Below are 115,343 nucleotides of genomic sequence, written 5' to 3'. Positions count from 1 at the left end.
CGACATCACGAATCTCGATGGCCGCGTGACGACCAACGAGACGAACATCGCGAACCTCGATGGCCGTGTGACCAGCAACGAAACGAGCATCACGAACCTCAACGGCCGTGTGACCGGCAACGAAACGAGCATCACGAACCTCGACGGTCGCGTGACGACCAACGAGACGAGCATCACGAACCTCGACGGCCGCGTCACGACCAACGAGACGAACATCACGAACCTCGACGGCCGTGTGACGAGCAACGAAACGAGCATCACGAATCTCGACGGCCGCGTCACGACCAGCGAAACGAACATCACGAATCTGCAACAGCAGATCGGCAGCGGCACCATCGGCCTCGTGCAACAAGCCGCACCGGGCGCGGATCTCACGGTAGGTGCAGCCATCGACGGCGCGCGCGTGAACTTCGCCGACCAGAGCGGCAATGCGCGCACGCTGGCAAACGTCGCGAACGGTGTCGCCGATTCCGATGCGGTCAACGTGTCGCAACTCAAGGCCGCTCAAGGCCAGATCGGCGACCTCGACCAGCTCGCGGTGAAGTACGGCGACGCATCGCAGGCCTCGATCACGCTCGGCGGCGCGAACGGCACGCAGATCCACAACGTCGCGAACGGCACGGCCGATCACGACGCGGCGAACGTCGGCCAGCTCAACGCCACGGCGACGCAACTCGGCGACCAGATCACGACGGTCAACAACAACCTGTCGACGCTCGATACCCGCGTGACGAACATCGACAACAGCGTGACGCAACTGGGCGACCGCATTTCGTCGGGTCAGGTCGGTCTCGTGCAGCAGGCAGCGGCAGGCGCGGACCTCACGGTCGGCGCCGGCACTGACGGCGCACGCGTGAACTTCGCCGACCAGGGCGGCAATGCGCGCACGCTGGCGAACGTCGCGAACGGTGTCGCCGATTCCGATGCGGTCAACGTGTCGCAACTCAAGGCCGCTCAAGGCCAGATCGGCGACCTCGACCAGCTCGCGGTGAAGTACGGCGACGCATCGCAGGCCTCGATCACGCTCGGCGGCGCGAACGGCACGCAGATCCACAACGTCGCGGACGGCACCGCCGACAACGACGCGGTGAACCTGTCGCAACTGAAGAACGTGCAGGCGCAGCTCGGCGACGTCGGCACGCAGCTGCAAGGCGCGGTGATGTACGACCGCCTCGCGGACGGCTCGCCGAACCTCGGCTCGGTCACGCTGGGCGGCATCGGCCACGCGGCGGTCACGCTGACCAACGTCGCGAACGGCACGGTCAACGCGACGAGCACGGACGCGGTGAACGGCAGCCAGCTGTACGCACTGCAGACGCAGGTGGACGACATCAGCGGCCGCCTCGGCCCCGTCACGGCGAAGCCGGGCAACGGCTACTTCGACGGCACCGATGCGTCGCAGGACGCCGCCGCGACGACGCCCGTCTACGCAGGTTCGGGCGCCGGCAACACGGCAGGCGGCTCGGGCGCGGCGGTCGCGGACGGCGTGAACAGCGGCACCGCGCTCGGCTCGAACGCCGGCGTGAGCGCGGACAACGCGGTCGCACTCGGAGCGGGCTCGGTGGCCGATCGCGCGAACAGCGTGTCGGTCGGCGCGGCCGGCAGCGAACGCACGATCACGAACGTCGCGGCCGGCACCGCGCCGACGGACGCCGCGAACGTGCAGCAGGTGAACGACGCGCTGAAGTCGGCGAACAGCTATACCGATAGCTCGGTCGGCGCGCTGAGCAGCTCGATGAACCAGCGTTTCGACGACACGAACCGTGCGATCAACCAGGTCGCGAAGAACGCGTATGCCGGTATCGCGGCGGCGATGGCGATGCCGAACCTGACGCCGTCGGGCCCCGGCAAGACGGTCGTCGCGGCGGGCGGCGCGACCTACAAGGGCGGCAGCGCGATCGCGGCCGGCGCGACGTACCGGTCGCGCGACGGCAAGTGGCTGATGAACGGCGCGCTGTCGATCACGTCGACCGGCGATGCGGGTGTGCGCGCGCAAGTGGGCTACGAGTTCTGAGTGCCCCGGCAAGCCCGGCGCGATGCGTCGGGTGGCTCGTTCCGCGCGGCAGGTTCGTCGCGCGGGCTTCACACGCGGTTGTGCCTTGGGCGCAGCCGCGTTTTTTTTTAGCGAGAGGATCATGAAGCGCCGCGCAACATGCGCCCGCATGTCATGACTCGAGTGCAGCGCGTCAACCCGCCGCGCCGCCCGCCGCCTGCGCGCGAACCTCCGCATCGAACACGTCGAGCAGATCGTCGGTCAATGCCTGCGCGCCCTCGTCCGCCACTTGCGTCTCGAGCGCCGCGCAACGCAACGCCAGCGCACGCAGCCGGAACACGCCGAGCATGCCCGTCAGCGAATGGAGTTCCGCCTTCATCGCGACGGCGTCGCCACGCTGCTTCGCGGCGCGCAAAGCATCGAGCGACGCGGCACTCGTCTGACGGAACATGTCGAGCACGTCGGGCGGCAGCGCGCGGCCGCCGAGCAGATCGTCGTCTTCGCGTTCTTCGCCGGTGGTTTCGACACCTTGTGCGTTACCGACACTCGAAGCAATCGACTTCTTTCCAGCCGCCGCTTCGAGCACATCCGCAAGCGCCGCCAGCGACAGCGGCTTCGTCACGATCGCCGTCATCCCGGCCGCCGCGCATTTCGCGCGCTCGTCGAGCGTCGCCTGCGCGGTCACGGCCACGACCGGCAGGGCGGGATACCGTGCCCGCGCGCGCCCGGCCAGCATGTAACCGCTCATGCCCGGCATGTTGAGATCGGTCAGCAGCACCGCCCACGGGCGCTCGTCGAGCACGGCCAGCGCGGCTTCGCCGCCGTCCACGACCTGCGCATCGCAACCCAGCATCGCCAGTTGCTCCTCGAACAGCCGGCGATTCACCGCGTTGTCCTCGGCGACGAGCACGGCGAGCGGCCGGCTCAGCTTGCGCGGACCGTCCTGCGTCGACGTCGACGCCGCTTCACCGAGCAGCGCGATGCGCAGCGCGTCATGCAGGCCGCGCAGCGACCAGCACGCGACGTCGACCATCCGTGCGACGCGCACCGGCCTGGCGGGACCTTCCACGCGGGCCGTGACGACCCACGTGCCGGCTTCGACGAGCCGGTTCTCCGCATCGGCATCCCAACCGTCACGATCGCCGATCAGCACGACCGCCGCCGCGGTATCGAGCAACGCATCGGGCACGTCTCCCGGCGCCGCGTACGCGTGCAGGTCGAGCCCCCACGCCAGCAGATGCGGCGTCGCGAACGCCTGCCACTGCGGCGCCGACGACAGCAGGATCAGCGGGCCGCGCACGCGCGCGAACTCGCGGACCGGCGCGTGCACGGGTTCGCCGAGCGACACGCGCGCGGTGAACGTGCTGCCCTTCGCCGGCGCGCTGTCGACCGCGATCGAGCCGCCCATCGCGGCCGCGAGCCGGTGACACAGCGCGAGACCGAGCCCGGTGCCGCCGAAGCGCCGCCCGATCGTACCGTCGGCCTGCGCGAACGGCTGGAACAGCGCGGCCTGCTGGTCGGCGGTCATGCCGATGCCCGTATCCTCGACCGTCACGTGCAGGCTGCCGCCATCGATCGACACGCGCAGCGTCACGGCCCCGCGTTCGGTGAACTTGATCGCATTGCTCAACAGGTTGTTCACGATCTGCCCGAGGCGGGTCGGATCTCCACGCATCGTCTGGTCGATATCGCAATCGAACGCCGGATACAGCCGCAGCCCCTTCGCATGCGCGACCGGCGCGAAGATCGCGAGCGCGCGTTCGAGCACGTCGACGACCGGAAACACGAGCGATTCGAGCGCCATCTCGCCGGCCTCGATCTTCGAGAAATCGAGCACGTCGCTGATGATCGACAGCAAGCCCTCCGACGACCGGCGGATCGTGCCGAGCCGGTCCTGCTGGCTGCCGTTCAGCGGCGTATGCGCGAACAGCTCCAGGTTGCCGAGGATCGCGTTCAACGGCGTGCGGATCTCGTGGCTCATCGTCGCGAGGAACGCGGATTTCGCGGCATTCGCCGCATCGGCCGCCTGCTTCGCGTCGCGCAGCCGTTCCTCGAGCAGGTTCTTCGCGGTCACGTCGGTGAGCGCCGTCACGACGACCGGCTGCCCTGCGTACCGCGCGGGCGCCATGCTGACCGACAGGTCCACGCGCGTGCCGTCCTGCGCGTGCAGCGTCAGCTCGTCGTGCGTGACCGTCGCATCCGGCGACGCGGCCCGCTGCTCGGCGAAGCGCGACGACAGCGCTTTCTCGTCGAGCGCGACACGCGCCGCGAGCGCATCCATCGATGCGCTGCGCAGCAGCGGCGTGCCGTCCTTCTGCGAAATCAGCCCGAGCCCGACCGGCGCGGTCTCGATCAGCGTGCGGCTCAGCTGCTCGCTGTCGAACACACGCTGCGACTGGTCGAGCGCGGGCTGCACCATCTTCCGGTTGAATACCAGCAGCACGAGCCATAGCACGACGATGATCGCGAGTGTCGTGGCGCCGCTCGTCGCGACCAGCGGCCACACGAATGCGGCGGACTGCTGCCACGACTGCATGTAGACCAGCGTCCAGCCGGCGTCGTTGATCCGCTCGCGCAGCACGAGCATACCGTTCGAAAAATAGCTGCGCTCGTCGTCATGCTCGGCCGCGAGCGGCCGCGCGGCCTGGAGCTTGTCGAGCCATTCGGTCGTGACCGGCGTGTGCGACGCGCTCATCACCACTTCGCCGTCCTGCGTCACGATGAAGAACGCGCCCGGCACGCGCTCGACCGGAAACCGCGTGCGCATCACTGCGACCGGCCACTCGCCGACGAGCACGCCGATCGGCTTGCCGGCCGCATCGCGCACCGCGGCCGCGATGCGCGCGGCCGGTTCGTTCGTCAGCGGATCGGTGTACAACGGCAGCCAGCGCAGCGGGCGCATGCCGGTACGCACGTCGATTTCCGGCAACGCGGCGGGCAGCAGCGGCTGGCCGCGATTCGACCCGAACGCGGTCAGCACGCGGTCGCGATCGGCGAGGCGCGCGTGCAGCACGGCCGGCTCGGGCCACGTCGCAAGCGATGCGACGAGCAGCCCGTCGTCGGGCACGTAGAGATAGTTGGTCAGCGTGCTGCCGCCGCGTGTCTGGATGATCTGCAACACGCCGGCCATCCGGGCCGCGATTCCCGCATAGCGCGCGAGTTCGGCCGGGGCCGGGCCGCCGGTGCGCCCCGCGATCAGCATCGGCACCGCGTTCGCGTTGCCGGGCATCACGAGCGCGCGCCCCTGCGCATCGAACGCGGAGACGGTCGCCGCATCGGCCTTCGCGCCGCCGTTCCAGGTGGCCTCGACGTTCAGCAGGTTGTTGCGGAATACCGTTTCGTAACGCGCTGTTTCCTGCTCGATGCGGCGCGTGTCGAGCGTCCACTGCTGCGTGATCTGGCGGACGTAGGTCTGCACCGTCGACACCGCGTCGATCACGAACGCGGCAACGACCACCAGCGTGATGACGATGCCGCCGCCATACAGCAGCAGATTCTGGTTGTGGCGGATACGTCCGGAGAGGCCTCGCCGCGGCTGGTCGTTCATGGATGGGCAACCCGTCGAATGAGCGGCCGAACCGGCGGGCGCCTGCGTTGCGTGATGGCGGCGCACCGGGATCGGCGCGCACGGGCAGGCGCTATGAAAGGGTCATATGGATCGGCACGGGGCCCATACTGCGCGCGTCACGGGGACATTGCAAGCGCCCGGCCGGCCGGCGAACGCGCGTGGCGATGCGCGCGGGGCAGGCAGCACGGACATGCCACCGCCGGGCCGCCGCGCGGCGTCAGTCCCGTTCGAGCGCTTCGGCCAGCGCCAGCGCGCGGATGTCGTCGGCCAGCGCATCGAGCCGTGCTTCGTCGAACGCGCCCGGGTGCGTCCACGCGGCCTCGAGCGCCGCACAGCGCTGTGCGAGCGTACTCGCACGGAACACGCCGAGCGTGCCCTTCAGCGTATGCAGCTCGGCCAGCGCGCGCGCCGAGGCGCCTTCGCGCATCGCGGCGCGGATCGCCGCGAGCGACGCCTCGCTGGTCTCGCGAAACAGCTCGACGAGCGACGCCGGCAAAGGACGGCCCGCGAGCAGGTCGAACGGCTCCGGCGCGGCGTTGCCCGCGCGTGCCCCTGCACCGCATGCGGCGGGATCGCTCCCCTCTCCCGCCCCGAGGCCCAGCACGGCGCGCAGCCCGTCGAGCGACAGCGGCTTAGCGACGATCCGCGCGATACCCGCCGCCGCGCAGCGCGCACGGTCGTCGAGCGTCGCCTGCGCGGTCACCGCGACGACGGGCAGCGCCGGCTGTCGCGCGCGTGCGCGCGCCGCCAGCGTGCAACCGTCGATGCCCGGCATGTTGAGGTCAGTCAGCAGCACGTCCCAGCGCCGCGAAGCGAGCGCCGCCAGCGCATCGTCGCCGTTCGCGAACACGCGTGCGTCGCAGCCGAGCAGCGCGAGCTGTTCGGCGAGCAGCGTACGGTTCACCGGGTTGTCCTCGGCGACGAGCACCGCGAGCCGGCGGCCGCCTGAGTGGCGTCCGGCGCCACGCAGGCGCCGCCCCGTCTCCTCGCCGCCGAGCAGCGCCATGCGCAGCGCGTGCTGCAGCGCGCGCATCGAGTCGCACGTCGCCTCGACCACACGCCCCGCGCGGACAGGCCGCCACGGGCCGTCCGCGCCGACCAGCACGACGCGCTTGCCGGCTTCGACCAGCCGGTTCTCGTCGTCGGCGTTCCAACCGGCGGCATCGTCGGTGCCGATCAGCACGATCGCGCATGCCGCGCCCAGCGTCGCCGCATCGACGTCGGCCGGCGCGGCGAACAGGCGCGCATCGAGCCCCCACGCGCGCAGATGGCGGCCCGTGCCCGAGCGGCGATCGGCTTCCGCCGCCACGACGACGACCGGCCCGCGCACCGCGTCGAACACGCGCGCGGACGGCCGCACCGGCTCACCGAGCGGCAGCCGCACCGTGAAGCGGCTGCCGTCGCCGGGCCGGCTGTCGACGCCGATCGTGCCGCCCATCGCCGCCGTCAGCCGGCGGCACAGCGCGAGGCCGAGCCCCGTGCCGCCGAAGCGGCGGTGGATCGTGCCGTCGGCCTGCGCGAACGGCTCGAACACCCGCGCCTGCTGCGCGGGTGTCATCCCGATCCCCGTGTCGCGCACCGCGATTGCGATCCGGCCGGCGGCCACCGCGACGTCGACCGTCACCGTGCCGCGCCCGGTGAACTTGATCGCATTGCCGAGCAGGTTGTTCAGGATCTGCCCGAGCCGCGTCGGGTCCGCGCGCATCGTCTGGTCGACCGCGCAATGCGCGCGCACGCGCAGCATCAGCCCCTTCGCGCGCGCCGACGGCGCGAACGTCGCGAGCGTGCGGTCCAGCACGTCGAACACGGGAAACGTCAGCGTCTCGAACGCCATCTCGCCGGCCTCGATCTTCGAGAAATCGAGCACGTCGCTGATGATCGACAGCAGGCTGTCCGACGATGCGCGGATCGTCGCCAGACGATCCTGCTGCTTCGCGTCCAGCGGCGTGTGGCTCAACAGTTCGAGATTGCCGAGGAACGCGTTCAGCGGCGTGCGGATCTCGTGGCTCATCGTCGCGAGGAATACCGACTTGGCCGCGTTCGCGTCGTCGGCGGCCTGCTTCGCCGCACGCAGCTGCTGCTCGATCTGCTTCTGCGCGGTGACGTCGGCGAACGCGGCAACCAGCACGGCCTGCCCCTGGTAGCGGGCGGGCACCGTGCTGACGGCGAGATCCACGCGCGCGCCGTCCGTCGTGTCGAGCGGCAGCTCCGCATGCGCGACCGCGCCGGCACGCCGTGTGCGATGCAGCCGCACGAGCGCCGCCGGCAGCGTGCCGCCGGGCAACTTCGCGCGCGCCGTCATCGCTTCCATCAGCGGGCTCGCGAGCAGCAGCCGCGCGTCCGCGCGCGCGATCAGCCCGAGCCCGACCGGCGCCGTTTCGATCAGCGCGCGGCTCAGTTGCTCGCTGTCGAACACGCGCTGCGACTGCGCGTAGACCGGCGCGAACTTGCGTCGCGCGAGCAGTAGCAGCGCGCTCCACAATGCAGCGATCAATGCGATCGTCGCGATGCCGGCCGCCAGCACCTCGACCCAGATCGCGCGCAGGATATCGACCCACGAAAACGCGTAGACGAGATTCCAGCCCGTATCGCCGAGCCGGTCGCTGATGGTGAAGATGCCGACCACGCCGTTGCGATAGATCGCCCGCAGCCGGTGATCGGGCAGCATCGCCTCGCGCGACTGGCGCACATGGTCGACAAGGTCCGGCGCGGCCGGCCGTTGCGCATAGCTCGCAACGAGCGAGCGGTCATCGGCGACGATCAGGAACGTGCCGCCGAAGCGGTCCACCGCGAGCGGATGCAGCAGGCTGCGCGGATCGTATTCGGTGACAAGCACGGCGAACGGCGCATCGCCGTCCCGCGCGACCGCCGCCGCGCGCACCGCGCGCTGGCCGTTCAGCGGATTGAGCACGGGCGGCAGCCACGCCACCGGCGGATACCCGGGCCGGGCCGCACGCGGCGCGGCGCGCGTCGCTTCCAGCCCCGTGTCGAGCACGCGCATCAACGCATCGCGATCGGCCAGCATCGCCCGCGCGCGCGCGTCGACGGGCGCCGGTGCCGGAATCAGCGCGGCGAAATCGCGCCGCGCGCTGTAGTAATAGCCGGTCTGCAGCGTGCCCCGCAGCAGCGAGCTCGCGGTCGTCGATTGCGCCATCTGTACGGCCAGGCCGAGGTAGCGCCGCAACTCGGCGTCCGTCGCGCCCGGATGGCCGTTCACGAACGCGAGCTGCGGCGTGAGCGAACGGCTCGGGCGCAGCGTCATCGTGCCACCGCTCGCGCGAAAGCGCTCCACCGTCTTCCGGTCGACCATCGCCCCGTCGTGCCACGCGAGCTGTGCGCTGACGACCACGTGCCGCAGCGACGCCTCGCGCGCGTCGATCTCGCTCATCACGAGGCTGCGATCGACGACGAAATCCTGCTGCTGGTTCAGCAGCACCGAACGCGTCATCGACGTCGCGACCAGCGCGAACGCGAGCAGCAGCAGCACCGTGATGACCGCGCCCGCGCCATAGGTCACCAGGCGCTGATAGCGCCTGAGCTGGACCAGGGTGGTTTGACGGAGCGACGGCATCACGGGATCGGTGGAAAAGTCGAAAAAAAGGAACGCGCGGACTGTGCCGCCGCGCAGGAACGAACGGGACGGATTATCGGTAAACGGGAGGGGATGCGGGCGTCGAGCCGGCGGAATTCTGACCAGTCAGACTCGTCTGATCGCCTTTTTTGACCAGTCAGAATAAATCGGCCGCCCGGGCCTGCCAGAATGCGAAGCGGACGGGTCGGCGCAGGCCCGGCAGCCTGCCCGGGCGCCCGCTCCTGCGGCCTTGCCGGGTGCGTGACGCGCGCGCCTAAGACTAGTACGATTCGCGACAGAGGTCCGCACGACCCGCCTGCCGGCCGCCGCCGGCGCGCGGCCAGCCTCGACTCAACGGGACGCAACTTCCATGGCTAGCGTGAAAATCAATGTGGTGTTGGCCGACGACCACCCGGTGTTGCTGCGCGGCATCATTCACGAGCTGTCGGGCGTTTCCACGCTGCACGTCGCGGGCACGGCGAACAATTCGACGGAGCTGATCGACCTGCTCGGCAACACGCCCGTGGACGTGCTCGTGACCGACTATTCGATGCCGGGCGGCGAATACGGCGATGGCATCCAGCTCGTGTCGTTCGTGCGGCGACGCTTTCCCGACCTGAAGATCATCGTGTTCACGGCGATCGCAAATGCGGCGCTCGCCGGCGAGTTGCTGAAGCTCGGCGTGCGCGCGGTGCTGAGCAAGGTCGACGACGTGAGCCATCTGATTTCGGCGATCCACGCGGTGCAGACCGGCGCGCGTTATGTGTCGCCGTCGCTGGAAGCCATGCAGCAGTCGGCCACCGGGCAGGCGTCGGGCGGCACGCATCCGGAGCTGACGAAGCGCGAAGCGGAAGTGATCCGGCTGTATGTATCGGGGATGAGCATCGACGAGATCGCCGCGCAACTGCATCGCACGAAGCAGACAGTCAGCGCACAGAAGAAGAGCGCGATGCGCAAGTTCGGCATCGAACGCGATGCGCAGCTGTTTCTCTATGCGTATGAGACCGGGCTCGTCACGCAGGCGCAAGGCGGTGCGCACGTGCCGCCGGTGAGTGACGCCGACGCGTAACGCTGCGGCTCGCACGGGCCGGACCGGCATCCGGCCGGCTCGACGGCAAGCGTCGTGCCGGCAATCGACGCAAACATCATGAATAAAAAGCCGAATCGATTTTTCGATCTATTCGTCGAATTGAATCCGATCGCCCCGTGTTAAATTCCCGCCCGGCCACAGAGCCAATTCAAATAACCCAAATCAAAAGACCAAATCATGAAATCTCTATTCCGTCATGCCGCACTGGCATTCGTGACGATCGGCTTCCTGTCGGGCTGCGCCAGCAGCGTGACACGCGACGCCAGCGATCCGGCCGGGGCCGCCGTGACCGCATCGACGACGAAATTCGGCACGAAGCCCGTGATCGTGAAGGTCACGCTGGACAATGCCGCGCAGGAAGCGTTGAAAGACAACCTGAAGTTCGACGCAAAAAAGCTGCAGGAGAAAATCGAAAGCGCACTGGATGCACGCAAGCTGCTGGCTAAAGCGGATGCGACCGATGCGATGCACCTGAATGTCGAAGTCACCGGCATTCGTGTGCGGTCGAGTTTCTCGGCCGTCATGTTCGGTTTCATGGCCGGCAGCGATTACGTCGACGGCACCGTCACGGTGACCGATGCCGACAATCATCCGGTCGACCACTTCAAGGTGTCGGCGTCGTATGCGCTCGGCGGGATCGCCGGTATCGACAGCATGCGCATGGACTGGCTGTACGAGAAATTCACCGAGAAGACGCTCGCGACGCTCGATCCGGCGACCACGGCAGCACAGGGTGACGCGGCATCGGCAGCGTCGAAGAAGCTGTAAGACCCGAGGCCCGTCAGACCACGGCGGCAGACTCCATACCGCCTACGATCAACGGCGTCGCCGGTCGCAAACCAGGCGTCATGCAACGCGCGAGTGAATGCCCTGTGCTCGCAGCTGGCAGCGTTCCTGTTACGTTGGTCGAGCCGATATGCATTGGAGCGCGGCCGCGCCCACCGTCCGCCACAAGGCATTCACGCCGCCACGCACGACGATAAAAAAGCGGCCGCTCGCGGGGGAGCGGCCATCAAAGAGAGATCCCTGCTCGGGATACCGGAGGACACCACTCCAAGCCGGTGTATCTATTGTTGTGGAAGCATCCGCGACCTGCCATCAGCCCAGTCCGATTCGCGCTTCGTCTGCATGAACGTCGCGCAGCCCCGAACCCACCGCGCGCATCCGAATCCGCCGTACGTCGTTACGTTCTGAAAGGGAACCCGCATACGCGACAGTCAGTCGAAACGCCGACACGCCTGTCGACGGCTTCGTCGCCACGGCGGACAATCCCTCCATCTGCCCCGCACCTTTACATCCAACCTGATCCGTTCATGTTAAGCATCGGTCCCTTCTCGATCCGTGTCGTCGCGGTGGCCGCCGCCGCGCTGCTCGCGTGGCTCGTTGCGCATTTCATCCAGCGCCGCCCGCCGGACGGCCAGCACAAGACCGCATCGAGCCTGATCCTCGATACCCTGCTGCTCGGGCTGATCGCCGCGCGCATCGCCTATGTCGCGCAGTGGTGGCACGAGTACGCCGCCGTACCACGCTCGATCGTCTCGCTCGGCGACGGCGGCTTCGACTGGCGCATCGGCCTCATGGCCGGGATCGCGTTCGCAGGCTGGCGCCTGCGCCGCCTGCCTGCGCTGCGTCGCCCGGTGATGGCCGGCATCCTCGCGGGCGTCGCCGCCTGGGGCATCGCGCAAGGCACGCTCGCAACGTTGCAGCACAGCGCGCCGCCGCTTGCCGCGCTGCAGCTCGAAGCGCTCGACGCCACGCCGGTGCCGGTGCAACGCTTCGCGGGCAAGCCCGTCGTCGTGAACCTGTGGGCCACGTGGTGCCCGCCGTGCCAGCGCGAAATGCCGATCCTCGCGCAAGCGCAGCAGGATCATCCGGGGATGACCGTGCTGATGCTCAACCAGGGCGAAGACGCGCAAGCGGTGCGCACGTTCCTCGAACGGAAGGGGCTGCGGTTCGATCACGTGCTGCTCGATCGCACGCTGCATGCGATGCGGGCCTACGGTTCGCGCGGGCTGCCGACGACGCTCTTCTTCGATGCGAAAGGCAATCTCGTCGAATCGCACATGGGCGAGATCACCGCCGCGCGGCTGAAGGACGCCGTGGCGGACCGCTTCGGCCAGTAACGCGCCCGGCCGAACGCGAGCGGCATCGCTTCGTCACGTCCGCGCCTCGACCGCGGCCAGCCGGGCCGGAAGATGGTCCAGCAGCGCATCGACGGCGGCCCGCACTTTCAGCGGAAGATGCAGCGTGTAGGGCCATACCGCCTGGATCGGAAAGATCACGCCCGGCCGATCGGGCAGCAACTCCCGCAACGCGCCGCCGCGCAACGCGTCGCGCACCAGCCAGTACGGCAGCCACGCGACACCGAGATCCGCAATGGCCGCATCCATCAGTGCGCTCAGGTCGTCGGACAGCAGGCGAGTGGCGGGCTGCAATTCCACGCGCTGGCCATCGACGATGACGGGCCAGCGATGCACCTGGCCGAAACGCGTGTAGGCCAGCGCCTTGTGCCGTTCGAGTTCTTCATAGGTCGCGGGTTCACCGCAGCGGCCCAGGTATGCCGGCGATGCGCAGAACGCCATCCGGTGCTCGCCCAGCGGACGCGCAATCAGGCCGCTGCTGTTCGGCAACGTGCCGACGCGCACCGCCAGATCGAAACGCTCTTCGACCAGGTCGACGGAGCGATCGGTGAACGACAGGTCGAGATCGAGTTCGGGATGCGCCTTGGCCAGTTCGATCAGGATCGGCGCCACGCAAAGATGACCGAAGAGCGTCGGCATCGACACGCGCAGGCGCCCCTTCATCTGCCATTTGCCGGTTTCCAGCAGCGCCTCGCCCGCCTGGATCTGCTCCATCGCGCGCAGGCAATGGTCGTAAAACAACGCCCCTTCGTCGGTCAGGCTCTGGCTGCGCGTCGTCCGCTGAAACAGCACGACGCCCAGCCGCTCCTCGAGGCGCGCGATGCTCTTGCCGACCGCGGACCGCGTGAGGTGCAGTTTGTCGGCGGCCTGCGCGAAGCTGCTCGCTTCCGCCGCGGCGACGAAGACGTCGATGCCCTTCAGGTTGTTTCGCATGCAATTGGGGATAAATACGCTACACAGTGCGTCGATCTTATCGCTTCTGGCGACAAAAAGTGAATGCTAGGATCGATTCCCGTCTTCACCTTCGCAACGGAGCACGCCGTATGGCCAGGATCCTCGTCCTCAAATCCAGCATCAACGGCAGCCAGTCGCACACGGGCGCGCTGATCGACACGTTCCTGGCCCGGCGCCAGGCCAACGGCCATGCCGACGACGTGATCGTGCGCAATCTCGTCGATGCCGACCTGCCGATGCTCGACAGCGAACTGTTTCACGCGCTGCGCGGCGCGGCCGATCCGAGCGCGCGTGCGCAGCGCGCCATCGTGTTGTCCGACGCACTGATTGCCGAACTCAAGGACAGCGACCTGCTGCTGATCGGCGCGCCGATGTACAACCTCAACGTGCCGACCCAGTTGAAGAACTGGTTCGACCTCGTCGCGCGCGCACGCGTCACGTTCCGGTACACGGAGACCTATCCGGTGGGGCTCGTCGAAGGCATCAGCGCGATCGTGTTCAGCTCGCGCGGCGGCGTGCACGTCGGCCAGGAAACGGATGCGGTCACGCCGTACCTGCGTGCCGTGCTTGGCTTGATGGGCATCGCCGACGTGGAATTCGTCTATGCGGAAGGGCTCGACATGAAGCCGTACGGCTTCGAAACGGGGCTCGCGAACGCACGCCGGCAGATGGATGCGCTGCACGCATGAGTCGCGGCCGGCGCGGCGGAAAGCGCGGCGGCGTTCCCGCGCAGGTTCGGCCGGCAACGGCGCGACGCCCATGACATCCTCGCGCGGCCTGAACGAAGACGAGGCGGCGGCGCTCGCGGAGATGGCCCGGCCGGTCGTCACGCCCGAGCAACGCGAAAGGCTCCGGAACGTTTCGCTGGAACTGCTGATGCAGACGCTCGCGTCGCTGGGCCGGCATGTGGAAATCGTCGTGCGACCGGCGGGGCCACCGCGTTCGGCAGGCATCGCGGTGTCAGTCTGACGGCCGGCGGAATCAACGAAAAGCCGTGCGTAGCGTCCGGCCCCGGCCGCCGCCGGACGCCCGTCACCGGCGAGCGGGCGCACCGCGCCAGCCCGCAACAATCATCCTCGGCGCACCGGCAGCGTACCGATCGCCCCGGGTTTCGACGATGCGCCGGATCGGCGCTCAGGGCCGCGACAACACCATCACGCGCCCCGACACGCGCTGCAGCTTCAGCCACCCCGTATCGGCCGTGAATTGAAGCTGCTGCAACGGAAAATCGAAGTCCGCGCGCTGTGCGGCGCTGATCACCGCGTCGGCGATCCAGCGGATCAGCTCCTTGCCTTCGTCGGTCGTCTGGTGGCCGTTCTGGACGCCATAGAAATAACGGTTCCCGGCGTTGACCTCGTTCTGGATCTGCATCCAGTGCCCCGGCAGGCCCCGCTGCGTCCGGAACAGGTCGGCCACCCGCTGCGTCGTCAGCCCGCGCGCCCACAGCGCGCCGTTCGCGGCGGGTCGCGCCAGGTTGTGGCGATCGGCATCCTGAGCTTGCTCCTTGATGTCGCCTTTCAGGGAATCGGGTTTCGTCATGACGCTTTCCTCGCGATGAGCCCGACAACGGGCCGGTTGAATGGACAAGGACCACGGAGAGCGGGCGGCCTGCAGCGCGGATCTGCGCGACCCTGGCGCGCGTGGCCACCACGAACGACAGGCCGGCGACCTGCGCCGGCCTGGCTCACGATATCGGCCGCAGGCCGGTCGTCCCGCCTGCGCCGCGTGAAAGATACGCCCATTGCAGGATTTCTTCGCCTGTCAGGTATGTCAGGCCTCGATAACGGGTGTCCGTCCCCATCACGCTTTCTTTTTCCCCTTCAGCGCGAACGCCGCCACCGTACATCCCGCCATCGCCACGCCCGCGATCAGGAACGTATCGCTATACGCCATCAGCAGCGCCTCCCGCATCACGCGCTGGTTCACGAGCGCGAGTGCCAGCTCGTGCACGCCGCCGGTCGCCGCGCCCGGCAGTGCGTCGCCACGCGGCACATGCACGCGCGCCAGCAGCCGCGCGAGCGTCGCCATGCGCTCCTGGAACGCCGCCGAAAACGGCGTCACCGCCTCGCCGATCCGCATCGCGTGCAGCTTCTGCCGCTCGACGACGATCTGGCTCGCCACCGCGATGCCGATCGCGCCGCCGACGTTGCGCACCATGTTGAACACGCCGGACGCCGACCCGAGCTGCGCCTTCTCGATCCCGTCGACGGCCATCACCGACAGCGCGATCACGACGAGCGACTGCCCGATCCCGCGCACGACGAGCGACGGCACGATCACGTTCGACGCGGCGTCGGCGGTCAGGTGGATGTTCATCAGGCAGCCGGCCGCGACGAGCACGAAGCCGAGCACGATCGTCGTGCGCGGGCTCGTGCGGCGCATCAGCGGCGGTGTCAGGAACGACATCACGAACTGCACGAGTCCGTACGGAATCATCGCGAGGCCGATGTCGCGCGCGCTGTAGCCGTGCAGCTCGGCGAAGTAGTTCGGCACGAGAAACACGACGCCGAACACCACCGCGCCGAACAGGAACTGCATCAGGCTCGCGATCCCGAAGTTGTAGCGGCCGAGCAGCCGCAGGTTGATGAACGGCGCCTTGCGCCGCAGCTCGATCGCGACGAACGCGACGAGCCCCATCAGCGCGACGATCGACAGCTCGACGATCAGGCTGGATGCGAACCAGTCCTTGCGCCCGCCCTCCTCCAGCACGATCTGCAACGCGCTCAAGCCGATCGCCATCGTCGCGATCCCGAACCAGTCGGCCTGGCGCAGCTTCGACAACTGCACGGGCACCGGACGGATCGCCCACGCGATCGCCGCGATCAGCGCGATCGCGGGCGGGATCTGCAGATAGAAAATCCAGCGCCACGAATACATGTCGGTGAGCCAGCCGCCGAGCGACGGCCCGGCCGCCTGCGCAACGTTGTTCGCGACCGCGAACAGCGCCATGCCGAGCGGATGCTTCGACGGCGGCAACTCGGTGACGATCAGCTGGAACGACAGCGGAATCAGCACGCCGCCGAACGCCCCCTGCAGCGCGCGCGCGACGATCATCGACGAGATCGTCGGCGCGACCGAGCACGCGATCGAGAACGCGAGGAAGCCTGTCGCGCCGACGAGCAGCACGCGGCGCGCGGAGAACACCTGCACGAGCCAGCCGGTGAGCGGGATCACGACGATCTCGGCGACGAGGTACGCCGTCGAGATCCACGAACCTTCCTCGAAGCTCGCACCCAGCGAGCCGCGAATGTCCGGCAGCGACGCGTTCGTCACGTGCACGTTCATCCCCGCCATGAAGCAGCCGAACACGCCGCCGAGCACCGCGACCCATGCGCGCAGCGAGACTTCGTCCTCCCGCGCGGCCTGCGCGGCCGGTGTCGTCGCGGCCGTCACGATCCGGCTCCCGGTTCACCGCGCGTGTCGACGCGCGCGATCACCGACATGCCGGGCCGCAGCACGAGGCCCGGCGGCGGCGCATCGAGCCGGATCTTCACGGGCACGCGCTGCACGATCTTCGTGAAGTTGCCGGTCGCATTGTCGGGCGGCAGCAGCGCGAATTCGGCGCCCGAGCCGGGCGCAAGGCCGAGCACGCGGCCGTGCAGCGTGCGGCCCGAATAGGTATCGACGTCGATCTCGACCGGCTGGCCGTCGTGCATCGCGCCGAGCTGCGTCTCCTTGAAATTCGCGACGACGTACACGTCGCGCAGCGGCACGACCGCGAGCAGCGGCATCCCGACCTCGACATACTGGCCCGCGCGCACCGCGCGCTGGCCGATCGTGCCGTCGCGCGTCGCGCGGATCACCGTGTGCTCGAGATCGAGCTGCGCCAGCGCGAGCTTCGCGCGCGACGCCGCGAGCCGCGCACGCGCCTGTTCGATCGCGGCCGTGCTCTGTGCGCGCCGCCGGCGCAGCACCGTCTGCTGGTCGTCCTGCGCGTGCACGGCCGCGCTCGCGCGGGCCAGCTCCGCGCGCGCCTTCAGCGCATCGGCGTGCGCCTGTTCCCAGCGCTGGCCGCTGGCGGCCGATTCGGCGAGCAACTGCCGGTAGCGCGCCGCATCGGCATCGCGCCGCGCGGCCTCGGCGCGCGCGGCGGCCGCGTCGGCCTGCGCCTGCTCGATCACGCTGCGCTGCTGGCCGACCTGGGCGTCGAGCGTCGCGGCCGCGGCTTCCTCGGCCTGCAACGTCGCATCGGCGGCGGCGACGGCCGCCTGCGCATCGTCGAGCTTCGCGCGATAGTCGCGATCGTCGAGCGTGACGAGCACGTCGCCGCGCTTCACGGGCTGGTTGTCGTCGACGGCCACCCGCGCGACATAGCCGGCCACACGCGGGCTGACGGTCACGATGTCGGCGCGCACGTACGCGTCGTCGGTGTGTTCGATGAAGCGGCCGACCGTCCACCAGCGCCAGCCGAACCCGGCAAGCGCGACGATGGCGATGAAGGCGCCCGCGGCGATCCAGTGGCGCCGCGCGAAGCGGGCTGATTTCTCGGGTACGGCTGTGGTGCTCATGATCGGAATCGGAATGGTTGATTGCGTACGGATTGACAAACGGCCGGCTAGGGCTGCCAGCCGCCCCCCAGTGCCTTGAAGACGGCCACCTGATCGAGCGCGACCTGCTGCGTCGACGCGGCAAGCGCCGCATCGACCGTAACGAGGCTGCGCTGCGCGTCGAGCACGCCGAGGAAATCCAGCGCGCCCGCGTCGTAGTTCAGTTCGGCCAGCCGGTAAGCGCGTGCGTGTTCCGCACGCGCGGTCTCGAGCGCGGACTTGCGGCGCCACTCGGCGCCATAGCGCGCCAGCGCCTGCTCGGTTTCCTTCAATGCGCGCAGCACCTGCGCATCGAACGACGCGCGCGCGGCGGCATCGTCGGCGCGCGCCTGCGCAAGTTGCGCGCGGCTCGCCGCGAGATTCGGGAAGCGCCACGTGATCAACGGCCCGACGCCCCAGGCGATCGCGTACTTGTCGCCGAGCGACGACGGTGCGCCGCTCGTCGACAGCCAGTTCACCGAGCCGCCCAGCACGATCGACGGATACAGTTCGGCCGTCGCAACGCCGATTCGCGCATTCGATGCGACGAGCCGGCGCTCGCTTTCGCGCAGATCGGGGCGGCGACGGAGCAGCGCCGCGCCGTCGCCGACCGGGAACGGCCGCGCGAGCGCGGGCGTCGCATGACAGCGCGCGGCTGCATCGGGAATTGCGCCGGGCGCCTGTCCGGTCAGCACGGCCAGTTCATACAACGCGGCGCGGCGCGCACCCGCGAGCGCCGGCAGTTCGGCGCGCGTATCGTCGGCAAACGCGCGCGATCGCGCGACTTCCAGGTCGGACACGAGACCGTGCGCGCGCTGCCGCTCGGTCAACGCGGCGAGCCGGTCGGCGATCGCGACCGAACGCTCGGCCACGTCGACCCGCTCGCCGTACGCACAGGCCTGCGCATAGGCGGCCGTCGTCTCGGCGGCCACCGCCACGCGCATCGCGTCGGACGCGGCCTGCACGGCCTCCGAATCGGCGCGCGCGGCGTCGACGAGATGACCGACACGCCCCCACAGATCGACTTCCCACGACACCGCGAACGACGGCGCGAACCCCCAGCGCGTACGCGCATCGGTCCCCTTCGCGCTCGCGGCGATCTGGTCGGGCGCGTGCTTGCCGTAGTCGACGCCGAAGCCGGCCGTCGTATCGGGCAACCGCGCGGCATCCGCTTCGTCGAGCACGGCCCGCGCCCGCGCCACGCGTGCCGCCGCCACCGCGAGATCGCGGTTCTGCGCGAGCGCTTCGCGCACGAGCGCGTCCAGCGCCGGATCGTCGAACAGTTGCCACCAGCGGTCGGGCAACGTGCCGCCGGACGCGACAGGCGCATCGGCCGCCGCATCGAACGGCGCCGCGCGCACCGCGTCGGCCACGGGCGGCCGGTACGGGGGGCCGACCGAGCAGGCGGCGAGCGCCGCGGCGCTCAGCAGCGCGGCGGCAACGGACAGACGGAGGGAAACCGGAGGAAATGGCGAGGCGCGCATCGTGCAATGACAGTCGAGCAAACGGTGGACCTATGGTAATTTCGACCCATTCGGTCGATCTCGCGCGCAAAGCGCATTCGTCGTCGAGAAAAGGACACGTGGACCCATTTTTCAGCGCGCTCGAGCGCAAGGACAAGCACAAGCAGATCGCGGTCGTCGCGTCCGACGCGGCGTCCGGCGTCCTGTATCCGCCGCATTCGCACCAGCATGGCCAGCTGATTCACGCCATTTCCGGCGTGATGCTCGTGCATGCGGATGCCGGCAGCTGGGTGGTGCCGACAGGGCGCGCGGTGTGGGTGCCGGCCGGCACGCAGCACGAGATCCGGATGGCCGGCGACGTGCAGATGCGCTCGGTGTTCGTCGCACGCGAAGTGCGGCCGAGCCTGCCGGACGCGTGCCGCGTGATCGAGGTCGGCACGTTGCTGCGCGAACTGATCGTGACCGCATGCGAACTGCCGGCCGACTACGACCTTTCGCATCGTGCGGGACGCGTGCTCGCGCTGATCCTCGACGAAATCGAAATCGCGCCGTTGCTGTCGCTGCATGTGCCGATGCCGCGCCATCCGGCGCTCGCCGCGCTGTGCACGCGGCTCATCCATGAACCGTCGTCGGTCGTCACGCTGCAGTCGTGGGCGCGCGACGCGCACATGAACGAGCGCACGCTCGCGCGCGCCTTCAAGCGTGAAACGGGCATGACGCATGGCGCGTGGTGCCGCCATGCGCGTCTGCTGCTGAGCCTGCCGCGCCTGGCCGCCGGTACGCCGATCCTCGAGCTCGCGCTCGAGCACGGCTACGACAGCCCCAGTGCGTTCGCGGCGATGTTCCGCAAGGCGCTCGGCGTGCCTCCGAGCGAATACTTCCGGCGGCGCTGAACCGCACTGTCCGTTTCGCGACGATCGAGCGCATACGCGCGTGCGCGGCGCGACCCGCCGCTCGCTACAGTAGCGGCATCGCACGACACCGGCGCCACGCGCCCGCCACGCCGATGGATCTGATTCAAAGCATGCAGGTTTTCGTCACGCTCGCCGATGCGGGCACCTTCACCGAAACCGGCAAACGGCTCAACCTCACGACCGCGTACGTCAGCCGCACGATCGCATCGCTGGAAACGCATCTCGGCATCCGGCTGCTGAACCGCACGACGCGCTCGATGTGCCTGACCGAGGCCGGCGAACGCTATCTGGCGCGCGCACGCGACATCACGCTCGCCGTCGATGCGAGCGAACGCGAGGCACGCGGCGCGCGGCTGCATCCGCACGGCCGGCTGCGCGCGCACTGCAGCGCCAGCATCGCGAACCGCTTCGTGATTCCGCTCGTCGCGCGCTTCCAGGCGCGCTATCCGGACGTCAGCGTCGACCTGACGCTCGCGCCGCAGGTGCCGGACCTGATCCGCGACAGCTACGACGTCGCGGTGGTCGCGATGCCGAGCCTGCCCAGCTCCGATCAGGTGGCGATCGACGTCGGGCGGATCGGCAACGTGCTGTGCGCGGCGCCCGCGTATGTCGAGCGCCACGGGATGCCGGACGCGCCGCGCGCGCTCGCGCGGCATCGCTGCCTGCAACTGGTTGCGCCCGCGTACCCGGCGCGCGAGTGGACCCTCACGCGCGGCACGGAGGCGGAGACGATCGCGTTCGAACCTTCGATGACGGCCGACGTCGCGGCGTCGCTCGCGATCGCGGTGCGGGAAGGCGCGGGAATCGGCCTGCTGCCGGCGTTCGTCGCGGACGACGGGCTGCGGTCGGGCGCGCTGGTGCGCGTGCTGCCCGATTACCGGGCGGACGAGGTGGGGGTGTTTCTGGTGTATCCGTCACGCCGGCATCTCGACGCGAAGACGCGCGCGTGGGTGGATTTCATGAAGACGGAACTGCGGAATGCGCTCGACGGGGTGCGCGGCGGCCACGCCGGGGAAGGCGAGGCAGCCGCGCCGGCCAGCGCCGGCGCGGCCGCTGCCGCCCCGCTTACGCGACTGCCTGCATCGCGCGATGCGCGTCAAAAAACGTCGCCTGTGCCGCTTCGTCCGCGCGCGCATACGCGCGGTTGACGCCGCTGATCACCGCGCGGATCGACGCCGTCGTCAGGTTCGCGTCGATGCCGACGCCGAACGCGCTGCCGCGCACGCCCGTGCCGGCCAGCTCCGCGATCGCGATCGCCTTCGCATCGGCGCCCTGCGACAGCGCGCGCTCCTCGTAATGCTGGATGCGCAGCGGCGTACGCAACGCGTGCATCAGCGCGTCGAGCGGGCCGTTGCCTTCGCCGCGCAGCACGCGACGCTCGCCGTGCACGTCGGCGGTCAGCACGATCGTCTCGCGGCCGTCCCGCTCGCTCAGCTCATGGCCGACGTAACGCAGCGGCGCATCGCCTTCCACGTATTCCTGCTGGAACAGCGACCAGATCTGCGCGCTCGTCACCTCGAGCCCGCTGTTGTCGGTCAGGCGCTGCACGGCCGCACTGAAGTCGACCTGCAGGCGGCGCGGCAGCGCGACGCCGTAGCTCTGCTCGAGCAGGTACGCGATGCCGCCCTTGCCCGACTGGCTGTTCACGCGAATGATCGAGTCGTACGTACGGCCGACATCGCTCGGATCGATCGGCAGGTACGGCATTTCCCAGACGGCGTCGGGTTTCTGTACCGCGAAGCCCTTCTTGATCGCATCCTGGTGCGAGCCGGAGAACGCGGTGAACACGAGATCGCCGACGTACGGATGGCGCGGATGGATCGGCAACTGCGTGCATTCCTCGGACGTGCGCGCGACTTCGTTGATCTGCGAGAAATCGAGGCCCGGATCGACGCCCTGCGAGTACAGGTTCAGCGCGAGCGTGACGAGATCGACGTTGCCGGTGCGCTCGCCGTTGCCGAACAGGCAGCCCTCGATCCGGTCCGCACCGGCCATCACCGCCAGCTCGGCCGCCGCGACCGCGGTGCCGCGGTCGTTGTGCGGATGCACGGACACGATCAGCGCGTCGCGGCGCGCGAGGTTGCGGTGCATCCATTCGATCTGGTCCGCGTAGAAGTTCGGCGTGCCGACTTCGACGGTCGCCGGCAGGTTCACGATCGCCTTGTGCTCCGGCGTCGGCTGCCAGACGTCGAACACGGCGTCGCAGACTTCCTTCGCGAAATCGAGCTCGGTCGCGGTGAAGGTTTCCGGGCTGTACTGCAGCGTGAAATGCGTATCGGTGGCGGCGTCGGCGCAACGCTTGATCGTGCGCGCCGCGTTCACCGCGAGCTGCTTCACGCCATCGCGGTCGAGACCGAACACGATCTTGCGGAATTCCGGCGCGGTCGCGTTGTACAGGTGCACGATCGCGCGCTTTGCGCCGCGCAGCGATTCGAAGGTGCGCTCGATCAGGTCGTCGCGCGCCTGCGTGAGCACCTCGATCGTGACGTCGTCCGGAATGTGGCCGCCCTCGATCAGCTCGCGCACGAAATTGAAGTCGGTCTCGGATGCCGACGGGAACGCCACCTCGATCTCCTTGAAGCCGATCGCGACCAGCATCTTGAACATCCGCATCTTGCGCGCCGCGTCCATCGGCTCGAACAGCGACTGGTTGCCGTCGCGCAGGTCGGTGCTCATCCAGATCGGGGCCTGCGTGATCGTGCGCGACGGCCACGTGCGATCCGGCAGGTTGACGGGCGTAAACGGTCGGTACTTCGCGGCGGGGTTCTTCAGCATCATGATGTCGGTCCTCGGTCGGTTGATCGGAACACCGCGGCGCGGCGGCCATCGGTCATGGCGGCGGCTGCGCGCGCAGCGGTTGAAACGGTGGAAACGGCACAACGGCAAAGCGGTACGGCAAACGACGGCCTTGGCGGTTGAGCGACCGGGACGGAGCGGAGCGGTACGGAAGAAGGACGAACTCAGGCGCCGGTCGACAACCGGGGCCAGGTCTGTGATACGGGGGAAATCTGGCGCTTCAGGAACGAAGCAGGAAGGAAGCGCGCAGCCGCAGACCCAGCCCGGAGAAACGGGCTAGTAGTCGTAGCGAGAAGAGGGGCTGGGCGGCTTGCATGGCCGGAATCAGATCACAGGGCGACCGGGGTTGTCAATGGGTGACTCGCCCGTCGCACGTCCGCGCGGCCGCCGGAATCAGTCCTGTCCGATAGCCCGCCGCCCGCCCCGCCGCCATGCTTCACGGGTGCGGCGCCGATGGCGCCCCCGTTCATGTTCGGAGTGAGTTGGTCAACGATCTTCGCCGGTTGCCGCACCCTCTTCCCGCTGCCATCGGCGTGCCGCGGGCGTTCGTTGGCGGCCGACTGGCACGGCCGCCAACAGCGTGCCGACGTTGAAACCGGCGCTGCCTGGTGCCCGCACGGGGCGTCCGCGCCGAAGCCCGATCGCCCCCGCCGGCGCGTCGATCCCGACCCGCCCGGCTCCGTGACGCCATGCGGCGCGGCGCGCAGCGGCTTGCACCTGTCTGCCGCACGCGCCGCAAGAACGATCAAATGCACCCGCCGCCGGTACCCTATAGTTCCGTCCGACACCCTCATTGGCACGCTATGAATCCGGTTGGCAAAGCACTTTGGTACATCGAAACCGCGCTCGACAAGGCACTGACGCTCGACAGGATTTCCGCCGATTGCGACATGACGCGTTTCGGCTTTTCGCGGCTGTTCTCGATGAATACCGGGTGGCCCGTGATGCGCTATGTCCGGTCGAGGCGGCTGACGCGTGCGGCGCACGCGCTGGCGCAAGGCGCGCCGGACATCCTGCACGTGGCGCTCGACGCCGGCTATGGCTCCCATGAGGCGTTTACGCGCGCCTTCCGCGACCTCTTCGGCATGACGCCCGAGGAAGTGCGGACACGGCGCACCCTCGACGGATTGTCTCTTGTGGAGCCGCTTCGCATGAAAGAACTGAATCTGATCGCCGTGACGCCGTCCCGCTTCGAAGTCGCGGAAAAACGGCTGATCGCCGGCATGAGCGACCGCTACACCTTTGAAACCAACGAAGGTATCCCGGCGCTCTGGCAGGCGTTCGTCCCGTATCTCGGCACGATCCCCGGCCAGATCGGCGACGTGACCTACGGCGTATGCTGCAACCCGGATGCGGATGGCAGCTTCGAGTACATCGCCGGCGTCGAAGTCGCGCATCGCGACCGGCTGCCCGCGCCGTTTCGCTGCGTCGAGCTCGAACCGCAGCGGTATGCGGTCTTCGAACACGGCGGACACATCTCCACGCTCCATCAGACCATCTACAGCATCTGGAACGGCTGGCTGCCGACGTCGGGTTTCAAGGCCGTGGACGCGCCCGAATTCGAGCGCTACAGCGAGGATTTCGATCCCGTTGCGGAAACCGGGGTGCTTGAAATCTGGTTGCCGGTCGTAGCGGCCGCGTGAGCGGCGCGCGTTGCCCGGCCGGGGTGTCTCCCGCCCCGGCCGGGGAGCGAATCGCCACTACCCCGGATCGCGCGCGATCCCGGCGTTGAAGCGGACGGGCCGGCAGTCATTGGCGCACGAACAGCGCCTGCCGCGCGAGTGCCGGCGCGTAGCCGGGCGCAACCGGCCCCCCGGCTGACGGCCGGCATCCCGCGGGGTCAGCCGGCCCGCGAAGTAGCGGGTTTCGACATCGCAACCGGCGACAGCCACTCGGCCGCCGCCAGTTGCGTACGCGCACCACGGGCCGCGCGGTTGAACGCCACCCGCCGTTCGCCCGTCAGCCTCGCCGCGTCGGCTGCGCGCACCAGCCCGACCGGATCGACGAGGCGCGCACGCTGCCGCACCTCGAAGTGCAGATGCGGGCCGGTCGCGGTGCCCGTGCTGCCCACCGCGCCGATGCGCTGGCCGCGCGCGACGCGCGCGCCGGTTCGCAGCGTCGGCTCGAATGCCGACAGGTGCGCGTAGTACGACGCATAGCCGCCGTCATGGCGGATCACCACATACTTGCCGTAGCCGCGCGCCTCGGTGCCGATGAACGTCACGACACCGCGCTCCGACGCGTGAACCGCCCGCCCTGCCGGTGCCGCCAGATCGACGCCGGAATGCACGTGGCGCGCGCCCGTCACCGGATGCACGCGCGCACCGAACCGCGAGCTGATCCGCGTCGCCCTGACCGGCATCGCGAACCGCGTCCCGGCAAGCGGCATGCCGTCGAGGTCGTAGTACGCGCCCGGCGAACCGGCATCGGGCGCGAACCATACGGCCGCGACACGCTGGCCGCGCAGGCGGATGTCGAGCGCCGTCACGCGCGCGCGGCCCGGATGCGTCGCGCGGCCGTCGGGTTCGAACGCGACACGGAAGGTATCGCCGGCCGCACCGCGCTGCGACGGATCGATGCGCCCGGCGAGCAAGCGGACGATCTGCGCGGCCACGCCGGCCGGCAGGTCGGCGCGCGCCAGCGACGCCCTCAGGGTGCCGGCGATCGCGCCGGCGCGCGCGCCGCTCGCCGATACCTCGAGCATGAACGGCTCGGCCGACGCGAGACCGACGGCCGCCCGCCCGAACGCCGGTTGCGCGTCCAGCGCGGGCAAGGGCGACGCAAGGCCGTAATCGAACCGCGCCGCATGGCTGCGCTCGACCGCGCCGCGCGCCGCGTCGCACAGCACGCGATAAGCCACGCACGCGCCGAAGCGGGCCACGGGGCCGTCGCGCCCGGCAGCCGCCGGATCGGGCGACGCATGCGATACGTACGCGACGTCGAGCGGCACCGCCGGCGTGCGCAAGCCGCCCCACGTGGTTCGTGCGGAACTGAAAAAAGGCACGTCGGCAAGGTCGGCGGACTCCGGAATCGCGGGCGCGGAGGCGGCGGCATCGAGAGCCGCCTGTGCCGCCGCCCCGTGCGCGCCGGCCACGCAGGCCGCCGCGACGACACCGCGCACCAGCGCGCGGAGATCCGGAAAACGTCGGACGCCGCGCACGGCGGATCGACCTTGTTCGCGTGCGAGACGGGAACGCAGGTCTAACCGCATGACGTCGTCACTCGCTATCAATGGAAACAGGGGAAAAGCCGGGTATCGCGGAAGCGCTGCGTTCGCGGCCCGGCAACATGAAGGCGAGTGTATCGGCGCGCACGAACTCGCTAAATGGGACCAATCTTATTTTTATTTCCCATCTCTTAGTACTCGAACGAAATGCGGATTTCACGTCGGCTGACGACCCGACCCCATGCACGGGCGCGAACCATTGCGTACCGTGCATGGTCGAACGCTGCCGGCGCGCGCGCCGTCCCGCTGCGCATGCGGCGGCCCGTCGCGTGTCGCGCATCGTGCCATCCAACCGGAATCCCGCATGTTTCTCGATCAACTTCATCCGGAACGCTGGACGTTCCTGTGGAACGCGCTGTCCACCCTGTCCCTCAAGCTGTGCGCCGGCCTCGCGCTGCTCGTCGCCGGCTGGTGGCTGTCGAAGCGCATCGGCAACTGGCTGAACCGGCTGCTCGCGAACAAGGAGCGCGTCGACGACACGCTGCGGCCGATCCTGTGCGACGTCGCCGTGTGGGGCATCCGCATCGTCGCGATCGTCGGCGCGCTGTCGCAGCTCGGCATCGAAACCGCGAGCATCGTCGCGGTACTCGGCGCGGCCGGCCTCGCGATCGGGCTCGCGCTGCAGGGCACGATGCAGAACATCGCGGCCGGCATCATGCTCCTGCTGCTGCGGCCGTTCAAGGTCGGCGACTACATCGACGGCGGCGCGGGGGTCGCGGGCACCGTCGACGAGGTCGGGCTGTTCATGACACGGCTGACGAAGCCGGACGGCATCTGCGAATACGTGCCGAACAGCGCGCTGTGGGGCAGCGCGATCCGCAACTACACACGCAATCCGACGCGCCGTCTCGATCTCGAAGTGGAGGTGTCGGTGCACGACGATATCGAGCGCGCGCTCGATGCGCTGCGCGCGCTGGCCGCAGCCGATCCCGACGCGCTGCACGATCCGGCGCCCGACGTGATGGTGATGCGCTTCGACGACAGCACGGCCGTCGCGAACCTGCGCGTATGGACGCACACCGACAAGTTCTGGGCCATGCGCTGGCGCCTCGCCCGCCAGGTGCGCAAGACGCTCGCCGACGCGAACTGCGCGCTGCCGATCCGCACGCGCGAGCTGCACATCGTGCACGACGCGCCACGCCGCACCGACGCCGCGCAAGCCGCAACGCGGTGAGGCGCGCGGGCGGCCGCTGCGCCCGGCTCGCACGGCGGCCGTCACGCCCGCGCCCGCGTCCGCACGCCGCCCGGAATCGCTCCGGATGGATGCGCCGCGCGGCCCGCCACCAAATCAGACTCGTCTGATTCACTGCGCACTCGCATTCCGCGACAATGGCCGTGCCGGACGAGACAGCCATCCCGTCCGGCATCCGTCGTACCATCTCCGCTTGTCGCCGCCCATCACGGGCGGCGTTTTTTTTGCCGGACCCGCCGCGTTACATCTTCACGATATCGAGCAGCGCCTTCTTGCCGCTCCTGTACGTGAACACCGAAATCGCGCCGTGCTTCAGGTCGCCCTGCGGCGTGAAGCTGGTTTCGCCGATCACGCCGCGATAGTCGGTGGCCGGCATCGCGGCGAGCACCTTCGCCGGATCGGTCGAGTTCGCGCGCTTCATCGCATCGACGATGATGTACACCGCGTCGTACGAGAACGGCGCATACACCTGCATCGGCTGGTGGTAGCGCGCCTCGTAGCGCTTCGCGAACGCCGCGCCGCCGGGCATCTTCTCGAGCGCGATGCCCGCCTCGGAACACACGACGTTGTCCGACGCCGGGCCCGCGAGCTTCGGCAGGTCCGTCGAGCACACGCCGTCGCCGGCGAGTATCTTCGCGCGCATGCCGAGCTGGCGCGCCTGCTTCGCGAGCGGGCCGCCCGTCGCGTCCATCCCGCCGTACATGATCGCGTCCGGGTTCACGCCCTTGATCTTCGTGAGGATCGCGCGGAAGTCGATCGCCTTGTCGTTGGTCGCGTCGCGCGACACGACCTGCAGGCCGGCCGCCTTCGCGGCCTTCTCGAACTCGGTCGCGAGCCCCTGCCCGTACGCGGTCGAATCGTCGACCACGGCCACGGTCTTGATTCCCATGTTCTTCGCCGCGTACATCGCAAGCGCCGGCCCCTGCTGCGCGTCGGTCGCGACGACGCGATAGGTCGTCTTGAAGCCCTGCTGCGTGTACGTCGGGTTGGTCGCGGCCTGCGAGATCTGCACGACGCCGCCGTCGCGATAGACGCGCGACGCCGGAATCGACGTGCCCGAATTGTGATGGCCGACGACGCCGACCACCTTGTCGTCGACGAGCCGCTGCGCGACCTGCGTCGCGGTGCGAGGATCGCCCGCGTCGTCCTGCGCGTCGAGCTGCAGCGTGACCTTCCTGCCGCCGATCACGAGCCCTTTCGCATTGATCTCCTCGACCGCGAGGCGCGCACCGTTCTCGCTGTCCTTGCCGAGATGCGCGATCGCGCCGGTCAGCGGCGCGACGTGCCCGATGCGCACGATCTCGTCCGCATGCGCGGACAGCGCGCAGGTCAGCGCCGCAGCAGCAGCCAGTGCCGTCATGTGATGTCGAATCATGTCTGTCTCCTGGTCAGTCTTGTGTGCCCCGTGCCATGCGGGACGTGTTGTGGTTCCGACGACGCATCGGCCGCGCTCAATGGCGCAGCGCTTCCTGCACCGCGCGGCCCGTGCCGGCCGGCAGCACGCCCGCGTCGCCGCCCGTCGCGACGCCGTACAGGTCCTTCGGATCGCGCGGCGCGGGAATCAGGTCGAGCTCGATGCCGATCTCGCGCTCGCGCGCGGCCGCGTTCAGGTAGCGCAGCGCCGAGAAATCCTCCAGCGCGAAGCCGACGGAATCGAACACCGTCACCTGCGCGTCCGACTCGCGGCCCGGCTCGGCGCCCGAGACGATCCGCGCGAACTCGATCACCGGAAATTCCGCCGGCATCTGCTGGATGTCGCCTTCGATGCGCGTCTGCGGCTCGTATTCGACGACGACGCGGGCGCGCCTCAGCACGTCCGCGTGCAGTTCGGTCTTGCCGGGACAATCGCCGCCGACGGCGTTCACGTGCATCCCGTCCTCGATCATGTCCGGCGTCAGGATCGTCGCGTTGGTCTTGTCGGCGGTCACCGTCGTCACGATGTCCGCGCCGCGCACGGCGTCCGCCGCCGACGCGCAGCGGATCACGCGCAGCCCCGCGAACGGCGCGAGGTTGCGGATCAGCTTGTCGGTCGCCGCCGGATCGATGTCGAACACGCGCAGCTCGTCGATGCCGAGCATCTCGTGGAACGCGATCGCCTGGAATTCGCTCTGCGCGCCGTTGCCGATCAGCGCCATCGAACGCGCATCGGCGCGCGCGAGAAAGCGCGCGACCAGCGCGGACGTCGCCGCGGTGCGGATCGCCGTCGTGAGCGTCATCTCGCTGAGCAGCAGCGGGTAGCCGGTGTCGACGTCGGCCAGCACGCCGAACGCCATCACGGTCAGCAGGTCGGCCCGGGTGTTCTTCGGATGGCCGTTCACGTACTTGAACGCGTACAGCCGCGCGTCCGAGGTCGGCATCAGCTCGATCACGCCGTCGGTCGAATGGCTGGCGAGGCGCGCGGTCTTCTCGAACGTCTCCCAGCGCCGGTAGTCCTGCTCGATATACGAGGCCATCGTCGTCAGGATCTGCGTCATCCCGACTTCGGCCACGAGCGTCGATACGCTCGTCACATCCAGATATCGCGTCATGCCCTTGCTCCAAGGTTGCGGCGGCCGGGGCCGCCGTTGAAACGGTCGGCGCCGCGTTACGCGCGCCCTTCGAATCCCAGCAGCACGTTGACCGCGTTGATGCCGATCTCGTCGACCATGTAGCCGCCCTCCATCACGAACAGCGTCGGCACGTTCAGGCGCGCGAGCGCCGCGCCGATGCGCAGGTAGTCGGGCGAGCGCAGCCGGAAATGGCTGATCGGGTCGTGCTCGAACGTGTCGACGCCGAGCGACACGACGAGCGCGTCGGGGGCATGCGCGGCGATCGCGGCGGCCGCGTGGTCGAGCGCCTGCTCGTAAGCGGCCCACAGCGTGCCCTTCGGCAGCGGCAGGTTCAGGTTGAAGCCGTCGCCCGCGCCGGCGCCGCGCTCGTCCGCGTAGCCGGAGAAGTACGGGTACGACACCGGCGGCTCGCCGTGGATCGACGCGAACAGCACGTCCGCGCGATCGTAGAAGATGTCCTGCGTGCCGTTGCCGTGATGGAAATCGACGTCCAGCACCGCGACACGCGCGGCGCCCTGCGCGATGCAATGCTGCGCGGCGATCGCCGCGTTGTTCAGGTAGCAGTAGCCGCCCGCGTACTCGCGGCCGGCGTGGTGGCCGGGCGGGCGGCACAGCGCGAACGCCGCGCGCGCCGCGCCGCTCGACAGCAGGTCGGCGCCGGTCAGCGCCGAGTTCGCGCTCGCGCTCACCGCGTCCCACGTGCCGGCGTTGATCGGCGCGCCGGCGTCCATCGCGTAGAAGCCGAGCTTGCCGTCGATGAACGCGGGCGGCGTCGCGGCGGCGGGCATCGCGCGCACCGGCCATACGAGCGGCAGCGCCTGGCAGGTTCGGCCGGTTGCCGTCCATTCGTCCCACGCGCCGGCGAGGAACTCGACATAGCGCGCGCTGTGCGCGGCCGCATAGCACGCGCGGTCGAACGGTTTCGGCGCGATCACGTCTCCGAGGCCGGCGGCGCGCACCTGCGCGAGCACCGTTTCGGCGCGAAGGGGGTTTTCGAACGAATCGGTGATCGCGCCGTCCTTCAGTTCGACGCCGCGATGCAGTTGGTGATCGCTGCTATAGACCGTGAGCATGGTTGACCGTTGCGGTGAGGATGGCAACAGTTTATTGACGGATACCGGCAATAGCTTTGCTTTTCGCGCGCACCTTTCGTACACTTTTGAGAAAACCGCCTACGGAATCACGAAAATGAGCAAAAATCGCGCTCCGGCCGAACTGGACGGCGTCGACCGCGCCATGCTGCGCCTGCTGCAGGACGACGGCGCGCTGTCGAACGCGACGCTCGGCGAGAAGCTGTCGCTCAGCGTCACGCCGTGCTGGCGCCGCCGCAAGCGGCTCGAGGACGAAGGCGTGATCACCGGCTACCAGGCGAACCTCGACCGGCGCGCGCTCGGCATGAACGTGTTCGCGTTCGTGCACGTCACGTTCAACATGCACTCTGACCAGGATTCCGACCACTTCGAGGACGTGATCCGGCGACACGACGAGGTGCTGTCGTGCCACAAGATCACCGGCGCGGCCGACTACATCCTGCAGGTCGTCGCCGCCGATCTCGACGCGTACGCGGAATTCGTCGAGCGCGTGCTGCGCAAGCAGGCGGGGGTATCGTCGATCCAGTCGAGCCTCGCGTTGCGCGAAGTGAAGTTCTCGTCGCGCGTGCCGGTGCCGGACGCGTGAACGGCGCGGCCAACGTGCGCGCCGCCTCCGGTTTTCCCCCACTCATTCAGCCATGGAGCACGCCCTCATGAAACGTTTCAGCCCTTCCGCATCGCTGGCCGCCGCGCTCGCCTGCGCGTTCGCCTTGAGCGCCTGTTCCGCGCCCTCCGCGCCGCCCGCGCAATCTTCGGCACCGCCCGCACCGCCGGTGGTCGGCGGCGATCGCGATGCGCACGGGTGCATCGGCTCGGCCGGCTATTCGTGGTGCGAAGCGACGCAACAATGCGAGCGCCCGTGGGAACTCGCGAAGCAGAAGGGTTTCGAGAACTCGGCGCAGGCGTACGGGCAGTTTTGCGGGAACGGTTCGGCGAAGTGAGCGCGTAAGCGGAACTCGCCGAACTGTTGGCTGGAAAGCAGACAGACGTGTCATCGATCCTGCCCGGATACACATAACGTGACGCGAAGCTTCATCACGCCCATGGCAGCCGTAAGAGCGGTATTTACCAGAATCCGTAGTCGTCCTGATATTCAAGTCGCTACAAGGATCTCTGCCTCACCCCTGACGGCACTCGCGGCACTTCGGCAATACTCATATAAGTACGAAAGTATCAGTCGAAATACTAATCAAATTATTGAAATCGGCTGATTCTCATCTTGAAAATTGCACAGTCCTTCGACGCGAGGTAAAAGGCGGTTTCATTCCTCGCGTAGATCATCGATGAAAAGCGCGCAATGCCGCGAAACGGTTCGCCTCGGGGATGCGGCCGATCGTGACGGCACAGCCACCGGAGCCGCCCTCGATCTCAAGCACCTTGGCATTGGCGTCGCGCCCGACGGCCACGGCGAGGCATGCCCGAAATGCGGCGGCATCTATCCGCTGCCGGCGAGTGGCCCGCGCATGCACCGCGGCCGACAGATCAAGTATCACGGCCGCAGGATCGGTTGCACCACCACGGTCGTCAGGGCATAAACGGAGAGACTCGCAATCATGTCGACTCTTACCCAAGCACGCACCCTGGCCATCACGGGCCCGGCATTGCCCACATACGGAATGGACGCGCTCCCCGTATTTGTTCCGGTGCGTCTGCAAGGCATCGAAACAATTGGCCGCATTGACGAATGCCGCTATCTCGTCACGTTGCGCACCGACGACGCCTACGCCATCGTCCCAAGCGTAGCGTCCAATCTCGATCTCGACAAAGTGGTAGGAACCGAGGTCACTGTCTCGATCCGGCTAGAAGGCAAACAGCACTTCACTCCCGGACTGGCAGGCAATGCCGGACTCGGCAACATCGGCGCAGGAACACGCGAGATCTCGGCGTTGGTCGAAGCGGCCCGGATTTCCGGTCAGGACCGCGACTCCATTCTGTACGAACTCGAACTACGGCCGTGGCTCTACCGCGCGACGCTAAACCAGGATTGTCGGCTTTTTCAGGATATGACCGTCGTCGATATCACGGATGCCGTGCTGTCGAAATATCCATACCCGGTTGAAAAACGTCTCGCGGGCATGTTTCGAGGAATCTATCCCAAGCGTGACATGCAGCGTCAGGCGCTCGAATCGGACTGGGCGTTCCTGCAGCGTCTGTGGGAGGAATGGGGTATCTGGTGGTGGTTCACGCACGACGAGGGCCATCATCGCCTGATCTTGTGCGATACGATCGGCGGCCATCATCCACACGATGCGGCCTACGAAACGCTGCGCTATCTGCCGCCCGACGGCCAGCACATTGACGAAGAACACATTCATGCACTGTCGATAACGAGCCGGCTCACGGCCGGGCGTGTCACCGTGGCGGACTACGACTACACCCGTCCGCGCGCGAAGCTGGTTGCCACCGAAGAGAATCCACGCAGAACCGCCAGCGCCGACAGCGAAATCTACGCATGGGGCGACTTCAGCCAACCGCTGGCAGGCGCACAGGGGCTGGAAGGGCAGCCCAACGGCACCGATCGGGAAGCGTGCCATTTTGCGCGCGTGCAACTCGACGCGCAGCGCTGTGCAGGGCTTCGCGCTCATGGCTCAGGCAACCTGCGTGGCCTGACAGTCGGCCGGACGTTCACCCTGACCGGCTACCCTCAGCTATCTACGAACCGTGAATATGTCGTCGTGTCATGTACGCTCGACATCGAGGACGTGGGCAATCGCGCGGGAATCGCACAAACATACCGCGTAGAAACGCAGTTCGAACTGCTGCCGACAAACGAGCCGTTCCGGCTCAAACGCAGTGTCAGCAAACCCGCGTTGAGCGGCCCGGAAAAAGCCATCGTCGTCGGCCCGGCCGGGCAAGAAGTCTGGACAGACCGATACGGCCGCGTGAAGGTGCAGTTCGAGTGGGATCGCGAGGGCAAGCACGACGAGCACTCCGGTATCTGGCTGCGCGTGTTGTCGCCGTGGCAGGGTATGGACATGGGTGCGACATTCATTCCCCGCATCGGCCATGAAGTAGCGGTATTGCACTATTACGGCGATCCGGATTTACCGGTGATTGTCGGCAGTGCCGTAAGCGCGCTGCGCCAACCGGCGCTGTATGTGCCGGACAACCAGGCCGTATCGGTGATTCGCGGCAAGGAATTCCACGGCACCGCATCCGGCCATCTGGCTATCGACGATACTCGGGGGCAAATCCAGACGCAGATCGCAAGCGACGCAGGCGCCTCTCAACTCAGTCTCGGGAATATCCGGCGCATCGTGAAGAAGAATGGCCGGGCGGATGCGCGCGGCAAGGGCTTCGATCTGCGTACGGATGATTGGGGCGTCATGCGGGCGTTGGGCGGCCTCTTCGTCACGACAGATGGCCAGGCCGGCGGCCCCGGCCACGCGAAGGATGCCAAGGAGGCAATCGGCCGCCTGACGCGCGCGAGAGAATTGCAAGAGCGTCTGTCCGGGTTGGCGCAACGACATGAGGCGCAGCGGCACGATACAACCCAAAGCGAGGTCGCCAAGGCGATCAAGGCACGCAATGACGCGATCAAAGGGAATCCAACGGGCAATCCGGACGATTTCCCGGAATTGACGGAAGCCGACATGGTACTGGCGGGAGCGGCGGGAATCAGTCTCGCGGCCGACCGCGACGTTCATATCGCAAGCAATGAAGATGTTGCGGTGACGAGCGGGCGGCATATCGGCCTGGCGGTCGGCCGGTCACTGTTCGCAAGCGTGGCGAACGCGCTCTCGCTGTTCGTGCACAAGGCAGGCATGAGGCTGATTGCCGCCGCGGGAATGGTACATATCGAAGCGCGGACGGACGGCATCGACGTGAAGGGCAAGAAGTCGGTGACGATCACGAGCACGACCGACAGCATTCATCTCCATGCGGCGAAAGAGATCGTGCTTCACGCCGGCAGTACGGAGGTGCGCATCGGAGATCACGGTTACGTGGTGCGCACGGCGGGCGAGCATACGATCTACGCTGGAAGCCACCAAACTGGCGCCGCGCAGTTGCGACCGGCCCGTTTCCCCGTTACGCCCGAGAATCCGGGGAAGTTTGCCGCGCAGTTCGTGCTGATGGAACAGGAAAGTGGTTTTGCACTGCCGCAACAGCCATACCGCATCACACTCGACAACGGGCGCGTGATCGAGGGCACGAGTAACGAGCGCGGTGAAACGTCGCTGATTACCGACCATGATGTTACGTTCGGAACTGTCGAGTTACTGGCGGCAAGCGATCCCGGAAAAGTGATTGCAGTCAATCACGCAGCAATCGTGCGCGACAACACGACGCCCTACACCGCCGTCACACCGAATGCCCGCAAGCGGACCACGAAAATCAGGGGCAAGACTGCGAGCACGCCGGAACTGGGAGCGACGTCCGAAGCTCAACCTCCGATGTTTGCGACATGCGACCCGCTCAACTTCGGCCTGCGCTTCCATCACTTCATCGACGGCGCGAAGCAGAGCGACGTGTCGGGAAGCCGGCCACGCAATGACGTCGTGTACCCCGTGACGAAGGACTATGCGGCGGCGATCAAGGAAGCACTCACCAGCATTCCATGGGGAAAGTACAAGACGCTCGACGGCTCGGTTCCGCTTGAACTTAAAGTAGATATAGCAAGGGCGGGCAGACCGATTCTCTTCGACGCACTTGGCGCAGGACCATTTGGTCTGCCCAAGGGTGATGCCGATCAGTTAGAGGGGGCGATGCCACGCATTGACATTGTCGATGCGGAACAAGGGGAAATCCAATACAACATGCGCCCCGACGTCAGTGCATCGTTCATTCAGAGAAACTGGATCATTGCCATCCAAGAGCAAGAGATAAAAAACATTACCTCTGCCGCGGGCGATAAATCGACTTTGAATGGTCGACTAAAATCATTCGCCGACGTGATATACCACGAGGCGCGACACTGCCAGCAGGCCTTTTGGATGGCAGCGTTGCTCCAACAACATTCCAGCGACTACGAGAAATTTACGCAGATGCTTCACGTATATAAGGCGCATACCAGCAAAGGCGCCCTTGACGCAGCTCGAAAAATCAATATCCCCGATGACAATCTCGTTGCGACAGGGCTCCATCGGATGCTGATGTTCCACTACTACTGGACGATTTCGTACATGCAAGGTCAAGCTGGAGGCGCCTATATAGCAGCCGATGTGCCAATAGTGCAGGCCGAAGTGTGTAAATTGCTGAACGTGTCGCCTGAGACGGTGGAAAAGATGGCGAGTTTCGAAATGGGCTACCGGAGTCAATTGCATGAAGAAGATGCGTATGCGTGTGCGGAAGTGGTGCAGGCCTATTGGGATCGCCCTGATCGCGCTCTTGTGCTCAACCCTGGCACATGCACAGCAGGCTATGCCGCTGCCCTCAAAGCCATCGGCACAAGGAGCGGATATGGCAAATCAAGCTGACGAGCAACGCCAAATGGTGCGCAGCATCCTGAAAGCAGCGATGGAGATTCTACGAGACGACAAACCATTTGACCCGTCGGATTCAATTTTCGGCCGAATCGTCGATACAGATCGCCATTATCGGTCACGAGGGTTACGTTATCTGTACGCCAGCCGAGTGTCGCCATCTACTACGGTTTCTTTTTCAACATTCGACGACCCCGGGGACTACACTGCCGATCGCTCGAAGGTGAAAATTGTTCCGACAGGATTTGTCATGCGATTAAGTCCAATGCTCGCCGATCTCCGTAACACGGAAATCAAAACCCTTCTCCAACTGGATGATTACTGGATCGATTCAGACGGAAATCGTGTATACGGCAACGAAATGCCGTCACGCACCCCGGATACGCCAAATTTGCAGTCCTTTCGCTATAGATCGAAAGACATTCCAGGCAGTCAATTTCCGGTTGATGTCGAGTTATTTTATGCGAATCCACTGAACGGCTCGTCCCCCCCGAAGCTATCCGAAATCACGATACACCGCGCCTACAAGATTTTGACACCGGAGGAGCGCGAGCAACGTCACCTAGAGCAACAGCAGGCAAAGCGGCTGAAGTACGGAAAAATGAATCTGTGTACCGGAATGACTTGTCCGGAAACCGGTGTCTGGGAAGGATGGTGGGACAACAGACCAACCGATCAGCTCCTTATTCACGCCGGCAGGGAATTTCCCAAGGTGCGAACCATCCATTTTTCCGAGCAATGGTACTCCCCGCATGCTCCGGGACGATGGATGTGGCTGAAGGACGATTCCAGGCGAGGAGCAGGATCAGTTACATGAAGAAGACACCTGCGCACGTTCGGACATGGCGCCGGATTGCCAGCACATGAACCGAAGAGCGGGAGGCGTCGTTCGAAGAATGTCTCGATTCCCCTGCGGATTCAACCCGTCGAGAGCAGACTTTCCACGCATTTCCGACAGCCGTCGCACCCACGATTCCGGAAACCCGGACACGCAAAAACCCCCACGAAAACAACGGTATTTTTCGTTTGTGACACAGCAAACGAGTTCGGTTACATTACGCGCCCCTTGCCACCCCGCCCCCGGCAACGACGTCGCGCGCGGCCCTTTTCGACGCAGCCTGAACCCCCAACCGCTCAGGCTTGCCGCAAGGGCCCCGGCACCCAGCGCGCGCCGTGAAGCCGGCCATTGCGTGCCTGTCGCGAGCCGATCCGAAGGTCTCCTTCGCAACGGTTTCGCGTGCGCAAATGCAACGGCGCGACGCGTCGATCCGGAATTCCGGATTCGCGATCCGGAACTCCGGATCCATGTTTCGCCGCGATCGACACGCGCGCCGGGCGGCGTGGCAAACCGATGCATCCAAGTTGAAAAAGGGATCTGCTGTGATCAAAACGTTACGGGTAATACTGTCGGCGCTCGCGCTGTGCGTCGCCGCGTCGTCCGCGCATGCCGACGATACGAAGAAGGTCGACGTCCTGCTGGTGGGCGGCGGCATCATGAGCTCGACGCTCGGCGTCTGGCTGCACGAGCTTCAGCCTGACTGGTCGATGACGATGGTCGAACGCCTCGACGGCGTCGCACTGGAAAGCTCGAACGGCTGGAACAACGCCGGCACCGGCCACTCGGCGCTCGCCGAACTGAACTACACGCCGGAAAAGGCCGACGGCAAGATCGACATCTCGAAGGCGATCGAGATCAACGAGTCGTTCCAGATCTCGCGCCAGTTCTGGGCGTGGCAGGTCAGGCAGGGCGTGCTGAAGAACCCGCGCTCGTTCATCAACTCGACGCCGCACATGAGCTTCGTATGGGGCGACGACAACGTCCGCTTCCTGAAGAAGCGCTATGAAGCGCTGCAGGCAAGCCCGCTGTTCCGCGGGATGCAGTACTCGGAAGACTACGACCAGATCAAGCAGTGGGTGCCGCTGATGATGGAAGGCCGCGACCGCAACCAGAAGGTCGCGGCGACGTGGACGCCGATCGGCACCGACGTAAACTTCGGCGAGATCACGCGCCAGTTCGTCGGCTACCTGAAGACGCAGCCCAACTTCACGCTGTCGCTGTCGAGCGAAGTGCGCGAAATCACGCGCAATGCCGACGGCACGTGGCACGTGACGTGGGTCAAGCTGCACTCGGACGAGCCGCCGCAATCGGTCGACGCGAAGTTCGTGTTCATCGGCGCGGGCGGCGGCGCGCTGCACCTGCTGCAGGCGTCGGGCATTCCCGAAGCCCGCGACTACGGCGCGTTCCCGGTCGGCGGTTCGTTCCTCGTGACGGAGAACCCCGACGTCGTGAAGCAGCATCTCGCGAAGGCGTACGGCAAGGCGTCGGTCGGCTCGCCGCCGATGTCGGTGCCGCACCTCGACACGCGGATCATCGACGGCAAGAAGATCATCCTGTTCGGACCGTTCGCGACCTTCTCGACCAAGTTCCTGAAGAACGGCTCGTACTTCGACCTCGCAAAGAGCACCAACCTGCACAACGTCGCGCCGATGATGCGCGTGGGCGTCGACGAATTCCCGCTGGTCCAGTACCTCGCGGGCCAGCTGATGCTGTCCGACGACGACCGCTTCAACGCGCTGAAGGAATACTTCCCGGACGCGAAGAAGGAAGACTGGCGCCTGTGGCAAGCCGGCCAGCGCGTGCAGATCATCAAGCGCGACCCGGTGAAGGGCGGCGTGCTGAAGCTGGGCACCGAGATCGTCGCGTCGCAGGACGGCAGCATCGCGGGCCTGCTCGGCGCATCGCCGGGCGCGTCGACGGCCGCGCCGATCATGCTGAACCTGATGAAGAAGGTGTTCAAGGACAAGGTCGCGACGCCCGCGTGGCAGCAGAAGATTCGCCAGATCGTGCCGAGCTACGGCACGAAGCTGAACGACAGCCCGGCGAAGGTCGTCGAGGAATGGACCTACACGAGCGACGTGCTGCAGCTCTCGCCGCCGCCGAAGATCGACCTCACCGCGCCGTCGCAGGCAACCGGCAACACGCCGGCCCGCCCGGCGAAGGCATCGGCCGACATGGCGCTGTAACGCGCCGGTCGCCGCGCGACACCGCGACACCGTCGCGCCGCACGATACGGCCGCCCCCCGGGGCGGCCGTTTTTTCTTGATGCGCGCCGGCGGCGGCCGCCAGCCGGCCGCCCGCTTCCGCTAGAATTGCGGCACGCGCGACCCCGTGGTCGCCCGATCCGCCATCCGCATCGACGCAAGCCCGGGCGACGCCCGGTGTGGCCCGCGCCCGGGCCGCGCGGGCGCCGCCCGCCGTTGCAGCGCCCGCCCGGGCGCGCCATCAACCGAATTCAGCTGGAGAAAGACCGTGTTTACCTGCCGAAACCAGAGCTGCGGCACGCAGTGGGAGACGTCCGACGTCGCCATCAAGGACGAGGGCCAGGGACTGCTGTTCCGCTGCCCGCTGTGCGGCGCGCGCAACTATCTCGAGCGCTTCGAGGACGAGGAAGGCAATGTCCTCTACGAGCAGATGGAAGGCCGCCCCTACCTCGGAGACCTGTCCTGACATGAGCCGACCGACGCCCACGCCCTTCAGCGCACTGCCGCTGACACCCGCCACGCTCGCCAACCTCGCGCAGCTCGGCTATGCCGACATGACGCCGATCCAGGCCGCGAGCCTGCCGATCGCGCTGGCCGGCCAGGACCTGATCGCGCAGGCGAAGACGGGCAGCGGCAAGACCGCCGCGTTCTCGCTCGCGCTGCTGGCGCGCCTCGACACGCGCAGCTTCGACGTGCAGGCGATGATCCTGTGCCCGACGCGCGAACTCGCCGACCAGGTCGCGCAGGAAGTGCGCCGTCTCGCGCGCGCCGAGGAAAACGTGAAGGTCCTGACGCTGTGCGGCGGCACGCCGATGCGGCCGCAGGCGCAGAGCCTCGAGCACGGCGCGCACATCGTCGTCGGCACGCCGGGCCGCATCATGGATCACCTCGATCGCGGCAACCTGAAGCTCGACGCGCTGAACACGCTGGTGCTCGACGAAGCCGACCGGATGCTCGACATGGGCTTCTTCGACGACATCGCGAAAGTCGCGCGGATGTGCCCGACGACCCGCCAGACGCTGCTGTTCTCCGCGACCTATCCGGACGGCATCGCGAAGCTGAGCCAGCAGTTCCTGCGCAACCCGAAGGAAGTGAAGCTCGAGGAGCGTCACGACGACAGCAAGATCCGCCAGCGCTTCTACGAAGTGACCGAGAACGAGCGGCTGCACGCGGTCGGCCAGTTGCTGAACCACTACCGGCCGGTGAGCACGATCGCGTTCTGCAATACGAAGCAGCAGTGCCGCGACCTGCTCGACGTGCTGCATGCGCAGGGCTTCCACGCGCTCGCGCTGCACGGCGAGCTCGACCAGCGCGAGCGCGACCAGGTGCTGATCCAGTTCGCGAACCGCAGCTGCTCGGTGCTGGTGGCGACCGACGTCGCCGCGCGCGGGCTCGACATCGCGCAGCTCGAAGCGGTGATCAACGTCGACGTGACGCCCGACCCCGAAGTGCACGTGCACCGCATCGGCCGCACGGGCCGCGCGGATCAGGACGGCTGGGCGCTGAGCCTCGCGAGCATGGACGAGATGGGCCGGGTCGGCGCGATCGAACAGGCGCAGAAGCGCGACGTTGAATGGCATCCGCTCGCCGAACTGACGCCGGCGGGCAACGACACGCTGCTGCCGCCGATGGAAACGCTGCAGATCCTCGGCGGACGCAAGGACAAGATCCGCCCGGGCGACGTGCTCGGCGCCTTGACCGGCGACGCCGGGTTCGACGGCAAGCAGATCGGCAAGATCAACGTGACCGAGTTCTCGACCTATGTCGCGATCGAGCGCGGCGTCGCGCACGATGCGCTGCGCAAGCTCAATGCAGGGAAGATCAAGGGCAAGCGGGTCAAGGTCCGGTTGATGGACGAGGAGTGACGCCCGCGCGCGGCGCGCCCTCGACGTCACGCATCGCACGGCGCTCGCCGTCGCGCGGTGCGCGCCGTCCGGCGCGCTGCCGTTTCTGCGCCGTCCGGCGCGGGCGCCGAGCTCAGGCCAGTTCGGGATAGCCGTATCCGGCCGCTTCCCGGGCAAACCGCGCAATCGTGTCGTAGTCGGCCGGCGACAGCCGTTCGAACCCCTTCAGCCGCAGCACGCGCGCCCGCTCCGCATCGGCGGCGACCGCCCGGTCGAGCGCATCCCGCAACGCGGCGACCTGCGCGCCGTCCAGCGCCCGCGATGCGATGAACGGCAATCCCGGCGCGGCGGCGGTCAGACCGACGACCCGGATGTCCTGCAACAACCCGGGCAGCCCGTCACGCACGTACGCGAACGTCACGCAGTCGATCGCCGCGCAATCGGCTTCGCCCGAAGCCAGCGCTCGCAGTACGTTCAGGTGCGAGCCGAGCGCCGCAACCGATCCGAAGAATCGTCCGTCGCGCGCATGCGGCGCGACCGCATGCCGGAGCGCGTTCATCCCGCTGTGGGAATCGTCGCCGTTGAAGGCCGCCCGCAGCCCCCGGCAGGCGGCGAGCGTCGTCGCGCCGCCCGCATGCGCGCGCGCCGAGACGACCAGCACGCTGCTGTATAGCGCACCGCGACAACCGTCCGCATCGAAGCACGGCGTCGCGATCAGTCGCACGTCATCGCGCAAGCCCAGCATCCGGTACGGGTAGCCGCAGGTCTGCGACAGCAGCAGGTCGCCGCGCCGCCACAGCGCGTGCAGGTCGCCGAACGGTTCGTCGGGAAGCGCGACGCCGGCGGGCCCGCCCGCCTTCCCGAACGCAGCAAGCGCGTCGCGCAGCAGCGCGCGCCACAGCGCGGCGTGGCGCGGCGTCACGTTGTACATCGGCAGGGCGGCGATCCATTGGCTCATGCGGGCATTCTACGCATCGACGGCGGCGCGGCGGAACCCGGTTCGATCGCGCCGAAACGGGGGCGCGAACGCGGCGCCACGCGCCCGATGCTTATCGGCCGCGCGACGATAAGCAAATGCCAATCGATTGGTTGGCCGTGCCGCGCGATCCCGGTACCGTCCTGATGCCTGCCCGGGCGTCGCCGGCGTGCGTCGCGCCAGGCAGGCCGACCGTGATCCGCGAGACACCTGCGCACCCGGGGCGCGTAACGGTTCAACCGCCCGTTCCCCGCACTGCCCGTTCAATCCTGCCTCAACGCCATGGCCGAATACTTCGACGTCGACCACGCGCGTGCGATCGCCGCACTCGACGCCCGCTTCACCGCCCGCACCGAATGGCCGACCTGGCTGCTGGTCGCCGCGATCTACGGCGGCTGGCTCGCCGTGCTGCTGCTCGTGCGCGACGGGCGCCTGTCGCTCGCCGCCGCGACGCCGCCGCTGATCCTGCTCGGCGCGTGGCACCTGTCGCTGCAGCACGAGCTGCTGCACGGCCATCCGACGCGCTCCGCGTTCGTGAACAAGCTGCTCGGCTATCCGCCGCTGACGGTCTGGTATCCGTACACGCTGTATCGCGACACGCATCTCGACCATCACCGCGACGAGGACCTGACCGTGCCGGGTGTCGACCCCGAAACGAACTATGTCACGCGCGACCGCTGGGCCAGGCTGCCGCGCTGGCGCCGTGCCCTGACGCTCGCGCGCAAGACGTTCGTCGGACGCATAGTCGTCGGGCCGCCGCTGAGCGTCGCCGCGACGGTCGCCGGCGCGTTCGCCGCGTTCCGGCATGGCGACTTCCGCTATCTGCCGATGTGGGCGGCGCACGTCGCGTGCGTGGCCGCGCTGCTCACGTGGCTGCAACGGGCGATCGGCGTGCCGTGGTGGTACTACCTGCTGGCCGTGACGTGGCCCGCGCTGTCGATCGCGATGATCCGCTCGCTGTACGAGCACCGCGCCGCGCGCCATCCGAAGGCGCGCATCACGATCAACGAAGCCGGCTTCGCGATGCGGCTGCTGTACCTGAACAACAACTACCACCTCGTCCATCACGACCTGCCGAAGCTGCCGTGGTACGACCTGCCGCGCGCATACCGGATGCGGCGCGACGCGTACGGGCGCAAATGCGGCGGCTTCGTGATTCGCGGCGGGTATCGCGAGTTGCTCGCGCGCCATGCGTGGACGCCGACCGATACGCCCGTGCATCCGTTCGACGCGGGCACGGCGTCGCTGTCGGCGGGCAGCGGCGCGAAGGTAGCCGTGGTCGACACGGTGCTCCAGATCAGCACCTGACCTCGAACGGCGTCACGGTGCGTCGTGCAGCCGCCGGATTCGGCGACACGCGCGGCAGACGGCAAGACCGGCGATAGACCTCCTACGTCGCAATCCTTACGAAATGCCGACAGAGGCGCACGCGCCCGCGCATTGCCAACCGGGCCCGCAATGTCCAGAATGGCGGCTCGTCCGGGGCTGCCAGCGATCATGCGCCCCGGCTCTGCCCCCGGCCGCGCGCCGCACGCCCCCACGACGATGCAACCGAACTCCACGCCCGGCGCGACCCGCGCGATCGGCAACGACTGGTCTGTTTCCGCGATCACCGCGGGCTTTCTCGCGGTCCTGATTTCCTACGCGGGCCCGCTCGCGATCCTCTTCCAGGCCGCGCAGGCGGCCCACGTGTCCGACGCGATGGTGTCGTCGTGGGTGTGGGCGATCTCGATCGGCGCAGGCGTATCGGGCCTGTTCGCGAGCTGGAAGCTGAAGATCCCGGTCGTCACCGCGTGGTCGGCGCCCGGCACCGCGCTGCTCGTCGGCCTGTTTCCGCACCTGACGCTCAACCAGGCCGTCGGCGCGTACATCACGGCCGCGCTGATCATCCTGCTGATCGGCGTGACCGGCTATTTCGACCGGCTTGTGCACCACATTCCGCGCGGCATCGCGTGCGGCATGATGGCCGGCATCCTGCTGCCGTTCGGCACGCACGCGTTCGCGGCGGCGTCGGAGCAGCCCGCGCTCGCGTTCGGGATGATCGCGGCCTACGTGATCTTCAGGCGCCTGCTGCCGCGCTACAGCATCGTGCTCGTGCTGCTGACGGGCGCCGCGCTCGCGACGCTGCTCGGGATGACCCATCTCGGCAACGTGTCGCCGAGCATCGCGCACCCGATCTTCATCGCCCCCGAATGGACGCTCGGCACGACGCTCAGCCTCGCGCTGCCGCTCGTCGTCGTCAGCCTCACCGGCCAGTTCCTGCCGGGGATGACGATCCTGCGCGTGTCCGGCTACCGCACGAGCGCGCGCCCGATCATCGCGGCGACCGGCGTGATGTCGCTCGTCGTCGCGTGTTTCGGCGGAATCACGATCGTCGTCGCGGCGATCACCGCCGCGCTCTGCACCGGCAAGGACGCGCACGAGGATCCGGAGCGGCGCTACGTCGCCGGGCTCGCGAACGGGGCGATCTACCTGGTCGGCGGGCTCTTCGCGGGCACGATCGTCACGGTGTTCTTCGCGTTGCCGAAAGCGTTCGTCGCGATCCTCGCGGGGCTCGCGCTGATCGGCGCGATCGGCGCGAACGTGCACGGGATCTTCGAGGACGAGAACCATCGCGAGGCGTCGGTGATCACGTTCCTCGCGACCGCATCGGGCATGACGTGGCTCGGGCTCGGCTCCGCCTTCTGGGGGATCGTGATCGGGTCGCTTTCGTATGCGGTACTGAACAAGGTGCGGCGGCGCGCGTAACGCGCCGCCTGCGTCGCGGCCGCCATTACCGCGCGTGCCGGCGCACCAGTTGCGCGAGCGCATCCGCCGGCGGCGTCGTGCCGTAAAGCCGCTCAGACACGCCGGCCTCGACGTCGATCCGCCCGGCGTTGTGGACGTCGTACAGATCGACGATCAACCGCGCGTGCCGTTCGCCGAGGCCGGCGCGCAGCAGCGTCGCATCCCACGTGTCGCGCGGCAGCGCGCGCGCGACGATCGGACGGCCGGCCGCCGCGCCCAGCGCGTCCGCGATCTCCGTCACGCTGACCCGGCGCGGCCCCTCCACACTGACCACGCGCGGGCTGTTGCCGCGTTCGGGCGCATCGAGCAGCAACCGCGCCGCCGCGACACCCACATCGGGCGCCCAGACCGTCGGAAACGCCTTGTCGACCGGATCGTGAAAGCTCGGCAGCACGCCGGTGGCCAGCGCGACCGGCAGCACCCGCGCCCAGTTCTGCAGATGCTCGGCCGATCGCAGCAGCGTCAGCGGCGTCGGGATCGTCTTCAGTCGTTCCTCGAAGCGATGGAACAGACGCGTGATGCCCGTATTGCCGGCCAGCTCCGCGCCGTAGTCCGACAGCGCGAGCAGCACGGGCGGCGGGTTCGCGGCAAGCGCGGCGGTCGCGATGTCGATCGTTTGCGCCATCGTCGCGGCCGGATCGGGATCGGCGGCGGGCACCGGGCACAGTATCTGCACGGCCTGCGCGCCCTCGAGCGCCGCGGCGATCGCATGCGCGTCCGTCAGTGGCGCGATCGCGACGTCGCAGCCGAGCTGCGCGAAGCGTTCACGATGGCGTACGTCGTGCAATACCGCGCGCACGGGGTGGCCTGCGCTGCGCAAGGCCGTCACGGTCGACAGGCCGACGTTGCCTGATGCTCCGAAGATCACGAACACGATCCGCTCCCTGGGGAATGAAGGTGCGGCCATTGTCGTGGGGCGCGTCCGGTGCGGCGCGCACGAAGGGATGAATCGCGCAGGAAAGGATGACGGGATGCGGGGCCGGCGCATCCTTCGGGACGCTATCCGCGTGCAGGCCTTCCGTCGTCGTCGCCGTCGTACGCGAGCCGCAACCCGCTTCGCCCCCCCGAGCGCGCGATCTCCGTGGGCGTTACGCCGAGCACGCGGTTCAGCCAGCTCGCCATGTGGCTCTGGTGTGCAAAACCCGCTTCCAGCGCGACCTGGCTGATGCTCAGCCGGCCTTCGAGCAGCAACGCCTTCGCGCGCTCGACGCGGCGACGCACGACGTACTGGTGCACCGGCATCCCGAGCGTTTCGCGGAACAGCACCTTGAAATGCGGCACGCTGATCGACACCAGCGCCGCGAGTTCGGCGAGCGTCATGCGCCGGTCGAGATTCGCCTCGACATAGTCGATCACGCGCGCCGCCGCCTTCGGCGCGAGCGCGCGCCGGCGTTCGCGGAACGCCGGCTGGCCGTCGACCAGCCGCGCGACGAGCGCCGTGCACAGGCTTTCCGCAAAGAGCGGGTCCGACGCGTCTTCCGCTTCGAGTTCGGCGGCCATCGCCCACGCGATGTGCTGCAGGCGCGGGTCGCGCACCTGCAGCCGGCGGCGGATCTGCGCGTGCGACGGCTTCAGTTCGAGGTGCTCGACAGTGCGCCGCACGAATGCGTCGCCGAGCATGATGTGGAGGATCCGGCAGTCGGCGCTGTCGGTCCACTGGCCGGGCAGGCCGGCCGGAATCACGTCGACGTCGCCATGCGCCTGGATGCGCGACACGCGCTCGCCGTCGCACACGCAGTCCGCCCGGACGGGGCCGCCGATATGCACGCCGATGCGGTGGTGTTCGGCGGCCGGAATCCGGTAGGTGCCGGCGCGGATGTCGAGCAGCGCCGCGCCGAAGCCATGCCAGCCGCGTCCGCGACTGGAGCGCAGGATGACCGGCACGCCGTTGTCCGGCGGCGCGGCGAGAATCGGATCGCTCATGGCTGGGCTCCACCCGCTCGTGGCTCGAACGCGCATTGTGACGCGTTTCCGGCCGGCGTGCCGGGCCGGTGCGGCCGCGCCGGCGTCGCGCGGAAAAAGATCATCCGTTCCTGCTCGGGACCATCCTTGCGTGTGCGCCGACGGGCGCCGCACCGCTTACGATCGCCCCATCCGACACCTACGGAGCCCGTCATGCCCCACCATTGCCCGCTGCGCACGTCGTTCATCGCGCCCTCGCCGTCCGGCGCCGCCCGCACGCCCTCCCGCTCCGGTTCGCCCGGTGTCCGCGCCGCGGTCGCCGCGTGGTGCCTGCGCATCGTCGGCTGGTATCGGTTCGAACGGCTGCTCGCATCGATTCCCGACAGCAACGACGACTTCGGGCTCGGTTGAACACGATCGCCTCGCGCCCGGCCAATTCCTGTCGTGCGAGGCGATACCTGTCGGGCCGTCCAACCCACGCGACGGCCCTGTCGCTCGCGCCTCGTTGCCGACAGGCGAAATGTCGTGCCGGGGTTGTTTCCGGCAACCGTCGTCGGCAACGGCCCCGCGTCAAGACCACCTGTCGAACGATCGCCGCCCTCCCGTCACCGTATCCCGTGCCGGGCCATCGGCAACGGTCCCGTCACCAGGCCCGGACGGCTCCGCCGCATCGACCCGCAACGCGTCGTTCCGCGCCACGATCCGGCCGGCAACCCCGGGCCGCTCGCCGGCCGACGCGTCACGCACCGTCGACGCCCGTCGCAGCGAATGCCCGACCGGCGATCCGGCCAAGGTCGCACCCGCTCACTTGCGCCGCCGCTCGTGCGATGCCACGGTCGCGCCGTCGATCACCGGCGCGCCCTGCCTGATCAGGAAATCGCGGAACAACCCCGTCACCTGCGAGATCCGCCGGTCGGCGAGCGTGACCACATACCATTCGCGTTCGATCGGGTTGCCGGGGAACGGCAGTTGCCCGAGCAGGCCGGTGCGCAACTCGAGTGCACACGCGTGCAACGACAGGAACGCGATGCCGAGCCCGGCTTCGGCCATCTGCTTGATGGCCTCGTTGCTCGACAGTTCGGAGCCCACGTGGAAACGGTGGCCGGACGTCTTGAACAGGCTCTCGACGGTCGAGCGCGTGCCTGCGCCGCGTTCGCGCACGAGCAGGTGCGCGGATTCGAGATCCTTCAGCGAGAGGCGCTTGCGCTGCATCAGCGGATGGCCCGGCGACGCAACGAACACCATCGGATGCTTCGCGAACTCGACCGCGTGCGTGCGCAGCTCCTTCGGCGCGCTGCCCATCACCGCGAGATCGATTTCATGCGTCGCAAGCATGCGGATGATGTCGTCGCGATTGCCGACCTTGAAGTACGTCTTCACGTGCGGACGCGTCGCGGTGAATTTGACCAGCAGCGGCGGAATCAGGTATTCGGCCGTCGTGATCGCGCCGATCCGCAGCGTGCCGCCGAGGTCGCCGGTCAGCGCCGCGACTTCGTCGCCGGCCTCGCTCCACAGATGCAGGATCTCGCGCGCATAGCGCGACACGATCTCGCCCGCCGCGGTCAGCTGCACGCCGCGCCCCACCCGCTGCAGCAGCGCGGCGCCCACCGCCTCCTCGAGCAGGCGAACCTGCAGCGACACGGCCGGCTGCGTCAGGTTCAGTTCCTCGGCCGCCCGCGACACGCTGCCGAGCCGCGCAATCATGTCCAGCGCCTTCAACTGTCGGAACGTCGCGGTCTTTCCTATAAGTGAATACATATGAGTCGCTTATAAACATTAAATTGTTCGAGTGGGTTCGAAACTATATCGTCGGTTCTTGAGCAATGTCATCCGAATCGTCATCAGCGGGAGCCCAACATGGACCACACCACGCCCACCCTTGCAACGGACCCTGCACCGCGCCTGCCGCGCATCGTGATCGTCGGCGGCGGCGCAGGCGGCCTGCATCTCGCCACGCGTCTCGGCGATACGGTCGGACGCCGCGGGCAAGCCGAAGTCGTGCTCGTCGACCGCTACCCGACGCACTTCTGGAAGCCGCTGCTGCACGAAGCCGCATCGGGCCACCGCGACCCGGCATCCCACACGATCGAATTCGCGGCGCAAGCGAAGCGCCACGGCTTCCGTTTCGTGCAAGGCGCGCTGCAGCGGGTCGACCGCGCGGCACGCACGGCGACGATCGCGGCCGTGCAGGACGCGGACGGTACGGAGATCCTGCCGCAACGCGAACTCGGCTACGACGATCTCGTGCTCGCCGTCGGCAGCGTGACGAACTTCTTCAACGTGCCGGGCGCGGCGCGCCATGCGCTGCCGCTCGAGAACCTCGACCAGGCCGAGGATTTCCGCCGCAAGTTCCTCGCGGCCTGCACGAAGGCGAATCATCTGGCCGAGCAGCAACCTGCACGGCGCGCGGCGCCGATCTGCATCAACGTGATCGGCGCGGGCGCGACGGGCGTCGAGCTGGCCGCCGCGCTGCGCCATGCAATCCAGCAACTGACGACGTACCGCTTCAAGGCGCTGGTGTCCGCGCGCGACGTGCATATCCGGCTGATCGAGGGCGGCCCGCGCATCCTGCCGGCGCTCGACGCGCGGCTGTCCGGCAAGATGCACGCGCAGCTTCGCGCGCTGAACGTCGACGTGCTGACCGACACCCGCGTGGCGGAAGTCGGCGCGGACGCCGTGACGACCGCGACGGGCGAACGGCTCGCGAGCGACATCACGATCTGGGCGGCCGGCGTCGCCGGCCCCGCGATCCTGCGGGAGATCGGCGACATCGTGCTCAATCGCGCGAACCAGGTGATCGTGACCGATACGCTGCAGACGCCCGACGATCCGCACGTGTATGCGTTCGGCGACTGCGCTGCGTGCCCGAGCGCCGAAGCGAACGGCTTCCTGCCGCCGCGCGCGCAGGTCGCGCACCAGCAGGCCGTGTACCTCGTCAACGCGTTCGCGCGCCGCGTCGCCGGCAAGCCGGTGGCCGGCTTCACGTTCCGCGACGCGGGCACCGTCGTGTCGCTCGGGCAGGCCGGCGCCGTGTACCAGGCCGACCTCGGCGTGCATTCCCGCTCGCTGATCGTCGACGGGCTCGCCGCGATCGGCCTGTACAAGTTCCTGTACCGCAAGCATCTGTTCAGCGTGGTCGGCGTGAAGCGCGCGCTGTTCCAGTCGCTGAGCCACTGGCTGCAAAGCCGGAATCAGCCGTCGATCAAGCTGCACTGAGCACGCCGGTTCGCACGCGGCAGCGCAAGACGGCATATCGGGCGACCCTCGTCCGATATGCCGTTTTTTTATATGCATATGCCCGAAGCGCCCGGAACACGCTCAACACCGGTGCATCGCATCGACGATCATCCCGACGACGCGTTTCGCGCGGACCCTGCCGTGCGGCACGCATCCCGCGCCCGCTCTGGCGCGCCGCCCGATTCATTAGTCAGATCATATGAGTCTGATAAAAATATTAATTGGTCGCGTTTTCCGGATCGACGCTAAGGTGTGTGGCATTCCCGTCGGCGAACGGATCATCACGTTTCTGAAAAGGAATCACCGTGGTTATCGAAGCCATCGTCACCCGTCTCGACGCAGCATTCGCACAGATCGAAGCAACACCGGATTCGAACGAAGCACGCCACCAGCGCGACGCGATCATCCAGTGGCTCGACCGCGCATCGGAAGAAGGATATCGGCTCGGTCTCGTCACGACGCTGCCGGCCGCGCGGCTCAGCGACATGTTCGAAGGCCAGTTCGGCCGCGCGAACCTCGATCGCTTCTCGGTCGTCGTCACGGACGCACATCATCAGGAATCCGGAACGAATCAGCATCCTTTCGACGTCGCGCTGCAGGCGCTCGGCGTGCCGCCCGAGCGCGCGGTGGCGATCGCGAGCAGCGAGCGGGAGCGCCGCGAAGCCGAGCATTTCGGCCTGTCGCGCTGCGTGAACATCACCGACACGGTACGCTCGATCGCCTCGTCCGGCCTGCACTGAGCGCCGGCACACGGGCCGGCGGCGGCCGGCCAGCCTCGGCTCGACGCCAATCCGACGATTGGCCGACTCGATTCTGACATTCTGCTGTCAAAGTCGCTTGCGACACTTCCGGGCTTGACCGAACCCTCCCGGAAACTGAACGACGCGAAACCGCGTCGCCCAGTTCGATGCCTGCCACGATGACACGCCCGACCCTCACCGCCGCCGCCCTCACGTTCGCCTGCCTGTTGCTCGCCGCCTGCGGCGGAGAAACCTCGACGCCGCCCGCCACGCCGGCCGACAACGGCGGCACGACACCCGCCCCCACGCCGACGCCGACACCCACGCCGACCCCGACGCCCGCGACCTACTACCAGACCAAGACGCCGTACCGTCCGCAGCAGGATGCCGCGACGTACGAAGCGCCGCCCGCCGGCTATGCGCCCGTCTATACCGAACTCGTCGCGCGCCACGGCTCGCGCGGGCTGTCCGGTTTCAAATACGACGGCGCGATCTACGCGATGCTGGTCAAGGCCGAGGCCGACGGCGCGCTGACCGCGCTCGGCGCGCAGCTCAAGGCCGACACGTACACGATGATGAAGGCCAATGCGCTGCTCGGCTACGGCGTGCCGGGCATCTCGACGCCCGGCTACGGCAACCTCACGCAGGCCGGCATCCGCGAACACCAGCAGCTCGCCGCGCGTCTCGCGCAACGGCTGCCCGCGCTGTTCGCGGCCGGCAACCGGCAGGTCGTCGTCGTCAACTCGGGGCAGGATCGCGCGGTCGACAGCTCGACGTATTTCTCCGCGGCCCTTGCCGCCGCGCAGCCGGCGCTGGCAACGGCCATCACGCTGCCGGCCGCGCCGGCCGGCTATCCGGCAAACGCACCTGCCGCGCAGCCGGCCGGCACCAACCGCTTCCTGCTGTATTTCCATGCGCTGAAGCCGGCCACCGATCTCGTGACCGATACGAGCGACCCGTACTACGCGACCTACCAGGCGAGCCAGACGTACCAGGCCTACGCGAACGACGCGACGGTGGCCGCGAAGCTGAAGGCGATCAAGGCCGCGCCGCAGGCGGCCGACGTCGCGCAAACGGTGCTGGCCGCGCTCGTGTCGCCGGCGTTCATCGCGAAGCTCGGCACCGACGGCTATACGTTCGCGAACACGGGCACCTATGCGTTCACATCGGCGGACGGCAAGTTCACCAACACGCTGAAGGGTGACGGCAAGACGAAGATCGCGACGGCCGTCGACGCGGTGAACGTGCTGTACAACCTGCTGCAGGTCGCGCCCGCGATGACGGCGGAAACCGGTGGCATCACGCTGGAGAAGTACATCGGCGCGGAGCAGGCGCAATATCTCGCGTATCTGCAGGATGCCGAGGACTACTACCAGAAAGGGCCCGGCATCCAGGAAGCGAACCCCGTCACGTACCGGATGGCGAAGGTGCTGCAGGACGACTTCTTCGGCGAGGTCGACGCGATCGCCCGCGGCGACCTGACGCGCGCCGCGAAGCTGCGCTTCACGCACGCGGAAATCGTGATTCCGTTCGCGTCGGCGATGAACCTGAAGAACGTGTTCGTGCCGACGCCGCAGGCGCAGACGTACACGTACGCAAACAACCCGTGGCGCGGCGACCAGGTGTCGCCGATGGCCGCGAACATGCAGTGGGACGTATACCGCAACGGGTCGCGGCTCATCGTGAAGATGCTGTACAACGAGCGCGAGACGGATTTCCAGGCCGCGTGCGACGGCGCGAAGCTCGCGCCCGGCAGCCACTTCTACGACTACGCGGGATTGAAGCAGTGTTACGGGTACAAGTGACCGGCGGCGGCGCGGCGCGCCGTCAGTCCACCGGATAGTTGAAATCGTGCCAGCGCTTCGCGGATTTCCCCCCGGAGCCGAGATGACCGGCGGGGAAGCGCATCACGGCAATCGCGTGCAGCGCCTTCTCGTCGAGCGCGGCGTCGCCGCAACTGCGCCGGACCTTGAGGTCGCGCACGCGTCCCTGCTCGTCGAGCCATACGCGCACGACCACTTGCCGCCGCGACGAGGCGTTCGGCACTCCACGTGACAACAGGCGATCCATCAGCGACACGACAGGCTCCGTATCCGTCTAATGCAGCGATTATCGCCGAGCGCGGCGGCAATGCCACGCCCGGCGTCGCTTCGACACGTCATTGCTTCGAGGCCGCACGGCTGGCCGTGCCCGCCACGGCCTTCCGCTTCGGATCGGCGCGCCGTGCGTCATGAAGCGGCCGGCCCCGGCTCCGGTCCACGGCCGGCTGCGCTTGCACGGCAGGCTTCGCACCGGCACGGGCGGCGCCCTGGCTGGCCGCGCGCGCGGCAACGGGCCGAGCCTGCTTCGCGACCGACGAACTGCCGGCCGCCGCGGCCGGATGTCTGACCTGCCGTGCGTACTCCTTCACGTCGCTGTCGCTCATCCACGCCTCCGTATAGGCCGCCGACGCGGAATGGGCAAGATTGAGACAGGCGAACGAGGCCACGAGAAATGCACGCACGGGCGTGCGACGATTCGATGCGGTAATGACGGATGCTCCTTGCGATCTGGCTTGACGCCCTGTGTCGGCGTCGTGGCGGCACGATAAAGGAGCGCATCGCCGGTCGCAAGCGTCCGGCCGGCGGTTCAAACCATTCTTGACGTTTCGGTCGTCACGCCGGCCCGCACCTCATCGCCGTTCGCGTCGTCCTTGCGCTCGACGCTCCATGTATGGATCGGCCGATGGCCCGGCCGCTCCCACTCCGGCGGCATCCACAGATGTTTCAGCCGCTGCAGGACCGGCCCCGGCGCCAGCACGTCGCGCCACATGTCGACGAACTCGTGCAGGTTCAGCACCAGGACATTGTACGAACGGATCTGCTGCGTAATGCCGTAGTCGACCGGCTCGGTTTCCTCGACATACGTACCGAACATGCGATCGAAGATGATCAGCACACCGCCGTAATTCCGGTCGATGTAGCGCGGATTGCGTCCGTGATGCGCGCGATGGTTCGACGGCGTATCGAACACGTATTCGAACCAGCGCGGCAGCCGCCCGATCGACTCGGTATGCACGAAGTACTGGTACGCGAGATCGACCGCGAGCAGGAACAGCACGACGGCGGGCGGAATGCCGAGCCAGACCGGCGGCAGGTAGAACACGAACACGCCGACGAACGCGTTCAGCAGCGATTGCCGCATCGCCGTCGTGAAGTTCATCACTTCGCCGCTGTGGTGCGGCACGTGCGCGGCCCAGAACCAGCGCACGCGGTGCGACGTGCGATGGAACCAGTAGTAGCAGAACTCCACGACGACGAAGATCGGCACGATCGTGACGGCATTCACCGGCACGTCGAACAGCCGGTGCCGGTAGACCCACGCGAAGATCGCGCCCGTGAACAGGAGCCCCATCACGGTCTCCGCCACCTGGTAGCCGGCGCCGAGCGACAGGTTCGCGACGATCTCCTTCCAGCGAAACGGCGCGCGGCGGCCGCGCCGGGTCATCACCGCGTATTCGACCGCGAACGCGATCAGGAAGACCGGCGTCATGCCGATCAGCAGGACCTGCTTCCAGTCCACGTCGTTACCCAGGAACGCATGGAGCCATGTCATCAACCCGGTCGGCATGTTCGCGGCCTCGCTCAAGCACGGACGGGCAGTATGGTCGCGCGCGGGTCGGCTCGCGTTGACACTTGCAGACGATTACTTGACACTTTCCGCCATGCCCGCCGCCTCCCCGCTCTCGACCCAGCGCGTTTACTACTCGAGCACCTACGTGCGGCTGCTGTTCGACTATCTGTCCGAGCAGGGCAAGGATGCGGCGCGCGTGCTCGGCGAGGCCCGGCCGCCCGAGGACGATCGCGGGCTGACGCTGTATGCGAGCGCGCACTGGCGGCGCCTGCTCGAACGCGCGGTGCGCGCGCTCGACGATCCGCTGCTCGGCCTGCACGTGGGCCAGCGGATCACGCCCGCGCATCTCGGCGCGCTCGGTTATGCGCTGCATGCGTGCCGCGACGCCGGCGCGGCGCTCGCGCGCTGGCAGCAATACGAGCACCTGATCGCGAACGTCGCGCGCATGGAAGTGCGGGTCGAGGCGACGTCGGTGACGATCGAATGGCACGATGCGCCCGAACCGCTCGGCCCGCTCGTCGACGAGGTCGCGCTCACGGCGATCGTCCAGTTCGCGCGCAACATCACCGGCACGCGTCACGGGCCCGACGAGGTCTGCTTCGTGCACCCGCCGCCCGGCGACGAACGGCCCTATGTCGATTATTTCGGCTGCCCGGTCCGGTTCGGCCAGCCGGTGAACCGGCTCGCGTTCCCGTTGCAGTTGCTCGCGCAGCCGCTGCAACAGCCGGACGACGCGCTGCTGCGCATGATGGAACGCCAGGCGGGCGCGCTGCTCGCCGAACTGCGGCAGACGGACGATCTCGAGCAGTCGGTGCGCGAAGCCGTCGCGCGCCTGCTCACGCAGGGTGACGCAAGCATCGAACCGATCGCGGCGGATCTGCATGTGTCGTCGCGCACGCTGCATCGGCGGCTGGCCGAACTCGGGCTCAACTTCCGGACCCTGCGCGAGGACACGCGGCGACGGCTCGCGATCGATCACCTGAACGATCCGCGCCTGACGCTCGCGGAAGTCGCCTGGCTGCTCGGCTATTCGGAACACAGCGCCTTTACGCGGGCGTTCCGGCGCTGGACCGGCGAATCGCCGCAGCAGTGGCGCAGCCGGCAACCGGCCCGGGCAGCGCGCGTCGCGCGCGACTGAACGCGGCACGCCGCCGCGCCGGCGACGAACTTGCGTCCGCGCGCGCGGTCGAACGGGCATCGCCGGAGAATCCCATGAAACGCCTCGCCACCGCCGCTGCCCTGACCCTGCTTGCCGCCTTCAGCCTGCCGGCCGCCGCCGGTGCGAACGCCGGCGCCGCCGCGCCCGCGCCGGTTCAGGCCGGCGCGAAGAATTGCGTGCCGTCGCGCGACGCCGGGCCCGACGCCCGTGCGCCGTCGAAGGCGCCGCCGATCCGCGTGTGCGTCGGCGATTCCGATACGCAGCTGAACCTGCCGTGGTTCCTGACCGACGTCCTCACCGCGGTGGACACGCGTCAACCGGCCGGCGACCTGCTCCGCAAGATGCGCAACGATTTCTGAACCGCGAGCCGGGCAGCCGGCCGGCCCGCGCGTCGATGACAGCGACTCGCAAGAATGTTTCTTGTCGAGGCGCGATCACAAAATTACACCAATTGTTGAATAAGAATATTTCGTAATCTTGCGTCGCATCTTATACTTGCGGCGCACCATCCTCGTGCCAAGAGACGGTGTCTTTCATCCCGGTCGCGCAACCGTGCGGCCGGGGATTTTTTCGGTGTGCTACGCCAATATTCGTGTGCCACAAGCACATGTTTCTAGAGGCTGGCCTCCGAAATGAACGGCCGATTGCGACGGAGTGGCCGCAGATTTCCGTCGCGACCGTAGAATCGTTGGCGTCGCCCCGCCGGCGCGCACACCGCGTCGCCCGCTCCCGGCATGACGCATGCGTGCCGCGCGTGCATCGACCGGTTCGACGCGCCCCTCCAAACACACAACACCGAAAGCGACCGCGGGAATGTCGGCGTTCACGCCAGGCTCGAAGCCAGTTTTCCAGCATAGCGGCGTGTGGCCGCGAGTCGCCTTTTTCGTCGCCGTAATCGTTTGCGTGCTCCTGCCGGCGGTCGCAATCGCCCTTTCCGACAGCTATGCGCGCAATACCGTCACCCGGCACGAACGCATGGTCGCGAACGACATCGTCATGTCGGTGGACCGCATCCTGGACGGCGCGCGCCTGCAGCATACGGACGAGCTGACCGCGCTCGTCGGGCGGCCCTGCGCGGAGGTATTCCGGACGCTCGCCGAGATAGGCACGCGCCTGCGCTACCTGCGCGCGGTGGCGCTCGTGCACGATGGCCGCGTCATGTGCTCGTCGGCGCTCGGCGCGATCGACGTGCCGCTCGACGCGTACACGCGCGAACCGGAGCCCGGCTCGACGCGCGTCACGCTGCTGCGCCAGACGCCGTTCCAGCACGACATCCCGGTGCTGCCCGTGTTCTACGCCACCGCGCCCGGCGCGGGCGTGCTCTACCTGATCGAGGGCGACTATGTGACCGACGCGCTCGCGCACGGCGCCCGCTCCGGTACGGAGACCGCGACGCTGTCGATCGCGGGTTCGGGGCGCCTCGACCAGTACGGGAAGTTCACGCCCGAGTCGGCCGCGGGCCCGGCCGGCGGCACCGCGCTCGCGTCGTCCCGCTGGCCGTTCACGGTGTCGGTCGCCGCGTCGCCGCACTATGCGTCGCAGGTCCGGAGCCACGACCGGCTGGTCGGCATGACGATCGTGCTGCTGGCGGACGCCCTCGTGATGGCCGCGTACCTGCTGGCGATCGCGCCGCGCCGGCTGCTGCTGAAGGCCGTCCGCAACGCGCTCAGGCGCGACGAACTCCATGTCGTGTACCAGCCGATCGTCGACGTCGGGACGCGCAGGATCGTCGGCGTCGAGGCGCTGCTGCGCTGGCAGCATCCGAAGTGGGGGGCCGTCAGCCCCGCCGTGTTCATCCCGCAGGTGGAATCGAGCGCGGTGCTGCCGAAGGTCACCGAATTCGTGCTGCGCACGGCCGTCGCGGAGCTGGCCGCGCTGACGCCGTCCGCGCCGTTGCGCATCGCGGTGAACATCGCGCCGAAGGATCTCGAGCGCATGCGGTTCGTGTCGGTCGTCGAGGAGGCGATCCGCGCGCTGCCGCCGGGCTTCACGCTGGTGCTCGAAGTCACCGAGCGCATCCTGCTGGAGAAGAACGCGCGGACCACCGAGGTCTTTCATGCGCTGAGGGCGAAAGGCGCGAAGTTCGCGATCGACGATTTCGGCACGCATCACAGCAATCTCGACACGCTGTCGCGCTTTCCGTTCGACTACGTGAAGATCGATCGCCAGTTCGTGTCGCAACTGAACGGCGGCAGCGCGGGGCTGATCGAGGGGATCGCCGCCGTCGCGCATCACTACGACCTGTCGATCATCGCGGAAGGTGTCGAGACCGAAGCGCAGCATCACGCGCTGCACGCGGTCGGGATTCCGTATGCGCAGGGCTACCTGTACCAGCGGCCGCAGCGCCCCGAACATCTGAAGCGCGAGTTCTTGCAGGGGGCGGTGTAGGGGCGGCACCGGCGCCTGCGGCCGGCGCGTAACGCGCCGACACCGCGGGGGCCGCCGCCCCGTTCATGCGACACGGCGCCGTCTCCGCGCCCGCGGCTTTCCGCGCGACGGCGCGCGTCAGGCCGTCCCGGCGGTTTCCCGGCGCGCAACGCCGTAAAACACACGGAACCACAACCAGTAAGCCACGGCGATTCCGACGGGAACCATCCACGGCAACGTCCCGGTGACCAGGTTGACGATCCCGAACACGCTGCCCAGCAGGCTCAGCATCTCGTAAGCCAGCAGCAGCACCGTTGCCATCGCCGCGAGCGACGCCCCCAGCAGACGCCAGACATGCAGCCGCTCGAGACCGCGAGGCAGGCCGAACAGCGCACCCGCGAAAGCCACCGCGACGGGAACGGCCACCGTTACGGCGTAGTTCAACGCGGCGAGCCCGGGATTGCCGTCGAAGGAGTCGAGCAGCACCGGCACCGCCTGGGTCACCAGGATCAGCATGACGCTGGCAAACAGCCAGGCGGCGACGCCGGCAATGCGCGGCCGCGCATTGCCGCGCGTCACCGTGGGTAGCGCATCGTTGCGGAACAGGTGCGCGACGAACGCCCATCCCAGCCAGGCCACGAGCGCAAAAAGGGCGGCGCTCAGCGGAACGGCGAGCGTCACGATCTGCGTCAGGGTGAAGGGGCCGCCGCGCAACGATCGCACGACCGTCTGGAACATCAGCATCTGCGCGACCTGCCCGATCGCCAGGCACAACGCGAAAGCCGCCAGCGGCCATGCAGGGCGGCGGAACGCCAGCCGATCCCGACGCTCGCCGTGCCATCGGACGATCAGGTACACGAGGCCGGTTCGAAACACCAGGCTCCCGAAGAAGCCGGACAGTTGCATCGCCAGCACGTTGACGGGCAGCGGCGACATCGTCGACCGCACGTACAGGCCGTACAGAAACGGTGCCGTGGTGAAGACGGCCGCGATGAGCGCGGCGATACCGGGTAACGAAATGGGCCGGGCAGGTGAATTCATGTGGATTCCGGGGTCGATGAGGTCGCAAGCCGACGGTGTGGCGTCCGGGTTCCGGGCAAATCGGCCGATCGCGCCGTCCCGCGCCGGGGAGCGGCGGCCGGGCATGGCGCCGAATGCGCCGATCGCGCCGCATCGGGACGCGCGCTCGCGCGACGTGCTCGCGGCGTTGCCGCGCCGGCGCGATCGATGCGAGACTACGCGAACGTCCGGCGGGGAATTGGAACAGGGTTGCCAGGCGGAGCATCGCACCCGGGAAACCGCGCGGGCCCTGCCGTCGTCACCCCGGTCATGCGATACGCATCCATCGTGCTTTTCTCTCAGTGTCGTGTTGTTCTCGATCGGCGATTCTACGAATGACGATTCCGTTACGTCAATCGGGCGGAATTCAAATCGTTGCAACGCGCGACGGGCCATTCATTCTCATGTACGCCTCGGCCATCGCGCGCCACCATCGCCAGACGACCAACGGAGCGCCCGCCATGCCCACCGCCCTGCTGCTCCGCACGACCCGCTCGCACCTGTACCCCGGCAGCATCGTGACGCTCGACCATGACGCGCCGCGCACCGCGAAACCGCACGCCGTCGTGATCGAATTCGCCGACGGCTCGGGCGCCGCCGCGACGCTCGTACGCATCGACGCCAATGCGCTGGAACTCGCCGTCGACGCGTACGTGACGCACAAGCGGCACCCGGTCGCCGCGCGGCGCTGGCTGCTCGAGCCGTCCGGTACGACGCACACCGCGTGGCGCGTCGCACGGAAGCTCCCCGTCGCCTGAATCCGCGCCGCGCCGGCTTCCCGCGCTGCACGCGACGGCGCGGAATCGACGGCAATACTCCCGCCCCGTGCAACCGCCGCCTGCACCCTCGGCAGGACGCCCGCACCCGCCACCCGCCCACCCATCGCGCACGGCGAGGCGGCCGTCGATCGCGCCGATGCGGCACAGCCCGCCGCCAGGCGCTAAAATCCGCCGCCTGGGCATCCACGACGAGCAAGCGTTTTGACGGCGTTCGAGCAGGGCTTCATCCTCACCCGCCACTGGCGGGACACCGCATCCGGCATCGAGATCGAGTTCTGGCTGGCAACCGAACACGGTCCGCGCCGCGTGCGGTTGCGCCCGCAGGAAGCCGTCGCGTTCATCCCGGCCGAGCAGCAGGCGCTCGCCGAACGCGTGCTGACCGGCGAGCACGATGCCGAATTGCGCCCGCTCACGCTGCGCGACTTCCGGCAGCGCCCGGTCGTCGGCCTCTACTGCCGCCGCTACCGCCACCTGTCCGCGCTGCAGAAACGGCTGACGCAAGCGGGCGTCGACGTCTACGAAGCCGACGTGCAGCCGCCCGACCGCTATGCGATGGAGCGCTTCATTACCGCGTGCGTCCGGTTTCGCGGGCAGCCGGGCCGCGACGGCACGCTGACCGGCGCCGAGCTGAAAGCCGCGACCGGCTACCGCCCGGCGCTGCGCTGCGTGTCGCTCGACATCGAAACCAGCGTGCACGGCGAGCTGTACTCGATCGCGCTCGAAGGGTGCGGCCAGCGGCAGGTCTACATGCTCGGCCCGCCGAACGGCGGCGGCGACGGCGACGACGCGGCCGCCGTCGACTTCCGCCTCGACTACTGCGACAGCCGGCCCGCGATGCTCGCGCGGCTCAACGACTGGTTCGACGAACACGATCCCGACGCGGTGATCGGCTGGAATCTCGTGCAGTTCGACCTGCGCATCCTGCACGCGCACGCGGAGCAATACGGCGTGCCGCTGAAGCTCGGGCGCGGCGGCGCCGTGCTCGACTGGCGCGCGCACGGCCAGCAGCCCGACCACTTCTTCGCGGGCGCGGCCGGCCGGCTGATCCTCGACGGCATCGACATGCTGAAATCCGCGACGTGGACGTTCCCGTCGTTCAGCCTCGAATACGTGTCGCAGTCGCTGCTCGGCGAAGGCAAGTCGATCGACAACCCGTATCAGCGGATGGACGAGATCCAGCGCCGCTTCGATCACGACAAGCCGGCGCTCGCGCGCTACAACCTGAAGGACTGCGAGCTCGTCACGCGCATCTTCGACAAGGCCGACCTGCTGTCCTTCGCGCTCGAACGCGCGAGCGTGACGGGCCTCGCGGCCGATCGCACCGGCGGATCGGTCGCGGCCTTCACGCACCTGTACCTGCCGCGCATGCACCGGCTCGGCTATGTCGCGCCGAACCTCGGCGACGTGACGGGCCAGAACAGCCCCGGCGGCTTCGTGATGGATTCGCGCCCCGGGCTGTACGATTCGGTGCTCGTGTTCGATTACAAGAGCCTCTATCCGTCGATCATCCGCACGTTCCTGATCGACCCGGTCGGGCTGATCGAAGGGCTCGCGCATCCCGGCGACGACGCATCGGTGCCCGGCTTTCTCGGCGCCCGCTTCTCGCGTACCGCGCACTGCCTGCCCGATATCGTGCGCGGGGTATGGGAAGGCCGCGACGACGCGAAGCGTCAGCGCAACGCGCCGCTGTCGCAGGCGCTGAAGATCATCATGAACTCGTTCTACGGCGTGCTCGGCTCGACCGGCTGCCGCTTCTTCGATCCGCGCCTCGCGTCGTCGATCACGATGCGCGGGCACGAGATCATGCATCGCACGCGCGAGCTGATCGAGGCGCAGGGCTACGAAGTGATCTACGGCGATACCGATTCGACGTTCGTGTGGCTCGGCCGCGCGCACGACGACGACGAAGCAGGACGCAAGGGCCGCGCGCTCGTCGAGCACGTGAACCGGTGGTGGCAGTCGCACCTGCGCGAGCACTTCGGGCTCGACAGCGCGCTGGAGCTGCAATACGAGCGGCACTACCGCCGCTTCCTGATGCCGACCGTGCGCGGCGCGGAGGAAGGCAGCAAGAAGCGCTACGCGGGGCTCGCGGCGGCCGCCGGCGGCGGCGAGGATCTCGTCTTCAAGGGGCTCGAGACGGTGCGCACCGACTGGACGCCGCTCGCGCAGCAGTTCCAGCGCGAGCTGTATCGGCGCGTGTTCCTGCGCGAGCCGTACCAGGACTTCGTTCGCGACTACGTGCGGCGCACGCTCGCCGGCGAATTCGACGACCAGCTCGTGTACCGCAAGCGCGTGCGCCGGCCGCTGCGCGAGTACGAGCGCAACGTGCCGCCGCATGTGCGCGCGGCCCGGATCGCCGACGAATTCAATCAGGCGCAGGGCCGGCCGCTGCAGTACCAGCGCGGCGGCTGGATCAGCTACGTGATGACGACGGCCGGCCCCGAGCCGCTCGAAACGATGCGCTCGCCGATCGACTATGCGTTCTACCTGAGCCGCCAGCTCCAGCCGGTCGCCGATGCGATCCTGCCGTTCCTCAAGGACGATTTCGAACGCGTGATCTCCGGGCAGGGGCAACTGTTCCTGGAATAAGCGCGCATCCGGCTAAAATACCGGCCTGCTGCGCCCCCTGCCGCAGCCGAAGGAAAGCCATCATGACCGCACGTCGCGGAACAGCGGTCGCCATCGCGCCCGGCCACGAGACAGCCAGCCTGTCGAAAGCCCAGAAAACGTTCAACACGCTCGTCAAGCAGATCGAAAAGCGGCGCGAACGTCTCGTCGCGTGGGACGCCATCACGCCCGCCTTCCAGAAAAAATTCGTCGACGGGCTGCTGCCGCTCGAACAGGCGTCGACCGCGCTGCGCATCGAGCTGCTTCAGCGGCTCGACGATGCGTTCCTGCAGAAAGGCCTGAGCAAGGCCGAGCAACGCACGCTGTCCGGGCTGATCGCAGGCATGGCGCGCAACCTGCTGGAAATCAGCGACGACGCACGGCTGAAAGCCATCCACGACCGGTACGGCGCGGACGACGACGGCAGCGATACCGATCCCGAGGCGGCACGGCCGGAACCCGAGCCGACGCCCGGAGCCGAACCGCCGGTCGATCTCGACACACTGTCGCCCGACGCGCTCCTCGAACGCATGCAGGCCGAGCAGGACGAACAGTTCCGTCGCGACATGGCCGCGCACGAGGCCCGCGAGGCCCGGCGCGCGAAGCGCAGGAAAGCGCCGAAGCCGTCGGCCGCGCAGGTCAGACGCGAAGCCGAGCAGGCCGCATCGAGCAAGTCGATCCGCGACGTCTATCGCAAGCTCGCCAGCGCGCTGCACCCCGATCGTGAAACCGATCCGCGGGAGCAGGAACGCAAGACGGTGCTGATGCAGCGGGTCAACCACGCGTATGCGAAGGGCAACCTGCTGCAACTGCTCGAACTGCAACTGGAGATCGAGCAGATCGACCGGCGCACGATCGACGGCCTGAGCGAAGAGCGGCTGACGCACTACAACGGCATCCTGGAGGAACAGCTTCGCGAGCTGGAGCAGGAGATCCTGCACGTCGAGGCCGATTTCCGGCGGACTTACGGCATCGCGCCGTCCGTCAGGATCGCGCCCGACACCGTCCTGCGCATGCTCGCACGCGACATGGCCGACATGCAGCGCAGCAACCACGACCTGACCGTCGCGCTGCGCGAGTTCGAGGATCCGGACAACGTCAGGGAATGGCTGAAGGCGATGAAGCGCCGGCCCGCATCGTCCCGCTTCGACGACGATCCGTTTTAAGCGCGGATGTACCCGCGCTGACGAAACGGCGGCGCACCGCGCCGCCGTCGTCCGTTCAGGCCTGCCGCCGCTCCGTCACGCCCGGTGCCCCGAGATCGGCCCCGCCTCGCCGGTCAGGTTGAGCACGCTGTCGATCCACGCGAGAAACGTCGAGAACGTGAAATCCGACCACTGCTGCGTGCGGAACGCCTTCATCACCGGCGTATCGGCCGGGTCCTGCTGGTTCAGCAGGTTGTCGACGAACGTGCCGATATCGCCGTCGATGCCGTTCTCGTGGATGCCCGAGCCGGTGAAGCTGACCGCCGTCACCTGGTGGTTGTCGATGAAGTCGTTGCGCGCCCACGGCATGAAGTAGCCGAAGTTCGGCAGCGGGTTCAGCGTCTGCTTCAGCCCGTCCAGCTCCTGCGCGAACATCGCGAGCGACAGCGAATCCTTGGTCGCGTCGTCGGGCGCCGCGATCACCGCCGGCACGAACGCGCGATAGTGATACGCGGCGATGATCTTGTCGCGCTGGTAGCTGGAGAAGCCGAAGCGGTCGTGCGGATACGTGGCCGACAGCGCCGCATACGCACTCCCCATGTTGCCCGGGTCGAACTGGCGGGTCAGCCGGCTGTTCACGGTGATCATCCCGTCGGGGCCCGTCATGCCCCACTCGGTGCGCGCCCGGTCGTACAGGCCGACCGACGGATGCGCGGCTGCGTCCGCATCGAACGGCGTGTTGAACACGGTGCCGGCATCGTCGAGCAGCGAGCTATGCGCCTGCGGCTGCAGCGTGTTGCGCAGCGTCGCATAGTTCGCGAGCGTGCCGTAGCCGCCCGCGCTCATCCCGTACACGAGCAGCCGGCTCGGCTTGCCGAAGCCGTGCGACACCAGCCACTGCGCAACCGCCTGGACGTTCTTCAGCCCGCTGAAGTGCTGGAGGCGCCAGTCGCCGGTGGGCGACGTGTAGTCGCGCACCGCGCTGCCCATGTGGATATCTCCGGTGCAATAGGGCACGAAAACCTGTGTCCACTGCTGCGTCTCGACCTTCGGCTCGCCGACGAGGATGTGCGCGAGATCCATGCGCGTGATCAGCGGCGACAGGAACGACGACAGCAGGCTCTCGCTCGCGGTGCCGTTCATGTAGTTGTGCGGAATGCCGTCCGGATTGAAGCCGCCGAGGCCGGCCTCCGCGCCGGTGGACGTCTGCGTGCAGGTGCCGTAGTCCCAGCACGCGCCGCCGGGCTCCATCATGTACAGCAGGTTGTCGGACTGCGCGCGGTTGACGTAGAAGCGCATCGGCGTGCCGTTGCCGCACGACGCGCCGCTGCTCTCCGGCAGCGTGACTTCGTACCACGAATAATATGGAATCGACGGGTCCGGCACCGTCGTATCGGCGGCATGGCCGTTCAGTGCCGCGCAACCGAGCAGCGTCGCGACGGCGACGCGCAGCAGGCATCGTGCTGATGACATTTCCCCTCCTGGTCGATGGACGTGACGCGTCCGCCGGGCATCGTCCCGGCGGCGCGGATGCGGCGCTCAGTGCGCGCCGGACGGTGAAGCGCCGTCGTACAGCTGGACGCGCAGCGCCTGCAGGCGCTGCGCGATGACGGTCTGTTGCTGATCGGGATCGGCAATGCTCGCCTGCACCTGGCGCACCACGTCGCGGCTCTGCTGCTCGTACGCGAGATAGCGCGGGTCCTGCGCGGGCGACGGGCCGACCGTCTGCTGCGCATACGCGTCCCATTGCGCGCGCATCGACCGGATCGCCGCGCCGCGCGTCGCCGGATCGGCTTCGGTATCGGTCAGCAAGGCCACGCTGAGCGCCTCGGCCTGCACGGGCACGATCTCGTTGCGCGCGACATGGTCGGGCAGCTCGTCGAGAATCCGGCGCGCGAGCGCGGTGCGTTCCGCCGGCGGCAGGCTGTTGCGGCCGTTGCCGTACGCGGCGACTTCGTCGCGAAAGCGCGCGAACGCGACGATGCGCTTCACTTCGGCATCCGCGTCGGGGCGCCCCGCGAGGCTGCGGCGCAGCGCGTCGACGTCGAGCCGCCGCTCCTCGGGGCCGGGCGTCGCGGCGCCGGTGCCGAACGTGTCCGCCGCATCGGTTTGCGCGCGCGCCGTCGCGTCGGGTACGGCGGAGGACGCCGCGTGCGCCGGCGTCGCCGATTCGTATCGCCAGACCGCGACCGCCACGCCGATCGCCGCGATCGCGCCTGTGCGCCGCCAGAGTGCCCTGTTCTTCTTCACGTCGCCTCCTCGTCACGTCATGCCGTTCTGCGCCGGTGCATCCGCGAGTAGGTTCTAGGTCGAATCCGGCAGGCAGTCAAAAGCGTCGCTAGAACGCAGGCACTAAACCTTCGCGCGTCGACCACGCCCGGCGCGACGTTTGAAACGCATGCGCGTGCCGCTCGCATGAACCCGCCAACGTGCGCGCCGCGCCCGCCCTGCGGCGCTTCGCGTCGCCACGCGCCGGGCGTATCGCAATGCCAAGCAAGCAGCGATCCAGCCGCGCGCCGCACGACGGCCGCCGATGCGCGCGGCCGCGACGGATGGCCGGATCGGACCCGTCGAACGACCCGCTCAGCGCTTGGTCGGCATTTTTGCGAGCCCTATGCTGATTTCCGACACGCGCCGAACGGTCGGCGCGACGCAGACCCCACCCAGCCGAGCCCGTTCCATGAGCCGTGCAGACATTCCCCATCGCGCACCCGCCGCCATCCACGACTATCCGACCTATCGCGACGCGCTCGCGGGCCGCCGGCTGCCGGCCGCCTTCGTCGATCTCGACTGTCTCGACGCCAACCTCGCCGACCTGAAGCGCCGCGCACGCGGCCTGCCGATCCGGCTCGCGACGAAGTCGGTGCGCTCGCGCGAGCTGATCGGCGCGGTGCTCGCCGCCGGCCCGTTCATGCAGGGGCTGCTGTGCTATTCGGCGGCCGAAGCCGCGTGGCTCGCTCACGGCGGATTCGACGACATCGTGGTCGCGTATCCAAGCGTCGAACCCGACGACCTGCGCGCGGTGGCCGCGCAACTCGGGCGCGGCCGCTCGATCACGCTGATGGTCGACGACGACGCGCAGGTCGACGCGATCGACCGCATCGCTCGCGAGGAACGCGTGACGATCCCGCTCGCGATCGACCTCGACATGTCGTCCGCGTATCCCGGCCTGTACTTCGGCATGTACCGCTCGCCGGTGCGCGATGTGGCCGGCGTGCTCGCGCTCGCGCACCGCATCGGCCAGCGGCAGCACGTGCGACTCGACGGGCTGATGGGCTACGAAGGCCAGATCGCGGGGGTCGCCGATACCGAACCGGGCGGCGGCGCGCGCAACGCGCTGGTGCGCCACCTGAAGCGGCGCTCCGCGCGCGAGATCAACGCGCGCCGTCACGCGGCGGTGCAGGCGCTCGCGGCGGCCGGCCACACGCTGCGCTTCGTGAACGGCGGCGGCACCGGCAGCTTCGAGAGCACGCTGGGCGACGCATCCGTCACCGAGCTCGCGGCCGGCTCCGGCCTGTACGCGCCGGCGCTGTTCGATCACTACGCGGCATTCCATGCGCAGCCGGCGGCCGGCTTCGCGCTGCCGGTCGTGCGGATTCCGCAGCCGGGCATCGTGACCTGCTCGGGCGGCGGCTACATCGCGTCCGGCCCGGCCGGCAAGAGCCGCCTGCCGCGCCCGTGGCTGCCGGCCGGCTGCGCGCTGATCGCCAACGAGGGCGCGGGCGAGGTGCAGACGCCCGTGCGCGTGCCGCCCGGCTTCGCGCCGCGAATCGGCGACCCGATCCTGTTCCGCCACGCGAAGGCCGGCGAGCTGTGCGAGCGCTTCAACACGCTGCTGCTGATTCGCGGCGGCCGCGTGATCGGCGAAGCGCCCACCTATCGCGGCGAAGGCAAGAGCTTCTTCTAGCGGGCCGCGCGGCCCGTCGTTCAACCCGTTCACACCATTCAAACGACACCCAGGGAGACAACGCCATGTGGCGCAACTGGTCGGGATATGTCAGCAGTCCGGATGCAACCGTAGCGACACCCGCGTCGCGCGCCGCGCTCGCGACCGTGCTGCGCGATGCGGCGGCGTCCGGCGCAACCGTGCGCGCGGCGGGCGCCGGTCATTCGTTCTCGCCGCTCGTGCAGACCGACGACGTGATCCTGTCGCTCGACGCGATGCAGGGCGTGATCGACATCGATCGCGACCGGCGCATCGCGCGCGTGCATGCCGGCACGCGGCTGTGGACGCTCGGCCCCGCGCTCGCCGCGCACGGCCTCGCGATGGAGAACCTCGGCGACATCAACGTGCAGTCGATCGCCGGCGCGACCAGCACCGGCACGCACGGCACCGGCATCACGCTCGGCAACCTGTCGACGCAGATCGACAGCCTGACCTTCATGTGCGCGGACGGCAGCGAGATCCGCGCGACGGCCGACACGCATCCCGACCTGTTCGCGGGCGGCCGGATCGGGCTCGGCGCGCTCGGCGTGCTGACCGAGATCGGCCTGCGCCTCGTGCCCGCGTTCAACCTGCGCCTCGAACGCGGCGGCATGCGGCTCGACGACTGCCTCGCGCAAGCGGATGCGCTGATCGCGAAGCACCGCTCGTTCGAGTTCTACTGGTTCCCGCACGCGGACACCGTGCTGACCAAGGCGTGGGACATGACGGACGAGCCGGCCGACGCCGTGCACTGGGCGAGCCGCGCGTCCGAGTCGTTCCTCGAGAACACGGTGTTCGGCGCGCTGTGCGGGCTCGGCAAGCGCGTGCCGTCGCTGTGCCCGGCACTGAGCCGGCTGTGCGCATCGACGGTGTCGGCCGGCCGGCACGTGGACGCGAGCTACGCGATGCTGTCGACGGTGCGCCGCGTGCGCTTCAACGAAATGGAATGGTCGGTGCCGGCCGAGCGCGGCGCCGACGCGCTGCGCGAGATCCGTGCGTTCATCGCGCGCCGCAGCTTCCCGCTGATGTTCCCGATCGAATACCGCTGGGTGCGCGGCGACGACATCTGGCTGAGCCCCGACTACGGGCGCGACAGCGTGCGCATCTCCGCGCACCAGTATCGCGGGATGCCGTTCGACGCTTACTTCGCGGGCGTGCAGGCGATCTGCCGCAATCACGGCGGCCGGCCGCACTGGGGGAAGGTGCATGCGATGAAGGCCGCCGAGCTCGCGGCGTGCTACCCGCACTGGGACGATTTCCTCGCGCTGCGCGAGCGCATGGACCCGCACGGCCGCTTCCTGACGCCGTACCTGCGCGCGCTGTTCGGCGTCCGGCAAGGCGGGCGCACGGCCGCCGTCGCACCCGCGACACGCGGGACACACCCGATGCACGAAACGGCCGGCATCGCGCAAGATCGTCCGCGATCCAACCAGGAGGCTTCATGAGCACCGCCACCCTGCACATGGCCGCCCAGTCGCGCCCCGATCCGTCGACCGGCGCGGTCGTGCGCCTCGCGCTCGCGTTCGCCGCGGCCACCAACGGCCTGATCCTGTCGCCGTTCCTCGTCGCGGCGGTGATGACGCGCTTCGGCCTCGACGAAGGCACGGCGACCGCGCTCGTCAGCGCCGAGATCCTCGGCATCGCGATCAGTTGCGCGCTGCTGTCGCACCGGATCGCGCGCGCCGCCGGGCCGTTCACGCTGGCCGGGCTGTTCGGCACGATCGCCGGACAGGCGCTCAGCGCGCTCGCGCCCGGCGTCGCGTCCGCGGCAACCGCGCGCGGGCTGACCGGGCTGTTCGAAGGCATGCTGTTCGTCGTGGTCGCGTCCGGCGTGTCGCAGCGCGCGTCGACCGACCGCCTGTGGGGGCAAATCAACCTGCTCGCGGGCGGCGTCAACGGCGGCATCCTCGTGCTGATCTCCGCCATGCCGGCCGCGTGGCTCGGGCGCTGGGTGTTCGCGTTGCTGGCGGCCGTCGTCGCCGTGCTGGCGCCCGCGATCCGCGGCATCGGCGCATTCGCGAGCGCGCAAGCGCCGGCGCGTGCGCGCGGCCATGCGCTGCCGTGGCGGCCGGTCGTCGCGATCTGGATCGTGACCGCGCTCGTGTACGGCGTGCAGGCGTCGCAGTGGGCCATCGCCGGCTTCGTCGGCGAGCGCGCCGGGCTGTCGCCGACGACGATCGGCGTGCTGCTGTCGGTGTCGTCGCTGCTCGGCTTCGTCGGCGCGGCGATCCCGTCGCATCCGGCCAGCCACAAGCACCGCCTCGCGCTGATCTGGGCCGCGCAGCTCGCGATGATCGGGTCGATCGAATGGTTCTTCGGTGCGCGCGGCGGCACCGCGTACTTCCTGAGCCAGTTCGTGCTGAACGCCGCGTTCTTCGTGATCGTGCCGTTCCTCACCGGCATGCTCTCCGATGTCGATCCGGACGGCTCGCTCGTCGCGCGCACGCTCGTCGTCACGTTCTTCGCGGCCGGCATCGGCACCGCGCTGTCCGGCGCGCTGCTCGGCCGCTTCGGCGGCATGCACGTCGCGCACGTGCTGTGCGTGGCCGTGCTGGCCGCCGCGCCGTTCGTGCGGCTTGCGCTGCGCCGCGCCGCGCCCGGCGCCGTCGCCCGCGCGTCGTCCTGACCGCACCGCGCCATCGCGTGGCCGCGGCGCACCACGAGATTGGCCAGCGCGGCCTTGGCCCGCGTAAATTTGGCTTCCTACATTCGTTTCCGGCGGTGCAACGCCGCCTGTCCCCTGTTCCATGCAGAGATGCGGAGTCCAGAATGAATCGTCACGATAGCGTTCGCGCGGCGTGCTGCGCGATGATGGTCCTGGCCTGTACCGGCGCATACGCGCAAAGCAACGTGACGCTCTACGGCGTGATCGACGCGGGCATCCGCTACGAAACGCACGGGGTGTCCTATGGCGCGGACGGCACGCCCGTGTCGACGGGCCGCAAGATCTCGATGGCCGACGGCGGCGGGCTGACCGAAAGCTACTGGGGCCTCAAGGGCAACGAGGACCTGGGCGGCGGGCTGTCCGCGCAGTTCAACGTGGAAAGCCACTTCGGCCCGAACAGCGGCGCGATCGTGCCGGCCGGCTCGCCGAACTTCTTCCAGGTCGCGTACGTGGGGCTCACGTCGACGTCGCTCGGCCAGCTTTCGCTCGGGCGCCAGTACAACGTGCCGTTCGAGATGGTGTCGCTGACCTACGGCTCGAACCTGTGGGCCGGCCCGCAGGACCCGTACTTCAACCTGTTCAAGCCCGAGCAGACGATGCTCGCGGGCGCGCGCACCAGCAACATGATCCAGTACGGCGCGCAGCTCGGCAGCCTCTACCTGCTTGCGCAATACGCGCCGGGCGGCCACGCGGGCGGCGGCGTGCTCGGCAGCCAGCTCGGCGCGGCCGCCGCATACGCGCCGGACAAGGGGCCGTTCACGGTCGGCGCATCGTTCATGCGCAGCTGGGACGACGTCACGCACGGGAAATTCGACATCTACGCGGGCGGCGGCTCGGTGACGATCGGCAACGCAACCGTCAACGCCGGCTATATCGAGAACGCGCGCGACAACGACTTCACGTCGTTCGAGAACGGCCCGTTCAGCCCGACCGACCTGGCCGGGCTCGGCATCATCTCGCCCGCGCAGGTGGCCGACCCGACGACGCCCGGCGGATTCCGCCGCCGCAAGATGGCGCTCGCGGGGCTGACCTACCGCTTCACGACGGCGTTCACCGCGGCCGTCAACGCGTGGTGGACCCAGCAGTCCGGCTACACGGCGGATTTCGACGGCCGCGCGCGCCAGTTCCAGGTGATCGCCGGCTACAGCCTGTCGAAGCGCAGCATGCTCTATGCGGAAGTCGACTACGCGCTCTACCGCGGCGGGCTGGTCGGCGCGCAGCTCGTCGGCGTGAACGGGCAGGCGCCGAGCACGAGCACGACGCAGCTCGGCGCGACGGTCGGCCTGCGTCACTACTTCTGAAGCGGGGCCGCGTGGCATGTGGCCGATGACGGCCGGGGCGGCCCCCCGGCCGGGCGGGACGAGTACAATCCGTGGAAAAAAACACGGAGCGTTCATGGACGATACCGCCCGTTATACGACGGCGAATCTGCCGGTCCATTTACTGCGGTGCCTGGCGGAGACAAGCAAGGAACTGGGCATCGACCCCACCCGGCTGTGCCTGGGGCTCGGCTTCGACGTCGCCGACCTGTCGAATCCGTCGTGCCGGATTTCGCTGCGCCAGGCCGGCACGATGATCCGGCGCGCACTGGAGATGGCGCCGGGGCGCGCGCTCGGCCTCGAACTCGGCACGAGCGAGACGATCGCGTCGATCGGGCTGGTGGGCTACGCGATGCTGACGAGCCCCACGCTGAAGGATGCGATCACGGTCGGCCTCGAACTGCAGCGCCACACCGGGCCGCTGATGCGCTTCGACCTGGTGTCGGACGCGCGCACGCTGTCGATCCGCGCGACCAACGTGCTGCTCGAGCCGGACATCGAGGCGTTCCTCGTCGAGGAGGCGTTCGGCAGCTTCATGAAGATCGGGCGTTCGCTCGTCGGCCCCGCGTTCCAGCCGAAGGTGATCGACCTCGGCTACCCGCCGCCGCCGTACGCGGAACAGTACGCGCGCGTGTTCTCGTGCCCGGTGCGCTTCGAGCAGGAGCAGAACCTGCTGTCGTGCGACGCGTCGCTCGGCAGCCGCCCGATCGCGACGCACGATCCGCTGGCGCATCGGCAGGTGCTCGAATTCCTGCAGGACGCGCTGCCGCCCGAATCCGAAGGCACCGAGTTTCTCGAGTCGATCGAACGGATCATGCGGCGCGACCTGCGGCATACGCCATCGCTCGCCGCGATCGCCGCGCAGCTGTGCATGAGCGAGCGCACGCTCAGGCGGCGGCTCGCCGATCAGGGCGTGTCGTATCAGACGGTGATCGACACGATCCGCCGCAAGCGCGCGTTCACGCTGCTGAGCAACCCGCGGCTGTCGATCGAGGACGTCGCGCATGAAGTGGGGTTCAGCGACGCGCACAACTTCCGGCGCGCGTTCAAGCGCTGGACCGGGCACGGGCCGCGCGAGGGGCAGCGCGCGGCGCTGTGACGGCGCGCCGCGCGGGACGCCGCAGGGCGGCCGCTACGCGGCGTTCGCCAGCGAACGGTCGAGCGCGACGAGTGTCCGGTACAGCACGCGCGTGCCGTCGAGCAGCTGGCGCGGCTCGATCCACTCCTCCGGGCAATGGCTGCGCCCGCCCAGGCACGGAATGAAGATCATCCCGATCGGCCCCGTCGGCGCGACGTACACGGCGTCGTGCCCGGCGCCGCTCGGTAGCCGCATGCTCGGATAGCCGAGCTGCGCGGCCGCCTGCTCGACCGCATCCATCACGAGCGGCTGGCAGTCGGTCGGCCGCGCGCGGCTCACGTGTTCCGCGTGCGCGGAAAGCCGCAACGCATCGAGCCGCGCGGCCGCCCCGGCCAGCAGCGCCTCGGGAAAATCGTCGAGCACCGCGGCGCTGTCGCTGCGCACTTCGAGCATCAGCTCGACGCGCCCCGGCACCGCGTTCGGCACGTTCGGCGTCATCGCGATCCGCCCGATCGTCGCGACCACGTAGTGCGGGTTGCCCGACAGCGCCGAAGCGCGCGCATGCGCGGCCTCGATCAGGTGCGCGGCGCCGACGAGCGCATCGCGGCGGATGTCCATCGGCGTCGTGCCGGCGTGGTCGGGCTGGCCGGTCACGGTGATCAGCACGCGCCGGATGCCGACGATGTGGGTCACGACGCCGATCGGCAAGCCGCGCGTTTCCAGCACCGGCCCCTGCTCGATATGCAGCTCGACGAACGCGGCCGTGCTGCCCGGCGCGCGCAGCGGCTCGTGCAGCGCGTCCGGGTTGCCGCCGATGCGCCGAAGCGCGTCCGCGAGCGTTTCGCCCCCGGCGTTCGTCGCCCGCAGCATGCCCGCGTCGAGCACGCCCGACAGCGCGCGGCTGCCGACGCACGAGATGCCGTAGTCGCTCGGTTCCTCTGACAGGAAATCGATCACCTCCAGCGGATGGTCGAGCACGATTCCCTGCTCGTTCAGCGTATGCGCGACCTCGATGCCCGCGAGCACGCCGATGATCCCGTCGAAGCGGCCGCCGCCGACGACCGTGTCGCAGTGCGACCCCGTGACGAGCGGCTTCGTGCATCGCCCGCTGCCTTCGCGGCGGCCGATCAGGTTGCCGCCCGCATCCGTCGACACCGCGAGCCCGGCCTCCGCGAACTGCGCGGCGAGCCACGCGCGCGCTTCGACAAACAGCGGCGAGAACGCGCGACGCGTCCACGGCACGTCGGGCCGCGTCAGGCGCGCCAGTTGCTCGACGCGCGCGTTCAGGCGCTCGGCATTCAGCGGCGGAAAAGTCGTCGGATTCATGCGTGCTCCGTTTGGGTGGCGATCGAACGGCTGCCGTGCGGCTTCAGGAAGCGGCCCGACCCGGCCGGGTTGACGACGCGTGCGCCGTCGTAGACGAGCGCGCCGCGGCAATAGGTGGCGGCGACGCGCACCGAGAATTCCATGCCCTCGAACGCGCTCCACTGCACGGCCGACAGGCTGCGCGACGGATCGAACGCATAGCGCTCCGGCGTGAGGATCACGAAGTCCGCGTCGGCGCCGACGTCGAGCGAGCCCTTGCGGTCGTCGAGCAGGAAGTGCCGCGCCGGGTTCGTCGCCAGCAGCCCGGCCACGCGCGTGGGCGCGATGCCGTGCTGTTCGCAGCCGGTCCAGAACGCCGGCAGCAGCGTTTCGAGCCCCGGGCCGCCCGACGCATTGCGGAACACGTTCGGATCGCCCTTGCGTTCGAGCCCCCAGCTCACGTGATCCGACGACACGAACGTACACTCGCCGCGCGCGACGTGCGTCCACAGCAGCGCCTGCTCGGCGCGCGGCCGGATCGGCGGATAGTGCTTCGTCTTCGCGCCGAAGCGCTTCGTGTGCGTTTCGTGATCGAGCATCAGGTACTGCACGCATGTCTCGATGCTCGCGCGATGGCCGGCTTGCCGGAACATGTTGCACAGCTCGAAGCCGCGCGACGTCGACACGTGCACCGCGTGCGCGCGTGCGCCCGTCTCCGCTCCGATCTCGTAGATCAGCGCGGTCGCCAGGTTCTCGATCAGCGGCGGATGGGCGCGCAGGAACGCATCCCAGCCCGTGTCGCCGGCCTCGATCATCCGCGCGACGTTCTTGCGCGTCATCTCCTGCATCTGGTTGTGCACGCCGCACGCGAGGCCCGACGGCGCGATCAGGCGGAACGCGTCGTACAGCACGTCTTCCTCGACGCGCGGGAACCGGCCGGGCGTCGCCTCGAACGTCGAGAACTTGAACGCGCACACGCCGCCGTCGATCAGCCCCGCCGCCGCGTCGAGGCCGTGCTTCGCGTTGAGCGTGCCGTACAGCGCGACGTCGACGTGGCAGTCGCGTTCGGCCTCGGCGATCTTGCGGTCGAGCTGCGCGCGCGATGCGACCGGCTCCGGATCGTCGTAAGGCATGTCGACCATCACCGTCACGCCGCCCGCGGCAGCGGCGCGCGACGCGTGGCCGAGCCCCTCCTGGTTCGCCTGGCTCGCCGCATGCACCTGCCCGTCGACGACGCCCGGCAGCACCCACTGCCCGCGCGCGTCGATCGTGTCGCGCGCCGCCGGCGGCGCGCCCGTCCCGCGCGCGGCGATGCGCCCGCCCCGGATCGCGAGCCAGCCGTCGTCCACCACCTCGCGTGCGTCGACCAACCGGCCGCGCACCACCTGCTCGAATTCGCTCATGTCCGCCTCCTGCTTTTTTGATCACGAGCAGTTTAGGCAGCGCTCTGCCAGAATGTCTCTTGCCGATTTATCGTCCTCACATAACATGGAGTTAAGGCTGTGCGTCTGAACCTGCGCCAGATCGAGGTGTTTCGCGCCATCATGCTGACCGGCTCGATCAGCGGCGCGGCGAAACTGCTGCACGTGTCGCAGCCGGCCGTCTCGCGACTCATTTCGTATGCCGAACAGCGGCTCGGCCTCGCATTGTTCGAACGCATCAAGGGGCGGCTCTACCCGACGCCGGAAGCGCAGCGGCTGTTCGTCGAAGTCAATGCGGTGTACCAGGGCGTGCAACGCGTCAACGAAATCGCCGAGGACCTGATCGAGAACCGGATGGGCCACCTGCGCATCGCATGCAGCCCCAATCTCGGGCAATCGCTGCTGCCGCGCGCGATCGCGGCGTTCTACGAACGCTACCCCGACGTGCGGATCATCCTGCACACGATGATTCCGGGCGTGCTGCTGCAAGCGGTGCTCACGCAACAGGTCGAGCTCGGCATCGCGTTCCTGCAGGACACGCACCCGAACGTCGAAAGCCGGCGCCTCTACGAAAACCGGATGGTCGCGGCCGTGCCCGCGTCGCATCCGTTCGCGCGCCGCAAGACGCTCGCCGTGCGCGATCTCGCGAATCAGCCGCTGATCGGCTACGGCAGCGACATTCCGCTCGGGCAGCTGATGCGCCGCCTGTTCAGCGACGAGGACCTCGTGCCGCAGGTCAAGATCGAGGTGCAGCAGGCGCATGTCGCGTGCGCGCTCGCGCAGGCCGGCACCGGCATCGCGCTGATCGACGAGCTGACGGTCGCCGGGCCCGTGTGGCCGCAGATCGTCGTGAAGCCGATCGTGCCGACCATCGCCGCGCCGGTCAGCGTGCTGCACCCGGTGCTCGCGCCGCTGTCGCGCCTCGCGCACGCGTTCATCGACACGCTGCACGCGCTGCCTGCCGACGCGTGAATTGCGCCGCTGCAGCAGGCCGGACGCCTGGTGCGGCATGCATTTCGACGCCTCGTCGACGGCGGTGGACGACCCCGCCCCCGGCCCGCCGCCCGGGCGTCACCGGGATTACCCTAGACTTAACATCGCGTTATGAAGTCTCCATAAAATAGCAATAACGCTCAATATTCGGCGTCCCTAGAATCGTTTGGACAGTACCGCCAAGCAACGCCTTCCGGCCGGCGCGTACAGCCCTTTTTCCCTCTCAGGACAAACGACACATGGGACGCATTCTGTCTTCGAAGGACGTCGAAGCCGCCGTCAAGGGCGGCTCGGTTTTCGCCTGCGGCGGCGGCGGCTGGGCCGACCACGGCCGCGAGCTCGGCACGCTCGCGGTCACGATCGGCCGCCCCGAACTGGTGAGCGTCGACGAGCTGCCGGACGACGCATGGATCGCCACGGCCGCCGCGATCGGCGCGCCGGGCGGCCTCACCGACTGGCAGATGCTCGGCGCCGACTACGTGAAGGCCGCGCAGCTCGTGCAGGACGCGCTCGGCGCGCCGCTCGCGGGGCTCATCATCGGGCAGAACGGGATGTCGAGCACGCTGAACGCGTGGCTGCCGTCCGCGCTGCTCGGCACCAAGGTGGTCGACGCGGTGGGCGACATCCGCGCGCACCCGACCGGCGACATGGGCTCGCTCGGCCTCGCGTCGAGCACGGCGCCGATGATCCAGGCCGCGGCCGGCGGCAACTGCGAGCGCCACGCCTACATGGAAGTGGTCGTGCGCGGCGCGACCGCGAAAGTGTCGCCGGTGCTGCGCAAGGCGGCCGACATGGCCGGCGGCTTCATCGCGAGCTGCCGCAATCCGCTTCGCGCGTCGTACGTGCGCCAGCATGCGGCGCTCGGCGGCATCAGCCGCGCGCTCGCGCTCGGCGAAGCGATCATCGACGCCGAGCGGCGCGGCGGCAGCGCGGTGATCGATGCGATCTGCGCGGCCACGCAAGGCGAGATCGTCGCGAGCGGCAAGGTCGAGCGCAACACGCTCGAATACACGCGCGAGGCGTTCGACGTCGGCCTCGTCTATCTCGGCAGCGGCGCGCGGCGCGCGGTCATTCACGTGATGAACGAGCACATGGCGGTGGACGACGCGCACGGCGCGCGCATCGCGACCTATCCCGACGTCATCACGACGCTCGATGCCGAAGGCCGCCCCGTCAGCGCCGGGCAGTTGAAGGAAGGCATGGAGATCCACGTGCTGCGGGTGGCGAAGGCGCACCTTCCGCTGTCGTCGTCGGTGTTCGATCCGGCGGTCTACCCGCCCGTCGAAGCCGCGCTCGGCATCTCGATCGCCGACTATGCGCTCGCCCGCTGAACGGAGCCGACGATGACGAACCAGATGACCCGCACCTTCGAAGTCGCGTCCGGCACCGCGCTGCGCTGCAAGGGCTGGCGCCAGGAGGCGCTGCTGCGCCTGCTCGAGAACGTGCTCGCCGTCGGCGAGGACCCCGATCGACTGATCGTCTACGCGGCGCTCGGCCGCGCGGCGCGCGACTGGCCGTCGCACGACGCGATCGTGCGCACGCTGAAGACGATGGACGAGGACCACACGCTCGTCGTGCAGTCCGGCAAGCCCGTAGCCCTGCTGCGCACGCATGCGCGCGCGCCGCTCGTCGTGATGGCGAACTGCAACCTGATCGGTCAATGGGCGAAGGCCGAGCATTTCTACGAACTGGAACGGCGCAACCTGATCTGCTGGGGCGGGCTCACGGCCGGCGACTGGCAGTACATCGGCTCGCAGGGCGTGATCCAGGGCACCTACGAGATCTTCTCGCGGATCGCCGAGCGGCATTTCGACAACGACCTGCGCGGCCGCTTCATCCTGACGGCCGGCCTCGGCGGGATGGGCGGCGCGCAGCCGCTCGCCGGCCGGATGGCGAACGCGGCGACGCTCGTCGTCGAGATCGACCAGACGCGCATCGACAAGCGGCTGCAGATCGGCTTTCTCGAACGGCAGGCGCGCGATCTCGACGAGGCGCTCGCGCTGATCCGCGACGCGCAGGCGCGCCGCGAGCCGATCTCGGTCGGCCTGCTCGGCAACGCGGCCGACGTGTTCCCGGCGATCCTCGCGCGCGGCGTGGTGCCCGACATCGTCACCGACCAGACGGCCGCGCACGATCTCGTGTACGGCTACGTGCCGTCGGGCCATACCCTCGACGAAGTGCGCGCGCTGCGCGAGCGCGACCGCGCGCGGCTGATGGACGCGAGCCGCGCGTCGATCGTGCGCCACGTCGAGGCGATGCTCGGCTTCAAGGATCGCGGCGCGATCGTGTTCGACAACGGCAACCTGATCCGCACGCATGCGAAGGACGGCGGCGTGGCGCGCGCGTTCGAGATCCCGGTGTTCACCGAGGCGTTCCTGCGCCCGCTGTTCTGCCGCGCGATCGGCCCGTTCCGCTGGATCGCGCTGTCGAACGACCCGAACGATATCCGCATCGTCGACGACTACCTGCTCGAACACTTCCCGGACAACCGGATCGTCACGAACTGGATCCGGCGCGCACGCGAATGCGTGCCGTTCGAGGGCCTGCCGGCGCGCATCGCGTGGCTCGGCCACGGCGAACGCACGCGGCTCGCGGTGGCCGTCAACGCGATGGTGCGCGACGGCGTGCTGGCCGGACCGGTCGCGTTCACGCGCGACCACCTCGACGCCGGCGCGATGGCGCACCCGAACATCATGACCGAGAACCTGCGCGACGGCTCCGATGCGGTGGCCGACTGGCCGCTGCTGAACGCGATGATGAACTGCGCGTCGATGGCCGACCTCGTCGCGATCCATTCGGGCGGCGGCGGCTACAGCGGCTACATGACGAGCGCGGGCGTGACCGTCGTTGCCGACGGCAGCGCGGAAGCGCACGAGCGGCTCACGCTGTCGATGACCAACGACACCGCGCTCGGCGTGATCCGCTATGCGGACGCCGGCTACGAGGAAGCGCTCGACGAAGCGCAACGCGGACAGATTCCGCACATCCGGCTGTAAGCCCGCCCCGCACGACGACAGGAGATCGATGTGAAGCAAACCGCGGTTCCCCTCGACACGGCCATCGCCGCGTCGCCCCCCACGTCGAGCGCCGGGCGAGCGATCGCCGCGGCGTCGATCGGCAACGCGCTGGAGTGGTACGACTTTTCCGTCTACGCGTTCTTCGCCGTGTACATCGCGCAGAACTTCTTCCATCGCGGCAACACGGGCACCGAGCTGGTCGAGGCGTTCATGGCGTTCGGGATCGGCTTCATCGCGCGGCCGCTCGGCGCGCTGGCGATCGGCGTGTACGGCGATCGCGCGGGCCGCAAGGCCGCGCTGACGCTGACCATCCTCGTGATGGCGGCGGGCACCGGCATCATCGCGTTCGCGCCGCCGTTCACCGCGATCGGCATCGGCGCGCCGCTCCTGATCCTGTGCGGCCGGCTGCTGCAGGGCTTCTCCGCCGGCGGCGAAGTGGGCGGCGCCGCGGCGTTCCTGATCGAGCACGCGCCGGCGGACCGCAAGGGCCGCTACGCATCGTGGCTGCAGGCAAGCATGGCCGCGTCGAACATCCTCGGCGCGCTGGTCGCCACCGCCGTGACGCTCGTGCTCTCGCGCGAACAGATCGGCGACTGGGGCTGGCGGATTCCGTTCATCCTCGGCCTCGCGATCGCGCCGGTCGGCCTGTGGCTGCGCAAGACGCTCGACGAAACGCCGCATTTCCGCGCGGAGCTGGCGCGCGCCGCGCACGCGCCGGCCGAACGCAAGACGCCGCTGCTGCAGGTCGTGCGCGACCATCCGCGCGCACTCGCGGTCGGCACCGGGTTCTCGGTGCTGTGGGCCGTGTGCGTGTATGCGCTGGTGATCTACATGCCGACGCACGTGCAGCGCGCGCTCCATTTCGACGGGCGCGACGCGTTCGTCGCGTCGCTGGTCGGCAACTGCCTGATGGCCGTCACCTGCGTATGCGCGGGAAGCTGGTCGGATCGCTTCGGCCGGCGCACGGTGCTGACGGCCGGCGCGGCGCTGATGCTCGTGTCGGTGTACCCGCTGCTGCACTGGCTCGCCGACGTGCACACGCTCGCCGCGCTGATCGCGGTGCAGAGCGCGTTCTGCGTGATGGTCGCGATCTTCACCGGCGTCGCGCCCGCCGCGCTGTCGGAGCTGTTCCCGACCCGCGTGCGCGCCACCGGCATGTCGCTGTCCTACAACATCGCCGCGACGATCTTCGGCGGCTTCGCGCCGGCGATCCTCGCGTGGCTCACGCAACGGTCCGGCAACCCGTTCGCACCCGCCTGGTACGTGATGGCCGCATGCGCCATCGCGCTCGCATCGATCGCCGCCTTGCCTTCCACCTCACGTCACGACTGAAACCGGAGAACCGCTTCATGCAACGCTTCCTCATGCGGAGCGCGCTCGCGCTCGCGCTTTTCGCCGCCGTCCCCGCCTTCGCGGACGTCCTGCTCGACGGCCGCACCGTCACGCCCGAATCGATCGCGCGCATCGCCGACGGCGAAGCCGTGTCGATCGCGCCGGCCGCCCGCCAGCGGGTCGTCGCCGCGCACGACGTGCTGCTGAAGGCCGCCGCGGCCGGCCAGCAGATCTACGGGCTGACGGTCGGCGTCGGCCTCAACAAGGACCGCCAGATGGTCGATGCGCACGGCAAGCTGTCGCAGGAGGTGATCGACGCGTCGACGCGCTTCAACGTCGGGCTGATCCACGCGCACTCGGGCAGCGTCGGCCCCGACATGAGCGTGCGGGTGGCCCGCGCCGCGATGGCCGCGCGCCTGAACGCGATGCTCGACGGCGGCGCCGGCGTGCAGCCGGCGATCGTCGACGCGTACGCGCAGTTCCTCGATCGCGGCGTCACGCCGGCGATGCCCGCGGACGGCTCGATCGGCGAAGCCGACATCACGATCCTGAGCCACGTCGGCCTCGCGATGCTCGGCGAAGGCGACGTGTACTACCAGGGCCGCAAGATGGCGGCCGCCGATGCGTTGAAGGCGGCCGGCATCGCGACGATCCGCCCGTACGGCAAGGACGCGCTCGCGATCCTGAGTTCCAACGCGTATTCGGCCGGCATGGCGGCGCTCGCGCTTGCCGACATGGCGCGTCTCGCGCACGTGTCGAAGCTCGTGTTCGCGCTGAGCCTGCAGGGGCTGAACGGCAACGTGTCGCCGTTCCGCGAAGATACGCTCGCGCTGCGGCCGTTCCCGGCCACGCTCCGCGCGGGCGCGCAGCTGCGCACGCTGCTGGCGGGCAGCAGCCTGTGGGAGCGCGACCCGGACCGGCCGCTGCAGGACCCGCTCAGCTTCCGCTCCGGCGTCTATCTGCTCGGCGAGGAGGATCGCACCTACGACGAAGCGCGCGCGCTGCTGCAGGTCCAGCTCAATTCGAGCGACGATAATCCTGGCGTCGCGGTCGGCGTCACGCCGAAATCGAACCGCGCGCAGGACGCGGCAGGCTATGTCGACGGCGGCGGCGCGGTGCTGCCGAGCGCGAATTTCGAGCCGCTGCCGTGGGTGCTCGCGTTCGAACAGCTCGGGCTCGCGCTCGGCCACAACGCGCTCGCGTCCGCGCAGCGCATCGTCAAGCTGAACGACCCGCACCTCACCGGCCTCTCGCGCTTCCTCGGCACCGAGGACACCGTGCACGCGTTCGGCGCGATGGAGAAGCCGCCCACCGCGCTCGCGATGGCCGTGAAGTCGCTGGCGATGCCCGTGTCGCTCGACTACCTGCCGGTTGCCGGCAATATCGAGGACATCGCGACGAACGCGCCGGAAGTCGTGCAGCGCGTGCAGGCGCAGATCGACGCGAGCTACACGCTGCTCGGCCTCGAACTGATCGAGGCCTCGCAGGCGATCGACCTGCGCCAGCGCAAGCAACCGTCGTTCGCGCTCGCGCCGGCCACGCAGCCGCTGTACCGCGCGCTGCGTGCGAAGGTCGCATTCCTCGAGCGCGACCGCCCGCTCACGCCCGACTTCCGGGCCGCCGATGCGCTGCTGCGCGCGTATCGCGACTGAGCGGCGCGCCGCCCGTCGTTCCTGTCACCCACGGGCCGTCGCGCCCGCCGCCGCGATCGCCGCCCGATCGCGGCGCGCGGCACGTACGCCCGGCCGCTCGACCGGCCACCGGATCGAACCGCCGTTCACCGTCTTACAACCACTCCGCACCGGACCTTCATCATGAAACGAATCCTGTTCGCGCTGCCGCTCGCCGCGGCCGCCACCGCTCACGCGCAAAGCAGCGTCACGCTGTACGGCATCGTCGAGGACGGCGTCGACTACGTCTCGAACGTACAGGGCAAGCATCTCGTGCAACTGGCGTCGGGCGTGACGGCCGGCAGCCGCTGGGGCGTGCGCGGCACCGAGGATCTCGGCGGCGGCCTGAGCGCGATCTTCCGGCTCGAAAGCGGCTTCGACCTCAACGCCGGCCGCCTCGGCAGCGGCCTCGCGTTCTCGCGCAACGCGTACGTCGGCCTGAACGACACGAAGCTCGGCACGCTCACGCTCGGCCGCCAGTGGGATTCGATCGTCGACTACGTCGAGCCGTTCACGCTGAACGGCAACATCGGCGGCTACTACTTCGCACACCCGAACGACATGGACAACACCGACAACGGCTTTCCGATCTCGAACGCCGTCAAGTACCGCAGCCCGACGATCGCGGGCGTCACGTTCGGCGGCCTCTATGCATTCGGCGGGCAGCCGGGCCGCTTCTCCGACAACGCGACGTTCAGCGTCGGCGCCAGCTACGCGGCGGGCCCGGTGGGCTTCGGCGTCGGCTACCTGCGCATCAACGACCCGGGTGTATCGACGCAGGGCTACCAGAACTACCCCGGCTTCACGAATGCGATCTACGGCAACTACCTCGACGCGGCGCGCGCGCAGAAGGTGTTCGGCGTCGGCGCGTCGTACCAGGTCGTGCAGTGGCTCAAGCTGCTGGCCGACTTCACGAACACGAACTTCCAGCAGGGCAGCGCGGGGCACGACGCGACGTTCCAGAACTATGAGCTGTCGACGCTCGTCACGCCGACGCCGGCCGTGACCGTCGGCGCCGGCTATACGTACACGACGGGCCGCGATCATGCGACGAACGCGGAGCCGAAGTATCACCAGTTCAACCTGAGCGTCGAATACGCGCTGTCGAAGCGCACCAGCGTCTACGTGATGGGCGCGTTCCAGAAGGCCGCAGGCGACGCGCCGGTCGCGCAGATCGCCGGCTTCAATCCGTCCGGCAACCAGAAGCAGGCGGTCGGCCGCGCGGGCATCCGCCACGCGTTCTGACGGCCCGCGCGACGGGGCCGGCGCGGCCTCGTCCGCGGGTCGATCGCTTCAGCCGATCGACCGGCATGCCGGGCGCGTCGCGCCCGGCGGCGAGCGGGCCGGCCCGCGCACGGCGTTCCGAACCCGCGCGGTGCGCGCTCAGGCGCCGGCTTCCGCGTGCAGCAGCAGCACCGCGTCGCGCTTCTCCAGCAGATGCCGCCGCAGGATCGCCGCGAGCGCCTTGCCGTCCCGCGCCTCGAGCGCCTTGATCATCTCCTCGTGATCGTGCACCGCGCGATCCCACTTCTCGACGTGCTGGTTCGAGCGGAACCGCATCGACATGATCCGCCGGTTGATCGACTGGTACGTGGCGCGCAGCGCCGAATTGCGCGCGGCCTCGTTGATGCGGTCGTGGATCTCCTGGTTGCGGCTGTAGTAGCCGGGCAGGTCGTTCTGCATCCGGCACGCGAGCATCGAGTAATGCAGCGCCTTGATCTCCGCCAGCTCGGCCGGCGTGATCCGCTCGCAGGCCAGCTCGCCTGAAAACGCCTCCAGCCCCGACATCAGCTCGAAGGTCTCGCGGATCTCCGATTCGCTCATCCGGTACACGCTCGCGCCGCGGTTCGGCGACAGCACCAGCAGCCCCTCGGCCGCCAGCACCTTGAACGCCTCGCGCAGCGGCGTGCGCGAGATGCCGAGCGTCTCGCACAGCTCGCGCTCGTTCAGCCGCATGCCCGGCGTCAGCACGCCTTCGACGATGAATTTGCGCAGGTGCTCGACGACGGTGTCGTGCAGCCGCTGCCGCTCCAGTTTCGGCAGTGCCGGCGCGCCGCCGGCAGGCTCCAGATCATTCAAATCTTGCATGCAAAGTCCTTCCTTCTTGCTTCCCGCGATTCTACTGCAACTCGCCCGACCCGAATATTGCCCCGCCAATGCCGGGTAAACACCGGCATCTTCGGCGAAATCAGCGCTTGGTTCCGTCGCGATCGCTCTGCTAAAGTATTTTGCATTCAAAATTCAAAATGCAACCAAGGAGACAGAACGACCATGCTGCAACTCGACTTCCATCCGTCCGGCCGCCACTTCCTGCAGATTCCGGGGCCGAGCCCGGTGCCCGACCGCATCCTGCGGGCGATGAGCTATCCGACCATCGACCACCGTGGCCCCGAATTCGGCGCGCTCGGCCTGAAGGTGCTGGCCGGCATCGGGAAGATCTTCAAGACCGTGCAACCGGTGATCATCTATCCGGCGTCGGGCACCGGCGCGTGGGAAGCGGCGCTGACCAATACGCTGAGCGCCGGCGACACCGTGCTGATGTACGAGACGGGCCACTTCGCGACGCTGTGGAAGAAGATGGCCGAGGCGCTCGGCCTGAAGCCCGAATTCCTCGGCCTGCCGGGCATCGAGGGCTGGCGCCGCGGCGTGCAGCCCGACCTGATCGAGGCGCGCCTGCGCGCCGACACCGCGCACGACATCAAGGCCGTGTGCGTGGTGCACAACGAGACGTCCACCGGCGTCACGTCCGACATCGCCGCGGTGCGCCGCGCGATCGATGCGGCCGGGCACCCGGCGCTGCTGATGGTCGACACGATCTCGGGGCTCGCATCCGCCGACTACCGCCATGACGAATGGGGCGTCGACGTCACGGTATCGGGCTCGCAGAAGGGGCTGATGCTGCCGCCGGGCATCAGCTTCAACGCGGTGTCGCCGAAGGCGCTCGCGGCGAGCGAGCACGCCGGGCTGCCGCGCGCGTTCTGGGGCTGGCACGACATCATCGAAGCGAACCGGAACGGCTACTGGCCGTACACGCCGAACACCAACCTGCTGTACGGGCTCGCCGAGGCGCTCGACATGATCCTCGGCGAAGGGCTCGACGCGGTGTTCGCGCGCCACCAGCGGCTCGCGGAAGCGACGCGCCGCGCGGTGCGCGCGTGGGGCCTCGAGATCCAGTGCGCGGACCCGGCCGTCTACAGCCCCGTGCTGACCGGCGTGATGATGCCGGACGGCGTCGACGCGGACGCCGTGCGCAAGCTGATCTACGAACGCTTCGACATGTCGCTCGGGCAGGCGCTCGGCAAGCTGCGCGGGACGATGTTCCGCATCGGCCACCTCGGCGACTGCAACGACCTCACGCTGATGGCCACGCTCGCCGGCTGCGAGATGGGGCTGAGGCTCGCCGGCGTGCCGGTCGCCGCGAGCGGCGTGGTCGCGGCGATGGACTACCTCGCGGCGAGCCCGCACGCACCGGCCCTGCGCGCGGCGGCCTGAGCGCCGGCCGGCGGCGCGCGCACCCGGCGCGCCGCCCGACGAGTCCTTTCCCCTTCACGGGCGGCCGCGCGGCCGTCGCGACGCGCCTCGCCCGTCGCCGGCGCACGCCCGCCCCGCTTCATCGGCACGACCCGCCCCGAGGCCGGCCTCGACGCCGGCACGGGCAGCCAGCCAGACAACATCAAGGAGACGAAACATGAAGCTGTTCCGAGCGACCGGCATCGTGCTGGTGATGCTGTGCGTGATGTACTTCATCACGTATCTCGATCGCGTGAACGTGAGCACGGCCGCCGCCGGGTTCGGCAAGGAATTCGGGCTGAACAGGACGGAGATCGGCCTCGTGTTCTCCGCGTTCGCGTATCCGTATCTCGTGTTCCAGATCATCGGCGGCTGGGTCAGCGACCGCTTCGGCGCGCGCCGCACGCTGCTCGCGTGCGGGCTGCTGTGGGCCGTCGCGACGCTGCTCACCGGGATGGCCGGCGGCCTCGCGTCGCTGCTCGCCGCGCGCCTGCTGCTCGGGCTCGGCGAAGGCGCGACGTTCCCGGCGGCGACGTCGGCGATGTCGCGCTGGGTGCCGCGCGAGAAACGCGGTTTCGCGCAGGGCATCACGCACGCGTTCTCGCGCGTCGGCAACGCGGTCGCGCCGGCCGCCGTCGTCGCGGTGATGGCCGTGTACGGCTGGCGCGAATCGTTCTACATCTGCGGCGCGATCAGCCTCGTCTGGGTCGCGGTCTGGGCGCTCGTCTACACCGAACACCCGAAGGACCACCCGCGCATCACGCAGGCCGAACTCGATGCGCTGCCGCCGCCGAAGCAGCAGCCCGCGACCGTGCCGTGGGGCCCGCTGTTCCGCCGGATGATGCCCGTCACGATCGTCTACTTCTGCTACGGCTGGACGCTGTGGCTGTTCCTGAGCTGGATTCCGCAGTACTTCCTGCACAGCTACGACCTCGACCTGAAGAAGTCGGCCGTGTTCGCGTCGGCGGTGTTCTTCGCGGGCGTGATCGGCGACACGCTCGGCGGCGTCGTCACCGACCGCATCCTCGCGCGCACCGGCAGCCTCAGGCGCGCGCGCAGCTGGATGGTGTCGATCTGCATGCTGCTCACGCTGCTGTCGCTGCTGCCGCTGCTGTTCATGCACGACCTGTACGTATCGATGGCGTGTCTCGCGGCCGGCTTCTTCTTCGCCGAAATGACGATCGGCCCGATGTGGGCCGTGCCGATGGACATCGCGCCGGAATACTCCGGCACCGCGAGCGGGATGATGAATTCCGGCTCCGCGCTCGCGGCGATCCTGTCGCCGGTGATCTCCGGCTTCGTGATCGACCGCTTCGGCAGCTGGGAGCTGCCGTTCATCGGCAGCATGGTGCTGATGGGCGTGGGCGTGCTGCTCGCGTTCCGCATGCAGCCGGAAAGCCGCTTCGCCGATGCACCCGCCGCGCAGGCCGCCGCCGGCCGCTCGCCGGCCTGATGCCGCGCGGGGCGCCGCGCCGCCCCGCTTCCTCACCTCTTCACTGCCCACGATGACTCAAGCCACTCACGATCTCGCCGCCCGCCTCGCCGCCGGCTGGCAACACGGCATCGCGTTCGCCGCGCTGCCGCCCGAACTCGTTCCCGCCGGCGCCGACGCCGCCTATGCCGTGCAGGCGCAGCTCCTGCGCGAACGCCGCGCCGCGATCGGCGCATGGAAAGTCGGCGCGAAGCAACCCGACGGCCCGATCCAGGGCGCCCCGCTGCCCGACGACTGCCGGCATGCGAGCGGCGTCACGCTGCCGCGCGGCGCGTTCCGGCCGCTCGGGCTCGAACTGGAGATCGCGTTCCGCTTCGGCCGCGACTTCACGCCGCGTGAGGCCGCCTATACCGACGACGACGTGTTCGACGCCATCGCGCAGATGGGCGCCGCGATCGAGATCGTCGCGAGCCGCTTCCATGAATGGCCGGACGTCGCACCGGCCGCGCAGCTCGCCGACCTGCAGAACCACGGCGCGCTCGTGCTCGGCGAGATGACCGGCTATCGCGCCGATTTCCCGTTCGTCGCGCCGGCCCCTGCGTTTACGTTCGACGGGCACGACATCACCGGCACGACGCCAGGCGCCAACCCGGCCGGCGACCCGCGCCGCCTGCTGCCGTGGCTCGTGAATCACGCATCGCAACGCGGCATCGCGCTGCCGGCCGGCACCGTCGTCACGACCGGCTCGTACACGGGCATGTTTTTCCCGCAGGCCGCGGGCACGGCCGTCGGCCGCATCGCGGGACTGCCGCCCGTCAGCGTCACGCTCGCCTGATCCACGCCCGATCCTCGCCCGATCCGTTTCCACCCGATACCGACCGCCGCCATGAAATCCGCCGTCTCGCCTTCGCTGGTTCGCCCCGTCCATCTCGTGCCGTCGCAAGGCGCCGCGCTGTCGCCGCTGTTCGCGCGGCTGCGCGCGGAAATGCGCGGCGACGTCTACGCCGATCGCGCGAGCCGCGGCCGCTACGCGACCGACGCATCGATCTACCAGATCATGCCGCTCGGCGTGGTCGTGCCGCGCGACCAGGACGACCTGCGGATCGCGCTCGACATCGCGCGCGACCGCAAGATCCCCGTGCTCGCGCGCGGCGCCGGCACGAGCCAGTGCGGGCAGACGGTCGGCGAGGCGCTCGTCGTCGACCACGGCAAATGGCTGAACCGGATCGTCGAATTCGACGCGCAGGCGCGCACCGTCACCGTGGAGCCCGGCATCGTGCTCGACCATCTGAACGCGTGGCTGAAGCCGCACGGGCTGTGGTTCCCGGTCGACGTGTCGACCGGCGCGCAATGCACGATCGGCGGGATGGCCGGCAACAACTCGTGCGGATCGCGCTCGATCGAGTACGGCAACATGGTGCACAACGTGCTGGCGATCGACGCGATCCTCGCCGACGGCAGCGAATGCCGGTTCGGTTCGCTCGCGCAGCCCGTTACCGATCGCCGCACGCTCGAGCTGCTGCACGGCGTCGAACGGATCGCGAAGCGCGAGCGCGACGAGCTGGTCGAGCGCGTGCCGAAGGTGCTGCGCCGCGTGGCCGGCTACAACCTCGACCTGTTCGACTGCCAGAACCCGCGCGCGTACACCGACGACGGCCACGCGAATCTCGCGCACCTGCTGGTCGGCTCCGAAGGCACGCTGGCCTGCAGCCGGCAGATCACGCTGAAGCTCGCGCCGCTGCCCGCGCACAAGACGCTCGGCGTCGTGAACTTCCCGACCTTCTACCAGGCGATGGACACCGCGCAGCACATCGTGAAGCTGAAGCCGGCGGCCGTCGAGCTCGTCGATCGCACGATGATCGACCTGTCGATGGAGAACCCGGCGTTCCGGCCGGTGATCGGGCAGGCGCTGGTCGGGCGGCCGCAGGCGATCCTGCTGGTCGAATTCGCGGGCGAATCGCGCGACGCGCAGCGCGCGCAGCTCGACCGGCTCGACGAACTGATGGGCGATCTCGGCCTGCCCGGCAGCGTCGTGAAGATGACCGACGCCGGCGCGCAGAAGGCGCTGTGGGAGGTGCGCAAGGCCGGGCTGAACATCATGATGAGCATGAAGGGCGACGGCAAGCCGGTGTCGTTCATCGAGGATTGCGCGGTGCCGCTCGAACATCTCGCCGAGTACACGCGCCGCCTGACCGACGTGTTCCACAAGCACGAGACCGAAGGCACGTGGTACGCGCACGCCAGCGTCGGCACGCTGCACGTGCGGCCGATCCTCGACATGCGGCGCGACGGCGCGACGCGCATGCGCGAGATCGCGGAAGAGGCCTCGGCGCTCGTGCGCGAGTACAAGGGCGCGTATTCGGGCGAGCACGGCGACGGGCTGTGCCGCGGCGAATGGGTTGCGTGGCAGTACGGCCCGCGCCTCAATGCGGCGTTCGCGGAGATCAAGACGCTGTTCGATCCGGACAACCGCTTCAACCCCGACAAGATCGTCAACCCGCCGCGCATGGATGCGCGCGAGAACTTCCGCTTCGCGCCCGGCTATGCGGCGCTGCCGCTGCGGCCCGCGCTCGACTGGTCGGCCTGGAACGTCACGCGCAACCCGCTGACCGGCGACGAAACCGCGCCCGGCACGGGCGCCGACGTCACGCACGGGCTCGCGTCGGCCGTCGAGATGTGCAACAACAACGGCCACTGCCGCAAGTTCGATGCGGGCACGATGTGCCCGAGCTATCGCGTGACGCGCGACGAGCAGCACGTGACGCGCGGCCGCGCGAACACGCTGCGGCTCGCGGTGACGGGGCAGCTCGGCGCGGACGGCCTCGCCGGCGACGACGTGAAGGCCGCGCTCGACCTGTGCGTGTCGTGCAAGGGCTGCAAGCGCGATTGCCCGACGGGCGTCGACATGGCGCGCTTCAAGATCGAGGCGCGCCATGCGCGGCATCGCAAGCACGGCGCGACGCTGCGCGAACGGCTCGTCGCGTACCTGCCGCGCTATGCGCCGTGGGCGGCGCGGATGCGCGGCGCGATCGCGTTCGCGAACGGCGTGCCGGTCGTCGCGCCCGCGCTGAAGCGCTGGATCGGCCTTGCGCCGCAGCGTGCGCTGCCTTCGTTTGCGCGGCCGTTCCTGGCGGACGCGGATGCCGTTGCGACCTCGACGCCCGCGCAAGCCGGCGCGGCGACCCGCGACGTGCTGCTGTTCGTCGACACGTTCAGCAACTACCAGGAACCGGACAACGCACGCGCCGCGCAGGCCGTGCTCGAAGCGGCCGGCTATACCGTGCATTTCAGCGTGCGCAAGGACGAACGGCCGCTGTGCTGCGGCCGCACGTTCCTGTCGGCCGGCCTCGTGGACGAAGCGAAGGCCGAGGCAAGGCGCACGCTCGACACGCTGCGGCCGTACCTCGAACGCGGCGTCGCGATCGTCGGGCTGGAGCCGTCATGCCTGCTGTCGATGCGCGACGAGTTTCTCGCTTACGGCTACGGCGACGAAGCGGCGCGGCTCGCGCGCCATGCGTTCCTGTTCGAGGAGTTTCTCGTGCGCGAGCACGACGCCGGCCGGCTGCGCCTGCCGCTGCGCGGGATCGACGCGCCCGAGGCGCTGGTGCACGGCCACTGCCACCAGAAGGCCTTCGACGCGTTCACGCCGGTGCAGGCCGTGCTGCGCTGGATTCCGGGCCTCAAGGTGTCGCCGGTCGAATCGTCGTGCTGCGGGATGGCCGGCAGCTTCGGCTACGAAGCCGAACACTACGACGCGTCGCAGGCGATGGCCGAGCTGTCGCTGCTGCCGGCGGTGCGCGCGCGGGCCGACGGCGCGATCGTCGTCGCGGACGGCACGAGTTGCCGGCATCAGATCAGGGACGGCGCGCGGACGCAGGCCGTGCATGTGGCCAGGGTGCTGGCGCAGGCGTTGAACGACCGATGACCCGGGCGGGCGTCACCGCGGCTCGCCCATCCCGCCCATCAGCGTCATCAGCTGTTCGCGCAACCACCGGCTGCCCTGATCCTGATCGGCGCTGCGATGCCAGTAGCAGAAGTATTCGAGGCCCGGCATCTCGAACGGCAGTTCGAGAATGCGCGCCGGGTAGCGCTGAAGCAACCGCAGCGGCGCCGTCAGCGCGAGATCGCCGCGCATCGCGATCAGCGGCGCGACCATGTAGTGCTGCACGCGCATCTGGATGGTGCGGCGCAGCCCGAGGCGCGTCAGTTCCGCATCGACGTGCCCGCTGCCCTTGCGGCGGCTCGACACGTGGATGTGTCCCATCGACAGGTAGTCGTCCATGGTGAGCGTCGCGCCCTTGAACGGGTGATCTTCCCGGATCATGCACGCATAGCGGTCGCGCACGAGCAGCGCCTGGTGCAGGTGCGGATCGCCGATCAGCGGCGCGTCGATCGCGATGTCGACCGAGCCGCTCGCGAGCGCGGTCGCGACCTCGCGGCGATCCATCGTGTAGCTGCGCACGTGCATGCCGGGCGCATGGGTCTGCAGCAGCTCGCCGAGCGCGGGCAGCAGCAGCGCTTCGGTGAGGTCGCTCATGCTCATCCGGAACACGCGCGTGGACGACGCGGGATCGAACACGTCGCCTTCGTGCGCACTCGAATCGAGCAGCTGCATCGCCTCGCGCACGCGTCCGACGATGTTCTCGGCCAGCGGCGTCGGCATCATCCCGGCCGGCGTGCTGACGAACAGCGGATCGTCGAGGGTCTTGCGCAGCCGCGCGAGCGCGTTGCTGACGGCCGGCTGCGTGAGATGCAGCACCTCGGCCGCCCGCGTCAGGTTGCGCTTGGTGTAGATCGCGTCGAATACGACGAACAGGTTCAGGTCAATCTTCGAGAGGCGCATCGCCGGATCTCCTTGCCGGCATCTTACGGCGCGCGCCGCCCGTTCGTCCACGCCCCTGCGCATCGCGGCGCGGCGCTCAGCCGCGCGGCGGCGGCGTCAGGTACGCGGCCGTCGAACCCGGCTCGCCGTCCTTGATCTCCATCCGCGCGATCGCTTGCAGATGCACCTCGTCCGGGCCGTCCGCGAAGCGCAGCGCGCGGCCCCAGGTCCACAGGTCGGCGAGCGGCGTATCGGGGCTCAACCCCGCCGCGCCGAACACCTGCATCGCGCGATCGCAGACGTTCGTATATACCGTCGGCACGAGCGCCTTGATCATCGCGATTTCCTTGCGCGCGGCCTTCGCGCCGACCTTGTCGATCATCCAGGCGGCCTTCAGCACGAGCAGGCGCGCCTGGTCGATCTCGATGCGCGATCGCGCGATCCATTCCCCCACCGTGCCGTGCCGGTTCAGCGGCTTGCCGAACGCCACGCGCGACTGCGCGCGGTCGATCATCAGTTCCAGCGCGAGCTCGGCCGCGCCGATCGAACGCATGCAGTGGTGGATGCGGCCTGGCCCCAGGCGCGCCTGCGCGAGCGCGAAGCCGCTGCCTTCCTGGCCGAGCAGGTTGCGCACCGGCACGCGCACGTTGTCGAACGTGATCTCGCAATGCCCTTCCGGCGCGTGGTGATTCACCACCGTGATGTTGCGCACGATCGTCACGCCCGGCGTGTCGCGCGGCACGAGCATCATGCTCTGCTGCTGGTGCGACTCGGCCTCGGGGTCGGTCTTGCCCATCACGATGAAAATCCGGCAGTTCGGATGCGCGGCGTTGGTGATGAACCACTTGCGGCCGTTGATCACGTATTCGTCGCCGACGCGCTCGATGCGGGTCGTGATGTTCGTCGCGTCCGACGACGCCACGTCGGGCTCCGTCATCGCGAACGCGGAGCGGATCTCGCCGCGCAGCAGCGGCAGCAGCCACTGCTCGCGCTGCTCCGGCGTCGCGAACATGTGCAGCAGCTCCATGTTGCCGGTGTCCGGCGCGTTGCAGTTGAACACCTCCGACGCCCAGCCCACCCGCCCCATGATCTCGGCGAGCGGCGCGTATTCGAGGTTCGTCAGGCCCACGCCGGGCTCGTCGTTCTTCAGGTGAGGCAGGAACAGGTTCCACAGCCCTTCCGCTTTCGCGCGCGCCTTCAGGTCTTCCATGAACGACACGGGATACTTGCCCGCATGCACTTCCTCGTTCCACTGGCGAATGCGCGGCACGATGTGCGCGTCCATGAACGCGCGCACGCGCTCGCGCAGTTCTTCCACTTTCGGGGTGTAGCCAAAATCCATGATCGACTCCTCGATTCGGTTCGTCCGGTCAGCTTCGTCCGGTTCGGTCAGAACGCCGAGACACCGCCGTCGACGGCGACGGCCTGCCCGGTCAGATAGGTGTTTTCCTTCGCGCACAGCGTCAGCATCGTCGCGACGATTTCCTCGGGCCGGCCGAGCCGCTTCATCGGCGAGCCCTGCGCGAGAAAGGCCTGGCGGTCGCCGATATCGCCTTCGGTGACCATCGGCGTCGTGCTGTAGAACGGGCACACCGCGTTCACGCGGATGCCGTGGCGCGCGTATTCGAGCGCGGCCGTCTTCGTGAGCCCGACCACCGCATGCTTCGACGCCGCGTACGCGGCCAGCTTCGGCGCGCCGCCGAGCCCTGCCATCGACGCGACGTTCAGGATCACGCCCGCGTGCTGCGTGAGCATCTGGCGGATCTGGTGCTTCATCCCGAAGAACACGCCCTTCGCGTTCACCGCGAAGCTCAGGTCGAGATCGGCTTCGTCGGTATCGATCAGCGCCTTCATCGGCGGCGCGATGCCCGCGTTGTTGATGCCGACGTCGAGCCGTCCGAAGCGGGCCGCGGCCGCCTGCACCAGCGCGGCCACTTCCGCCTCCACGCGCACGTCGCAGCGCCGCGCGATCACGTCCGCGCCGGCCGCGCGCAGCGGCGCGGCCACGCGTTCGAGCGCCTCGCCGTGCAGATCGCCGAGCGCCAGCCGCGCACCCATCGCGGCAAGCTCGCCCGCGAGCAGCGCGCCGAAGCCGCTCGCGGCGCCGGTGATCATCACGGCCTGCCCGGCGTAGCTGTCGATGTTCATCGCGCGCTCAGATCGTCAGGCCGCCGTCGACGACGATACATTCGCCGTTCGTGTAGCTCGCCGCGTCCGACACCAGATACAGCACGGTGCCGGCCATTTCGTGCGGCTCCGCGTGGCGCTGCAGCGGAATCTTCGCCTTCCACGCGTCGTAGATGTCCTTGTCCGCGAACAGCGCGCCCGCGAACTTCGTCTTCGTGAGGCCCGGCAGCAGCGCGTTCACGCGGATCCCGAGCGGCCCGCACTCCTTCGCGAACGCCTTGGTCATGTTGACGACGGCCGCCTTCGTGATCGAGTAGATGCCCTGCCGGTCGCCCGGCTGCAGCGCGTTCACCGACGCCGTGTTGACGATCGCGCCGCCGCCGTGCGTCTTCATCAGCTTGCCGGCCTCGACCGACATGAAGAAGTAGCCGCGGATGTTCACGTCGACGGTCTTGTCGAACGCGGCGAGGTCGGTATCGAGGATGTGCCCGAAATACGGGTTCGCGGCCGCGTTGTTCACCAGGATGTCGAGCCGCCCGTGCTTGCCGCGGATGTGCTCGAACGTCGCGGCGATGTCCTCCAGCCGCCCGACGTGGCAGGCCAGCGCCTCGGCGCTGCCGCCCGCCGCGACGATCGCGTCGGCCACGGCCTGGCAGTCGTCGCGCTTGCGGCTCGACACGATCACGTGCGCGCCCTGCTCCGCCAGCAGTTTTGCGATTTCCTCGCCGATGCCGCGGCTCGCGCCCGTCACGAGGGCGATCTTGCCCGTCAGGTCGAACAGATTCGTTGCCATGTTGCCGTGCTCCTCCATTGATGGAATGTCATGCCGCCGTGCAGTGAAGCCGGCGATCTCAGCGGTGTGCGTCGATCACGCCGACGGCCAGTTCGGCGAGCCGCCCGGCCATCGCGCCGACGCGCAGCGCCTGCTCGCTCGACGCGTTGCCCTGCAGCGCGCGCGCCTTCACGCCCTGCGCGATCGCCGCGAGCCGGAAGAAACTGAACGCGAGATAGAAGTGCCAGTCGCGGATCGGCTCGATGCCGCGCAGTTCGCAATAGCGCGCGACGATCGCCGCTTCGTCCGGGATGCCGAGCGACGCGCGATCCTGGCCCGCGAGCCCGCGCACCTGCCCGCCGGCCGGCAGCCGCAGGCACATGCAGAAATACGCGAGATCGGCGAGCGGGTTGCCGAGCGTCGACAGTTCCCAGTCGAGCACGGCCTGCACGCGGTAGCCGTCGCGCGCGAACATCAGGTTGTCGATCCGGAAATCGCCGTGCACCAGCGCCGGCCGGCCCGTATCCTCGGGGCACGCCTTCGGCAGCCAGTCGATCAGCGTCTCCATCGCGTCGAGGCGCTCCGTTTCGGCCGCGCGATACTGCTTCGTCCACACGCCGATCTGGCGTTCGAAATAGTTGCCGGGGCGGCCGTAGTCGGCCAGGCCCACCGCGTCGACGTCGACGTCGTGCAGCGCGGCCATCGTCCGCAGCAGCGCGTCGTAGCAGGCCGCCCGATCGTCCTTCGGCAGTTCCGGCAGCGCGGGATCCCAGAAGATCCGGCCGTCCTCGAAGCTCATCACGTAGAACAGGCTGCCGATCACGTCGCGGTCAACGCAGAGGTGATACGGGTGCGCGACCGGCACCGCGGTGCCCGACAGCGCGGTCAGCACGCGGAATTCGCGGTCGACCGCGTGCGCGGACTTCAGCAGTTCGCCCGGCGGCTGGCGGCGCAGCACGTAGCGGCCGCTCTTCGCGTTCAGCAGGAAAGTCGGATTCGACTGGCCGCCGGCAAACTTCTCCATGTCGACCGGGCCTTCGAAGCCCGGCAGGTGCGTTTCCAGATAGCGCGTGAGGCGGGCTGCGTCGAGTTGCTGGGAAGGGTTCGTCATCGTCGCGATCGTTCGTGGGTCAGCCGTAGGTTCGCAGCGCGTGCCGTTCGGGATCCTCCAGATGCGGGATGCCGTTGAACGACGCGAGGTGGAACGCATCGGCGTTGAAGAAAAACTGCGAAAGACTGCTGTTGCGGATCTGCAGGTTCAGCGCGATCGCGCTCGACGGCGGCGCGGCGAGCACCTGCTGCACGGTGACCGCGATCGGGCCGCCGGAGCTCACCGCGAGCACGCGCTGGCCGCCGCCGTGGCGGATCGCGGCGCGCGCGTCGGCGACGCGCTGCTGGAAGTGCGCCCAGGTTTCGGGGGCCGCGTCGCCGAGCTTGTCCTCGGTCCACAGCTGCAGCACCTGCCGGAGCGCGCGAAAGTGTGCCTTCATCGAGCCGGCGGCGAGCCGCGCGATCTCCGGATGGTCGTGGGCGGCGGCCGCGAACAGCCCGTGGAAGTCGTATTCGTTCAGGCCCGGATGGCGATCGACCGGCGCGCCCTCGCGGCCCATTCCGCGCAGGATCGCGTCGACCGTCTGCGCGTGGCGGTTCATCGTGCCGCAGATCACGCGGTCGAATGCCAGCCCCTGCCGTGCGAAGTACTCGCCGAGCCAGACGCCCTGCTGCTCGCCGCCCGCGGAAAGCCGGTCGTAGTCGTCGGTGCCGAACGACGCCTGCCCGTGCCGTACCAGAAAGAGTTCAGCCATCGCATGCCCGCCAGATAGAAGGATTCAGCATAGCGAGCGGTCCGGCATTTTTAAAATTTATTTGATGAATGGCCCGGCATTCACCATCGGAATGACCGCTTCGCCATTCCGCCGCGCCGGCGCGCGCCGCCGGGCCGGCCGACCTATACTGCTCCGCCCGGCCCGATGCAAGGAACCCGCCCATGCCGCATTCCCCGCCCGACAACCTGCCCCGCTACCGCCTGCTGACAGGCAAGGACGACGCCGCGTTCTGCCATCGTGTTTCGGACGCGCTGGCGCTCGGCTACCGCCTGTACGGATCGCCCGCCGCCACCTTCAACGGCGACCACGTCGTCGTCGCGCAGGCGCTGCTCTGGCCGGACCGCCCCGGCGATCCCGACGGCCCTTCCGGCGCCTGATCGCGGCGGGCGCACCGGTGCGCCTTGCTTCGTGCTCGCAGGTCCGGCCGTTCCGGCAGGGCCGCCTCCTCCGTTCGGCTGCACAAGCCGTGCGGTAGTATGGCGATCCGATGGAACCCCGATGGACCTGAACGAATGGCCATGCCCGAATCTTCCTCATCTTCCGGCGCCGGCCAGGGCGCCCAGGCGCTCGTCCTCATTGCCGAGGACGAGCCCGAGATCGCCGAGATCCTGATCGCCTATTTCGCGCGCAACGGCCTGCGCACCGTGCACGCCGCCGACGGCCGCCGCGCGCTCGAGCTTCACCTGTCGCTGAAGCCCGACCTCGTGCTGCTCGACGTGCAGATGCCGCACGTCGACGGCTGGAAGGTGCTCGCCGAGATCCGCCATCGCGGCGACACGCCGGTCATCATGCTGACCGCGCTCGACCAGGACATCGACAAGCTGACCGGGCTGCGCATCGGCGCCGACGACTACGTGGTCAAGCCGTTCAACCCGGCCGAAGTCGTCGCGCGCGCGCAGGCCGTGCTGCGCCGCTCGATGGCCGGCACGCGCCAGGAAGAACAGCGCGTGCTGCGCGCCGCGCCGTTCGAGATCGATCTCGAACGCCACGAGGCCACGGTCGAGGTCGGCCGCACGCGCCACACGCTCGTGCTGACGCTCACCGAGTTCAAGTTGCTCGCGCAGCTCGCGCGTGCGCCGCGGCGCGTGTTCAGCCGCGCCGAGCTGATGGCCGCCTGCCTGCCGGAAGGCGACGCGCTGGAACGCACGGTGGACAGCCACGTCAGCAAGCTGCGCAAGAAGCTCGACGATCTCGGCGTACAGGGCGTGCCGGCGAGCGTCCGCGGCGTCGGCTACAAGCTGTGGAGCGGCGAATGAAGCTCGAGGGCCTGAGCCGCCAGATCGCGCTGACGATGGCCGGGATGGTGTTCGGCGTGACGCTGCTGATGGTGATCACCGCCTACACCTTCTATTACTTCGCGTTCAACTACTGGCCCGCGAAATTCGACACGAAGAGCTTGCTGCCGACCGGGCCGGAATGGGTGTGGCTGATCTCGACCACGTCGGTCGGCCTCGCGCTGTCGGTGGCGGTCGCGGTCAATCTCGCGCGCCGCATCCTCGTGCCGCTCAACTCGGTCACGGACAGCATCCGCCGCGTCGCGCGCGGCGATCTCGACGCGCGCGCCGTCGCGGGCGACCGCTCGCTGCACGAAGCCGCGCTGCTCGCCGATCACTTCAACGCGCTCGCCGACGAGCTGCAGCGCGTCACCAACGAGCAGGCCATCTGGAACGCGGCGATCGCGCACGAACTGCGCACGCCCGTGACCGTGCTGCGCGGGCGCCTGCAGGGGCTCGCCGAAGGCGTGTTCCAGCCCGACGAGGCGCAGTTCCGCAGCCTGCTCGCGCAGGTCGAGGGGCTGACGCGGCTGATCGAGGATCTGCGCGTGGTCAGCCTCGCCGACGGCGGCCACCTGAGCATCGAGATCCGCGACACCGACCTCGCCGCCGAGGTGCGCGCCGTGGTCGACGTGTTCACGCACGCGCTGCAGGCCGCCGGCCAGCGCCCGGTACTCGATCTCGACCCGCGGCGCATGAGCTGCGACCCGGTTCGCATCCGCCAGGCCCTGCTCGCGCTGCTGGAAAATGCGCGCCGTCACGCGGTGCCCGGCACGATCCGGATCCAGACGCGCGTCGAGCGCGGCCTGTGCCGGCTGCGCGTCGAGGACGACGGCCCCGGCATCCCGGCCGATTTCGCGGCGCACGTGTTCAAGGCCTTCCGGCGCGGCGACGAATCGCAGCCCGGCGGCAGCGGGCTCGGGCTCGCCGTCGTCGCGGCGATCGCGCATGCACATCGCGGCGAAGCCGTCTGCATGCCGTCCGGGGCGGGCGGCACGCGATTCGAAGTGCAATGGCCCGACAACCTCGTGCCGACGCCCCACGACGCGCGCTTTCCGGCGTAAGGCGGCGCTCCGCCCCCTCAAGCGCGCGGTTCGCGCCCGACCTGCTCGAGCGGCGGGCTGAACCCGAGCACCGTGTACTCGGTCACGGACACCGTCCCCTTGCCGGCCGCGCCCTGCACGACCACCGCGCGCACGGCGCCGGCCCGGTCGAATTTCAGGCGCGTGCCGACCGTCGCGTTGCGCAGCGCCTCCAGTTCCTCGATCCGCGCGATCGCCAGCTTGCGCACCGCGCCGGACACGTACACCGGCAGGAACACCAGCGCGATGAAGATCGACACCGCTTCCTTCGACACGCTGTGCAGCACCGGCTGGCCGGACATCACGAGCGACAGCGACGTCGCGGCGACGAAGATCGCGAGCACGGTCGCGCCGACGCCGAGCGACGAGAAGCGCTCGGCCGCCTTCTTCATGCGCGCCTTCACGAGCGCGCGCGCGGCCGCGGACGTCACGAGCCATTCGCGCTGCGCGCCGTAGAACCCGCCGATGCCGAGAAACAGCGTCGCCACCGCGCTGATGGCGATGCTCGGGTACAGCGCTTCGAACATCATGCAGACGAATTCGAGCACGAACACGATCACGAGCGGCCCCAGCAGCAGACGGAACGAATAGCCGTCGCGGCCGTGCCCGCGGATCCACCATTTCACCGGCGCGAGCTGCCAGAAGCGGCTCTCCGGGCGCAGCGAAAGTTCTTCGTTGTCGGTCAATGCTTCACCTGTGGCGTTCCGTTGCGTCCGGCCCGGCCGGAACAGGATTGAATACCCGGGGTTATCGATTGATCCCAAAGATTCATTAGACAGTGTCTCCGCCGCCGCGCGATGCTGGCCTCGCCAGTGAACGCGGCGTCATCGCCATGCCGCGCACGAACATGGAGTGAGACACATGCCCAACGACCATCGTCAACGGCGCCACACGCTGTGGCTGCTGTGCGCGCTTTCGTTCATCCTCTACGTCGACCGCGTCAACCTCGCGACCGCGGCCGGCGCGATCAAGGCCGAACTCGGCCTGTCGAATACCGAGCTCGGCGTCGCATTTTCCGCGTTCGCGTATTCGTATGCAATCTGCCAGATCGGCGGCGGCTGGATCGCCGACCGGTTCGGCGCCCGCATCACGCTGATCGGCTGCGGGCTGATCTGGGTCGCCTCCACCTTCATGACGGGGCTCGTGCACAGCCTCGGCCTGCTGTTCGCCGCGCGCCTGCTGCTCGGCATCGGCGAAGGCGCGACGCTGCCGGCCCAGGCGCGCGCGATCACGCACTGGTTCCCGCGCGAGCGGCGCGGCGTCGTGCAGGGCTTCACGCATTCGTTCTCGCGGCTCGGCAATGCGGTCACGCCGCCGATCGTCGCCGCGCTGATGACATGGCTGTCGTGGCGCGCCGCGTTCTTCGTGATCGGCGCGGTGACGCTCGTATGGCTCGCGTGGTGGATCGTCGGCTTCCGCGAACATCCGCGCGTCGACGACGACGGCCGCGCGCGCGCCGCCCGCCCCGCACCGCCGTCCGGCCCGACGCCGTGGGGGCCGCTGCTGCGCCGGATGGCGCCGGCGATCTTCGTCTACTTCTGCTACGGCTGGACCGCCTGGCTGTTCTTCACGTGGCTGCCGACCTTCTTCCTGAACGGCCAGGGCCTGAACCTGAAATCGACCGCGCTGTTCGCGTCCGGCGTGTTCTTCGCGGGCGTGGTGGGCGACACGCTCGGCGGCTGGCTCTGCGACCGCATCTACCGGAAGACCGGCAACCTCGCGCTGTCCCGCCAGAGCGTGATCGTCGCGAGCTTCGCCGGCGCGCTCGCCTGCCTGCTGCCGCTCGCGTTCGTGCACTCGACGGCCGGCGTCGCGCTGTGCCTGTCCGGGTCGTTCCTGTGCCTCGAACTGACGATCGGGCCGATCTGGGCCGTGCCGAGCGACATCGCGCCGGCCCACGCCGGCATCGCGAGCGGGATGATGAACGCCGGTTCCGCGATCTCGGGCATCCTGTCGCCGATCCTGTTCGGCCTGCTCGTCGACCGCACGGGAAGCTGGACGGTGCCGTTCGTCGGCTCGGTCGCGATGCTGCTGATCGGCATCGTCGCCGCGCTGCGGATTCGCCCGGACCGCACGCTGTCGGCATCGCTGCCGCCGCTCGCCGCCGCGCCCGCCGCACCGTCGGTGCGTTGAAACCGCCCCCGCGCCGCCGGCGCGCCTCGGGCCGCTCCGCGGTGCGCGGACGGCGCGGACGGCGCGCCGCACCGCATAGTCAGCCGCCGCCCGCCCCCGCCCCGTCTCCATGAAACAGCGCGAGAAACTGCTGCGCGGGCACGCTCAGCGGCCGGTCGCGCCGCACGAGGCTGCCGTACGACGGCAGCTTCTGTTCGAGCGCGAAATCGATGATCGCGACCAGCCCGTGCTCCGCGTTGCGCTGCGCCACCGTCAGCGGAATCACGCCGAGCATCGGCGAACGGTCGACGAGGTTCATCGTCGTCAGGATCGACCCCGTCTCGACCAGCCCGCGCGGCATCGGCCGGTGCCGCGCGCGGAACTCGCGCTCGACGACCTCGCGCGCCGGGCTGCCGGCCGGCTGCAGGATCCAGGCGTAATCGAGCAGCGCGTCGAATCCGACCGGCCCCGCGCCCGCGAGCGGATGATCGCGGCCCGCGATGATCGCGAGCGCCTCGTCGTCGACCACGCGGAAGTCGCAATCGGTCCCGACGTTGCGGCCGATCACCACTTCGAGCACGCCTTCGCGCAGCTGCGGCATCAGCCGGTCGCTCGTGTCCACCGCGATGTCGATCGCGAGCAGCGGATACCGCGCCTTCAGTTGAACCAGCGCCTCGGTCAGCCGCCCCGGCGACGCCGCCATGATGCTGCCGATCGCGAGCCGCCCCGCGCTGCCGAGCTGCAGCTCGCCGAGCTCGCGGTTCAGCGCCTCCACGCTGCCGCGAATTCCGCGGAAATAGCCGAGCACGCGCTCGCCGGCCGGATTCACCACGAGCCCGCGCCCGATCCGGTCGAACAGCCGCTGGCCGAGCGCGCTCTCCAGCTCGGCCAGCATCTTCGTCGCGGCCGGCTGCGTGAGGCCCATCTGCTCGGCCGCCGCGCGCAGCGTCGAGCATTCGTCCACGGCCAGCAGCAGCGCGATCTGGCGCATGCGCAGCCGGTTCAGCAACTGCGGGGTCGAGTCTCGTCGGTCGATCGAGCCCATTTCCGATTACTCCTGGTTATCGATTCATCAAGAGTTTTCAATTTACCGACTCATTCCGTCTACCTAGCATGAACCCCATACACGAACGGCCACGCGCCGCCACCGGAGACACCGCATGAACGCCCCCTCGACCGCCTCCCCCCTGCCCGTCGTCGCGCTGACGCTGGGCGACCCCGCCGGCATCGGCGCCGAACTGATCGCGAAACTGCTCGCCCGCCCCGACGCGACCGCCCGCGCGAATCTCGTGCTGATCGGCGATCGCTGGCTGTGGGAAGCCGGCCAGCGCACCGCCGGCGTCACGGTCGACGTCGAACCCGTCGCGTCGCTGGCTGACGTGCGCGGCCGGCCGTCGAGCGCGCGCGCCGCATTCGTCGAAGTCGACACGATCGATCCTTCGCTGGTCGCCGTCGGCCAGCCCGGCGCGGCCGGCGGCCGCTCGACGCTCGCCGTGCTCGACCGCTGCCTCGACGCGGCGCTCGCCGGCGACATCGACGCGATCTGCTTCGCGCCGCTGAACAAATACGCGATGAAGCTCGGCGGGCTGCGCCACGACGACGAGCTGCACCACTTCGCCGAGGCGCTCGGCGTGACCGGCTATTTCTGCGAATTCAACACGCTCGGCGAACTGTGGACGGCCCGCATCTCGTCGCACATTCCGCTGAAGGACGCGGCCGGCTGCCTGAGCATCGAGCGGATCGAGCAGGCCTCCGAACTGATCTACCGGTCGCTGCTCGCGAACGGCGTCGCGGCGCCGAAGGTGGCGATCGCCGCGTTCAACCCGCACGGCGGCGACGGCGGCAGCTGCGGCCGCGAGGAAGTCGACATCATCGAGCCGGCGGTGCGCAGGCTGCAGTCGCGCGCCTGGCCGACCGACGCGCCGTTCCACGGCCCGTTCCCCGCCGACACGATCTTCCTGAAGGCGCAGGCCGGCGATTACCAGGCGATCGTCACGATGTACCACGACCAGGGGCAGATCGCGATCAAGCTGCTCGGCTTCTCGCGCGGCGTGACCGTGCAGGGCGGGTTGCCCGTGCCGATCACGACGCCCGCGCACGGCACCGCGTACGACATCGCGGGTCGCGGCACGGCCGACGTCGGCGCGACCTGGCAGGCGCTGCAGATCGCGTGCCGGATGGGCGCCGCGCGCCGCACCCCCGCCATTCCCGCGTGACGGCCGCGCCGGCCGCCCGCCTTTCACACACGACAACATCGACTCTCGGAGACACGCCATGAAAATCCGGTCCGTGCGCGCACGCGTATTCCAGTGGAAAGGAAAGACCGTCCCGCCGCAAGGCAACTTCTGCTCGAACGCGATGGATCTGCTGTACGCGCCGCAGGAAACGATGAGCACGTTCCGCTTCCATGCGTGGACGGTCGTCGAGGTCGAGACCGACGACGGCATCGTCGGCCTCGGCAACGTCGCGCTCGCCCCTCACGTCGCGAAGGTCATCATCGACCAGTACCTCGCGCCGCTCGTGATCGGCCAGGACCCGTGGGACTACGAATACCTGAACCAGCGGATGTACCGCGCCACCCACGCGTGGGGCCGCAAGGGCATCGGCATGGCGGCGATCTCGGCGGTCGACATCGCGATCTGGGACATCCTCGGCAAGAGCGTCGGCAAGCCGGTGTTCAAGCTGCTCGGCGGCCGCACCAAGGAAAAGATCCCCTGCTACTACTCGAAGCTCTACCGCACCGACCTGAAGGCGATGCAGGACGAGGCGCAGCAGTACCTGAAGGAAGGCTTCCGCGCCTTCAAGATGCGCTTCGGCTACGGCCCCGCGCACGGGCAGCAGGGCGTGACCGAGAACCTGAAATCGGTCGCGGCGATCCGCGAGGTGATCGGCTACGACAACGACCTGATGCTCGAGTGCTACATGGGCTGGAACCTCGAATATGCGAAGCGCATCCTGCCGAAGCTGGAGAAGTACCAGCCGCGCTGGCTCGAGGAACCGGTGATCGCCGACGACATCGACGGCTACGCGGAGCTGAACCGCCTGACGCGCATCCCGATCTCGGGCGGCGAACACGAATTCTCGCTGTACGGCTTCAAGCAACTGCTCGACCGCAAGGCCGTGTCGGTCGTGCAATACGACACGAACCGCGTCGGCGGGATCACGATGGCGCACAAGATCAACGCGCTGTGCGAGGCGTACAGCGTGCCGGTGATTCCGCACGCGGGCCAGATGCACAACTATCACCTGACGATGAGCACGCTCGCGTCGCCGATGAGCGAGTACTTCCCGATGTTCGACGTCGAGGTCGGCAACGAGCTGTTCTATTACATCTTCGACGGCGAGCCGGTGGCCGAGAACGGCTTCCTGCAACTGCGCGACGACGTGCCGGGCCTCGGCCTCACGCTGAAGACCGAGTACCTCGACCAGTTCGACATCGTCGAGTGAGGCCGATCATGAACGCACGCTACCAGGGCGTCTTTCCGGTCGCGCCGACCATCTTCGATGCGCACGGCGCGCTCGACCTCGACGGCCAGCGCCGCTGCCTCGACTTCATGATCGACGCCGGTTCGCACGGCATCTGCATCCACGCGAACTATTCGGAGCAGTTCGCGCTCGGCGACGACGAACGCGACCTGATCACGCGCACCACGCTCGAGCATGTCGCGGGCCGCGTGCCCGTGATCGTCACGACGTCGCACTTCAGCGCGCGGATCTGCGCGGAACGCAACCGGCGCGCGCAGGCGCTCGGCGCGGCGATGGTGATGGTGATGCCGCCTTACCACGGCGCGACGTTCCGCGTGCCCGACGCGCAGGTGCGGGCGTTCTTCCGCGAAGTCGCCGACGGCCTCGACATTCCGCTGATGATCCAGGACGCGCCCGCGAGCGGCGTCGCACTGCCCGCGTCGCTGCTCGCGACGCTCGCGCGCGAGATCGACGCGGTGTCGTACTTCAAGATCGAGACGGCCGGCGCCGCGTCGAAGCTGCGCGAGCTGATCGCGCTCGGCGGCGCCGCGATCGAGGGGCCGTGGGACGGCGAGGAAGGCATCACGCTGCTCGCCGACCTCGATGCCGGCGCAACCGGCGCGATGACGGGCGGCGGCTATCCGGACGGAATCCGCCGGATCACCGACGCGTATTTCGCCGGGCGCCGCGACGAAGCGTACGCGCAGTACGCGCGCTGGCTGCCGCTCATCAACTACGAGAACCGCCAGTCAGGCTTCCTGACCGCGAAGGCGCTGATGCGGGAAGGCGGCGTGATCGCGTGCGACCGGCCGCGCTCGCCGTGGCCCGAACTGCATCCGCAGGTGCGCACCGGCCTGCTCGACACGGCGCGGCGGCTCGATCCGCTCGTGCTGCGCTGGGGGCGCTAGACACAGGTTCACCCGTGCGATGTCGCGACGCCGCGGCGTCGCGCAACGACGGCCGGCGCGATGCCGGCGCGTCAAGGCGTGACGGCGGTCCGTCAGAAGACCGCCGCCGCCCACCAACCCGATCGGAGACACCATGACCCTGTTGACCCCGGCCACCCCGGCATACGACGCCGGCGAAGCCGTTCCGCGCCGCCGCTGGCTGCGCGTGATCCCGCCGCTGCTGCTCGCCTGCATCATTTCCTACATGGACCGCGTGAACATCGCGTTCGCGATGCCCGGCGGGATGAACGCCGATCTCGGCATGGACGCGACGATGGCCGGGCTCGCGGGCGGCATCTTCTTCTTCGGCTACCTGTTCCTGCAGATTCCCGGCGGCCGGCGCGCGGCGCTCGGCAGCGGCAAGACCTTCATCGCGTGGTCGCTCGTGAGCTGGGCCGTGCTGTCGGTGCTGACCGGGCTCGTCACGCACACCTGGCAACTGCTGACGCTGCGCTTCCTGCTCGGCGTGGCCGAGGGCGGCATGCTGCCCGTCGTGCTGACGATGGTCAGCCGCTGGTTTCCCGACCGCGAACGCGGCCGCGCGAATGCGATGGTCATCATGTTCGTGCCGCTCGCCGGCATGATCACCGCACCGCTGTCCGGCTTCATCCTCGCCGCGTACGACTGGCATCACCTGTTCTTCAGCGCGGGCGCGCTGTCGCTGCTGTGCTTGGCCGTGTGGCTGCTGTTCGCCGACGACGGCCCGGAGACCGCGCGCTGGGTGTCGCCGCGCGAAAAGGCGTACATCCTCGACGCGCTGCGCGACGAGCAGGAGCGCAAGCGCGCGGCCGGCGCGCCGGCCGCCGGCTCGTTCGGCGCGCTGCTGCGCAACCCGACGATCTGGCTGCTCATCGCGATCAACTTCTGCTATCAGGTCGGCATCTACGGCTATACGATGTGGTTGCCGACGCTGCTGAAGAATCTCACGCACGGCGGGATGGGCAGGATCGGCCTGCTCGCGATGCTGCCGTATGTCGCGATGGTGATCGGGATGTTCGTCACGTCGTATTTGTCTGACCGAACCGGCAAGCGCCGCCTGTTCGTGCTGCTGCCGCTCGTCGGTTTCGCCGCGTGCCTCGCGCTGTCGGTGCTCACGCATGCGTCGATGGCCGTGTCGTTCACGTTCCTGATCGGCTGCGGCTTCTTCCTGCAAGCGGCCGCCGGCGTGTTCTGGGCGATCCCGCCGAAGCTCTGCAGCGTCGAGACGGCCGGCAGCGCGCGCGGCCTGATCAACGCGCTCGGCAATCTCGGCGGCTTCTGCGGCCCGTATGCGGTCGGCGTACTGACCCAGCACGTGAGCGCGGCGGCCGGCGTGTACAGCCTCGCCGTCACGCTCGCGGTGGCCGGCCTGCTCGCGCTGACGTTGCCGAAGCGCTGCGAGCACTGACCCCCGATACGGCCTGCGAACGAAACGACGGAGACACACCATGAACGACATCCTGCTGCTGGTGCAGAAATGCGCCCATACCTTCAGCTTCTACGACCTCGACACGAAAACCGCGCTCAAGCACGTCGTGCTGCCGAACTTCCCGCACGAGTTCACCGTCGACGTGAACGAGCGCTACGCGTACGTCGGCATCTTCGGGATCGAGACCGCGTGGTCGCGCGGCCATGAAGGCGATCACCGCATCGCCGAGATCGACCTCGTCGCCCGCACCCACACGCGCATGCTCGACCTGTGGCCGTACTACCGGCCGCACGGGATGGCGACCGACCGCGACGGCCGGCTGTATGCGATGAGCGAGGCGCACGACATGCTGCTCGTGTTCGACGAGCCGACCCGCCAGCCCGTGCCGAACATGGCCGTGCCGTCCGGCGGCGTGAAGACGCACCTCGTCACGCTCACGCGCGACGCGAGCCGCGCGTACGGCGTGCACCTGCTGTCGAACACGGTCACGCAGTTCCATCCGCGCGACGCGACGGTCGCGCCGCGCGCGGTGATGCCCGGCCCGCGCCCCGAAGGCAATGCGCTGTCGGGCGACGAGCGCACGCTGTTCGTCGCGAATCGCGGCGACGACACGCTGGTCGAGATCGACACGGAGACGATGACCTGCGGCCGCCGCGTCAAGACGCGCAGCGATCCGAACCGCATCTACCGGACGAGCGCGCCGGACGGCCGCGACCTGCTGCTGCTGACCAATTCGGGCGAACGGTCGATCTCCGTGTTCGATGCGCGCCAGCTCGAGGAGATCGAGCGCATCGCGCTGCCCGCGAACCCGACCGCGCTGTCGTTCCATCCGTCGCGGCGCGTCGCGTACGTGTCGTTCCAGGACGACTACGTGCGCGAACTCGATCTCGACACCTGGCGCTTCGTCGGCGCGCTCGCGACGCTGCGCGAACCCGATGCGTCGTACGTGCTCGCCGGAGCGCGCTGACATGCGCGACGGTTCGCCGGCGGACGGCCTGCCCGATGCGCTCGTCGATGCGCATCACCATCTGTGGCGGCTCGATGCGGGCGCGCACTATCCGTGGCTGCAGGCGCAATACGATCCGGCGCGCTTCATGTTCGGCGACTACGCGGCGCTGTGCCGCGATTTCGACGTGGCCGCGTTCCGGCATGCGGCGCAAGGTGCGCCGATCGTCGCCAGCGTGCACGTCGAGGCCGAACGCGCGCGCGACGAGGCGCTGGCGGAAACGCGCTGGCTGCACGAGGTCGCGGAAACGCACGGGCTGCCGTCGGCCGTGGTCGCGTGGGTCGACCTGCTGGCCGGCGACGCGGACGAACGGCTCGCCGAACAGGCCGCATGGCCGCTGGTGCGCGGCGTGCGCTTCAAGCCGCGCACCGCGGCCGCGCCGGATGCGCGCGTCGACGGGCCGGGCACGCTGCGCGATCCGCGCTGGCCGGTCGCGCTGGCGCGCCTCGCCGAGCATTGCCTGAGCTGGGATCTGCGCGTGCCGTCCTGGCATCTCGGCGACGCGGCCGCGCTGCTCGCCGAGGCCCCCGCGGTCGACGTCGTGCTCGAACATGCGGGACTGCCGTGGGATCGCTCGGAAGCGGGGCTGACGCAATGGCGCAGCGGCATGGAAGCGCTCGCCGCATCGCCGCGCGTTGCCGTGAAGATTTCCGAACTCGGCCTGCGCGACGCGGTGTGGAACGACGCGGACAACGCGCGGATCATCCGCGACACGATCGCGATCTTCGGCTGGCAGCGCTGCCTGTTCGCGAGCAACTTCCCGGTGGCCGGGCTGCGCGTGACTTATCCCGTGCTGCTGCGTACGTTTGCGCGCGCAATGACGCATCTCGACGAGGCGGCGCGCCGCGCGATCTGGCATGACAACGCGCTGCGGGTCTACCGGATCGCGCCGGATGCGTTGCAGCGGGCCGCACGCGGATAACGCCGCCCGGCTCGATCGCCGGCGGCGGCAAGCCAACCGCCACCGCGACGGTCGCGCCCGATTTCGCTGCGGCCGGGTCGCCGGGTGGCCGGCCCGGCCCGCTAGTGCGCGACGCTGCGGGCTTGCGTCCGTCGGCTGACAACCGCCTGCATCGATCGCCAGCGGCAAGCCGACCGCCACCGCAACGGTCGCACCCGATTCCACCGCGGCCGGGTGGCTGGGTGGCCAGCCCCCTCGTGCGCAGCGCGGCGGGTTCGCGTCCGTCGCCTGACAACCGCCTGCATCGATCGCCAGCGGCAAGCCGACCGCCACCGCAACGGTCGCACCCGATTCCACTGCGACCGGGTAGCCAGCCCGCTCATGCGCAGCGCGACGGATTCGCGTCCCTCGGCTGACAGGCGGCGCAGCCACGGCTTCGTCCGTTCACGCACGCTCGTGCTTGACCCGGCCCTTGGGATCGCCTTTATGCTGGTCGTCACGAATCGACCGTAGAGAGAGGTGACGGATGGGCACGTCCACGCCCCGTTTGAACGCATCGGCCGCCGCCGCCCGGCTCGGCGTCTCGATCAAGGCGCTGCGGCTGTACGAGCGGCACGGCCTCGTCACGCCGGCGCGCACGCCGGCCGGATACCGCGCCTACGGCCCGGACGACCTCGCGCGCGCGGCCGACATCGCGGCGCTGCGCGCGCTCGGCCTCGGTCTCGCGCAGGTAGCAAGCGTGCTCGACGGCGACGCGCGCGGCCTCGACGATGCACTGGCGGCTCACGAAGCGGCGCTCGACCATGGCATCCGGGATCTCGTGCGCAAGGTCGACAAGCTGCGTGCTATCCGTGCCGGCCTGGCGCGCGGCCGGATGCCGGCCGACGGCGAACTGACGCGGCTGCTCGACGACGGCGGCGCCGGCGTCGCGTTCAGCCTGCCGTGGCCGTGGGGCGGCGAGTGGTTCGAGTGTCGCGATATCCGTCCGTTGAACTACATCATCGGTTCGCTGGGCAGCGGCAAGACACGGCTGGCGCTCCGGCTCGCCGAGGCGCTGCCCGGCGCGGCGTTCGTCGGCCTCGACCGGCTGGAATGCGACGGCGCGGCGGCCCGCGACGCGCTGCGTGCCGATCCCGCGCTGAAGTCGCGCGTCGACCGCGTGTCGGCATCGCTCGCCGGCCGGGGCGCGACGCCGTCGGCGGCATTGACCGCGCTGCTCGCCAGCCTGGAAGCCGACGGCCCGCGCGCGCTGGTCGTCGACATGATCGAGCAGGATCTCGACCAGCCCACGCAGCAGGCACTGATTGCCCTGCTGCGCGAACGCGCCGCCGCCGTCGCGCGGCCGTTGTTCCTGCTCACGCGCTCGTCGTCGATCCTCGATCTGTCGGCCGTCGGCCCGGACGAATCGATCATCCTGTGCCCGGCCAATCACAGCCCGCCTTCGCGCGTGGCGCCCTACCCGGGCGCACCCGGCTACGAAGCCGTGGCCACGTGCCTGGCCGCGCCGGAAATCCGCGAGCGGATCGCCCGGCGGCCGGATACGGTGCAGGCCGTCGGCCCGACCTGACGTCCGGAGCGGCACGGGTGCGTCGCCGTCACGGAGCGCGCTGCTGCAACCGGCGCGCCATGGCCGGATTCGCTGCGTGTCGCCGGACGTGACGCCAGGACGACGCCGTTTCGCGGGCAGGCCGAACGACGGCCGGCCCGCCGTTGACCGCGCGTTATCATGCTTCGCGTGGATCCGGATACGTGTATTGCGCAGCCGATCCGTCGGAGATCCTGATGACACGCAACACGCTGGTGGAAATTGAATTGGGCGATATCGAATCAACCGCCCAGCTGCACGGACGGCTGATGGAGAAACTGGGTTTCCCGGGCTGGTACGGCAGTAACTGGAATGCGTTCTGGGATGCGATTACCGCGCTCGTCGAGATGCCGCACGTGCTCCGGCTGAACGGTTGGCATGAATTCGAACGCCGCTTTCCCCACGACGCGAAGCTGATGAACGACTGCCTGCAGGACATGGCGCGGCAATACCCGTCCTTCGCTTCCCGTATCGAGTACGACTGACCGCGCCGCGATCCGGGATCTTGCCGCACGCGGTTCTGTCCGGCAGGTTCGCCGCCACTTCCGTCATGTCCGTCATGACGGAAGTGCTTCGAGCCGGTTCATGATCCCGCCGGCCGGGCGTCGCTCGGGACCACCGGGTGCGTCATCATGGCCTCAACCTCGCCACCGCCCCGTCCCTCACGACTGCGGCCGCCCCATCCTGCGCGCCATCGCCGGACTCACCGCATGCAGCGGATCGAACCCGAAGAATTCGAGCACGTGCCGCGCGACGTCGTCGCGATCGTTGTCGGCACAGATCATGTGATAGCTGTTCTCCAGCACGATCCCGCGCGCGTCGGGCATTTTCTCGAGCAGGAAATCGGCCGAGCGCAGGCTCGTCAGTTCGTCCTCGCGCGCATGCAGCACGAGCGTCGGGCTCGGCGTGCCGGCCGCGGCCTCGAGCGCCCAGTCGCGCATCCGGTCGACCTGCCGCACGCACGCGAGCGGCACCCACGCATAGTGAAAACTGTCCTCCCGTTCGAACTTCTTCTTCACGATCGCGCGGATCGTCGCGTTCTTGATGCCGAACGGATCGCCCTCCTCGACGCGCATCCGTTCCGCGACGCCCGGCACGCGATACAGCACGTGCCGCAACGCCCGGTACCACGGCGTCGACCAGCCGTCGATGAACACCGGCGTGGCCAGCAACGCGAGCCGGCCGCGCGCATGCTGCACGCGGTGGCACAGCAGCAGCGCGACCAGCGCGCCCATGCACATGCCCGCGACATGCAGCGTGTCGTACTCGCTCGCCAGCGCGCGATACTGCTCGGTCACCGCGTCGAGCCACGCCTCCGCGCGCACGCCGACCAGATCCTCGGGGCGCGTGCCGTGCCCCGGCAGCGTGATCATGTGCGTATCGCCGCCCGCACGCCGCATCGCCTTGTGCAGCGAACCGAGATCGTATTGCGTGCCGCCGAGCCCGTGGATCAGCAGCACGGCCGTGCGGCCCGTCATCGCGCGTCCCCGCTCATTCGTCCGCCGGCCATACACGCTCGATCTGCCAGACGCCCGCGACCACCGTCACGTCGACGTTCGAATCGAGCAGCGGCGCACCGTGATCGGTGATCGCCTGCGTGCCGCCGTCGCGCTGCACGACGCGCAGCGACAGCGAGGCGCGATCCTCGCCCGCGATCTCCGCATTCCAGTAGTCGCGCAGGGCCTCGCGGTCGCCCGGCCGCACGCGTTCGAGCACGAGCGGCACGCTCGCGATCTGCGCCGCGGCCACGCCGACGCCGAACACGCGCTCGACGTCGCCGCTCCACTCGATCCGGCCCGACGCCGGATCGAGCACGTACGCGATCTGGCCGGCGCTCGCGAGCGCGAGTTCCATGTTGTTCTGCAGCACCGCCGCGTGCTCGTGCACGCGTTCGCGCGTCGTCTTCAGCGTGCTCACGGCCAGCACCAGCAGCGACGTGACCGCTAGGTAGAGCTGCGCCTCGAGCAACGCGTTGCCGTAGTGCTCGTGGAACGACGAGAACGGGCCGTCACCCTGCGCGGTCTGCCGGATCACGATCAGCGCGAGCACCAGCACCGACGACGAGCCCGCGCGGCCGCCGAGCAGCAACGTCACCGCGACGGTCAGGAACAACGGCACGTAGGTCAGGGCGAAGCCGGCGCCCGTCCCGAATTTCTGCGACGTGTCGCCGTCGAAGATCACGAGCGCAATGATCGCGACCAGCACGAACCCGACGACGCCGAGCACGATGTCGAAGCGCTCGTGGTCACCCGAGCGGTGCGCGCGAAAACGCGACCACGACGCGAGCACCGGCGTGATCAGCAGCACGCCGACGAAATCGCACGCGGCCCACACCGACCACACGTCGAGGAACGGCGCGCCCTTGACCACCGTGTACCACGCCGCGCCGCCGATCGCGCCGACGACGCCCGCGATCAGCCCGGCAAGGATCACCGAGCGCAGGAAGTACAGCCCTTCGAGCGAGAATCGCACGCGCTGCACGAGCCAGACCGCGAGCGCGGCCGCGCCGACTTCGTCGACCGTGAACAGCACCGCGTTCACGAGGCTGCCCTGTTCGATGCCGGACAGCGCGAGCTGCGCGATCAGGAATGCGCCGGCCAGCGCCGGCCATTCGCGCACCGGCCGCAGCATGAATGCGCCGACCGTCACGCCGGCCGGCAGCCAGATGTAGCCCGTCAGCCGGACGGGGCCGTTGAACTGGTGCGAGATGTAGCCGGTCGCGAGATACAGCGCCGCCCAGAGCAGCGCGGCGACGAGGCCCGGCCGCGATCGTTTGGTGTCCATCGAGAATCCCTGTGTGCTGCGCCTGCGGCCCGCAGGTGCGCGATGTGCGAATGATAGGCCGACTGAGGCAGGCCGCGGCATCCCGGAAACCGGAAACGCGTTCACCGCACCGGCGCGGCCGCAAGCCGGCGGTTGTGACCGGGAACATATCGGAAAAGTTCGTGATTTTCCAGGCGCTGTCGGGACACGTCAGCGCGTCGCCTTGGCCGGATGGCGCAAAATCCCGCGCGGCCGGTCGATTGCGCCTGGCATGAAAGGCATTCGAAAGCACACGTTTCGGGTATCGTCCACGTCTCCAGCCAACACGTCGCATGACCGCACGCAATGGCAACAGTCCCGGCCTCTTCGACGCCATGAGCCGATTTCGCGTCACGTACGACGGGCCCGCGCTCGAAGCGTCCGAGATGGACGTGCGCGAACTTGCACCCGCACTGCTCGCGATCGGCGATTTGCTCGACGCCGCGACCCGGGCGCTGTGCGGCGATCGGGTGCGGCCGCGGGTCAACGTGCGCGGCAGCTTCCAGACCGGCAGTTTCGGTATCGATTTCACGCTCGCGCCCCCGCTGCTCGGCCGCATGCGCGACATGCTGGGCGGCCACGACGGCACGGCGCTCGCCAATGCGATCACGATCCTGACCGCGCTCGGCATCGCCGCGCCGACGGCGAGAAAGGGGCTCTTCGCCGTCCTCAAATGGTTGCGCGGGCGCACGATCCGGCAAGTGCGGATACAGGATCGCACCGCGGTGCTGCACGTCGACGGCGACGCACTCGAAATCGACCTGGCCGTCCTCACCCTGCTGCGCGACATCCGCGTGCGCAACGCAACCGCGCAAGTCCTGGCGCCGCTCGCGCGCGAAGGCATCGCGACGTTTGCGGCCGGCACCGACACGGAGATATTCGAAACAGTCTCCCGCAGCGAGATTGCGTGGTTCCACGCGCCCGAACAGGCCGACGCGCTCATCCTCGACGAGCATCGGAAGATGGCCTTCTCGATCGTGTCGCTCGCGTTCAAGGACGGCAACCAGTAGCGGCTGCACGACGGCACGTCGACGATTCACGCGGCGATCACGGATACCCGCTTCCTGTCGCGCGTAAACAACAGTCAGATCAGCTTCAGCAAGGGCGACGTACTGGTCTGCAATGTCCGAATGCAGCAATGGCAAACTTCGGACGGGGCAAAAACCGAATACGAAGTCACGGATGTCCTCGAGCATCGCCCGGCCGGCCTGCAGATTCAGTTGCCCGGCCTTTGATCCGCGTCGGCATCCAGACGCTCAACCCAGGCTCCCGCCCATCATGAAACCGGCAATCCATCTGCGTACCGCCTGCCAGGCCGACCTGCCCTTCCTGCTGACCCTGCGCCGGCTCACGATGACCGCGCACCTGCAGCGGGTCGGCTCGCCAACCGACGACGAAGCGCACACCCGGCGCATCGAAGCGCACTTCGACGATGCGATGATCGTCTGCGAAGGCGCCGCTCCCATCGGCTTGCTGAAGGTGACGCGCGCCGCCGGCGAATGGCACGTTCACCAGATCCAGATCCTCCCCGCGCACCAGGGCCGGGGCATCGGCGAGGCCCTGCTGCAGGTGCTGCTGGACGACGCGGCGCGCGCGAACGTGCCCGTATCGCTCAGCGTGGTGCACGGCAACCCGGCGCGGCGGCTCTACGAGCGGCTCGGCTTTCGCGTCGCATCGGAGGCCGACACGAGCACGAGCATGATCTGGCGCGCCTGACGCCTGACGCCTGACGCCTGACGCCTGACGCCTGACACCTGACGCCCGGCGCGCGGGGCCGCCGCATCACTGCGTGAT

At 68.8% G+C, this 115,343-nt stretch carries 94 protein-coding genes and 1 pseudogene (2 of these 95 only partly in view); 58 read left to right on the top strand and 37 right to left on the bottom strand.

The features are described from left to right. Positions 1–2,014: the 3' portion of an ESPR-type extended signal peptide-containing protein gene (locus tag GQ56_RS0103440; RefSeq protein ID WP_031397314.1), read on the top strand. It extends 1,337 nt beyond the left edge of the window; 2,014 of the gene's 3,351 nt are visible here — the last part of the coding sequence; its start codon lies off the left edge, out of view; it ends in the stop codon at positions 2,012–2,014. Between the two features lie 172 nt (positions 2,015–2,186). On the opposite strand, the gene GQ56_RS0103435 is transcribed toward GQ56_RS0103440, so the two are convergent. Together GQ56_RS0103435 and GQ56_RS0103430 are read right to left on the bottom strand one after the other, a co-directional pair. Then, entirely contained in the window at positions 2,187–5,540 is a 3,354-nt protein-coding gene (locus GQ56_RS0103435) for an ATP-binding protein (RefSeq protein ID WP_031397313.1), read from the bottom strand. A 238-nt stretch (positions 5,541–5,778) separates the two neighbouring features. Further along, entirely contained in the window at positions 5,779–9,132 is a 3,354-nt protein-coding gene (locus GQ56_RS0103430; protein WP_052007129.1) for a hybrid sensor histidine kinase/response regulator, read from the bottom strand. 379 nt (positions 9,133–9,511) lie between these two features. Between GQ56_RS0103430 and GQ56_RS0103425 the strand changes: the two genes are divergently transcribed. From GQ56_RS0103425 to GQ56_RS0103415, 3 genes are all read left to right on the top strand, one after another. After that, positions 9,512–10,201, top strand: a complete 690-nt coding sequence (locus GQ56_RS0103425; RefSeq protein WP_031397311.1) for a response regulator transcription factor — start codon at positions 9,512–9,514, stop codon at positions 10,199–10,201. Positions 10,202–10,399: 198 nt separating this feature from the next. After that, positions 10,400–10,990: a DUF4410 domain-containing protein gene (locus GQ56_RS0103420; RefSeq protein WP_031397310.1), complete on the top strand. Its 591-nt coding sequence runs from the start codon at positions 10,400–10,402 to the stop codon at positions 10,988–10,990. A gap of 545 nt (positions 10,991–11,535) precedes the next feature. Next, complete coding sequence (locus GQ56_RS0103415; RefSeq protein ID WP_031397309.1) at positions 11,536–12,345, top strand: TlpA family protein disulfide reductase; 810 nt, start codon at positions 11,536–11,538, stop codon at positions 12,343–12,345. Positions 12,346–12,378: 33 nt separating this feature from the next. On the opposite strand, the gene GQ56_RS0103410 is transcribed toward GQ56_RS0103415, so the two are convergent. Continuing rightward, the gene (locus GQ56_RS0103410; protein WP_031397308.1) at positions 12,379–13,296 is read right to left on the bottom strand and encodes a LysR family transcriptional regulator; all 918 of its coding nucleotides are present in this window, start codon (positions 13,294–13,296) and stop codon (positions 12,379–12,381) included. Positions 13,297–13,406: 110 nt separating this feature from the next. On the opposite strand from GQ56_RS0103410, the gene GQ56_RS0103405 reads away from it, so the two are divergent. Next, entirely contained in the window at positions 13,407–14,006 is a 600-nt protein-coding gene (locus tag GQ56_RS0103405; protein ID WP_031397307.1) for an FMN-dependent NADH-azoreductase, read from the top strand. Positions 14,007–14,076: 70 nt separating this feature from the next. Beyond that, positions 14,077–14,286: an XRE family transcriptional regulator gene (locus GQ56_RS0103400; RefSeq protein ID WP_235212614.1), complete on the top strand. Its 210-nt coding sequence runs from the start codon at positions 14,077–14,079 to the stop codon at positions 14,284–14,286. Positions 14,287–14,451: 165 nt separating this feature from the next. Here the strand turns inward: GQ56_RS0103400 and GQ56_RS0103395 are convergent, their stop codons facing one another. The 4 genes from GQ56_RS0103395 to GQ56_RS0103380 form a co-directional block, all read right to left on the bottom strand. Continuing rightward, on the bottom strand, positions 14,452–14,856 hold the full coding sequence (locus tag GQ56_RS0103395; protein ID WP_031397305.1) for a hypothetical protein: 405 nt from the start codon (positions 14,854–14,856) through the stop codon (positions 14,452–14,454). 261 nt (positions 14,857–15,117) lie between these two features. Then, positions 15,118–16,710: a DHA2 family efflux MFS transporter permease subunit gene (locus tag GQ56_RS0103390; RefSeq protein WP_031397304.1), complete on the bottom strand. Its 1,593-nt coding sequence runs from the start codon at positions 16,708–16,710 to the stop codon at positions 15,118–15,120. Beyond that, a complete protein-coding gene (locus tag GQ56_RS0103385) occupies positions 16,707–17,825 on the bottom strand; it encodes an HlyD family secretion protein (protein ID WP_031397303.1) in 1,119 nt (372 codons plus the stop codon). Before GQ56_RS0103385 ends, GQ56_RS0103390 begins: the two co-directional genes overlap by 4 nt. A 47-nt stretch (positions 17,826–17,872) precedes the next feature. After that, the gene (locus GQ56_RS0103380) at positions 17,873–19,327 is read right to left on the bottom strand and encodes an efflux transporter outer membrane subunit (protein ID WP_031397302.1); all 1,455 of its coding nucleotides are present in this window, start codon (positions 19,325–19,327) and stop codon (positions 17,873–17,875) included. A gap of 98 nt (positions 19,328–19,425) precedes the next feature. On the opposite strand from GQ56_RS0103380, the gene GQ56_RS0103375 reads away from it, so the two are divergent. Both GQ56_RS0103375 and GQ56_RS0103370 read left to right on the top strand, forming a co-directional pair. Beyond that, positions 19,426–20,199 (top strand): AraC family transcriptional regulator, encoded by a 774-nt coding sequence (locus tag GQ56_RS0103375; protein WP_031397301.1) that lies wholly within the window; start codon positions 19,426–19,428, stop codon positions 20,197–20,199. A 113-nt stretch (positions 20,200–20,312) separates the two neighbouring features. Further along, the gene (locus GQ56_RS0103370) at positions 20,313–21,368 is read left to right on the top strand and encodes a LysR family transcriptional regulator (RefSeq protein ID WP_043301050.1); all 1,056 of its coding nucleotides are present in this window, start codon (positions 20,313–20,315) and stop codon (positions 21,366–21,368) included. Here GQ56_RS0103370 and leuA read toward each other — a convergent pair. Further along, positions 21,286–22,995 carry a 2-isopropylmalate synthase gene (leuA, locus tag GQ56_RS0103365; RefSeq protein WP_034196994.1) on the bottom strand — a complete coding sequence of 570 codons (1,710 nt, stop codon included), beginning with the start codon at positions 22,993–22,995 and terminating at the stop codon, positions 21,286–21,288. The two genes, GQ56_RS0103370 and leuA, sit on opposite strands and share 83 nt — an antisense overlap. A gap of 824 nt (positions 22,996–23,819) precedes the next feature. Here leuA and GQ56_RS0103360 point away from each other — a divergent pair. Continuing rightward, on the top strand, positions 23,820–24,659 hold the full coding sequence (locus GQ56_RS0103360) for an AraC family transcriptional regulator (protein ID WP_031397298.1): 840 nt from the start codon (positions 23,820–23,822) through the stop codon (positions 24,657–24,659). 197 nt (positions 24,660–24,856) lie between these two features. Here the strand turns inward: GQ56_RS0103360 and GQ56_RS0103355 are convergent, their stop codons facing one another. Beyond that, positions 24,857–26,227, bottom strand: coding sequence for a M23 family metallopeptidase (locus GQ56_RS0103355; RefSeq protein WP_031397297.1), 1,371 nt, complete (start codon positions 26,225–26,227; stop codon positions 24,857–24,859). Positions 26,228–26,546: 319 nt separating this feature from the next. Here GQ56_RS0103355 and GQ56_RS0103350 point away from each other — a divergent pair, with 319 nt between their 5' ends. Further along, on the top strand, positions 26,547–27,416 hold the full coding sequence (locus GQ56_RS0103350; RefSeq protein ID WP_031397296.1) for a mechanosensitive ion channel family protein: 870 nt from the start codon (positions 26,547–26,549) through the stop codon (positions 27,414–27,416). A 259-nt stretch (positions 27,417–27,675) separates the two neighbouring features. Here the strand turns inward: GQ56_RS0103350 and GQ56_RS0103345 are convergent, their stop codons facing one another. The 3 genes from GQ56_RS0103345 to GQ56_RS0103335 all read right to left on the bottom strand — a co-directional run bounded on the left by GQ56_RS0103345 (position 27,676) and on the right by GQ56_RS0103335 (position 31,056). After that, positions 27,676–28,809 (bottom strand): branched-chain amino acid ABC transporter substrate-binding protein, encoded by a 1,134-nt coding sequence (locus tag GQ56_RS0103345; protein ID WP_031397295.1) that lies wholly within the window; start codon positions 28,807–28,809, stop codon positions 27,676–27,678. A gap of 76 nt (positions 28,810–28,885) precedes the next feature. Further along, entirely contained in the window at positions 28,886–29,962 is a 1,077-nt protein-coding gene (locus GQ56_RS0103340) for an ornithine cyclodeaminase (RefSeq protein ID WP_034196935.1), read from the bottom strand. A 56-nt stretch (positions 29,963–30,018) separates the two neighbouring features. Then, the gene (locus GQ56_RS0103335; protein WP_031397293.1) at positions 30,019–31,056 is read right to left on the bottom strand and encodes a histone deacetylase family protein; all 1,038 of its coding nucleotides are present in this window, start codon (positions 31,054–31,056) and stop codon (positions 30,019–30,021) included. Positions 31,057–31,171: 115 nt separating this feature from the next. Here GQ56_RS0103335 and GQ56_RS0103330 point away from each other — a divergent pair, with 115 nt between their 5' ends. Together GQ56_RS0103330 and GQ56_RS0103325 are read left to right on the top strand one after the other, a co-directional pair. Further along, entirely contained in the window at positions 31,172–31,660 is a 489-nt protein-coding gene (locus tag GQ56_RS0103330) for an Lrp/AsnC family transcriptional regulator (RefSeq protein ID WP_031397292.1), read from the top strand. Between the two features lie 67 nt (positions 31,661–31,727). Then, positions 31,728–32,015: a hypothetical protein gene (locus GQ56_RS0103325; protein ID WP_031397291.1), complete on the top strand. Its 288-nt coding sequence runs from the start codon at positions 31,728–31,730 to the stop codon at positions 32,013–32,015. A 336-nt stretch (positions 32,016–32,351) separates the two neighbouring features. Here GQ56_RS0103325 and GQ56_RS45495 read toward each other — a convergent pair whose 3' ends face one another. Then, complete coding sequence (locus GQ56_RS45495; RefSeq protein ID WP_161788541.1) at positions 32,352–32,567, bottom strand: hypothetical protein; 216 nt, start codon at positions 32,565–32,567, stop codon at positions 32,352–32,354. A gap of 60 nt (positions 32,568–32,627) precedes the next feature. Here GQ56_RS45495 and GQ56_RS0103310 point away from each other — a divergent pair, with 60 nt between their 5' ends. The 5 genes from GQ56_RS0103310 to dbpA all read left to right on the top strand — a co-directional run bounded on the left by GQ56_RS0103310 (position 32,628) and on the right by dbpA (position 41,404). Continuing rightward, positions 32,628–36,491 (top strand): type VI secretion system Vgr family protein, encoded by a 3,864-nt coding sequence (locus tag GQ56_RS0103310; protein WP_031397289.1) that lies wholly within the window; start codon positions 32,628–32,630, stop codon positions 36,489–36,491. Beyond that, positions 36,475–37,314, top strand: coding sequence for a hypothetical protein (locus GQ56_RS40575; RefSeq protein WP_075122850.1), 840 nt, complete (start codon positions 36,475–36,477; stop codon positions 37,312–37,314). Before GQ56_RS0103310 ends, GQ56_RS40575 begins: the two co-directional genes overlap by 17 nt. A 563-nt stretch (positions 37,315–37,877) precedes the next feature. Continuing rightward, the gene (gene mqo, locus GQ56_RS0103305; RefSeq protein WP_031397288.1) at positions 37,878–39,521 is read left to right on the top strand and encodes a malate dehydrogenase (quinone); all 1,644 of its coding nucleotides are present in this window, start codon (positions 37,878–37,880) and stop codon (positions 39,519–39,521) included. 286 nt (positions 39,522–39,807) lie between these two features. Continuing rightward, entirely contained in the window at positions 39,808–40,005 is a 198-nt protein-coding gene (locus GQ56_RS0103300) for a hypothetical protein (protein WP_031397287.1), read from the top strand. 1 nt (position 40,006) lies between these two features. Next, on the top strand, positions 40,007–41,404 hold the full coding sequence (dbpA, locus tag GQ56_RS0103295) for an ATP-dependent RNA helicase DbpA (RefSeq protein ID WP_031397286.1): 1,398 nt from the start codon (positions 40,007–40,009) through the stop codon (positions 41,402–41,404). 112 nt (positions 41,405–41,516) lie between these two features. Here dbpA and GQ56_RS0103290 read toward each other — a convergent pair whose 3' ends face one another. Next, positions 41,517–42,341 (bottom strand): phosphate/phosphite/phosphonate ABC transporter substrate-binding protein, encoded by an 825-nt coding sequence (locus tag GQ56_RS0103290; RefSeq protein ID WP_031397285.1) that lies wholly within the window; start codon positions 42,339–42,341, stop codon positions 41,517–41,519. 300 nt (positions 42,342–42,641) lie between these two features. Between GQ56_RS0103290 and GQ56_RS0103285 the strand changes: the two genes are divergently transcribed. Next, positions 42,642–43,667 carry a fatty acid desaturase gene (locus tag GQ56_RS0103285; protein WP_031397284.1) on the top strand — a complete coding sequence of 342 codons (1,026 nt, stop codon included), beginning with the start codon at positions 42,642–42,644 and terminating at the stop codon, positions 43,665–43,667. Between the two features lie 237 nt (positions 43,668–43,904). After that, positions 43,905–45,107: a benzoate/H(+) symporter BenE family transporter gene (locus tag GQ56_RS0103280; protein WP_031397283.1), complete on the top strand. Its 1,203-nt coding sequence runs from the start codon at positions 43,905–43,907 to the stop codon at positions 45,105–45,107. A 25-nt stretch (positions 45,108–45,132) separates the two neighbouring features. Here GQ56_RS0103280 and GQ56_RS0103275 read toward each other — a convergent pair whose 3' ends face one another. Both GQ56_RS0103275 and GQ56_RS0103270 read right to left on the bottom strand, forming a co-directional pair. After that, entirely contained in the window at positions 45,133–46,020 is an 888-nt protein-coding gene (locus GQ56_RS0103275; RefSeq protein WP_031397282.1) for an NmrA family NAD(P)-binding protein, read from the bottom strand. 125 nt (positions 46,021–46,145) lie between these two features. Then, positions 46,146–47,069 (bottom strand): AraC family transcriptional regulator, encoded by a 924-nt coding sequence (locus tag GQ56_RS0103270; RefSeq protein ID WP_031397281.1) that lies wholly within the window; start codon positions 47,067–47,069, stop codon positions 46,146–46,148. A gap of 192 nt (positions 47,070–47,261) precedes the next feature. Here GQ56_RS0103270 and GQ56_RS0103265 point away from each other — a divergent pair, with 192 nt between their 5' ends. Further along, positions 47,262–47,459: a hypothetical protein gene (locus GQ56_RS0103265; RefSeq protein ID WP_031397280.1), complete on the top strand. Its 198-nt coding sequence runs from the start codon at positions 47,262–47,264 to the stop codon at positions 47,457–47,459. A gap of 393 nt (positions 47,460–47,852) precedes the next feature. Here the strand turns inward: GQ56_RS0103265 and GQ56_RS0103260 are convergent, their stop codons facing one another. After that, positions 47,853–48,806: a LysR family transcriptional regulator gene (locus tag GQ56_RS0103260; protein ID WP_031397279.1), complete on the bottom strand. Its 954-nt coding sequence runs from the start codon at positions 48,804–48,806 to the stop codon at positions 47,853–47,855. A 99-nt stretch (positions 48,807–48,905) separates the two neighbouring features. Here GQ56_RS0103260 and GQ56_RS0103255 point away from each other — a divergent pair, with 99 nt between their 5' ends. From GQ56_RS0103255 to GQ56_RS0103245, 3 genes are all read left to right on the top strand, one after another. Further along, on the top strand, positions 48,906–50,264 hold the full coding sequence (locus tag GQ56_RS0103255) for an NAD(P)/FAD-dependent oxidoreductase (protein ID WP_031397278.1): 1,359 nt from the start codon (positions 48,906–48,908) through the stop codon (positions 50,262–50,264). A 326-nt stretch (positions 50,265–50,590) separates the two neighbouring features. Beyond that, the gene (locus GQ56_RS0103250) at positions 50,591–51,025 is read left to right on the top strand and encodes an HAD family hydrolase (protein WP_031397277.1); all 435 of its coding nucleotides are present in this window, start codon (positions 50,591–50,593) and stop codon (positions 51,023–51,025) included. A gap of 179 nt (positions 51,026–51,204) precedes the next feature. After that, positions 51,205–52,830 carry a histidine-type phosphatase gene (locus GQ56_RS0103245; RefSeq protein ID WP_031397276.1) on the top strand — a complete coding sequence of 542 codons (1,626 nt, stop codon included), beginning with the start codon at positions 51,205–51,207 and terminating at the stop codon, positions 52,828–52,830. A gap of 22 nt (positions 52,831–52,852) precedes the next feature. Here the strand turns inward: GQ56_RS0103245 and GQ56_RS0103240 are convergent, their stop codons facing one another. From GQ56_RS0103240 to GQ56_RS0103230, 3 genes are all read right to left on the bottom strand, one after another. Then, positions 52,853–53,095, bottom strand: coding sequence for an energy transducer TonB family protein (locus tag GQ56_RS0103240; protein ID WP_031397275.1), 243 nt, complete (start codon positions 53,093–53,095; stop codon positions 52,853–52,855). Positions 53,096–53,183: 88 nt separating this feature from the next. Next, on the bottom strand, positions 53,184–53,450 hold the full coding sequence (locus GQ56_RS0103235) for a hypothetical protein (RefSeq protein ID WP_152601619.1): 267 nt from the start codon (positions 53,448–53,450) through the stop codon (positions 53,184–53,186). A 203-nt stretch (positions 53,451–53,653) separates the two neighbouring features. Beyond that, positions 53,654–54,619: a sterol desaturase family protein gene (locus tag GQ56_RS0103230; protein ID WP_235212613.1), complete on the bottom strand. Its 966-nt coding sequence runs from the start codon at positions 54,617–54,619 to the stop codon at positions 53,654–53,656. Positions 54,620–54,713: 94 nt separating this feature from the next. On the opposite strand from GQ56_RS0103230, the gene GQ56_RS0103225 reads away from it, so the two are divergent. The 3 genes from GQ56_RS0103225 (at position 54,714) to GQ56_RS0103215 (ending at position 58,184) form a co-directional block, all read left to right on the top strand. Then, on the top strand, positions 54,714–55,775 hold the full coding sequence (locus tag GQ56_RS0103225) for an AraC family transcriptional regulator (RefSeq protein WP_235212612.1): 1,062 nt from the start codon (positions 54,714–54,716) through the stop codon (positions 55,773–55,775). Positions 55,776–55,849: 74 nt separating this feature from the next. Then, a complete protein-coding gene (locus GQ56_RS0103220) occupies positions 55,850–56,155 on the top strand; it encodes a hypothetical protein (RefSeq protein ID WP_031397271.1) in 306 nt (101 codons plus the stop codon). Positions 56,156–56,537: 382 nt separating this feature from the next. Continuing rightward, entirely contained in the window at positions 56,538–58,184 is a 1,647-nt protein-coding gene (locus GQ56_RS0103215; RefSeq protein WP_031397270.1) for an EAL domain-containing protein, read from the top strand. Between the two features lie 117 nt (positions 58,185–58,301). On the opposite strand, the gene GQ56_RS0103210 is transcribed toward GQ56_RS0103215, so the two are convergent. Further along, a complete protein-coding gene (locus tag GQ56_RS0103210) occupies positions 58,302–59,618 on the bottom strand; it encodes a hypothetical protein (protein WP_152601618.1) in 1,317 nt (438 codons plus the stop codon). A gap of 65 nt (positions 59,619–59,683) precedes the next feature. Between GQ56_RS0103210 and GQ56_RS0103205 the strand changes: the two genes are divergently transcribed. The 3 genes from GQ56_RS0103205 to GQ56_RS0103195 all read left to right on the top strand — a co-directional run bounded on the left by GQ56_RS0103205 (position 59,684) and on the right by GQ56_RS0103195 (position 63,774). Beyond that, entirely contained in the window at positions 59,684–59,980 is a 297-nt protein-coding gene (locus GQ56_RS0103205; protein ID WP_031397268.1) for a hypothetical protein, read from the top strand. 222 nt (positions 59,981–60,202) lie between these two features. Then, a complete protein-coding gene (locus GQ56_RS0103200) occupies positions 60,203–62,590 on the top strand; it encodes a DNA polymerase II (RefSeq protein WP_031397267.1) in 2,388 nt (795 codons plus the stop codon). 62 nt (positions 62,591–62,652) lie between these two features. Further along, positions 62,653–63,774: a J domain-containing protein gene (locus GQ56_RS0103195; protein ID WP_031397266.1), complete on the top strand. Its 1,122-nt coding sequence runs from the start codon at positions 62,653–62,655 to the stop codon at positions 63,772–63,774. Positions 63,775–63,849: 75 nt separating this feature from the next. On the opposite strand, the gene GQ56_RS0103190 is transcribed toward GQ56_RS0103195, so the two are convergent. Both GQ56_RS0103190 and plcR read right to left on the bottom strand, forming a co-directional pair. Beyond that, complete coding sequence (locus GQ56_RS0103190) at positions 63,850–65,226, bottom strand: pectin acetylesterase-family hydrolase (RefSeq protein WP_031397265.1); 1,377 nt, start codon at positions 65,224–65,226, stop codon at positions 63,850–63,852. Positions 65,227–65,292: 66 nt separating this feature from the next. Continuing rightward, a complete protein-coding gene (gene plcR / locus GQ56_RS0103185) occupies positions 65,293–66,003 on the bottom strand; it encodes a phospholipase C accessory protein PlcR (RefSeq protein ID WP_031397264.1) in 711 nt (236 codons plus the stop codon). A gap of 430 nt (positions 66,004–66,433) precedes the next feature. On the opposite strand from plcR, the gene GQ56_RS0103180 reads away from it, so the two are divergent. The 5 genes from GQ56_RS0103180 to GQ56_RS0103160 all read left to right on the top strand — a co-directional run bounded on the left by GQ56_RS0103180 (position 66,434) and on the right by GQ56_RS0103160 (position 72,761). Next, positions 66,434–67,660, top strand: a complete 1,227-nt coding sequence (locus tag GQ56_RS0103180) for an amino acid deaminase/aldolase (protein WP_031397263.1) — start codon at positions 66,434–66,436, stop codon at positions 67,658–67,660. A gap of 65 nt (positions 67,661–67,725) precedes the next feature. Further along, the gene (locus GQ56_RS0103175; protein WP_031397262.1) at positions 67,726–69,123 is read left to right on the top strand and encodes a D-arabinono-1,4-lactone oxidase; all 1,398 of its coding nucleotides are present in this window, start codon (positions 67,726–67,728) and stop codon (positions 69,121–69,123) included. After that, complete coding sequence (locus tag GQ56_RS0103170) at positions 69,120–70,304, top strand: MFS transporter (protein ID WP_031397261.1); 1,185 nt, start codon at positions 69,120–69,122, stop codon at positions 70,302–70,304. The genes GQ56_RS0103175 and GQ56_RS0103170 overlap by 4 nt, the downstream gene beginning before the upstream one ends. Positions 70,305–70,447: 143 nt before the next feature. Next, the gene (locus GQ56_RS0103165; RefSeq protein WP_031397260.1) at positions 70,448–71,644 is read left to right on the top strand and encodes a porin; all 1,197 of its coding nucleotides are present in this window, start codon (positions 70,448–70,450) and stop codon (positions 71,642–71,644) included. Positions 71,645–71,738: 94 nt separating this feature from the next. After that, positions 71,739–72,761 carry an AraC family transcriptional regulator gene (locus tag GQ56_RS0103160; RefSeq protein ID WP_031397259.1) on the top strand — a complete coding sequence of 341 codons (1,023 nt, stop codon included), beginning with the start codon at positions 71,739–71,741 and terminating at the stop codon, positions 72,759–72,761. 33 nt (positions 72,762–72,794) lie between these two features. On the opposite strand, the gene GQ56_RS0103155 is transcribed toward GQ56_RS0103160, so the two are convergent. Both GQ56_RS0103155 and GQ56_RS0103150 read right to left on the bottom strand, forming a co-directional pair. Further along, entirely contained in the window at positions 72,795–74,066 is a 1,272-nt protein-coding gene (locus GQ56_RS0103155) for a Zn-dependent hydrolase (protein WP_031397258.1), read from the bottom strand. Beyond that, positions 74,063–75,448, bottom strand: coding sequence for a dihydroorotase (locus tag GQ56_RS0103150; protein ID WP_031397257.1), 1,386 nt, complete (start codon positions 75,446–75,448; stop codon positions 74,063–74,065). The genes GQ56_RS0103155 and GQ56_RS0103150 overlap by 4 nt, the downstream gene beginning before the upstream one ends. A gap of 99 nt (positions 75,449–75,547) precedes the next feature. Here GQ56_RS0103150 and GQ56_RS0103145 point away from each other — a divergent pair, with 99 nt between their 5' ends. The 6 genes from GQ56_RS0103145 to GQ56_RS0103115 all read left to right on the top strand — a co-directional run bounded on the left by GQ56_RS0103145 (position 75,548) and on the right by GQ56_RS0103115 (position 83,723). Then, the gene (locus tag GQ56_RS0103145; RefSeq protein ID WP_031397256.1) at positions 75,548–76,438 is read left to right on the top strand and encodes a LysR family transcriptional regulator; all 891 of its coding nucleotides are present in this window, start codon (positions 75,548–75,550) and stop codon (positions 76,436–76,438) included. A 260-nt stretch (positions 76,439–76,698) separates the two neighbouring features. Further along, positions 76,699–77,790, top strand: a complete 1,092-nt coding sequence (locus tag GQ56_RS0103140) for a DUF917 domain-containing protein (protein WP_031397255.1) — start codon at positions 76,699–76,701, stop codon at positions 77,788–77,790. 24 nt (positions 77,791–77,814) lie between these two features. After that, complete coding sequence (locus GQ56_RS0103135; RefSeq protein WP_031397254.1) at positions 77,815–79,455, top strand: urocanate hydratase; 1,641 nt, start codon at positions 77,815–77,817, stop codon at positions 79,453–79,455. Positions 79,456–79,485: 30 nt separating this feature from the next. After that, positions 79,486–80,808 carry an MFS transporter gene (locus GQ56_RS0103130; protein WP_031397253.1) on the top strand — a complete coding sequence of 441 codons (1,323 nt, stop codon included), beginning with the start codon at positions 79,486–79,488 and terminating at the stop codon, positions 80,806–80,808. 17 nt (positions 80,809–80,825) lie between these two features. Next, a complete protein-coding gene (locus GQ56_RS0103125; protein WP_031397252.1) occupies positions 80,826–82,460 on the top strand; it encodes an HAL/PAL/TAL family ammonia-lyase in 1,635 nt (544 codons plus the stop codon). 162 nt (positions 82,461–82,622) lie between these two features. Continuing rightward, positions 82,623–83,723 carry a porin gene (locus tag GQ56_RS0103115; protein WP_031397251.1) on the top strand — a complete coding sequence of 367 codons (1,101 nt, stop codon included), beginning with the start codon at positions 82,623–82,625 and terminating at the stop codon, positions 83,721–83,723. A 138-nt stretch (positions 83,724–83,861) separates the two neighbouring features. Here the strand turns inward: GQ56_RS0103115 and GQ56_RS0103110 are convergent, their stop codons facing one another. After that, positions 83,862–84,566 (bottom strand): GntR family transcriptional regulator, encoded by a 705-nt coding sequence (locus GQ56_RS0103110; protein WP_031397250.1) that lies wholly within the window; start codon positions 84,564–84,566, stop codon positions 83,862–83,864. Positions 84,567–84,749: 183 nt separating this feature from the next. On the opposite strand from GQ56_RS0103110, the gene GQ56_RS0103105 reads away from it, so the two are divergent. The 4 genes from GQ56_RS0103105 (at position 84,750) to GQ56_RS0103090 (ending at position 91,345) form a co-directional block, all read left to right on the top strand. Beyond that, entirely contained in the window at positions 84,750–85,970 is a 1,221-nt protein-coding gene (locus GQ56_RS0103105; RefSeq protein ID WP_031397249.1) for a pyridoxal-phosphate-dependent aminotransferase family protein, read from the top strand. A 196-nt stretch (positions 85,971–86,166) separates the two neighbouring features. Beyond that, entirely contained in the window at positions 86,167–87,441 is a 1,275-nt protein-coding gene (locus tag GQ56_RS0103100) for an MFS transporter (protein WP_031397248.1), read from the top strand. A 52-nt stretch (positions 87,442–87,493) separates the two neighbouring features. Further along, positions 87,494–88,255, top strand: a complete 762-nt coding sequence (locus GQ56_RS0103095; protein ID WP_031397247.1) for a 2-keto-4-pentenoate hydratase — start codon at positions 87,494–87,496, stop codon at positions 88,253–88,255. A gap of 51 nt (positions 88,256–88,306) precedes the next feature. Beyond that, positions 88,307–91,345 carry an FAD-binding and (Fe-S)-binding domain-containing protein gene (locus GQ56_RS0103090; protein WP_031397246.1) on the top strand — a complete coding sequence of 1,013 codons (3,039 nt, stop codon included), beginning with the start codon at positions 88,307–88,309 and terminating at the stop codon, positions 91,343–91,345. A 12-nt stretch (positions 91,346–91,357) separates the two neighbouring features. On the opposite strand, the gene GQ56_RS0103085 is transcribed toward GQ56_RS0103090, so the two are convergent. From GQ56_RS0103085 to GQ56_RS0103060, 6 genes are all read right to left on the bottom strand, one after another. Further along, on the bottom strand, positions 91,358–92,263 hold the full coding sequence (locus GQ56_RS0103085) for a LysR family transcriptional regulator (protein WP_031397245.1): 906 nt from the start codon (positions 92,261–92,263) through the stop codon (positions 91,358–91,360). Between the two features lie 76 nt (positions 92,264–92,339). Continuing rightward, on the bottom strand, positions 92,340–93,584 hold the full coding sequence (locus GQ56_RS0103080; RefSeq protein WP_031397244.1) for an acyl-CoA dehydrogenase family protein: 1,245 nt from the start codon (positions 93,582–93,584) through the stop codon (positions 92,340–92,342). 47 nt (positions 93,585–93,631) lie between these two features. Next, positions 93,632–94,390, bottom strand: coding sequence for an SDR family NAD(P)-dependent oxidoreductase (locus tag GQ56_RS0103075; RefSeq protein WP_031397243.1), 759 nt, complete (start codon positions 94,388–94,390; stop codon positions 93,632–93,634). A 7-nt stretch (positions 94,391–94,397) separates the two neighbouring features. Then, positions 94,398–95,162 carry an SDR family oxidoreductase gene (locus GQ56_RS0103070; protein ID WP_031397242.1) on the bottom strand — a complete coding sequence of 255 codons (765 nt, stop codon included), beginning with the start codon at positions 95,160–95,162 and terminating at the stop codon, positions 94,398–94,400. Between the two features lie 58 nt (positions 95,163–95,220). Next, positions 95,221–96,252 (bottom strand): phosphotransferase, encoded by a 1,032-nt coding sequence (locus tag GQ56_RS0103065; protein ID WP_031397241.1) that lies wholly within the window; start codon positions 96,250–96,252, stop codon positions 95,221–95,223. A 19-nt stretch (positions 96,253–96,271) separates the two neighbouring features. Next, positions 96,272–96,946 (bottom strand): histidine phosphatase family protein, encoded by a 675-nt coding sequence (locus GQ56_RS0103060; protein WP_031397240.1) that lies wholly within the window; start codon positions 96,944–96,946, stop codon positions 96,272–96,274. Between the two features lie 182 nt (positions 96,947–97,128). Here GQ56_RS0103060 and GQ56_RS0103055 point away from each other — a divergent pair, with 182 nt between their 5' ends. The 3 genes from GQ56_RS0103055 to GQ56_RS0103045 all read left to right on the top strand — a co-directional run bounded on the left by GQ56_RS0103055 (position 97,129) and on the right by GQ56_RS0103045 (position 99,305). Continuing rightward, positions 97,129–97,344 (top strand): DUF1737 domain-containing protein, encoded by a 216-nt coding sequence (locus GQ56_RS0103055; RefSeq protein ID WP_031397239.1) that lies wholly within the window; start codon positions 97,129–97,131, stop codon positions 97,342–97,344. 141 nt (positions 97,345–97,485) lie between these two features. Beyond that, complete coding sequence (locus GQ56_RS0103050) at positions 97,486–98,223, top strand: response regulator (protein WP_031397238.1); 738 nt, start codon at positions 97,486–97,488, stop codon at positions 98,221–98,223. Continuing rightward, on the top strand, positions 98,220–99,305 hold the full coding sequence (locus GQ56_RS0103045) for an ATP-binding protein (protein WP_031397237.1): 1,086 nt from the start codon (positions 98,220–98,222) through the stop codon (positions 99,303–99,305). The genes GQ56_RS0103050 and GQ56_RS0103045 overlap by 4 nt, the downstream gene beginning before the upstream one ends. Before the next feature lie 17 nt (positions 99,306–99,322). Here GQ56_RS0103045 and GQ56_RS0103040 read toward each other — a convergent pair whose 3' ends face one another. Continuing rightward, positions 99,323–100,009 carry a hypothetical protein gene (locus tag GQ56_RS0103040; RefSeq protein ID WP_031397236.1) on the bottom strand — a complete coding sequence of 229 codons (687 nt, stop codon included), beginning with the start codon at positions 100,007–100,009 and terminating at the stop codon, positions 99,323–99,325. A 175-nt stretch (positions 100,010–100,184) separates the two neighbouring features. On the opposite strand from GQ56_RS0103040, the gene GQ56_RS0103035 reads away from it, so the two are divergent. Next, complete coding sequence (locus GQ56_RS0103035) at positions 100,185–101,456, top strand: MFS transporter (RefSeq protein ID WP_031397235.1); 1,272 nt, start codon at positions 100,185–100,187, stop codon at positions 101,454–101,456. A 79-nt stretch (positions 101,457–101,535) separates the two neighbouring features. On the opposite strand, the gene GQ56_RS0103030 is transcribed toward GQ56_RS0103035, so the two are convergent. Then, positions 101,536–102,480 carry a LysR family transcriptional regulator gene (locus tag GQ56_RS0103030; protein ID WP_031397234.1) on the bottom strand — a complete coding sequence of 315 codons (945 nt, stop codon included), beginning with the start codon at positions 102,478–102,480 and terminating at the stop codon, positions 101,536–101,538. A 115-nt stretch (positions 102,481–102,595) separates the two neighbouring features. Here GQ56_RS0103030 and GQ56_RS0103025 point away from each other — a divergent pair, with 115 nt between their 5' ends. The 8 genes from GQ56_RS0103025 (at position 102,596) to GQ56_RS0102990 (ending at position 111,232) form a co-directional block, all read left to right on the top strand. Beyond that, positions 102,596–103,651: a 4-hydroxythreonine-4-phosphate dehydrogenase PdxA gene (locus GQ56_RS0103025; protein ID WP_031397233.1), complete on the top strand. Its 1,056-nt coding sequence runs from the start codon at positions 102,596–102,598 to the stop codon at positions 103,649–103,651. A 58-nt stretch (positions 103,652–103,709) separates the two neighbouring features. Then, complete coding sequence (locus GQ56_RS0103020; protein WP_031397232.1) at positions 103,710–104,882, top strand: L-rhamnonate dehydratase; 1,173 nt, start codon at positions 103,710–103,712, stop codon at positions 104,880–104,882. Positions 104,883–104,890: 8 nt separating this feature from the next. Next, the gene (locus tag GQ56_RS0103015) at positions 104,891–105,808 is read left to right on the top strand and encodes a dihydrodipicolinate synthase family protein (RefSeq protein WP_031397231.1); all 918 of its coding nucleotides are present in this window, start codon (positions 104,891–104,893) and stop codon (positions 105,806–105,808) included. 133 nt (positions 105,809–105,941) lie between these two features. Then, the gene (locus GQ56_RS0103010) at positions 105,942–107,234 is read left to right on the top strand and encodes an MFS transporter (protein ID WP_031397230.1); all 1,293 of its coding nucleotides are present in this window, start codon (positions 105,942–105,944) and stop codon (positions 107,232–107,234) included. 40 nt (positions 107,235–107,274) lie between these two features. Continuing rightward, positions 107,275–108,222 (top strand): YncE family protein, encoded by a 948-nt coding sequence (locus GQ56_RS0103005; protein ID WP_031397229.1) that lies wholly within the window; start codon positions 107,275–107,277, stop codon positions 108,220–108,222. Position 108,223: 1 nt separating this feature from the next. Then, positions 108,224–109,183, top strand: a complete 960-nt coding sequence (locus tag GQ56_RS0103000) for an amidohydrolase family protein (RefSeq protein ID WP_031397228.1) — start codon at positions 108,224–108,226, stop codon at positions 109,181–109,183. A 505-nt stretch (positions 109,184–109,688) separates the two neighbouring features. Beyond that, positions 109,689–110,729 (top strand): MerR family transcriptional regulator, encoded by a 1,041-nt coding sequence (locus tag GQ56_RS0102995; RefSeq protein WP_031397227.1) that lies wholly within the window; start codon positions 109,689–109,691, stop codon positions 110,727–110,729. 215 nt (positions 110,730–110,944) lie between these two features. After that, the gene (locus tag GQ56_RS0102990) at positions 110,945–111,232 is read left to right on the top strand and encodes a barstar family protein (protein WP_031397226.1); all 288 of its coding nucleotides are present in this window, start codon (positions 110,945–110,947) and stop codon (positions 111,230–111,232) included. Between the two features lie 177 nt (positions 111,233–111,409). Here GQ56_RS0102990 and GQ56_RS0102985 read toward each other — a convergent pair whose 3' ends face one another. Beyond that, positions 111,410–112,225 carry an alpha/beta hydrolase gene (locus tag GQ56_RS0102985; RefSeq protein WP_031397225.1) on the bottom strand — a complete coding sequence of 272 codons (816 nt, stop codon included), beginning with the start codon at positions 112,223–112,225 and terminating at the stop codon, positions 111,410–111,412. Positions 112,226–112,238: 13 nt separating this feature from the next. Next, on the bottom strand, positions 112,239–113,531 hold the full coding sequence (locus tag GQ56_RS0102980) for an MASE1 domain-containing protein (protein WP_031397224.1): 1,293 nt from the start codon (positions 113,529–113,531) through the stop codon (positions 112,239–112,241). 311 nt (positions 113,532–113,842) lie between these two features. On the opposite strand from GQ56_RS0102980, the pseudogene GQ56_RS39130 reads away from it, so the two are divergent. Together GQ56_RS39130 and GQ56_RS0102970 are read left to right on the top strand one after the other, a co-directional pair. After that, positions 113,843–114,784: pseudogene (locus tag GQ56_RS39130) on the top strand (hypothetical protein). 43 nt (positions 114,785–114,827) lie between these two features. Next, a complete protein-coding gene (locus tag GQ56_RS0102970) occupies positions 114,828–115,265 on the top strand; it encodes a GNAT family N-acetyltransferase (RefSeq protein ID WP_031397223.1) in 438 nt (145 codons plus the stop codon). A gap of 66 nt (positions 115,266–115,331) precedes the next feature. Here the strand turns inward: GQ56_RS0102970 and GQ56_RS0102965 are convergent, their stop codons facing one another. Continuing rightward, positions 115,332–115,343, bottom strand: the end of a protein-coding gene (locus GQ56_RS0102965) for a peptidylprolyl isomerase (protein ID WP_031397222.1). Its footprint extends 813 nt past the window's final position; the window shows 12 of its 825 coding nt (coding positions 814–825); the start codon falls outside the window, past its right edge; its stop codon occupies positions 115,332–115,334.

Origin of the sequence: Burkholderia paludis (assembly GCF_000732615.1) — a bacterium.
GTDB classification, from domain to species: Bacteria; Pseudomonadota; Gammaproteobacteria; order Burkholderiales; family Burkholderiaceae; genus Burkholderia; species Burkholderia paludis.
This window is presented reverse-complemented; position numbering and strand designations above follow the sequence as displayed.

Excerpts from the sequence above, each read along its gene's own strand:
- GQ56_RS0103435 (WP_031397313.1), bottom strand. The coding sequence starts at position 5,540 with ATGAACGACCAGCCGCGGCGAGGCCTCTCCGGACGTATCCGCCACAAC.
- GQ56_RS0103430 (WP_052007129.1), bottom strand. The coding sequence starts at position 9,132 with ATGCCGTCGCTCCGTCAAACCACCCTGGTCCAGCTCAGGCGCTATCAG.
- GQ56_RS0103420 (WP_031397310.1), top strand. The coding sequence starts at position 10,400 with ATGAAATCTCTATTCCGTCATGCCGCACTGGCATTCGTGACGATCGGC.
- GQ56_RS0103415 (WP_031397309.1), top strand. The coding sequence starts at position 11,536 with ATGTTAAGCATCGGTCCCTTCTCGATCCGTGTCGTCGCGGTGGCCGCC.
- GQ56_RS0103410 (WP_031397308.1), bottom strand. The coding sequence starts at position 13,296 with ATGCGAAACAACCTGAAGGGCATCGACGTCTTCGTCGCCGCGGCGGAA.
- GQ56_RS0103405 (WP_031397307.1), top strand. The coding sequence starts at position 13,407 with ATGGCCAGGATCCTCGTCCTCAAATCCAGCATCAACGGCAGCCAGTCG.
- GQ56_RS0103400 (WP_235212614.1), top strand. The coding sequence starts at position 14,077 with ATGACATCCTCGCGCGGCCTGAACGAAGACGAGGCGGCGGCGCTCGCG.
- GQ56_RS0103395 (WP_031397305.1), bottom strand. The coding sequence starts at position 14,856 with ATGACGAAACCCGATTCCCTGAAAGGCGACATCAAGGAGCAAGCTCAG.
- GQ56_RS0103385 (WP_031397303.1), bottom strand. The coding sequence starts at position 17,825 with ATGAGCACCACAGCCGTACCCGAGAAATCAGCCCGCTTCGCGCGGCGC.
- GQ56_RS0103380 (WP_031397302.1), bottom strand. The coding sequence starts at position 19,327 with ATGCGCGCCTCGCCATTTCCTCCGGTTTCCCTCCGTCTGTCCGTTGCC.
- GQ56_RS0103370 (WP_043301050.1), top strand. The coding sequence starts at position 20,313 with ATGGATCTGATTCAAAGCATGCAGGTTTTCGTCACGCTCGCCGATGCG.
- leuA (WP_034196994.1), bottom strand. The coding sequence starts at position 22,995 with ATGCTGAAGAACCCCGCCGCGAAGTACCGACCGTTTACGCCCGTCAAC.
- GQ56_RS0103360 (WP_031397298.1), top strand. The coding sequence starts at position 23,820 with ATGAATCCGGTTGGCAAAGCACTTTGGTACATCGAAACCGCGCTCGAC.
- GQ56_RS0103355 (WP_031397297.1), bottom strand. The coding sequence starts at position 26,227 with ATGCGGTTAGACCTGCGTTCCCGTCTCGCACGCGAACAAGGTCGATCC.
- GQ56_RS0103350 (WP_031397296.1), top strand. The coding sequence starts at position 26,547 with ATGTTTCTCGATCAACTTCATCCGGAACGCTGGACGTTCCTGTGGAAC.
- GQ56_RS0103345 (WP_031397295.1), bottom strand. The coding sequence starts at position 28,809 with ATGATTCGACATCACATGACGGCACTGGCTGCTGCTGCGGCGCTGACC.
- GQ56_RS0103340 (WP_034196935.1), bottom strand. The coding sequence starts at position 29,962 with ATGACGCGATATCTGGATGTGACGAGCGTATCGACGCTCGTGGCCGAA.
- GQ56_RS0103335 (WP_031397293.1), bottom strand. The coding sequence starts at position 31,056 with ATGCTCACGGTCTATAGCAGCGATCACCAACTGCATCGCGGCGTCGAA.
- GQ56_RS0103330 (WP_031397292.1), top strand. The coding sequence starts at position 31,172 with ATGAGCAAAAATCGCGCTCCGGCCGAACTGGACGGCGTCGACCGCGCC.
- GQ56_RS0103325 (WP_031397291.1), top strand. The coding sequence starts at position 31,728 with ATGAAACGTTTCAGCCCTTCCGCATCGCTGGCCGCCGCGCTCGCCTGC.
- GQ56_RS0103310 (WP_031397289.1), top strand. The coding sequence starts at position 32,628 with ATGTCGACTCTTACCCAAGCACGCACCCTGGCCATCACGGGCCCGGCA.
- GQ56_RS40575 (WP_075122850.1), top strand. The coding sequence starts at position 36,475 with ATGGCAAATCAAGCTGACGAGCAACGCCAAATGGTGCGCAGCATCCTG.
- dbpA (WP_031397286.1), top strand. The coding sequence starts at position 40,007 with ATGAGCCGACCGACGCCCACGCCCTTCAGCGCACTGCCGCTGACACCC.
- GQ56_RS0103290 (WP_031397285.1), bottom strand. The coding sequence starts at position 42,341 with ATGAGCCAATGGATCGCCGCCCTGCCGATGTACAACGTGACGCCGCGC.
- GQ56_RS0103285 (WP_031397284.1), top strand. The coding sequence starts at position 42,642 with ATGGCCGAATACTTCGACGTCGACCACGCGCGTGCGATCGCCGCACTC.
- GQ56_RS0103280 (WP_031397283.1), top strand. The coding sequence starts at position 43,905 with ATGCAACCGAACTCCACGCCCGGCGCGACCCGCGCGATCGGCAACGAC.
- GQ56_RS0103270 (WP_031397281.1), bottom strand. The coding sequence starts at position 47,069 with ATGAGCGATCCGATTCTCGCCGCGCCGCCGGACAACGGCGTGCCGGTC.
- GQ56_RS0103265 (WP_031397280.1), top strand. The coding sequence starts at position 47,262 with ATGCCCCACCATTGCCCGCTGCGCACGTCGTTCATCGCGCCCTCGCCG.
- GQ56_RS0103260 (WP_031397279.1), bottom strand. The coding sequence starts at position 48,806 with ATGTATTCACTTATAGGAAAGACCGCGACGTTCCGACAGTTGAAGGCG.
- GQ56_RS0103255 (WP_031397278.1), top strand. The coding sequence starts at position 48,906 with ATGGACCACACCACGCCCACCCTTGCAACGGACCCTGCACCGCGCCTG.
- GQ56_RS0103245 (WP_031397276.1), top strand. The coding sequence starts at position 51,205 with ATGACACGCCCGACCCTCACCGCCGCCGCCCTCACGTTCGCCTGCCTG.
- GQ56_RS0103240 (WP_031397275.1), bottom strand. The coding sequence starts at position 53,095 with ATGGATCGCCTGTTGTCACGTGGAGTGCCGAACGCCTCGTCGCGGCGG.
- GQ56_RS0103235 (WP_152601619.1), bottom strand. The coding sequence starts at position 53,450 with ATGAGCGACAGCGACGTGAAGGAGTACGCACGGCAGGTCAGACATCCG.
- GQ56_RS0103230 (WP_235212613.1), bottom strand. The coding sequence starts at position 54,619 with ATGACATGGCTCCATGCGTTCCTGGGTAACGACGTGGACTGGAAGCAG.
- GQ56_RS0103220 (WP_031397271.1), top strand. The coding sequence starts at position 55,850 with ATGAAACGCCTCGCCACCGCCGCTGCCCTGACCCTGCTTGCCGCCTTC.
- GQ56_RS0103215 (WP_031397270.1), top strand. The coding sequence starts at position 56,538 with ATGCGTGCCGCGCGTGCATCGACCGGTTCGACGCGCCCCTCCAAACAC.
- GQ56_RS0103210 (WP_152601618.1), bottom strand. The coding sequence starts at position 59,618 with ATGGCCCGTCGCGCGTTGCAACGATTTGAATTCCGCCCGATTGACGTA.
- GQ56_RS0103205 (WP_031397268.1), top strand. The coding sequence starts at position 59,684 with ATGCCCACCGCCCTGCTGCTCCGCACGACCCGCTCGCACCTGTACCCC.
- GQ56_RS0103195 (WP_031397266.1), top strand. The coding sequence starts at position 62,653 with ATGACCGCACGTCGCGGAACAGCGGTCGCCATCGCGCCCGGCCACGAG.
- GQ56_RS0103190 (WP_031397265.1), bottom strand. The coding sequence starts at position 65,226 with ATGTCATCAGCACGATGCCTGCTGCGCGTCGCCGTCGCGACGCTGCTC.
- GQ56_RS0103180 (WP_031397263.1), top strand. The coding sequence starts at position 66,434 with ATGAGCCGTGCAGACATTCCCCATCGCGCACCCGCCGCCATCCACGAC.
- GQ56_RS0103175 (WP_031397262.1), top strand. The coding sequence starts at position 67,726 with ATGTGGCGCAACTGGTCGGGATATGTCAGCAGTCCGGATGCAACCGTA.
- GQ56_RS0103170 (WP_031397261.1), top strand. The coding sequence starts at position 69,120 with ATGAGCACCGCCACCCTGCACATGGCCGCCCAGTCGCGCCCCGATCCG.
- GQ56_RS0103165 (WP_031397260.1), top strand. The coding sequence starts at position 70,448 with ATGAATCGTCACGATAGCGTTCGCGCGGCGTGCTGCGCGATGATGGTC.
- GQ56_RS0103160 (WP_031397259.1), top strand. The coding sequence starts at position 71,739 with ATGGACGATACCGCCCGTTATACGACGGCGAATCTGCCGGTCCATTTA.
- GQ56_RS0103155 (WP_031397258.1), bottom strand. The coding sequence starts at position 74,066 with ATGAATCCGACGACTTTTCCGCCGCTGAATGCCGAGCGCCTGAACGCG.
- GQ56_RS0103150 (WP_031397257.1), bottom strand. The coding sequence starts at position 75,448 with ATGAGCGAATTCGAGCAGGTGGTGCGCGGCCGGTTGGTCGACGCACGC.
- GQ56_RS0103140 (WP_031397255.1), top strand. The coding sequence starts at position 76,699 with ATGGGACGCATTCTGTCTTCGAAGGACGTCGAAGCCGCCGTCAAGGGC.
- GQ56_RS0103135 (WP_031397254.1), top strand. The coding sequence starts at position 77,815 with ATGACCCGCACCTTCGAAGTCGCGTCCGGCACCGCGCTGCGCTGCAAG.
- GQ56_RS0103125 (WP_031397252.1), top strand. The coding sequence starts at position 80,826 with ATGCAACGCTTCCTCATGCGGAGCGCGCTCGCGCTCGCGCTTTTCGCC.
- GQ56_RS0103115 (WP_031397251.1), top strand. The coding sequence starts at position 82,623 with ATGAAACGAATCCTGTTCGCGCTGCCGCTCGCCGCGGCCGCCACCGCT.
- GQ56_RS0103110 (WP_031397250.1), bottom strand. The coding sequence starts at position 84,566 with ATGCAAGATTTGAATGATCTGGAGCCTGCCGGCGGCGCGCCGGCACTG.
- GQ56_RS0103105 (WP_031397249.1), top strand. The coding sequence starts at position 84,750 with ATGCTGCAACTCGACTTCCATCCGTCCGGCCGCCACTTCCTGCAGATT.
- GQ56_RS0103100 (WP_031397248.1), top strand. The coding sequence starts at position 86,167 with ATGAAGCTGTTCCGAGCGACCGGCATCGTGCTGGTGATGCTGTGCGTG.
- GQ56_RS0103095 (WP_031397247.1), top strand. The coding sequence starts at position 87,494 with ATGACTCAAGCCACTCACGATCTCGCCGCCCGCCTCGCCGCCGGCTGG.
- GQ56_RS0103090 (WP_031397246.1), top strand. The coding sequence starts at position 88,307 with ATGAAATCCGCCGTCTCGCCTTCGCTGGTTCGCCCCGTCCATCTCGTG.
- GQ56_RS0103085 (WP_031397245.1), bottom strand. The coding sequence starts at position 92,263 with ATGCGCCTCTCGAAGATTGACCTGAACCTGTTCGTCGTATTCGACGCG.
- GQ56_RS0103080 (WP_031397244.1), bottom strand. The coding sequence starts at position 93,584 with ATGGATTTTGGCTACACCCCGAAAGTGGAAGAACTGCGCGAGCGCGTG.
- GQ56_RS0103075 (WP_031397243.1), bottom strand. The coding sequence starts at position 94,390 with ATGAACATCGACAGCTACGCCGGGCAGGCCGTGATGATCACCGGCGCC.
- GQ56_RS0103070 (WP_031397242.1), bottom strand. The coding sequence starts at position 95,162 with ATGGCAACGAATCTGTTCGACCTGACGGGCAAGATCGCCCTCGTGACG.
- GQ56_RS0103065 (WP_031397241.1), bottom strand. The coding sequence starts at position 96,252 with ATGACGAACCCTTCCCAGCAACTCGACGCAGCCCGCCTCACGCGCTAT.
- GQ56_RS0103060 (WP_031397240.1), bottom strand. The coding sequence starts at position 96,946 with ATGGCTGAACTCTTTCTGGTACGGCACGGGCAGGCGTCGTTCGGCACC.
- GQ56_RS0103055 (WP_031397239.1), top strand. The coding sequence starts at position 97,129 with ATGCCGCATTCCCCGCCCGACAACCTGCCCCGCTACCGCCTGCTGACA.
- GQ56_RS0103050 (WP_031397238.1), top strand. The coding sequence starts at position 97,486 with ATGCCCGAATCTTCCTCATCTTCCGGCGCCGGCCAGGGCGCCCAGGCG.
- GQ56_RS0103045 (WP_031397237.1), top strand. The coding sequence starts at position 98,220 with ATGAAGCTCGAGGGCCTGAGCCGCCAGATCGCGCTGACGATGGCCGGG.
- GQ56_RS0103035 (WP_031397235.1), top strand. The coding sequence starts at position 100,185 with ATGCCCAACGACCATCGTCAACGGCGCCACACGCTGTGGCTGCTGTGC.
- GQ56_RS0103030 (WP_031397234.1), bottom strand. The coding sequence starts at position 102,480 with ATGGGCTCGATCGACCGACGAGACTCGACCCCGCAGTTGCTGAACCGG.
- GQ56_RS0103025 (WP_031397233.1), top strand. The coding sequence starts at position 102,596 with ATGAACGCCCCCTCGACCGCCTCCCCCCTGCCCGTCGTCGCGCTGACG.
- GQ56_RS0103020 (WP_031397232.1), top strand. The coding sequence starts at position 103,710 with ATGAAAATCCGGTCCGTGCGCGCACGCGTATTCCAGTGGAAAGGAAAG.
- GQ56_RS0103015 (WP_031397231.1), top strand. The coding sequence starts at position 104,891 with ATGAACGCACGCTACCAGGGCGTCTTTCCGGTCGCGCCGACCATCTTC.
- GQ56_RS0103010 (WP_031397230.1), top strand. The coding sequence starts at position 105,942 with ATGACCCTGTTGACCCCGGCCACCCCGGCATACGACGCCGGCGAAGCC.
- GQ56_RS0103005 (WP_031397229.1), top strand. The coding sequence starts at position 107,275 with ATGAACGACATCCTGCTGCTGGTGCAGAAATGCGCCCATACCTTCAGC.
- GQ56_RS0103000 (WP_031397228.1), top strand. The coding sequence starts at position 108,224 with ATGCGCGACGGTTCGCCGGCGGACGGCCTGCCCGATGCGCTCGTCGAT.
- GQ56_RS0102995 (WP_031397227.1), top strand. The coding sequence starts at position 109,689 with ATGGGCACGTCCACGCCCCGTTTGAACGCATCGGCCGCCGCCGCCCGG.
- GQ56_RS0102990 (WP_031397226.1), top strand. The coding sequence starts at position 110,945 with ATGACACGCAACACGCTGGTGGAAATTGAATTGGGCGATATCGAATCA.
- GQ56_RS0102985 (WP_031397225.1), bottom strand. The coding sequence starts at position 112,225 with ATGACGGGCCGCACGGCCGTGCTGCTGATCCACGGGCTCGGCGGCACG.
- GQ56_RS0102980 (WP_031397224.1), bottom strand. The coding sequence starts at position 113,531 with ATGGACACCAAACGATCGCGGCCGGGCCTCGTCGCCGCGCTGCTCTGG.
- GQ56_RS0102970 (WP_031397223.1), top strand. The coding sequence starts at position 114,828 with ATGAAACCGGCAATCCATCTGCGTACCGCCTGCCAGGCCGACCTGCCC.